The sequence below is a fragment of the Nocardia sp. NPDC003482 genome, from assembly GCF_053588115.1.
Genome location: NZ_JBSFPI010000014.1, coordinates 1 through 112094 on the forward strand (window position 1 = coordinate 1; position 112094 = coordinate 112094).

105 protein-coding genes, 2 pseudogenes and 1 riboswitch (1 of these 108 running past the window's edge) are annotated in these 112094 nt (G+C 69.5%); of the genes and pseudogenes, 60 read left to right on the plus strand and 47 right to left on the minus strand.

The annotated features are described in order from the left end of the window. Window positions 1-72: 72 nt before the first annotated feature. Complete coding sequence (locus ACWDSJ_RS22110) at window positions 73-501, minus strand: cupredoxin domain-containing protein (RefSeq protein ID WP_387362667.1); 429 nt, start codon at window positions 499-501, stop codon at window positions 73-75. A 541-nt stretch (window positions 502-1042) separates the two neighbouring features. On the opposite strand from ACWDSJ_RS22110, the gene ACWDSJ_RS22115 reads away from it, so the two are divergent. Further along, the gene (locus tag ACWDSJ_RS22115) at window positions 1043-2473 is read left to right on the plus strand and encodes an NAD(P)H-hydrate dehydratase (protein WP_450034189.1); all 1431 of its coding nucleotides are present in this window, start codon (window positions 1043-1045) and stop codon (window positions 2471-2473) included. 126 nt (window positions 2474-2599) lie between these two features. On the opposite strand, the pseudogene ACWDSJ_RS22120 reads toward ACWDSJ_RS22115, so the two are convergent. Next, window positions 2600-3416 (minus strand): annotated as a pseudogene (locus ACWDSJ_RS22120) (SDR family oxidoreductase). Window positions 3417-3436: 20 nt separating this feature from the next. Between ACWDSJ_RS22120 and alr the strand changes: the two are divergent. From alr to tsaD, 6 genes are read left to right on the plus strand one after another with little or no spacing between them, the layout of a single operon-like run. Further along, a complete protein-coding gene (gene alr, locus ACWDSJ_RS22125) occupies window positions 3437-4651 on the plus strand; it encodes an alanine racemase (RefSeq protein WP_387362663.1) in 1215 nt (404 codons plus the stop codon). Next, window positions 4648-5745, plus strand: coding sequence for an alpha/beta fold hydrolase (locus tag ACWDSJ_RS22130; protein WP_450033959.1), 1098 nt, complete (start codon window positions 4648-4650; stop codon window positions 5743-5745). The genes alr and ACWDSJ_RS22130 overlap by 4 nt, the downstream gene beginning before the upstream one ends. Further along, on the plus strand, window positions 5738-6184 hold the full coding sequence (tsaE, locus tag ACWDSJ_RS22135; RefSeq protein WP_387362659.1) for a tRNA (adenosine(37)-N6)-threonylcarbamoyltransferase complex ATPase subunit type 1 TsaE: 447 nt from the start codon (window positions 5738-5740) through the stop codon (window positions 6182-6184). Before ACWDSJ_RS22130 ends, tsaE begins: the two co-directional genes overlap by 8 nt. A gap of 51 nt (window positions 6185-6235) precedes the next feature. After that, the gene (tsaB, locus tag ACWDSJ_RS22140; protein WP_450033961.1) at window positions 6236-6898 is read left to right on the plus strand and encodes a tRNA (adenosine(37)-N6)-threonylcarbamoyltransferase complex dimerization subunit type 1 TsaB; all 663 of its coding nucleotides are present in this window, start codon (window positions 6236-6238) and stop codon (window positions 6896-6898) included. Continuing rightward, window positions 6895-7401, plus strand: a complete 507-nt coding sequence (gene rimI / locus ACWDSJ_RS22145; protein ID WP_450033963.1) for a ribosomal protein S18-alanine N-acetyltransferase — start codon at window positions 6895-6897, stop codon at window positions 7399-7401. The genes tsaB and rimI overlap by 4 nt, the downstream gene beginning before the upstream one ends. Continuing rightward, window positions 7398-8432 carry a tRNA (adenosine(37)-N6)-threonylcarbamoyltransferase complex transferase subunit TsaD gene (gene tsaD, locus ACWDSJ_RS22150; protein WP_450033965.1) on the plus strand — a complete coding sequence of 345 codons (1035 nt, stop codon included), beginning with the start codon at window positions 7398-7400 and terminating at the stop codon, window positions 8430-8432. Before rimI ends, tsaD begins: the two co-directional genes overlap by 4 nt. A gap of 78 nt (window positions 8433-8510) precedes the next feature. Here the strand turns inward: tsaD and ACWDSJ_RS22155 are convergent, their stop codons facing one another. Then, window positions 8511-9962, minus strand: a complete 1452-nt coding sequence (locus tag ACWDSJ_RS22155; protein WP_387362651.1) for an Hsp70 family protein — start codon at window positions 9960-9962, stop codon at window positions 8511-8513. A gap of 590 nt (window positions 9963-10552) precedes the next feature. Here ACWDSJ_RS22155 and groES point away from each other — a divergent pair. Beyond that, the gene (gene groES, locus ACWDSJ_RS22160) at window positions 10553-10855 is read left to right on the plus strand and encodes a co-chaperone GroES (protein ID WP_195107235.1); all 303 of its coding nucleotides are present in this window, start codon (window positions 10553-10555) and stop codon (window positions 10853-10855) included. An 84-nt stretch (window positions 10856-10939) separates the two neighbouring features. Next, on the plus strand, window positions 10940-12550 hold the full coding sequence (gene groL / locus ACWDSJ_RS22165) for a chaperonin GroEL (RefSeq protein WP_387362649.1): 1611 nt from the start codon (window positions 10940-10942) through the stop codon (window positions 12548-12550). A gap of 66 nt (window positions 12551-12616) precedes the next feature. Here the strand turns inward: groL and ACWDSJ_RS22170 are convergent, their stop codons facing one another. From ACWDSJ_RS22170 to ACWDSJ_RS22180, 3 genes are all read right to left on the minus strand, one after another. Next, window positions 12617-12916: an RskA family anti-sigma factor gene (locus tag ACWDSJ_RS22170; protein WP_387362647.1), complete on the minus strand. Its 300-nt coding sequence runs from the start codon at window positions 12914-12916 to the stop codon at window positions 12617-12619. 1 nt (window position 12917) lies between these two features. Continuing rightward, window positions 12918-13493 carry a sigma-70 family RNA polymerase sigma factor gene (locus ACWDSJ_RS22175; RefSeq protein WP_387363088.1) on the minus strand — a complete coding sequence of 192 codons (576 nt, stop codon included), beginning with the start codon at window positions 13491-13493 and terminating at the stop codon, window positions 12918-12920. Between the two features lie 353 nt (window positions 13494-13846). Beyond that, the gene (locus tag ACWDSJ_RS22180) at window positions 13847-14140 is read right to left on the minus strand and encodes a WhiB family transcriptional regulator (RefSeq protein ID WP_387362645.1); all 294 of its coding nucleotides are present in this window, start codon (window positions 14138-14140) and stop codon (window positions 13847-13849) included. Window positions 14141-14790: 650 nt separating this feature from the next. On the opposite strand from ACWDSJ_RS22180, the gene ACWDSJ_RS22185 reads away from it, so the two are divergent. The 3 genes from ACWDSJ_RS22185 to ACWDSJ_RS22195 all read left to right on the plus strand — a co-directional run bounded on the left by ACWDSJ_RS22185 (window position 14791) and on the right by ACWDSJ_RS22195 (window position 17507). Then, on the plus strand, window positions 14791-15675 hold the full coding sequence (locus ACWDSJ_RS22185) for a hypothetical protein (RefSeq protein WP_450033968.1): 885 nt from the start codon (window positions 14791-14793) through the stop codon (window positions 15673-15675). Window positions 15676-15796: 121 nt separating this feature from the next. Next, window positions 15797-16375: a sigma-70 family RNA polymerase sigma factor gene (locus ACWDSJ_RS22190; RefSeq protein ID WP_387362641.1), complete on the plus strand. Its 579-nt coding sequence runs from the start codon at window positions 15797-15799 to the stop codon at window positions 16373-16375. Further along, the gene (locus ACWDSJ_RS22195; RefSeq protein ID WP_387362639.1) at window positions 16368-17507 is read left to right on the plus strand and encodes an anti-sigma-D factor RsdA; all 1140 of its coding nucleotides are present in this window, start codon (window positions 16368-16370) and stop codon (window positions 17505-17507) included. Before ACWDSJ_RS22190 ends, ACWDSJ_RS22195 begins: the two co-directional genes overlap by 8 nt. Window positions 17508-17593: 86 nt before the next feature. Here the strand turns inward: ACWDSJ_RS22195 and ACWDSJ_RS22200 are convergent, their stop codons facing one another. Then, window positions 17594-18007, minus strand: coding sequence for a DUF5319 domain-containing protein (locus ACWDSJ_RS22200; RefSeq protein WP_062512720.1), 414 nt, complete (start codon window positions 18005-18007; stop codon window positions 17594-17596). Between the two features lie 254 nt (window positions 18008-18261). Here ACWDSJ_RS22200 and guaB point away from each other — a divergent pair, with 254 nt between their 5' ends. Continuing rightward, window positions 18262-19863: an IMP dehydrogenase gene (gene guaB, locus ACWDSJ_RS22205; protein WP_450033971.1), complete on the plus strand. Its 1602-nt coding sequence runs from the start codon at window positions 18262-18264 to the stop codon at window positions 19861-19863. 112 nt (window positions 19864-19975) lie between these two features. Next, window positions 19976-21124: a GuaB3 family IMP dehydrogenase-related protein gene (locus ACWDSJ_RS22210; RefSeq protein ID WP_450033972.1), complete on the plus strand. Its 1149-nt coding sequence runs from the start codon at window positions 19976-19978 to the stop codon at window positions 21122-21124. 6 nt (window positions 21125-21130) lie between these two features. On the opposite strand, the gene ACWDSJ_RS22215 is transcribed toward ACWDSJ_RS22210, so the two are convergent. Continuing rightward, window positions 21131-21928: an alpha/beta fold hydrolase gene (locus tag ACWDSJ_RS22215; protein WP_387362633.1), complete on the minus strand. Its 798-nt coding sequence runs from the start codon at window positions 21926-21928 to the stop codon at window positions 21131-21133. 211 nt (window positions 21929-22139) lie between these two features. Between ACWDSJ_RS22215 and guaA the strand changes: the two genes are divergently transcribed. After that, complete coding sequence (guaA, locus tag ACWDSJ_RS22220; protein WP_387362631.1) at window positions 22140-23699, plus strand: glutamine-hydrolyzing GMP synthase; 1560 nt, start codon at window positions 22140-22142, stop codon at window positions 23697-23699. Window positions 23700-23844: 145 nt separating this feature from the next. After that, a complete protein-coding gene (locus ACWDSJ_RS22225; protein ID WP_450033975.1) occupies window positions 23845-24279 on the plus strand; it encodes a ribonuclease domain-containing protein in 435 nt (144 codons plus the stop codon). Window positions 24280-24342: 63 nt separating this feature from the next. On the opposite strand, the gene ACWDSJ_RS22230 is transcribed toward ACWDSJ_RS22225, so the two are convergent. From ACWDSJ_RS22230 to ACWDSJ_RS22240, 3 genes are read right to left on the minus strand one after another with little or no spacing between them, the layout of a single operon-like run. After that, window positions 24343-24546: a hypothetical protein gene (locus ACWDSJ_RS22230; protein WP_387362627.1), complete on the minus strand. Its 204-nt coding sequence runs from the start codon at window positions 24544-24546 to the stop codon at window positions 24343-24345. Next, window positions 24539-26206, minus strand: a complete 1668-nt coding sequence (locus tag ACWDSJ_RS22235) for a PspC domain-containing protein (RefSeq protein WP_450033977.1) — start codon at window positions 26204-26206, stop codon at window positions 24539-24541. The genes ACWDSJ_RS22230 and ACWDSJ_RS22235 overlap by 8 nt, the downstream gene beginning before the upstream one ends. A 36-nt stretch (window positions 26207-26242) precedes the next feature. Further along, window positions 26243-26884 carry an MspA family porin gene (locus ACWDSJ_RS22240; protein WP_450033979.1) on the minus strand — a complete coding sequence of 214 codons (642 nt, stop codon included), beginning with the start codon at window positions 26882-26884 and terminating at the stop codon, window positions 26243-26245. Between the two features lie 177 nt (window positions 26885-27061). On the opposite strand from ACWDSJ_RS22240, the gene ACWDSJ_RS22245 reads away from it, so the two are divergent. Both ACWDSJ_RS22245 and ACWDSJ_RS22250 read left to right on the plus strand, forming a co-directional pair. Next, window positions 27062-28318 carry an ATP-binding protein gene (locus ACWDSJ_RS22245; RefSeq protein ID WP_387362622.1) on the plus strand — a complete coding sequence of 419 codons (1257 nt, stop codon included), beginning with the start codon at window positions 27062-27064 and terminating at the stop codon, window positions 28316-28318. A 136-nt stretch (window positions 28319-28454) separates the two neighbouring features. Continuing rightward, a complete protein-coding gene (locus ACWDSJ_RS22250) occupies window positions 28455-29126 on the plus strand; it encodes a response regulator (protein WP_450033980.1) in 672 nt (223 codons plus the stop codon). Between the two features lie 24 nt (window positions 29127-29150). Here ACWDSJ_RS22250 and ACWDSJ_RS22255 read toward each other — a convergent pair whose 3' ends face one another. Further along, window positions 29151-30311 carry a serine/threonine-protein kinase gene (locus tag ACWDSJ_RS22255; RefSeq protein ID WP_387362620.1) on the minus strand — a complete coding sequence of 387 codons (1161 nt, stop codon included), beginning with the start codon at window positions 30309-30311 and terminating at the stop codon, window positions 29151-29153. Window positions 30312-30495: 184 nt separating this feature from the next. On the opposite strand from ACWDSJ_RS22255, the gene ACWDSJ_RS22260 reads away from it, so the two are divergent. Continuing rightward, window positions 30496-31233, plus strand: a complete 738-nt coding sequence (locus ACWDSJ_RS22260; protein ID WP_450033982.1) for a hypothetical protein — start codon at window positions 30496-30498, stop codon at window positions 31231-31233. Between the two features lie 318 nt (window positions 31234-31551). Beyond that, a complete protein-coding gene (locus ACWDSJ_RS22265) occupies window positions 31552-33477 on the plus strand; it encodes a DNA polymerase Y family protein (RefSeq protein ID WP_450033984.1) in 1926 nt (641 codons plus the stop codon). Window positions 33478-33489: 12 nt separating this feature from the next. On the opposite strand, the gene ACWDSJ_RS22270 is transcribed toward ACWDSJ_RS22265, so the two are convergent. Both ACWDSJ_RS22270 and ACWDSJ_RS22275 read right to left on the minus strand, forming a co-directional pair. Next, the gene (locus tag ACWDSJ_RS22270; protein ID WP_387362614.1) at window positions 33490-33858 is read right to left on the minus strand and encodes a VOC family protein; all 369 of its coding nucleotides are present in this window, start codon (window positions 33856-33858) and stop codon (window positions 33490-33492) included. Between the two features lie 30 nt (window positions 33859-33888). Next, complete coding sequence (locus ACWDSJ_RS22275) at window positions 33889-34587, minus strand: class I SAM-dependent DNA methyltransferase (RefSeq protein WP_450033986.1); 699 nt, start codon at window positions 34585-34587, stop codon at window positions 33889-33891. 181 nt (window positions 34588-34768) lie between these two features. Between ACWDSJ_RS22275 and ACWDSJ_RS22280 the strand changes: the two genes are divergently transcribed. After that, a complete protein-coding gene (locus tag ACWDSJ_RS22280; RefSeq protein ID WP_450033987.1) occupies window positions 34769-35536 on the plus strand; it encodes an alpha/beta fold hydrolase in 768 nt (255 codons plus the stop codon). Continuing rightward, entirely contained in the window at window positions 35533-36447 is a 915-nt protein-coding gene (locus tag ACWDSJ_RS22285) for a sucrase ferredoxin (RefSeq protein ID WP_450033989.1), read from the plus strand. Before ACWDSJ_RS22280 ends, ACWDSJ_RS22285 begins: the two co-directional genes overlap by 4 nt. Before the next feature lie 146 nt (window positions 36448-36593). On the opposite strand, the pseudogene ACWDSJ_RS22290 reads toward ACWDSJ_RS22285, so the two are convergent. After that, window positions 36594-37529 (minus strand): annotated as a pseudogene (locus tag ACWDSJ_RS22290) (SDR family NAD(P)-dependent oxidoreductase); the annotation flags it as partial. 202 nt (window positions 37530-37731) lie between these two features. On the opposite strand from ACWDSJ_RS22290, the gene ACWDSJ_RS22295 reads away from it, so the two are divergent. Further along, entirely contained in the window at window positions 37732-41070 is a 3339-nt protein-coding gene (locus tag ACWDSJ_RS22295; RefSeq protein WP_450034190.1) for an error-prone DNA polymerase, read from the plus strand. 6 nt (window positions 41071-41076) lie between these two features. Here the strand turns inward: ACWDSJ_RS22295 and ACWDSJ_RS22300 are convergent, their stop codons facing one another. After that, window positions 41077-42045: a hypothetical protein gene (locus ACWDSJ_RS22300; protein ID WP_450033990.1), complete on the minus strand. Its 969-nt coding sequence runs from the start codon at window positions 42043-42045 to the stop codon at window positions 41077-41079. Between the two features lie 207 nt (window positions 42046-42252). Here ACWDSJ_RS22300 and ACWDSJ_RS22305 point away from each other — a divergent pair, with 207 nt between their 5' ends. From ACWDSJ_RS22305 to ACWDSJ_RS22320, 4 genes are read left to right on the plus strand one after another with little or no spacing between them, the layout of a single operon-like run. After that, window positions 42253-42612 carry a hypothetical protein gene (locus tag ACWDSJ_RS22305; RefSeq protein ID WP_450033992.1) on the plus strand — a complete coding sequence of 120 codons (360 nt, stop codon included), beginning with the start codon at window positions 42253-42255 and terminating at the stop codon, window positions 42610-42612. Further along, window positions 42609-44204 (plus strand): glycoside hydrolase family 19 protein, encoded by a 1596-nt coding sequence (locus tag ACWDSJ_RS22310; RefSeq protein ID WP_450033993.1) that lies wholly within the window; start codon window positions 42609-42611, stop codon window positions 44202-44204. The genes ACWDSJ_RS22305 and ACWDSJ_RS22310 overlap by 4 nt, the downstream gene beginning before the upstream one ends. Further along, window positions 44201-45331 (plus strand): hypothetical protein, encoded by a 1131-nt coding sequence (locus ACWDSJ_RS22315; RefSeq protein WP_450033995.1) that lies wholly within the window; start codon window positions 44201-44203, stop codon window positions 45329-45331. The genes ACWDSJ_RS22310 and ACWDSJ_RS22315 overlap by 4 nt, the downstream gene beginning before the upstream one ends. 37 nt (window positions 45332-45368) lie before the next feature. Further along, window positions 45369-45599 carry a DUF167 domain-containing protein gene (locus ACWDSJ_RS22320; RefSeq protein WP_450033997.1) on the plus strand — a complete coding sequence of 77 codons (231 nt, stop codon included), beginning with the start codon at window positions 45369-45371 and terminating at the stop codon, window positions 45597-45599. Between the two features lie 4 nt (window positions 45600-45603). Here the strand turns inward: ACWDSJ_RS22320 and ACWDSJ_RS22325 are convergent, their stop codons facing one another. Then, window positions 45604-46854, minus strand: a complete 1251-nt coding sequence (locus tag ACWDSJ_RS22325) for a YhgE/Pip domain-containing protein (RefSeq protein WP_450033999.1) — start codon at window positions 46852-46854, stop codon at window positions 45604-45606. A 48-nt stretch (window positions 46855-46902) separates the two neighbouring features. Further along, window positions 46903-47412 (minus strand): tRNA (cytidine(34)-2'-O)-methyltransferase, encoded by a 510-nt coding sequence (locus ACWDSJ_RS22330; protein ID WP_450034001.1) that lies wholly within the window; start codon window positions 47410-47412, stop codon window positions 46903-46905. A gap of 24 nt (window positions 47413-47436) precedes the next feature. On the opposite strand from ACWDSJ_RS22330, the gene ACWDSJ_RS22335 reads away from it, so the two are divergent. Further along, window positions 47437-47757: a DUF3017 domain-containing protein gene (locus tag ACWDSJ_RS22335; RefSeq protein WP_450034002.1), complete on the plus strand. Its 321-nt coding sequence runs from the start codon at window positions 47437-47439 to the stop codon at window positions 47755-47757. A gap of 3 nt (window positions 47758-47760) precedes the next feature. On the opposite strand, the gene metX is transcribed toward ACWDSJ_RS22335, so the two are convergent. Next, window positions 47761-48900: a homoserine O-acetyltransferase MetX gene (gene metX, locus ACWDSJ_RS22340; RefSeq protein WP_387363080.1), complete on the minus strand. Its 1140-nt coding sequence runs from the start codon at window positions 48898-48900 to the stop codon at window positions 47761-47763. A 157-nt stretch (window positions 48901-49057) separates the two neighbouring features. Beyond that, window positions 49058-49168, minus strand: a riboswitch (SAM riboswitch). Window positions 49169-49221: 53 nt separating this feature from the next. After that, window positions 49222-49875 (minus strand): TetR family transcriptional regulator, encoded by a 654-nt coding sequence (locus ACWDSJ_RS22345; protein ID WP_387362588.1) that lies wholly within the window; start codon window positions 49873-49875, stop codon window positions 49222-49224. Window positions 49876-50033: 158 nt separating this feature from the next. Between ACWDSJ_RS22345 and ACWDSJ_RS22350 the strand changes: the two genes are divergently transcribed. The 4 genes from ACWDSJ_RS22350 (at window position 50034) to ACWDSJ_RS22365 (ending at window position 55352) form a co-directional block, all read left to right on the plus strand. Further along, a complete protein-coding gene (locus ACWDSJ_RS22350) occupies window positions 50034-51533 on the plus strand; it encodes an MFS transporter (protein WP_450034004.1) in 1500 nt (499 codons plus the stop codon). Between the two features lie 255 nt (window positions 51534-51788). Next, complete coding sequence (locus ACWDSJ_RS22355; RefSeq protein ID WP_387362584.1) at window positions 51789-53006, plus strand: NADP-dependent isocitrate dehydrogenase; 1218 nt, start codon at window positions 51789-51791, stop codon at window positions 53004-53006. Between the two features lie 433 nt (window positions 53007-53439). Beyond that, the gene (locus ACWDSJ_RS22360) at window positions 53440-54654 is read left to right on the plus strand and encodes an MFS transporter (RefSeq protein ID WP_450034192.1); all 1215 of its coding nucleotides are present in this window, start codon (window positions 53440-53442) and stop codon (window positions 54652-54654) included. 56 nt (window positions 54655-54710) lie between these two features. Then, window positions 54711-55352 carry a TetR/AcrR family transcriptional regulator gene (locus ACWDSJ_RS22365; protein ID WP_450034005.1) on the plus strand — a complete coding sequence of 214 codons (642 nt, stop codon included), beginning with the start codon at window positions 54711-54713 and terminating at the stop codon, window positions 55350-55352. Window positions 55353-55355: 3 nt separating this feature from the next. Here ACWDSJ_RS22365 and ACWDSJ_RS22370 read toward each other — a convergent pair whose 3' ends face one another. Next, window positions 55356-55787: a hypothetical protein gene (locus tag ACWDSJ_RS22370; RefSeq protein ID WP_387362580.1), complete on the minus strand. Its 432-nt coding sequence runs from the start codon at window positions 55785-55787 to the stop codon at window positions 55356-55358. Window positions 55788-56003: 216 nt separating this feature from the next. Here ACWDSJ_RS22370 and ACWDSJ_RS22375 point away from each other — a divergent pair, with 216 nt between their 5' ends. From ACWDSJ_RS22375 to ACWDSJ_RS22395, 5 genes are read left to right on the plus strand one after another with little or no spacing between them, the layout of a single operon-like run. Beyond that, complete coding sequence (locus ACWDSJ_RS22375; RefSeq protein WP_387362578.1) at window positions 56004-57209, plus strand: lipid-transfer protein; 1206 nt, start codon at window positions 56004-56006, stop codon at window positions 57207-57209. Between the two features lie 13 nt (window positions 57210-57222). After that, window positions 57223-57657 (plus strand): type II toxin-antitoxin system Rv0910 family toxin, encoded by a 435-nt coding sequence (locus ACWDSJ_RS22380; RefSeq protein WP_387362576.1) that lies wholly within the window; start codon window positions 57223-57225, stop codon window positions 57655-57657. After that, on the plus strand, window positions 57654-58526 hold the full coding sequence (locus ACWDSJ_RS22385) for a MaoC/PaaZ C-terminal domain-containing protein (protein WP_387362574.1): 873 nt from the start codon (window positions 57654-57656) through the stop codon (window positions 58524-58526). The genes ACWDSJ_RS22380 and ACWDSJ_RS22385 overlap by 4 nt, the downstream gene beginning before the upstream one ends. A gap of 12 nt (window positions 58527-58538) precedes the next feature. Continuing rightward, entirely contained in the window at window positions 58539-59408 is an 870-nt protein-coding gene (locus ACWDSJ_RS22390) for an SDR family oxidoreductase (RefSeq protein ID WP_387362572.1), read from the plus strand. 12 nt (window positions 59409-59420) lie between these two features. Further along, a complete protein-coding gene (locus ACWDSJ_RS22395) occupies window positions 59421-60662 on the plus strand; it encodes an acyl-CoA dehydrogenase family protein (RefSeq protein ID WP_450034009.1) in 1242 nt (413 codons plus the stop codon). Window positions 60663-60784: 122 nt separating this feature from the next. Here ACWDSJ_RS22395 and ACWDSJ_RS22400 read toward each other — a convergent pair whose 3' ends face one another. Continuing rightward, a complete protein-coding gene (locus ACWDSJ_RS22400; protein WP_450034010.1) occupies window positions 60785-61627 on the minus strand; it encodes an alpha/beta fold hydrolase in 843 nt (280 codons plus the stop codon). Window positions 61628-61696: 69 nt separating this feature from the next. On the opposite strand from ACWDSJ_RS22400, the gene ACWDSJ_RS22405 reads away from it, so the two are divergent. Genes ACWDSJ_RS22405 through ACWDSJ_RS22415 form a run of 3 tightly spaced genes read left to right on the plus strand, consistent with a single transcriptional unit; the run spans window position 61697 to window position 63451 of the window. Next, window positions 61697-62485 (plus strand): exodeoxyribonuclease III, encoded by a 789-nt coding sequence (locus tag ACWDSJ_RS22405; protein WP_450034011.1) that lies wholly within the window; start codon window positions 61697-61699, stop codon window positions 62483-62485. Further along, a complete protein-coding gene (locus ACWDSJ_RS22410; RefSeq protein WP_450034013.1) occupies window positions 62482-62946 on the plus strand; it encodes a ribonuclease domain-containing protein in 465 nt (154 codons plus the stop codon). Before ACWDSJ_RS22405 ends, ACWDSJ_RS22410 begins: the two co-directional genes overlap by 4 nt. A 31-nt stretch (window positions 62947-62977) precedes the next feature. Then, window positions 62978-63451 (plus strand): barstar family protein, encoded by a 474-nt coding sequence (locus ACWDSJ_RS22415; protein ID WP_387362563.1) that lies wholly within the window; start codon window positions 62978-62980, stop codon window positions 63449-63451. A 10-nt stretch (window positions 63452-63461) separates the two neighbouring features. Here ACWDSJ_RS22415 and ACWDSJ_RS22420 read toward each other — a convergent pair whose 3' ends face one another. Next, window positions 63462-64094, minus strand: a complete 633-nt coding sequence (locus tag ACWDSJ_RS22420; protein WP_450034015.1) for a TetR/AcrR family transcriptional regulator — start codon at window positions 64092-64094, stop codon at window positions 63462-63464. A 110-nt stretch (window positions 64095-64204) separates the two neighbouring features. Here ACWDSJ_RS22420 and ACWDSJ_RS22425 point away from each other — a divergent pair, with 110 nt between their 5' ends. The 3 genes from ACWDSJ_RS22425 to yhjD all read left to right on the plus strand — a co-directional run bounded on the left by ACWDSJ_RS22425 (window position 64205) and on the right by yhjD (window position 67350). After that, entirely contained in the window at window positions 64205-65128 is a 924-nt protein-coding gene (locus ACWDSJ_RS22425; RefSeq protein ID WP_450034016.1) for an oxygenase MpaB family protein, read from the plus strand. A gap of 23 nt (window positions 65129-65151) precedes the next feature. Then, the gene (trpS, locus tag ACWDSJ_RS22430) at window positions 65152-66177 is read left to right on the plus strand and encodes a tryptophan--tRNA ligase (protein ID WP_450034018.1); all 1026 of its coding nucleotides are present in this window, start codon (window positions 65152-65154) and stop codon (window positions 66175-66177) included. A gap of 129 nt (window positions 66178-66306) precedes the next feature. Continuing rightward, window positions 66307-67350 (plus strand): inner membrane protein YhjD, encoded by a 1044-nt coding sequence (yhjD, locus tag ACWDSJ_RS22435; RefSeq protein ID WP_387362555.1) that lies wholly within the window; start codon window positions 66307-66309, stop codon window positions 67348-67350. On the opposite strand, the gene ACWDSJ_RS22440 is transcribed toward yhjD, so the two are convergent. The 4 genes from ACWDSJ_RS22440 to ACWDSJ_RS22455 are packed head-to-tail and all read right to left on the minus strand — an operon-like array spanning window position 67316 to window position 70431. Continuing rightward, window positions 67316-68032, minus strand: a complete 717-nt coding sequence (locus tag ACWDSJ_RS22440) for an ESX secretion-associated protein EspG (RefSeq protein WP_450034019.1) — start codon at window positions 68030-68032, stop codon at window positions 67316-67318. The genes yhjD and ACWDSJ_RS22440 overlap by 35 nt on opposite strands. After that, window positions 68029-69429: a hypothetical protein gene (locus ACWDSJ_RS22445; RefSeq protein ID WP_450034021.1), complete on the minus strand. Its 1401-nt coding sequence runs from the start codon at window positions 69427-69429 to the stop codon at window positions 68029-68031. The genes ACWDSJ_RS22440 and ACWDSJ_RS22445 overlap by 4 nt, the downstream gene beginning before the upstream one ends. A 3-nt stretch (window positions 69430-69432) precedes the next feature. After that, window positions 69433-70065: a DUF3558 domain-containing protein gene (locus tag ACWDSJ_RS22450; protein WP_450034023.1), complete on the minus strand. Its 633-nt coding sequence runs from the start codon at window positions 70063-70065 to the stop codon at window positions 69433-69435. Beyond that, a complete protein-coding gene (locus tag ACWDSJ_RS22455; RefSeq protein ID WP_450034025.1) occupies window positions 70066-70431 on the minus strand; it encodes a hypothetical protein in 366 nt (121 codons plus the stop codon). A gap of 222 nt (window positions 70432-70653) precedes the next feature. On the opposite strand from ACWDSJ_RS22455, the gene ACWDSJ_RS22460 reads away from it, so the two are divergent. Then, complete coding sequence (locus tag ACWDSJ_RS22460; RefSeq protein ID WP_450034026.1) at window positions 70654-71559, plus strand: helix-turn-helix domain-containing protein; 906 nt, start codon at window positions 70654-70656, stop codon at window positions 71557-71559. Between the two features lie 36 nt (window positions 71560-71595). On the opposite strand, the gene ACWDSJ_RS22465 is transcribed toward ACWDSJ_RS22460, so the two are convergent. Both ACWDSJ_RS22465 and ACWDSJ_RS22470 read right to left on the minus strand, forming a co-directional pair. Next, on the minus strand, window positions 71596-71796 hold the full coding sequence (locus ACWDSJ_RS22465) for a hypothetical protein (RefSeq protein ID WP_387362544.1): 201 nt from the start codon (window positions 71794-71796) through the stop codon (window positions 71596-71598). A 110-nt stretch (window positions 71797-71906) separates the two neighbouring features. Beyond that, window positions 71907-73196 (minus strand): D-alanyl-D-alanine carboxypeptidase family protein, encoded by a 1290-nt coding sequence (locus ACWDSJ_RS22470; protein WP_450034028.1) that lies wholly within the window; start codon window positions 73194-73196, stop codon window positions 71907-71909. Between the two features lie 155 nt (window positions 73197-73351). On the opposite strand from ACWDSJ_RS22470, the gene ACWDSJ_RS22475 reads away from it, so the two are divergent. Further along, window positions 73352-74872 (plus strand): MFS transporter, encoded by a 1521-nt coding sequence (locus ACWDSJ_RS22475; RefSeq protein ID WP_450034030.1) that lies wholly within the window; start codon window positions 73352-73354, stop codon window positions 74870-74872. Next, window positions 74862-75455, plus strand: a complete 594-nt coding sequence (locus ACWDSJ_RS22480; RefSeq protein WP_387362538.1) for an acyl-CoA-like ligand-binding transcription factor — start codon at window positions 74862-74864, stop codon at window positions 75453-75455. The genes ACWDSJ_RS22475 and ACWDSJ_RS22480 overlap by 11 nt, the downstream gene beginning before the upstream one ends. Before the next feature lie 4 nt (window positions 75456-75459). Here the strand turns inward: ACWDSJ_RS22480 and ACWDSJ_RS22485 are convergent, their stop codons facing one another. Continuing rightward, window positions 75460-76338, minus strand: coding sequence for a phenylalanine 4-monooxygenase (locus ACWDSJ_RS22485; protein WP_450034032.1), 879 nt, complete (start codon window positions 76336-76338; stop codon window positions 75460-75462). Between the two features lie 154 nt (window positions 76339-76492). Between ACWDSJ_RS22485 and ACWDSJ_RS22490 the strand changes: the two genes are divergently transcribed. After that, window positions 76493-77260 (plus strand): ATP-binding protein, encoded by a 768-nt coding sequence (locus ACWDSJ_RS22490; protein ID WP_450034034.1) that lies wholly within the window; start codon window positions 76493-76495, stop codon window positions 77258-77260. A 126-nt stretch (window positions 77261-77386) separates the two neighbouring features. Here the strand turns inward: ACWDSJ_RS22490 and ACWDSJ_RS22495 are convergent, their stop codons facing one another. Genes ACWDSJ_RS22495 through sdhC form a run of 4 tightly spaced genes read right to left on the minus strand, consistent with a single transcriptional unit; the run spans window position 77387 to window position 80787 of the window. After that, complete coding sequence (locus ACWDSJ_RS22495) at window positions 77387-78154, minus strand: succinate dehydrogenase iron-sulfur subunit (RefSeq protein ID WP_387362532.1); 768 nt, start codon at window positions 78152-78154, stop codon at window positions 77387-77389. Beyond that, window positions 78154-79920: a succinate dehydrogenase flavoprotein subunit gene (sdhA, locus tag ACWDSJ_RS22500; protein WP_387363074.1), complete on the minus strand. Its 1767-nt coding sequence runs from the start codon at window positions 79918-79920 to the stop codon at window positions 78154-78156. Before sdhA ends, ACWDSJ_RS22495 begins: the two co-directional genes overlap by 1 nt. Window positions 79921-79952: 32 nt before the next feature. Next, window positions 79953-80384 (minus strand): succinate dehydrogenase hydrophobic membrane anchor subunit, encoded by a 432-nt coding sequence (locus ACWDSJ_RS22505; protein ID WP_387362530.1) that lies wholly within the window; start codon window positions 80382-80384, stop codon window positions 79953-79955. A 1-nt stretch (window position 80385) separates the two neighbouring features. Next, entirely contained in the window at window positions 80386-80787 is a 402-nt protein-coding gene (sdhC, locus tag ACWDSJ_RS22510; RefSeq protein WP_387362528.1) for a succinate dehydrogenase, cytochrome b556 subunit, read from the minus strand. 336 nt (window positions 80788-81123) lie between these two features. Between sdhC and ACWDSJ_RS22515 the strand changes: the two genes are divergently transcribed. Next, window positions 81124-81525, plus strand: a complete 402-nt coding sequence (locus ACWDSJ_RS22515) for a cytidine deaminase (RefSeq protein WP_387362526.1) — start codon at window positions 81124-81126, stop codon at window positions 81523-81525. A 139-nt stretch (window positions 81526-81664) separates the two neighbouring features. On the opposite strand, the gene ACWDSJ_RS22520 is transcribed toward ACWDSJ_RS22515, so the two are convergent. Then, complete coding sequence (locus ACWDSJ_RS22520; RefSeq protein ID WP_450034035.1) at window positions 81665-81934, minus strand: hypothetical protein; 270 nt, start codon at window positions 81932-81934, stop codon at window positions 81665-81667. 144 nt (window positions 81935-82078) lie between these two features. On the opposite strand from ACWDSJ_RS22520, the gene ACWDSJ_RS22525 reads away from it, so the two are divergent. Together ACWDSJ_RS22525 and ACWDSJ_RS22530 are read left to right on the plus strand one after the other, a co-directional pair. After that, a complete protein-coding gene (locus ACWDSJ_RS22525; protein WP_450034036.1) occupies window positions 82079-83371 on the plus strand; it encodes a thymidine phosphorylase in 1293 nt (430 codons plus the stop codon). Between the two features lie 109 nt (window positions 83372-83480). After that, the gene (locus ACWDSJ_RS22530) at window positions 83481-84572 is read left to right on the plus strand and encodes an adenosine deaminase (RefSeq protein WP_450034037.1); all 1092 of its coding nucleotides are present in this window, start codon (window positions 83481-83483) and stop codon (window positions 84570-84572) included. Window positions 84573-84591: 19 nt separating this feature from the next. Here the strand turns inward: ACWDSJ_RS22530 and ACWDSJ_RS22535 are convergent, their stop codons facing one another. Genes ACWDSJ_RS22535 through ACWDSJ_RS22555 form a run of 5 tightly spaced genes read right to left on the minus strand, consistent with a single transcriptional unit; the run spans window position 84592 to window position 88026 of the window. Further along, window positions 84592-85839 carry a primosomal protein gene (locus ACWDSJ_RS22535; RefSeq protein ID WP_450034038.1) on the minus strand — a complete coding sequence of 416 codons (1248 nt, stop codon included), beginning with the start codon at window positions 85837-85839 and terminating at the stop codon, window positions 84592-84594. 33 nt (window positions 85840-85872) lie between these two features. Next, window positions 85873-86205 (minus strand): YbaB/EbfC family nucleoid-associated protein, encoded by a 333-nt coding sequence (locus tag ACWDSJ_RS22540; RefSeq protein ID WP_387362517.1) that lies wholly within the window; start codon window positions 86203-86205, stop codon window positions 85873-85875. After that, window positions 86202-86546, minus strand: coding sequence for a hypothetical protein (locus tag ACWDSJ_RS22545; protein ID WP_387362515.1), 345 nt, complete (start codon window positions 86544-86546; stop codon window positions 86202-86204). The genes ACWDSJ_RS22540 and ACWDSJ_RS22545 overlap by 4 nt, the downstream gene beginning before the upstream one ends. Beyond that, entirely contained in the window at window positions 86543-87703 is a 1161-nt protein-coding gene (locus ACWDSJ_RS22550; RefSeq protein WP_450034039.1) for an NlpC/P60 family protein, read from the minus strand. Before ACWDSJ_RS22550 ends, ACWDSJ_RS22545 begins: the two co-directional genes overlap by 4 nt. Continuing rightward, window positions 87700-88026 carry a type VII secretion target gene (locus ACWDSJ_RS22555; RefSeq protein ID WP_450034041.1) on the minus strand — a complete coding sequence of 109 codons (327 nt, stop codon included), beginning with the start codon at window positions 88024-88026 and terminating at the stop codon, window positions 87700-87702. The genes ACWDSJ_RS22550 and ACWDSJ_RS22555 overlap by 4 nt, the downstream gene beginning before the upstream one ends. A 112-nt stretch (window positions 88027-88138) precedes the next feature. Here ACWDSJ_RS22555 and upp point away from each other — a divergent pair, with 112 nt between their 5' ends. Next, entirely contained in the window at window positions 88139-88762 is a 624-nt protein-coding gene (gene upp, locus ACWDSJ_RS22560) for a uracil phosphoribosyltransferase (protein ID WP_387362509.1), read from the plus strand. On the opposite strand, the gene ACWDSJ_RS22565 is transcribed toward upp, so the two are convergent. Continuing rightward, entirely contained in the window at window positions 88759-90318 is a 1560-nt protein-coding gene (locus tag ACWDSJ_RS22565; protein WP_450034043.1) for a phospho-sugar mutase, read from the minus strand. The genes upp and ACWDSJ_RS22565 overlap by 4 nt on opposite strands. Window positions 90319-90328: 10 nt before the next feature. After that, window positions 90329-91108 carry a purine-nucleoside phosphorylase gene (locus ACWDSJ_RS22570; protein WP_450034044.1) on the minus strand — a complete coding sequence of 260 codons (780 nt, stop codon included), beginning with the start codon at window positions 91106-91108 and terminating at the stop codon, window positions 90329-90331. A gap of 64 nt (window positions 91109-91172) precedes the next feature. On the opposite strand from ACWDSJ_RS22570, the gene ACWDSJ_RS22575 reads away from it, so the two are divergent. The 4 genes from ACWDSJ_RS22575 (at window position 91173) to ACWDSJ_RS22590 (ending at window position 95309) form a co-directional block, all read left to right on the plus strand. Beyond that, window positions 91173-92081: a ribonuclease Z gene (locus ACWDSJ_RS22575; protein ID WP_450034046.1), complete on the plus strand. Its 909-nt coding sequence runs from the start codon at window positions 91173-91175 to the stop codon at window positions 92079-92081. A gap of 22 nt (window positions 92082-92103) precedes the next feature. Next, window positions 92104-92805, plus strand: coding sequence for an enoyl-CoA hydratase-related protein (locus ACWDSJ_RS22580; RefSeq protein ID WP_450034048.1), 702 nt, complete (start codon window positions 92104-92106; stop codon window positions 92803-92805). Window positions 92806-92928: 123 nt separating this feature from the next. Further along, complete coding sequence (locus tag ACWDSJ_RS22585; RefSeq protein ID WP_450034194.1) at window positions 92929-94104, plus strand: amidohydrolase; 1176 nt, start codon at window positions 92929-92931, stop codon at window positions 94102-94104. 98 nt (window positions 94105-94202) lie between these two features. Further along, window positions 94203-95309 (plus strand): M20 family metallopeptidase, encoded by a 1107-nt coding sequence (locus ACWDSJ_RS22590; RefSeq protein WP_450034196.1) that lies wholly within the window; start codon window positions 94203-94205, stop codon window positions 95307-95309. A gap of 53 nt (window positions 95310-95362) precedes the next feature. Here the strand turns inward: ACWDSJ_RS22590 and ACWDSJ_RS22595 are convergent, their stop codons facing one another. Next, the gene (locus ACWDSJ_RS22595; protein WP_387362500.1) at window positions 95363-95842 is read right to left on the minus strand and encodes a gamma-glutamylcyclotransferase; all 480 of its coding nucleotides are present in this window, start codon (window positions 95840-95842) and stop codon (window positions 95363-95365) included. Between the two features lie 139 nt (window positions 95843-95981). On the opposite strand from ACWDSJ_RS22595, the gene ACWDSJ_RS22600 reads away from it, so the two are divergent. From ACWDSJ_RS22600 to ACWDSJ_RS22615, 4 genes are all read left to right on the plus strand, one after another. Then, window positions 95982-97412 carry an NAD(P)H-quinone dehydrogenase gene (locus ACWDSJ_RS22600; RefSeq protein WP_387362498.1) on the plus strand — a complete coding sequence of 477 codons (1431 nt, stop codon included), beginning with the start codon at window positions 95982-95984 and terminating at the stop codon, window positions 97410-97412. A gap of 263 nt (window positions 97413-97675) precedes the next feature. Further along, window positions 97676-98863, plus strand: coding sequence for a hypothetical protein (locus tag ACWDSJ_RS22605; RefSeq protein WP_450034051.1), 1188 nt, complete (start codon window positions 97676-97678; stop codon window positions 98861-98863). A 623-nt stretch (window positions 98864-99486) separates the two neighbouring features. Further along, complete coding sequence (locus tag ACWDSJ_RS22610) at window positions 99487-100362, plus strand: hypothetical protein (RefSeq protein ID WP_450034052.1); 876 nt, start codon at window positions 99487-99489, stop codon at window positions 100360-100362. 86 nt (window positions 100363-100448) lie between these two features. Further along, entirely contained in the window at window positions 100449-101639 is a 1191-nt protein-coding gene (locus tag ACWDSJ_RS22615; RefSeq protein WP_450034054.1) for an aminotransferase-like domain-containing protein, read from the plus strand. On the opposite strand, the gene glpK is transcribed toward ACWDSJ_RS22615, so the two are convergent. After that, a complete protein-coding gene (glpK, locus tag ACWDSJ_RS22620; protein ID WP_450034055.1) occupies window positions 101621-103120 on the minus strand; it encodes a glycerol kinase GlpK in 1500 nt (499 codons plus the stop codon). The genes ACWDSJ_RS22615 and glpK overlap by 19 nt on opposite strands. A 408-nt stretch (window positions 103121-103528) precedes the next feature. Here glpK and ACWDSJ_RS22625 point away from each other — a divergent pair, with 408 nt between their 5' ends. Further along, window positions 103529-105286, plus strand: coding sequence for a glycerol-3-phosphate dehydrogenase/oxidase (locus ACWDSJ_RS22625; RefSeq protein ID WP_387362488.1), 1758 nt, complete (start codon window positions 103529-103531; stop codon window positions 105284-105286). A gap of 150 nt (window positions 105287-105436) precedes the next feature. Here ACWDSJ_RS22625 and ACWDSJ_RS22630 read toward each other — a convergent pair whose 3' ends face one another. The 3 genes from ACWDSJ_RS22630 to ACWDSJ_RS22640 form a co-directional block, all read right to left on the minus strand. Further along, window positions 105437-105613: a hypothetical protein gene (locus ACWDSJ_RS22630; RefSeq protein ID WP_450034057.1), complete on the minus strand. Its 177-nt coding sequence runs from the start codon at window positions 105611-105613 to the stop codon at window positions 105437-105439. 780 nt (window positions 105614-106393) lie between these two features. Further along, window positions 106394-107158, minus strand: a complete 765-nt coding sequence (locus ACWDSJ_RS22635) for a DNA-formamidopyrimidine glycosylase family protein (RefSeq protein ID WP_450034058.1) — start codon at window positions 107156-107158, stop codon at window positions 106394-106396. 345 nt (window positions 107159-107503) lie between these two features. Next, a protein-coding gene (locus ACWDSJ_RS22640) for an ATP-dependent helicase (protein ID WP_450034060.1) crosses the window boundary here: on the minus strand, window positions 107504-112094 show its 3' portion. The gene runs 182 nt beyond the window's last position; 4591 of the gene's 4773 nt are visible here — the last part of the coding sequence; its start codon lies off the right edge, out of view; it ends in the stop codon at window positions 107504-107506.

Sequence of the window (112094 nt, forward strand, 5' to 3'; positions counted from 1 at the left end):
CCGGTGCCGTTGCCCCGGCTGCGGATCCATGCAAAGGGTGCGGCTGGGTTGGGGAAACGTTGGGGGCGTGGGTTATTGGACCGTGATCGTGCCGCGCATGTCCGGGTGCAGCGGGCACAGGTAGCGGTAGGTGCCCGGGACGGTGAAGGTGTAGCTCCATTCGCCGTGGCCGGTGATGGGGCTGTTGATGCCCATGGCCGCGTCGCCGATGCCCTGCACCGCGTGCGGGGATTTGTCGGAGAACTTCCAGGTGACGGTGTCGCCGACCTTCGCGGTGAGGGTGGCGGGGGTGAATTTCATGTCGTCGACGGAGACGGTGAGGGTGGTGGGTTTGGCGGGTGCCGCCGGGGCGTCCGAGGCGGTGGTCGTCACGGTGGTCGAGGACACCGGGGCGGAAGTCTTTGTGTCCGAACCACATCCGGCCATCGTCAATACCGCGGCGACCACCCCGAGTCCGATCCCGATGTGCCTGGCTGTTCCGCGGTGAGCGCCGATCGACATGGTGCTCACCCTAGACGGGGGCGAATAAGGGTTGTGGGGTGCGGTCCGGTGTGCTCGGTCGGGTGGGGTGTTCGCGAATGTCGCCCGCGCTCTCCGCCGCTTCGCCGGACGGTGGAGTGAATGGTGGCCCGACGAGCGAACGGTTGGGAGCGCGGCGGGTGTGACGGCGTTCCGATGAGTGAGGGTGGCCGGAGCGGAGGGGTGGTGTCCCCGGCGCCCCGACGAGCGGGCGCGGCCGGAGCGTGGTGGTGGATCGTGCTCCCGTGACGGGACGCGGTCGGAGCAGGGCGGTATCGACGATGTTCCGGATGAGTGCGCGCGGCCGACGGATGGTGGCGTGGTGGTACCACCGACGAGTGGTGCGGCCGGAGCGTGGTGGGCCCGAAAGGATGGATGAGGCCGGGGCCGCAGGCCGCGTGAGCCCGTAGACCGAGCGCGGCGGAAACGTCCTTCGGATGCACACTTCCACAACCGGTTGCGCCAACGGCACAGCGGTAGTCTGCGAGCACGGGCGGTCTCTTCGAGGAGGCGAGTGATGCGGGTGCGGGGTTACTTCACCGCGGATGAGGTACGGGCCGCGGAGGCGGAGCTGTTCGAGCGGGTTCCGGCGGGGATGCCGATGCGGCGGGCGGCGTATGGGCTGGCGGATGTGGTCGCGGGGGAGCTGCGGGAGCGGACCGGGGGAGTGGCGGGGCGGTCGGTGACGCTGCTCGTGGGGTCGGGGGACAACGGTGGGGACGCGTTGTGGGCCGGGTCGATGTTGCGGCGGCGCGGGGTGGCGGTGTCGGCGGTGTTGTTGTCGCCGGAGCGGGCGCATGCCGAGGGGCTCGCGGCATTGCGGCGCGCCGGGGGACGGGTGCGGGATGATCTGGGTGATCCGGATCTGGTCGTCGATGGGATCGTGGGCATCTCGGGTCACGGACCGTTGCGGCCGCGCGCCGCGGAACTCGTTGCGGCGGTTGCGGTTCCGATCGTGTCGGCCGATCTGCCCAGCGGAGTCGATCCCGACACCGGTGCGGTGGACGGGCCCGCCCTGCGCGCCGATGTGACGGTGGCGTTCGGCGCCTACAAGCCCGTGCACGCCCTGGCCGCCCCGTGGTGTGGCCGTATCGAACTCGTACCCATCGGCCTGCGGCTGCCCGAGCCGAACCTCGCCGCCCTCGAACCGTCCGCCGTCGGCGCCCACTGGCCCGTACCCGGCCCGCACGACGACAAGTACAGCCAGGGCGTCACCGGCGTCTGCGCGGGCAGCGCGGCCTACCCCGGCGCGGCGGTCCTGTGCACCGGCGGTGCGGTGGCCGCCACCTCCGGCATGGTTCGTTACGCGGGAACGGGGGCCGGGGACGTGCTCGCACACTTCCCGGAAGTCATTGCCGCGGAGGATGTTTCGAAGACCGGTCGAGTGCAGTCCTGGGTCTTCGGTCCCGGCGCGGGCACCGACGACACGGCCCGCGACCGCCTCTCCGAAATCCTCGCCACCGATCTCCCGGTCGTCGTCGACGCCGACGGCCTGACCCTCCTGGCGGCCGACCCCACCCTGGTCACCAACCGCCCCGCCCCCACGATCCTCACTCCCCACGCGGGCGAATTCGCCCGCCTCACCGGCCAACCCCCGACCCCCGACCGCGTGGCCTCGGTTCGCCACCTCGCCGAAACCTGGCAGGTGACGGTCCTCCTCAAGGGCCGAGCGACCCTCGTCGCCTCCCCCAACGGCCAGGTCCTGGTCAACGAGGCAGGCGGCTCCTGGTCCGCCACCGCGGGCGCGGGCGACATCCTCTCCGGCATGATCGGCGCCCTCCTCGCCGCGGGCCACACCCCTGCGATCGCCGCCGCCTCCGCCGCCCGAGCCCACTCCCTCGCGGCCAACCTCGCCGCCCACGCCCACCCCGGCCCCGGCGCCCCCATCTCCGCCACCCCCCTCCTCCACCACATCCCCCCAGCCATCCAAACCCTGCGAGCCCAAGCCTTCTAAACCCCCACACCCCCAACGCCCACAAACACAGCCGCACCCTTTGTTCCGATCCGCACCCCTTTCAGAGCCCGGAAAGGGGTGCGGATGCGGATAAAGGGTGCGGCTGGGGTGCCGGGCCTGGGGGTGTCAGCCTTGGGCGGCGAGGGAGAGGGACTCCCATTTGCGCCAGGTCTCCAGGCGGGATTCGTAGTCGGCGGTGGCGATCTTCAGGGGGGCCTCGCCGAGGAAGAGGCGGAGGGGAGGTTCGGGGGTGTCGACGATGGTGAGGATGGCTCGGGCCGAGGCGGTGGGGTCGCCGGGGCGGGCGGCGGCGCGGGTGCGGTTGCGGGCCTCGCGGACTTCGGCGTAGGCGGGGTTCTCGGTGCTGTGGCGGGAGCTGGGGCCGGACCAGTCGGGTGCTGAAGCCGCCGGGTTCGATGAGGGTGACGTGGATGCCGAAGGGCGCGACCTCCTGGGCGAGGCTCTGGGAGAAGCCTTCCAGGGCCCACTTCGAGGCGTGGTACGCGCCGAGGTTGGGGAAGGCGCTGATGCCACCGATGCTCGAGACCTGGAGGATGTGGCCGCTGCCCTGGGCGCGCAGGATCGGCAGGGCGGCCTGGGTGACCCACAGCGCGCCGAAGACATTGGTCTCGAACTGGGCGCGGACCTCGTCCTCGGTCAGTTCCTCGATCATGCCGAAATGGCCGTAACCGGCGTTGTTCACGACGACGTCGAGGCGGCCGAAGTGCTCGGCGGCCTGTCGCACCGCCGCGAAGTCGGCGTCGCGGTCGGTGACGTCGAGCCGCAGGGGGAGGAAGGTGTCGGGGTACTTCGCCGCCACGTCCTCGACGGTGCCGAGGTCACGGGCGGTTCCGGCGACGCGATCCCCGCGCTCGAGGGCGGCCAGCGTCCACTCGCGCCCGAATCCGCGCGACACACCGGTGATGAACCAGACCTTGCTCATGTGTCCCTCTTTCCAGTCGGATGAATCTCCACCGGCCACGCTACTCACCTGGAGTGCACTCCAAGCAAGCGGAAGTGGCAGGATCGGTAATCGTGAGTAGCGCCGACCCGCAGGTGGAGACCGTCGTCGACCTGGACGCCATCGCCCACAACGTGCGCGTCCTGCGCGAGCACGCGGGCGACGCCGCGGTCATGGCGGTCGTGAAGGCCGACGGGTACAACCACGGCGCGGTCCCGGTCGCCCGTGCCGCGCTGGCCGCGGGCGCCGCCGAACTCGGCGTCACCAATATCGGCGAGGCCCTGGCGCTGCGGCGCGCGGGCATCACCGCCCCGATCCTGAGCTGGCTCAACACCCGCGACGCCGATTATGCCGCCGCCATCGCCGAGGACATCGAACTCGGCGTCTCCTCCGCGGCCCAACTGCGGGCGATCGAACAGGCCGCGCGAGCTCTCGGCCGCCCGGCCACGGTCTCGCTCAAACTCGACACCGGCATGAACCGCAACGGTGTCTCACCCACCGAATACCCGGTCGTGCTGGAGCTACTGCGAAACCTGGTGTCCGAGCGCGCCGTTCGCTTCCGCGCCATGTTCTCCCATCTGGCCTGCGCCGACGAACCCGGCCACCCGTCGATCGACCTGCAACGCAACCGATTCCTCGACGCCATCGCCACCGCGAAACACCATCGGCTGCAACCCGAACTGGTCCACCTCGCCAATTCCCCCGCCACCCTCACCCGCCCGGACCTCGCCTTCGACATGGTCCGCCCCGGCATCGCCGTCTACGGCCTCTCACCCGTCCCCGCCGTCTCCGACTTCGGCCTGCGCCCGGCCATGACCTTCCGCGCCAGCATCATCCTGGTGAAACAGGTCGCCGCGGGCGAGGGCGTCTCCTACGGCCACCAGTGGATCGCCCCGCGCGACACCACCGTCGCCCTCGTCCCCGCGGGCTACGCCGACGGGGTGCCGCGAAATCTGGGCGGGCGCATGCGGATTCGCATCGGCGAGCACACCTACCCGAGCATCGGCCGGATCTCCATGGACCAGTTCGTCATCGACCTCGGCGACAATCCGGCCGGAGTCCGCCAGGGCGACACCGCGATCCTCTTCGGCCCCGGCGATCCCCACCCCCAGCACTGGGCCGACATCCTCGGCACCATCAACTACGAGGTCGTCTGTTTCCCTCGCGGCCGGGTCGTGCGACGCTATGTGGGAACGCGGCAAGGGGACAGGGGATGAATACGCGACGCTCACGCAGGTTCCGGACCACCATGCGCCGCGGCGGCATCGCGACCGCCGGGGTGCTCGGCGGCCTGGCGGGCGCGCACGCGCTGCGCCGGATGGGTGCGGCCGTGAGCTGGCCCGCCCGCCGCGACGAACTGCGCGACGAGGACTTCGCCCTGCTCGATCGCGACCCGGCGCGTACCGTCACCGCCGACGACGGAGTGACGCTGGCGGTGCGCGAATGCTCCGGCGAAAAGCCCACGGCCACGGTCGTTTTCGTGCACGGATTCTGTAACACCATGGCGGCGTGGCACTTTCAGCGCCGCGATCTGGAACGACTCTGGGGCGGCAAGGTCCGCCTGCTGTTCTTCGACCAGCGCGGCCACGGCCGATCCAGGACGCCGAGCACCGAGAGCTGCACCGTGCCGCAACTGGGCCGCGACCTGGTCGCGGTGATCGAGGAGTGCGCGCCGCGCGGGCCGATCATGCTGGTCGGACATTCCATGGGCGGCATGGCGGTCCTGGCCGCGGCGGCGCAGTTCCCCAAGCTGTTCGCCGACCGGGTGCGCGCGGTGGCGCTGCTGTCGACCGCGGCGGCGGAGGTCAGCTCCGCGGGAGTGGCTCAGCTGCTGCGCAATCCGGCCATCGACGGCTTCCGCGCGGTCACGCTGGCCTCACCCGCGCTGGCGCAGGTGGGGCGGGTCACCGCGCGTGGTCTGATCACGCCGTTCTTGCACGTCAGCTCGTTCCACGGGGAGGTGAGCCCGACGCTGTCCCGGTTCACCACCGCGATGATCGATCAGACGTCGGTGGCGACGATCGTGAAATTCCTGAAAGCCCTGGAGCTGCACGACGAATCGGCCGCGCTGCCCACATTGGCCCCGCTGCCCGCGCTCGTCCTCGGCGGCGTGCACGATCTGGTCATCCCGTTCCGCAACTCGCTCGCCCTGGCCCGGCAATTGCCTGACGCCGATCTGGTCCGGGTCACCGACGCCGCCCACATGGTGCAGCTGCAATATCCGGATCTGGTGAACGCGGCCCTCGACCGGCTGCTGGTCCGCAGCGGCGCTTTGGGGCGACGCGCCCGGCGGAAGGCCGCGCATGGCTGAACAACGGATCCTGCCCACGGTCACCGACACCGAGGAGCTGGGTCGCGAACTCGCCGCGACACTGCGGCCCGGCGATCTGGTCGTGCTCGACGGACCGCTCGGCGCGGGCAAGACCGCCCTGACCCGGGGAATCGCGGCCGGGCTCGGCGTGCAGGGGCGGGTCAGTTCGCCGACGTTCATCATCGCCCGCCAGCACCGGCCGGGTCCGCAGCCGGGTGCGGTCGCGCTGGTGCACGTGGACGCGTACCGGCTCGGCGGGGATCTCGGCGAACTCGACGCGCTCGATCTGGACACCGAACTCGACGACGCGGTCGTGGTCGTGGAATGGGGGCTGGGCGTGGTGGAGCATCTCACCGATCGGCATCTGCTGGTCCGGCTGCGTCGCGAACCCGACTCCGAGGTGCGCACCGCCACCTGGGAATGGCTCGGCCGCGCCTGAGTTCACCGGTTGCCGTCGGTCGGGTGACCAACCGGTATCGTGAAGCCAATCATGCTTGTACTCGCCGTCGACACCGCGACACCCGCCGTTACGGCCGGACTGGTGAATCTGGAGCACGATGCCCTCGAAACCCTCGCCTCCCGGGTTACCGTGGACGCGAAGGCCCACAACGAGGTGCTCACGCCCCAGATCCTCGCCTGTCTGGAGGCGGCCGGGCGGCCGCGGACCGAACTCGACGCCGTCGTCGTCGGCGTCGGCCCGGGTCCGTTCACCGGGTTGCGGGTCGGGATGGCCACCGCCGCCGCGTTCGGTGACGCGCTCGGCCTGCCCGTGCACGGCGTGTGCAGTCTCGACGCCATCGCCGCCGACGCGTGGCGCGAGATCTCCGATGCGGACGCCGAACTGCTGGTCGTCACCGACGCGCGGCGCCGCGAGGTGTACTGGGCCCGCTACCGTCGCGGCGGCCGGATCGAGGGGCCGGATGTGTGCAAACCCAACGAGCTCGATTCCGGCGACGCCACCGTGATCGCCGGATCCGCCTCGCACGTCGACCTTTTCGACCTGCCCGTGCTGCCCGACGAGACCCCGTCCCCGGCGGGACTGGTCGCGTGCGCGGCCTCGGATCTGCTGGCCGGGGTCGCGCCCGAGGCCCTGGCGCCGTTGTATCTGCGCCGCCCCGACGCGGTGGAACGCAGCTATCAGGCGGTGCGATGAGCGAGCGGACCGGGGTGGGCGTGCGTATCGAACCGATGGGCCCGACCGATGTCGAGCGTTGCGTGGAACTCGAGAAACTGCTGTTCCCCGAGGATGATCCGTGGCCCGCGGTGGCCTTCCACTCGGAATTGGCCGCCCCGCACAATCGTTACGTCGTCGCGCGCGACGAATCCGGCCACCTGCTCGGCTACGCCGGGGTCGCGCTGCTGGGCACCGGGGAGCATCCCGAGGCCGAGGTGCACACGATCGGCGTGGATCCGCTGCGGCACCGCGCGGGCGTCGGCACACTGCTGCTGCGCGCCCTGCTGGCCGCGGCCGAGGAACGCGGCGGCCCGGTGTTCCTGGAGGTCCGCACCGACAACGCCGGGGCCATCGCGCTCTACGAGAAGCACGGTTTCCACATCATCGGCCTGCGGAAGAACTACTACCAGCCCAGCGGCGCCGACGCGTTCACCATGCGCCGCCCGGCGCGCACGGGCCAGCACACCGGGGTGTTGTCATGATCGTGCTGGGTATCGAAAGCTCCTGTGACGAAACGGGAGTCGGCATCGTTCGGCATCGTGCCGACGGGACCTGTGAGTTGCTCGCCGACGAGGTCGCCTCGAGTGTGGCCGAGCACGCGCGGTTCGGGGGTGTGGTGCCGGAGATCGCGTCGCGCGCGCATCTCGAGGCGATCGTTCCGGCCATGCGGCGGGCGTTGGCCGCCGCGGGCGTGGCGCGGCCCGACGCGATCGCGGTGACCATCGGGCCCGGGCTGGCCGGGGCGCTGCTGGTCGGGGTCGCGGCCGCGAAAGCCTATGCGGCGGCGTGGGATCTGCCGCTGTACGCGCTGAACCATCTGGGCGGCCACGTCGCCGTCGACACCCTCGAGCACGGTCCGATGCCGCCGTGCGTGGCGCTGCTGGTCTCCGGCGGGCACACGCATCTGTTGCGGGTCACCGATCTCGCCGAGCCCATCGTGGAGTTGGGCAGCACCGTGGACGACGCGGCGGGGGAGGCGTTCGACAAGGTGGCGCGGCTGCTGGGGCTGGGCTTTCCGGGCGGTCCGGCCCTGGATGCCGCCGCGGCGCACGGGGATCCGCGGGCGATCGCGTTCCCGCGCGGTATGACCGGTCCCCGCGACCCGCGCTACGACTTCTCCTTCTCCGGGCTGAAGACCGCGGTGGCACGCTATGTGGAGGGCATTCACAAGGACGGCGGTGAGCTGCCGATCCCGGATATCGCGGCGTCGTTCCAGGAGGCGGTCGCGGATGTGCTCACCATGAAGGCGGTCCGCGCGGCCCGCGACGTCGGCGTGGACACGCTGGTGCTCGGCGGCGGCGCGACGGCGAACTCCCGTATCCGCTCGATGGCCGAACAACGATGCGCGGCGGCCGGTTTGACCCTGCGGGTGCCCAAGCCCCGGCTGTGCACCGACAACGGCGTCATGATCGCGACCCTGGGCGCCCACGTGATAGCGGGCGGCGCCAAGCCCTCCCCGCTGACCGTGGCCACCGACCCGGGGCTGCCGGTGTCGACCAGCCAGATCCGCTGACGGTTCCCGGCAAGGGGACTCGGACCGTGCCTGTCGAGGCGACCGGGACCGACAGGTCGAATCCCTTGACCGTGCCCGTCAGGGTGCCGGGACGACCACTGGTTCGATGGCGGATCCGGGGTGGTACTGCGGAAGGATCTGCGCCCGTTGGGCATTGGGCCGGGGTGTCGGACCGTCCTGGAGGGCGGTGCCGAGCATCGGGCCCAGGAGCCGGGGGAGATCCGGCAGCGGGATCTGCGGGAGATTCGGGTCGGGGCGCAGGGGTGGGGCGATCGTGGTCGGTGGGCGGCCGGTGCCGCCGGGCGTCGTGGCCGGCGTCGTACCGGATTCGGCCGGGCGGCCGCTCGGGCTCGGCGTCGGGCTCGGGCCGGGTGTCGTGGTCGACGTCGGCGCGCTGGAGGTCGGGGACGGCACCGCCGACGGGGTGAGCTGACCGGTGTCGGTGGTACCGGCCGGGGTGACGTCGTGGTTGGCGGCGGGCACCAGTTCCTTGACGCCGTAGCCGACGACCAGGCCCACCACCACGACCGCGCCCGCCAGCGTGCCGACGAGTTTGGTGAAGGTGCCGGTGGACCCCTCGTTGCCCAGCCCGATCGCGGGCAGGGCCGAGGGCTGGGCCGAATCCGCGATCAGCGCAGCGCCTTTCGCGATCACCGCCTCCGGCTCGGACACGCTGTACACGCGCGGCTCCAGCAACTTGTCCAGGCGAGCGACCACGGCCGGGATGTTCGCGCCGCCGCCGATGACCGCGACCGCCTGCGGCTCCTTGGGCGCGCGGGTGAACACCGCCGACGCGAACAGGGCGGCCTCGTGCAGCAGATCGGCGATCAGCTCCTCGAAGTCGGCGCGGGTCAGCTTGAGCGGTTGTCCCGCAACGTGATCGATGGTGACCGCGGGCGCGATGGACAGATGCTCCTTGGCGACGCGGCTGCGGTTGATCAGCGTGTTGCGGTTGGGCCGGGTGCCGCGCCGGGCGAAGTGACAGTCGAGCAGGTGGTGGTAGATCAGCTCGTCGACGGCGTCGCCGCTGATCGCCGGGGTGCGCTCGCAGCGCAGCACGGTGTCGTCGACGAGATCGGCCACGGTGACGCTCATCCCGGACGCGCCGAGGTCGATCACGGCCACCGTGTCGTAGCGGTCGAGCAGGCCGGTGTGCCGCAGATAGGTAAGCGCCGCAGTCGATTCCGGGATCAGCTGCACATCGCGGCGCTGCCTGCCGATGGCCGCGCGGATGGCGACCGCCTGCTCACGGTCGCGGTAGGCCACCGCGATCGCGGCGGGGCCACCGGTCGCGGCATCGGTGCGGGACAACGGAATTCCGCTGTGGGTCGCCACCGGGTACAGGAATTCGCGGGGCATCTGGGTGGTCATCAACTCGATCGACGACACCACGAGCTCACCGAGATCCGAATGCGCCATGTCCGCCGTGACGACTCGATAATCGAAACTCTGGGTGCCATTGGGCGACGTGCCGACCAGGGCCGAGCACACCACCTCGTTCCCGGCGGAGATGCCGAGGGATGTTCGCATGTTCACCTCCCTTCGAGCGGATGGTCACGGTGTCGCCGACCATCCCGAACGGACAGCACGAACCTCCGCGTTGTCGGCGGAAGGCCCGAGCAGCGGATCCGGAGCTCACTAGCGGTCTTGCTCTCGTCTCAGGCATGCGCGAGGGGTGTCGCGCGTGGGGTGAAGCAGTTGTCAAGTGCTCGGCGGGCGGCGTGACGAGGCGCGGGGGCGCGACATCACAGGAGCCGCGTCCATAGTGTCACAATCCGTTATCCGAACGTTACAGTTTTTCGAGATCAATTGCTACGTACCGAAGGCGTGTCGCGTTTGCGCCATTGCCTTTTCGCGCACCCGCGCCGAACTGGTCGGATGCACATCCCGCTACCGTTGAGCGGTCCCCGATCTCCAGCACTACCCGCCCTTGAGCGCTGGCACTCTCCTGTATAGAGTGCTAGGTGGCACTGGTTGTGCTCAGATGCCAGCTTGACTACTGAGCAGGGGTCCCGGCACCCGCGACGACGGGGCTATGCCCAGGGTCAACACCATGACCGAACCGTGAGTCCGGGGAACGGCCCCGGACGACCGAATCCCCTGAAAGTGGAGGGCTCAACGTGGCGAGCGTGAACATCAAGCCGCTCGAGGACAAGATCCTCGTCCAGGCCAACGAGGCCGAGACGACGACCGCCTCCGGCCTGGTCATTCCCGACACGGCGAAGGAGAAGCCCCAGGAGGGCACCGTCATCGCCGTCGGTCCGGGCCGGTGGGACGACGAGGGCGAGAAGCGCATTCCGCTGGATGTGAAGGAAGGCGACACCGTCATCTACAGCAAGTACGGCGGCACCGAGATCAAGTACAACGGCGAGGAGTACCTGATCCTGTCCGCGCGCGACCTGCTGGCCGTCGTCGACAAGTGATCGCGCCGTAACCCGGCCCTGCCCCGGTGTCCCCACGTGGGGCATCGGGGCAGTTCGCGTCAACCCCCACAAAGGAATCCACACATGGCAAAGCAGATCGAGTTCGACGAGAAGGCTCGTCGGGCGATGGAGCGCGGCGTCGACAAGCTCGCCGACGCCGTCAAGGTCACGCTCGGCCCGCGCGGCCGACATGTCGTGCTGGCCAAGGCCTTCGGCGGCCCGACGGTCACCAACGACGGCGTCACCATCGCGCGTGACATCGACCTCGAGGATCCGTTCGAGAACCTGGGCGCGCAGCTGGTCAAGAGCGTCGCCACCAAGACCAACGACGTCGCCGGCGACGGCACCACCACCGCGACCGTGCTGGCGCAGGCGCTGATCAAGGGCGGCCTGAAGAACATCGCCGCGGGCGCCAACCCGATCGCCCTCGGCCAGGGCATGAGCAAGGCCGCCGACGCGGTCTCCCAGGCGCTGCTGGCCGCCGCGAAGCCGGTCTCCGGCGAGCAGGCCATCGCGCAGGTCGCCACGGTCTCCTCGCGCGACCCCGAGATCGGCGAGATGGTCGGCAAGGCGCTGACCGTCGTCGGCAAGGACGGCGTGGTGACGGTGGAGGAATCCTCCACGCTGCACACCGAACTCGCCGTCACCGAGGGCGTGCAGTTCGACAAGGGTTACCTCTCGGCGTATTTCGTCACCGACCCGGACAAGCAGGAGGCCGTCCTCGAGGACACCTACGTCCTGCTGCACCGGGAGAAGATCTCCTCGCTGCCGGACTTCCTGCCGCTGCTGGAGAAGATCGCCGAGTCCGGTAAGCCGGTCCTGATCATCGCCGAGGACATCGAGGGCGAGGCGCTGTCCACGTTGGTGGTCAACGCGATTCGCAAGACCATCAAGGTGATCGCGGTCAAGGCGCCGTTCTTCGGCGACCGCCGCAAGGCGTTCCTGCAGGACCTCGCCGTCGTCACCGGCGGCACGGTGATCGAGCCGGATCTGGGCATCACCCTGCGCGAGGCCACCCTCGACCAGCTGGGCCGGGCCCGGCGCGTGGTGGTCGGCAAGGACGACACCACGATCGTCGAGGGCGCGGGCACCCAGGAGGCCATCGACGCGCGCATCGCCCAGCTGCGGGCCGAGATCGAGGCCACCGACTCCGACTGGGACCGCGAGAAGCTCGAGGAGCGGCTGGCCAAGCTGTCCGGCGGCGTCGCGGTCATCAAGGTCGGCGCGGCCACCGAGACCGCGCTCAAGGAGCGCAAGTACCGCGTCGAGGACGCGGTCAGCGCGGCCAAGGCCGCGGTCGAGGAGGGCATCGTGCCCGGCGGCGGCACCGCGCTCGTGCAGGCGGCGGCCAAGCTGACCGAGCTGGCGCAGTCGCTCAGCGGCGATCAGGCCGTCGGCGTGGACGTGGTGCGGCGGGCCCTGCAGGCGCCGCTGTACTGGATCGCCAGCAACGCCGGCGTCGACGGCGCCGTCGTGGTGAGCAAGGTCGGCGAGGGCAAGGACGGCTTCAACGCCGCCACCCTGACCTACGGCGATCTGATCACCGATGGCGTGGTGGACCCGGTCAAGGTCACCCGGTCGGCGGTCCTCAACGCCGTCTCCGTGGCGCGGATGGTGCTCACCACCGAGAGCGCGGTGGTCGACAAGCCCGCCGAGGAGGACGAGCACGACCACCATCACGGTCACGCGCACTGAGCCGACCACGACGACACGGGCCGTTCGCATCCGGGATGCGAACGGCCCGTGGTGTTCTCGGAGCGTTCAGTGGTTGGTCGCGGAATTCCCGCGGTGATTGGATCCGCACGGGTGCGGCGAGCGGTTGGCGGGCAGGTCTTCGGCAATCGCGGCGAGCAATCGATCACGCAGTGACGCGGGCGGGGCGGTCGCCGCCGCCGAGGCGAATTCGGCGAGCGCGTCCCTGGTCTGCTGCACTTCCTCGGTGAAAGCGGCGCGCAGGGCCGGATCCGAGCTGTCGAGTAGCTCCCGCACCGCGCGCTGGTCCTCGTCGCCGATCGATCCGAGCGCGACCGTGTGCGCGAGATCGATCTGGCTTTCGTTCATCTCACGTCACTCCCAAACTCTTCTTGAGTCGTGTCAATCCGTCGCGAATACGAGACTTGACAGTCGGTAACCCTACGCCCAGATAGGCGGCGACCTCGGCATAGGTGCGTCCGCCGAAATAGGCCAGCGAAATCGCCTCGCGCTGCGTTTCGGTCAGTGTCGCCAGCCCGGCCAGCACCGCCTGCTGTTCGAGCCGTCGCCCCACTTCTTCGGTGACCTCGTCGAATTCGTTACCCAGTCCGGTCGCTCCGTAAGCGATCTCGCGTTGGGCATGGGCCTGCTCCGCGCGCACGCGATCGACCGCCCGCCGGTGGGCGAGCGTCATGAGCCAGGTGACCGCCGAACCCTTCGCCGGGTCGAAATTGGCTGCGGTACGCCAGATCTGGAGGTAGACCTCCTGCGTGGTCTCCTCGGCGTAACCGGGGTCGTGTAGGACGCGAAGGACCAGGCCGAACACCCGAGCACTGGTACGGTCGTACAGCTCGGCGAAGGCGTGCTGGTCGCCTCGTCCGCACCGCGCTAGCAGTTCGGCGAGTTCGATGCTCTCGGCTGCGCGTGCCGTCACCGCGGAGTCCAGGCTCGCCCCGACTTGCTCCTGGAACGAGTCGCCCTCTGCGGCCGGCGGCCGCGTTGTCACAACGCTCCATTCTGTGTCATCGGCCACCAACCTAGCGTGCCGCTATGACCTCCTCTCGGCTGGGGTATCGGCAAACTGCCTGGCGCTCAGACGTTTTCGGACATATCCGAAACGTCCCCTCGGCATTTGTCCAGGACACGCCGAGACACGCGGAAGTCCGAAAACGCGGCGACAGGTGGGCGAGGCCACTGGCCTCGCAACATTGGCCGGGTGTTTGCTAGGCATTCGGCGCGCCCGGGTCCATGGATGGCCCGCGGCGGTGACGAATTTCCGAACGGCGACGATGCCGCGGGTCAGACGGTCATGCGACGGCGGCTGCGCCGGGCGTGCATCTCGCGTTCGGTCTCCGACATTCCGCCCCAGATGCCGTACGGCTCACTGACCTTGAGGGCGTGGCTGCGGCACTGCATGAGCACCGGGCAGGTCCGGCAGATCTCCTTGGCGCGCAACTCGCGCTGGGCGCGGGCCCGGCCGCGCTCGCCGTCGGGATGGAAGAACACCGACGAGTCCACCCCGCGGCAGGAACCGCGCATCTGCCAGTCCCAGACGTCGGCATTCGGACCAGGGAGATGGGTGGGCATGGGCATGAGAACTCCTTGTGGTGCGAGCTCGTCGGCGTTGTCGAGCGATGCTTTGTCAGCAGCGGTCTGTCCGGGCACGGGCGCGGTCGGATGTGGATCCGCCGAGATCGGGCTCGGACCGTTGTCACCGGAGGTCCGGTGATCGCAGTTCGTGGTCGCCCTGATTTCGAGCGGCGCCAACCACGGCGATGACGTACGTTAGGACGCACGACGAAATGGAGTCAATAGTTTCTCCTTCGTCGATCGAAATAGCCGCAGACCCCAGATTTAACCTGCATGCTATTTACTTCCGGACCCCGGCTGGTGATACTGATCTGTTGGCCGGTTTCTCCCCGTCGCGCCCGGGTTCGGTGATCCGTGGGGTAATCCCAGTTCACGACACATTTTTCCAGATAGAAGTGCCAACCGCGCCCCGGGCCGGTGTCGGCGTGGTATGCGTGGGAACGCATCGATGCGGCCAATCGGGGCGAGCCGTAGATGGCCGCGCCGAGGCCTCCAGGTTAATTATCCGAAAAGCATACGAATTCTTAAGCCTCGTGCTGAGTGATAGCCCACGACAGATTTACGTGATGGAAACACCGCCGCGGCTTTCGGGGCGCTGACCGGTTGCCGGATGTTCGTGCCAACCCCGCGGCGGGCTCGCTAGAGTGCGGGCCGTGAACGAGTCGCGGAAAGCGCCGGGCGGGCTGCTGTCCAGAGGAAACACGGTGTTCGCCGACGCGGCGTTCGGGGCCCGGCCGGGTCTCGGTGCTGCCGAGTTGCCGCCGATCGATGACGCCGTCGACGCCTGGCTGTGCGCGGTCGTCCTGGGTGGTCAGGGCCGATACGCCGCCGCCCGCGCCCGGCTGCGCGCGGTCCGGATCGACACCCGCGATCCGGTGCTCGCCTCCCTCGCGACCAGCACCGAGGCGTCGCTGCTGCGCCAAATGGGTTGGCACGCACGGGCTTCCGCACTCGACGGCCGCGCGCTCGCGCTGGCGGTCGGCGGCTCGGCCGGGCTCGGCGACGAGGCCGATCCCGATCGGGCCGAAGCGGTTTGCGACGCGTTGACCGGACTGGCCGCGGACGCGCTCGGCACGGCCCGTCCGGCCCTCGCGAACCGGCTGCTGGAACGTTGCCAGAAAATTCTGAGTGATTCGCCGGACCGCTGGCGTTCGCGGGTGCGCTGGCATTGGGTGGCGGCCGAAACCGCGCTCGCCGCACCCGGACTCGCGCCCGAGCCCGCTCGCGTGCGGGCGGAGCGGGCGGTCGAACTCGCCGACGCCGGGCCCTCGGTCCGGCACCGCGTCAAGTCCCGCCTACTGCTCGCCGCGGCGACCGCGGCCGCGGGGGAACTCGACCGCGCCCGCGCGCTCGCCGCGGACGTGGCCGACCGCACCCGCGAGCACGGGCTGCTCCCGTTGGCATGGGCGTGCGCGATGTTGCGCTCGGGGCTGTCGCCCGACAGTTCGGCCGCGGCGGAATCGGCGCAGCTGGCGGCGGCTCTGGCCCGGTACGGCGGCGTGTTGCGCACGGGGACGGAGGATCTCGCCGAGTTGTGATCGCAGGTGTTGCCGAACTCGAGCATCGAAGCCGCTATTGTTGGACCCGTTCCGCCGGACCGGGCGGAAGCACCGGTCATCACCGACCGTGCCACTTGTAACGCCGGGAATCTCTCTGACGATGACGCACACGGGCGAGGAGTTGGACGCCGCCGTCGCTGACGCAGCGCAAGGCGATCGTTCGGCTTTAGCCCAGGTACTGGAGATCATCCGCCCGCTGGTGGTTCGCTACTGCCGCGCGCGGATCGGTTCCGCGGAGCGTGGGCAGCTCTCCGCGGACGACGTTGCGCAGGAGGTCTGTTTGGCTGTGATGACCGCCCTGCCTCGTTATCAGGACCAGGGGCGGCCGTTCATGGCATTCGTGTACGGGATCGCTTCGCACAAGGTCGCCGACGCTCATCGCAACGCCGCCCGTAACAAGGCGGACGCGATGGCCGAAGTACCAGATGTCATATCCACCGACCAAGGGCCGGAACAGCGCGCTCTCGAATCCGAAACGAGCCGGCAGATGAACTCACTGCTGGCGACACTTCCGGAGAAGCATCGAGAGATCCTGATCCTGCGTTTGGTCATGGGTCTGTCAGCAGAAGAAACAGCACTTGCCGTGGGCAGTACGGCCGGTGCTATACGAGTGGCCCAGCATCGGGCGCTCGCGAAACTCAAGTCACAAGTGGCGAGGGCAGGTGAAATGTATGGCTAGGGATGGCGAGCGCGGTCGGGGCGACTGGAAGGCGCGGCGTGGATCGCAGAACAGCGATCCCTATGCCGAGGCATCCGGTGACACCGGACCGGTCGACATCGCCGCGGTCCGCCGCGACGATGCGCTCATCGACGCCATCGCCGGCGATGGACCCGTGGCGACCGACAGTGCCGAGGAGTTCCAGCTCGCGAGTCTGCTCGCGAACTGGCGGGCCGAGCTCGTCGAGGCCCCGATGCCGGCCGGACCGAGTCTGGACACCATTGTCGCGGCGGTCAATCAGGAGATCGGTGCGCGGCAGGCGAGGGTTAACGGCAATCGCCGCGGACATCTCCGGCTGGTGCGTCCGATCATGGGCGCGGCGGCGGCGCTGGCCCTGATCGTCGGTGGTATGACGGCGTTCTCCTACAACGCGCAGCCGGGTGATCCGCTGTGGCGGGTCAAGGAGGTCGTGTTCAGCGAACAGGCGCAGACCACGATATCGCAGCGGGCCGACGATTCGCTGGGCGAGGCGAAAGCCGCTCTGGCGGCGGGTGATCCGGCCAAGGCCAAGGAGGCCCTGGAGAGCGCCCAGTCGAACGCGACCCAGGTCAGCGATCCGGCACGCAAGTCCCAGCTGGAGAAGCAGCTCGCCGATCTGATCGCGCAGCTGCCGCCGGATCTGCAGAAGGCGATTCCGGTCGTGCCGCGCGGCACGAGCGAGTCGACGGCGCCGAACACGCCGCCGAGCAAGGACCAGACCGTGGGCGGCACGCCCGGACGCACCGTCGATCCGCGCAGCGCGACCGCGCCCGGCGAATCGGGCGGCGGCACCGGCACCGAGCCGAACACCCCTGTGCCCCCGGCGCATTCGCAGCCGCCGACCGTGCCGCCGACGGCGGCCGAACCGCCGCCGACCGGATCGGGCAACGAGCCGCCGCAGACCCAGGAACCCACGGTGCCGACCACCATCGCCAATCCGGGCGGAACCGCCCCCGGCGGGTCGGTGCCGGGGGGCTCCGGGACCGGCGGCGGCACCGGCGCCTCCGGGCCGACCGGTCCGGCGACCCAGCCGAATCAGCCGCCGGTGTATCCGACCGGTTCGGTGCCCACGTTCAGCGTTCCGGGCGGGGTCCTGCCGGGCGGCGTGCGCTAGGGGTAGGCGCTCCGGCCGCGCGGACGGGAGCACGAACTTCACATCAGCAACCGATCGCAGCCAGCGATCGGTTTTTTCGTTGCGCCTCAGGCGTCGAAGCCGTCGAACCCGTCGCCGTGCAGCGCCTCGTTCATCGAGGCGTCGGCGTAGCCGCGGCAGTAGTCCCATGTGACGTACGCTTCGGGCTGCGGATCGTAGGCGGGCTCGTGCGGGCGCACCGTGCCGTCGACCAGCAGTTGAAGCAGGTTGGCGCGCAACATGTCCCAGTCGTGGTAGTGATCCTGCCGGCAGTCCTCGCAGCTGACCACGAGTCCGCGGATGCCGCGGTGCGCCAGCAGCGCCTCGTAGACCGCGAGGTCGGCGAGATCCTCTTCGACCGCTAGCCGCTCGTGAGGATCCAGCGGTTCCCCCGGCTCGATGGCATCGAGCGCGGCCGACGGGTCGGAGGGATCTCCGGCGAACGGATCCGGCGGCAGGCCAGGTGGTAGATGGTCACGCACAATCCCACGGTACGCAGAACCACCCCCTCCGCGCCAGCGCTGTCGGCATTTTGCCGCGCCTGTCGCAGCAATTCGCCCGGGTACCGCCGCACATCGGCCGTTCGGCGTGTCGGCAACACCTGGCAACCGGGTGTGTCGCGGGGCGCGCGGCGGGTTCCGCGGGGCGGAGGCGGCGCGCTCGGAATTATCCGGGGCCGATACCATGTTCACAACAAGGTGCCGGGTAGCTGTCTTCGGCTCCGCCAATCCGTCAGATGTTCGCGATCCGGGTCCGCACCTCGGGTCGTTGCTTTCGAGGTCCAGGAGGGGTCGATCCGATGACTAGTCCCGTGATGGGCGAAGCCGTACGCCCTCTTACGGGTGGTGACGATCCGAACAAGATCGCCATGCTCGGCCTGACGTTCGACGATGTCCTGCTGTTGCCCGCCGCGTCCGATCTCATTCCCAGCACGGTCGACACCTCCAGCCTGCTGACCCGCGAGATCACCCTGCGCACGCCGCTGGTGAGTTCCGCGATGGACACCGTCACCGAGGCGCGGATGGCCATCGCCATGGCCCGCGCGGGCGGCATGGGCGTACTGCATCGCAATCTGTCGGTGGCCGACCAGGCTTCGGCCGTCGAGACCGTGAAGCGGTCCGAGGCGGGCATGGTCACCAACCCGGTGACCTGCCGCCCGTCCGACACCCTCGCCGAGGTCGACGCCATGTGCGCGCGCTACCGCATCTCGGGGTTGCCGGTGGTCGACGAGACGGGCGAGCTGGTCGGCATCATCACCAACCGGGACATGCGCTTCGAGGTGGATCAGAACCGCCGCGTCGCCGACGTCATGACCAAGGCCCCGCTGATCACCGCCCAGGAGGGCGTGACCGCCGAGGCCGCGCTGGGCCTGCTACGCCGCCACAAGGTGGAGAAGCTGCCCATCGTCGACGGCAACGGCCGGCTGCGCGGTCTCATCACCGTCAAGGACTTCGTCAAGACCGATCAGTACCCCAACGCCACCAAGGACCGCGACGGCCGCCTGCTGGTCGGCGCCGCGGTCGGCGTGGGCGAGGACTCCTGGTCGCGCGCGATGTCGCTGCGCGACGCCGGGGTGGACGTGCTGATCGTCGACACCGCGCACGGCCATCAGGTCCAGGTGCTGCAGATGGTCTCCAAGCTCAAGGCCGAGGTGGGCGACACCATCCAGGTCGTCGGCGGCAATGTCGCCACCCGCGCGGGCGCGTCCGCGCTGGTCGACGCGGGTGTCGACGCGGTCAAGGTGGGCGTGGGCCCCGGCTCGATCTGCACCACCCGCGTGGTCGCCGGGGTGGGCGCGCCGCAGATCACCGCGATCCTCGAGGCCGTCGCCGTGTGCAAGCCCGCGGGCATCCCGGTCATCGCCGACGGCGGCGTGCAGTACTCCGGCGACATCGCCAAGGCCATCGCCGCGGGCGCGTCGACCGTGATGCTGGGCTCGCTGCTCGCCGGGACCGCCGAATCCCCGGGCGATCTGATCCTGGTGAACGGCAAGCAGTTCAAGAGCTACCGCGGCATGGGCTCGCTGGGCGCCATGCAGGGTCGCGGGCAGGCCAAGTCCTATTCCAAGGACCGCTACTTCCAGGACGACGTGCTCGCCGAGGACAAGCTCGTGCCCGAGGGCATCGAGGGCCGGGTGCCGTTCCGCGGCCCGGTCAACCAGGTGATCCACCAGCTGGTCGGCGGCCTGCGCGCGGCCATGGGCTACACCGGTTCACAGAACATCCCGCACTTGCAGCAGGCCCAGTTCGTGCAGATCACGGCGGCGGGACTCAAGGAGAGCCACCCGCACGACATCACGATGACCGTCGAGGCGCCGAACTACACTGGCCGCGGCTGAAAAACTTCCGGACGGTTTGTCGGACCGGTCCCACTCGGCGGGGACCGGTCCGTCGCCGTGCCCGCCGCGAGCGGTCGCAAGCGCGACCGACGAGATGTAAGGAGAACAACCAGTGCGCGACATGGTCGAGATCGGCATGGGCCGGACCGCCCGGCGTACCTACGAGCTGGACGACGTCGACATCGTTCCCTCGCGGCGGACCCGCTCGTCCAAGCAGGTCTCGCTGGCCTGGCAGCTGGACGCCTACCGCTTCGACATCCCGCTGGTGACCCATCCGACCGACGCGCTGGTGTCCCCGGAACTGGCCGTGGAACTGGGCCGTCTCGGCGGTCTCGGCGTCATCAACGGTGAGGGCCTGTGGGCCCGGCACGCCGATGTGGCCGCGCGCATCGATCAGCTCGTCGAGGTCGCCGAGAAGGAGGGCACCGAGGCCGCCGTCGCTCTGTTGCAGGAGTTGCACGCCGCGCCCATGCAGCCGGATCTGCTGGCCGCCGCGGTGGCCCAGGTGCGGTCGGCGGGCGTGACGGTGTCGGTGCGCGTCAGCCCGCAGAATGCCCGCACGCTGACCCCCGCGCTGGTGCAGGCCGGTATCGATCTGCTGGTCGTGCACGGCACGATCATCTCCGCCGAGCACGTCAGCGGTGCCGACGAGACCGGTGGCGAGCCGCTGAACCTCAAGACCTTCATCGCCGAACTCGACGTCCCCGTGGTGGCGGGCGGGGTCAGCGATCACCGCACCGCGCTGCACCTGATGCGCACCGGCGCGGCCGGGGTGATCGTCGGCTACGGTTCGACCCCGGGCGCGACCACCACCGGCGAGGTGCTCGGCATCGGCGTGCCGATGGCCACCGCGATCGCCGACGCCGCCGCGGCCCGGCGCGACTATCTCGACGAGACCGGCGGCCGCTACGTGCACGTCATCGCCGACGGCGACATCGTCTCCTCCGGTCAGCTGGCCAAGGCCATCGCCTGCGGCGCGGACGCGGCCATGCTGGGCGTGCCGCTCGCGCTGGCCCAGGAGGCGCCCGGCCGCGGCTGGTACTGGCCGTCGGCGGCCGCGCATCCGTCGGTGCCGCGGGGCGCGCTGCTGAAGTTCGCCGAGCAGGAGGAGCGGCCCAGCCTGCGGCAGTTGCTCTACGGTCCGTCCAACGATCCGTGGGGTTCGATGAATCTCGTTGGCGGCCTGCGTCGTTCGATGGCCAAGGCCGGATACTGCGAACTCAAGGAGTTCCAGCGGGTCGGCCTGAGCGTGCGGGCCTGACCCGAATCACGATGCGCGCGAACCGGCTTCGTCGCGCAGGAAGCCGCGGATGGCGGCGTTGATCCGATCCGGATGGGTCAGGTTCACCGCGTGCCGCGCGCCCTCGATCTCGAGATAGCGCGAATTCGGCAGTGCCCGCGCGGTTTCGCGCGCGTGCCCGCGCGAGACGCCCGCCGCCGTCGGATGAATCACCAAGGTGGGGCAGGTGATCTCGGACAACCGCTCCAGCACCGAATCGCGGGCGAGCAGACAGCCCGCGGCCACCTCGAGGTCGGCCGGATCGCGGGCGAGCCAGCGCTCGGTCCACACCGCGCGAAGTCGCGGATCGTCGCCGATCAGCCAGTGCGCCAGCCGGTCCGCCAGCACCCGGCGGGCGGCGGGCTTGTGCCACAGATCCAGGAAGCGCCGCGAATTCGCGAGTTCGTGACGGCCCGGCGCGTGCGCCTCGGTGGCGATCAGGATCAGCGCCGCGACCCGCTCGGGGGCGAGCAGCGCGGCCCGCAACGCGCTGAATCCGCCCTGGGAGATGCCGCCGAGCACCGCGCGTTCGACGCCGAGCTGATCGAGCACGGTCAACGCGTCGCGGGCCGCGGTCCAATAGGTGAACGGCAAACCCTCGTCGCGGGTGCGGCCGTGCCCGCGGGCGTCCCAGGCGACGACGCGGAACTCCGGCGACAGCGCGGCGGCCTGCGCCGCGAACATCGTTCGGTCCATGAAGAATTCGTGCCCGAACAAGACAACCGGGCCGTTGCCGCCACTGTCCTCGAAATGTATTTCGGCGTCGATCGCACGGGCGAATGGCACGAGCACGAGGATAGCTGGCCCGGCACGGGCGCACGTCCGGTTGCCGGGGGCCTGCAAGATCGTTACCGAGCGGGCGGCTGCCACCGGTTCGCCGCGCAGCGGCATTGCGGCCCACCGGGATTCGCGGTCGGCCACCGCGGCGCCCGCGCGCGCTAACACGCGGGGGCGGAGCGGATCGGCGGCGCTCTGACGTGCTCATTAGACTGACCCGGTGGCAGAAACCCAGCGACCAGTTCTCGTCGTCGACTTCGGGGCGCAGTACGCGCAGTTGATCGCGCGGCGGGTGCGCGAATCCAGCGTGTACTCCGAGGTGGTTCCGCACACCGCGACCGTCGAGGAGATCGCCGAGCGCCAACCGCTCGCGGTGATCCTGTCCGGCGGCCCGGCCAGCGTCTACGCCGACGGCGCGCCGAAACTGGACGCGCGGCTGTTCGATCTGGACGTCCCCGTCTTCGGCATCTGCTACGGCTTCCAGGCGATGGCCCAGGCCCTCGGCGGCACGGTCGCCCACACCGGCACCCGCGAATACGGCCGCACCGAACTCAATATCGACGGCGGCCTGCTGCACGGCGGCCTGCCGACCATCCAGCCGGTGTGGATGAGCCACGGCGACGCGGTCACCGACGCCCCCACCGGTTTCGAGGTCACCGGCACCACGCCCGGCGCGCCGGTCGCGGCCTTCGAGGACCGGGCCCGGCGACTGGCCGGGGTGCAGTACCACCCGGAGGTCCTGCATTCCCCGCACGGCCAGCAGGTGCTGAGCCGGTTCCTGCACGAGATGGCCGGGATCAAGGGCACCTGGACGCCCGCCAATATCGCCGACGCGCTGGTCGAGCAGGTTCGCGAACAGGTCGGCGACGGGCACGCCATCTGCGGTCTGTCCGGCGGGGTGGATTCCGCGGTGGCCGCCGCGCTGGTGCAGCGGGCCATCGGCGACAAGCTGACCTGTGTGTTCGTCGATCACGGCCTGCTGCGCGCGGGCGAGCGCGAGCAGGTGCAGCGCGATTTCGTCGCCGCGACGGGAGCCAAGCTGGTCACCGTGGACGCGGTGGACAAATTCCTCGGCGAGCTGAAGGGCGTCACCGATCCCGAGGAGAAGCGCAAGATCATCGGGCGCGAGTTCATCCGCTCGTTCGAGGACGCGGTCACCGGGATCGTCGGCGATCAGGGGGAGACCTCGGTCGAATATCTGGTGCAGGGCACGCTGTATCCCGATGTGGTCGAGTCCGGCGGCGGTTCGGGCACCGCGAACATCAAGAGCCATCACAATGTCGGCGGCCTGCCCGAGGATCTCGAGTTCGAACTGGTCGAGCCGCTGCGGCTGCTGTTCAAGGACGAGGTCCGCGCGGTCGGCCGGGAGCTGGGCCTGCCCGAGGAGATCGTGGCCCGCCAGCCGTTCCCGGGGCCGGGTCTGGCCATCCGCATCGTCGGCGAGGTCACCCACGACCGGCTCGAGACGCTGCGCCAGGCCGACGCCATCGCCCGCGAGGAACTCACCGCGGCCGGGCTCGACCGGCAGATCTGGCAGTGTCCGGTGGTGTTGCTGGCCGAGGTGCGCAGCGTCGGCGTGCAGGGCGACGGCCGCACCTACGGGCATCCGATCGTGCTGCGCCCGGTCTCCAGCGAGGACGCCATGACCGCGGACTGGACCCGGCTGCCCTACGACGTGCTCGAACGCATCTCGACCCGGATCACCAACGAGGTCGCCGAGATCAATCGCGTGGTGCTGGACGTGACCTCCAAGCCGCCGGGCACCATCGAGTGGGAGTGAGTGCGGCCCAGCAGATTTCACCGGCCCGCCACGGACGCGACGCGTGCCGTGCCGCGCCGATTCAGCTCGGTTCGCGACGGTTGACGATCGAATGCCCGTGGTCACGGCCGGTCCCGCGACCGGCTCCCGTCTGCGAAGGATGCCGATGAAGGTTCTGGAGAGTACGCCGAAGTCGTTGTGGGCCAGGTCTTTCGCGGCCGTGGTGCTGGCCGCGTTCGCGGCGCTGGCATTGCTGGTCGCCCCGTCCGCCGGGCCGGGCGCGGTCGCCTCGAGCGTCGCCGAGGTGCGCCTGGTCGCCGACGCCGTCCCCGCGCGCGCCTGGGACACGCTGCGCCTGATCGATGCGGGCCAGTGGCCGCCGTCGGACGCCCCCGGCACGCACGGCGGGGAGACCTGGAAGAACCGCGAGGGCCGCCTGCCCGCCACGGACTCCGGCGGCGCGGCGATCCGCTATCAGGAATGGGACGTCAACCGGAAACAGCCGGGCCACAACCGCGATGCGGAACGCATCATCACCGGGAGCGACGGTTCGGCCTGGTACACCGGCGACCACTACGAAACCTTCACGCGCATGCGGTGATTCCTCGATACGCGAAAAGGGCTCGGATCTCATCGGATCCGAGCCCTTTCGCCTTGTTCCGGCCTACCCCTTCTTCCGCGGCGAGATCACCAGGATCACGCCCACCAGAATCGCCACCCCCACCACGATCCAGCCGATGGGCACCGCGCTGTTCGCGGGCCAGGCCGACGGGCCGATGAAGGCCCACACGCTCACCAGGAGCGCCAGCACCCCGGCCAACAGCAGCGAAATCGACGGCCCCCGACGGGTTTCGGACTTGTCACTCATGAATCACCTCCGCGGATCCGGCGTGGACGACGACATTGAGGGTCAGGGTGGGTCCGGTCTGCGGCCCGGTGTAGGCCGGGGGACATTGGACGTCACCCATCTTGGCGACGCAGATCGTGTGCAGCCGCATATTCGACGGCACCAGCACCCGCGCGTCGCCCATCTGCACCGGCACGTTCACCGTCCGGTCCTCGGTCAGATTCAGCGAGCGCAGATCCAGCGTTCCCGAACCCAGCTTCACGCTGTAGGCGGGCAGCAGCTGATCCATTGCGGCGGGCCGCCATTCGTGATCGCCCATGGCGCCCCGATCGAATTCGACGGGCCCCACCATCGAGGCCAGGATCACGAATCCGGCCAGCGGCGCCAGCACCACCATCAGCCCCCACCCCCGCCGCAGGAACGCCCCGAGCAGCAGGCCCAGCCCGACCACCGCGAGCGCCACCGCCCCGATCCGCGCGGGCGTCATCCACTCCACCCCCGACGCGGCCACCGCACCCGCCGCCGCGGCGGCCAGAATGGCCAGCCCGATCACCAGGGGCGTGAGCCGCGAGCGGGGACGGCGCGGCGTCGGCGGCGCGACGACCGGACGGTCGGGACCGGGCTCGGGCAACTCCCACGCCAACGGCGCGACACCGAGCGGATCCCAGCCGGGCGGGGTGGGACCGAAGCGGGTCGGATCCACCGTCCGCGCGTGTGGCGTCCCGGACGAAACCCGATGCGCCGCTTGGGATTCGTCAGTGGGCGCTTTTCCCGGCATCACCATCGTCTCGGCGTCGTGGCGCAGCTTCGCGGTATCGGTGTCGTCGCCGCCGTCGCGCGGGATCACCGTGGTGGGGGTATCGGCCTCGTCGCGCGGGATCGCCGTCGTCGAGCCGTCGGCCGTGTCGCCCGGCACCGCGTCGGTCGGGTGGTCGACCCCGTCGCGCGGGATCGCGGTCGTCGGCGTACTCGACCCGTGGGTCTCGTCCCGTGGGATCACCTCGGTCGGGGCGGTACGCGAAACCGGTTGTGCCGCAGCGCTTCCGGAGGGATCGGGTTCATAGTGGTCGGGCAGCCGGGTGTAGGGCCCGTACTGGCTCGCCGACCACGGCGACCCACCCGGGAAGGCCGTCCCCGGATACCCCGTGGCGGCGATATCGCCCTCGGGCACCCCGGTGTAGCCGATCGGCGGTTCCGGCTGCCGCAGAAACAGCAGCCACCACCCGGCCAGCATGAGCGCCAGGCTGATCAGCCCCGACCCGCCCAGGCCGAGCCCGACCGGTCCCATGGTGCTGACCGCGATCGCCAGCGCCACGATCAAGACGATCGTCTTGGTCGGCGACTGCGCGCTGTACCCCTTGTTGAGCAGCCCCTCCGCGGGGGAGACCTGGTCCTCGGCCGCGGGCAGCAGCAGCCACGCCACCAGGTACAGCACGATGCCCGCCCCGCCGAACAGCGTCGACACCACGAACGCCACCCGGATGAGCACGGGATCCACGCCGTAGCGCTGACCGAACCCGGCCGCGACGCCCGCGATCGGGCCCTGCCGCGGGCGCCGGACGGGCCGCGTGCGCCACAGCTGGTGCAGCTGATCGTTGAATCCGGTTCGGCCGGGGCCCCCGGCCCACCCGCTCGCTCTCGTCATGTTCTCCATGGTGGCCGTGACCAGGCCCGACCGCATCGGGGTTCACCCTGAATGGATTCCTGAATCCGGCCCTCAGCCGATCTGGATCGAATCGCCGAGGATCATTCCGGTGCCGCTGGTCTCGGGCGTGTCCGCGGTGATGCTGGTGTAGGGCCGCAGGGTGAGCGGGCCGACGCAGTTGTCCACCTCGATGCGGAAGTCGCGGCTGTAGAGGGTGCCGGTGGTGTCGTCGCGCAGATCCTTGTCGGCGACCTTGACGTCGGTGATCTTGCCCGGCTTCAGCGAGGCGTCGATCTCCGCCGAGCCGGAGAGGGTGCCGTCGACGACGTCCCAGTAGAGGCCCGGGGAGACCGAACTCGGCGAGACGTACAGATTCCCCGACAGCTCCGAATAGCCCGACAGCCCGACCTTCAACGCCAGCGTGGCGTCCACCTCCGCGGCACAGGCCACGAAGTATCCGGCGTGCAGCTTGCCGGTCGCGGGCGCCGACGCGCGGCCGTAGAAAGTGCCGTCCACCAACACCTCTCGATTGGTCGGCATCCCGTTCACCGCGGGAATGGCGTGCGCGGTCTGATCGGCGTTGCCGACGGTGTAGTCCAGTCCGGGGACCGAATACGTCTTCTCCGCGGCGGCGGCCGGTGCCGCCGCGACGCCGATCGTCAGCGCCGCGATCATCGCGCTCTTGCCGTACATCTCGCTCCTGATATCCCGCATCGTGCGCACCCTGCGGTGCGGGGACCACCCTCGAACGCGGTCCCGCAAGATCGTTACCGAGGAAGCTGGCGGATTCCTGTGAGTGAGCCGGGAGTGCCCTGCCAGCCCACCCCGAGCCGGGAGATCGGGGTGTTTCCGGATGGTCGGCGCCCGGCGGGCCGTGCCAGTATCGGAGGCATGTACCCGTCCATGCCCGCGTTCGACGCGCGCGGAATCACCGCCCCCGCGCCGACGGTCCCGCGGTTGCTGCGCCGGTCCGGCGGCCGGGTCGTCGGGGGCGTCGCGGGCGGGATCGCCGATCATCTCGGCGTCGACGTGTTCAAGGTGCGGATGGGCTTCGTGCTGCTGTCCGCGCTCATGGGCGCCGGGATCGTCGCCTACGGCATGTTGTGGATCTTCACCCCCGCCGGTGGCGACGCGCCGCCGCCGTCCGCCTCCGAGCGGCGGCAGGCGGTCGGCATGGTGCTGCTCGGGCTGGCGTTGTCGGTGTCGCTGACCTGGCTGTTCAGCGGGACCGCCGCGCGGGTGCTCGGCCCGATCATCGTGGTCGCGATCGGTGCGGCCCTGGTGTGGCGCGAATTCGACGACGAGGGACCACGTTCCATCATCGGGCTGCCGGTGCGGCCGACCGTGCTCACCTGGACGCGCATCCTGGGCGGGGTGACGCTGATCGTGGTCGGGCTCGGCGTGGTCGTGCTCGCCCGGATCAATCTGAGTTCGCTGGGTTCGGCGCTGATCGCGGTGGCGGTCACGCTGATCGGCGTCGGCCTGCTGACCGTGCCGCTCTGGCTGCGCATGATGCGCGCGTTGAATTCCGAACGCGCCGCCCGCATCCGCAACGAGGAACGCGAGGAGATCGCCTCGCACCTGCACGATTCGGTGCTGCAGACGCTCGCCCTCATCCAACGGCAGGCCGACGACGCGCAGGAGGTCACCCGCCTGGCCCGCAGCCAGGAACGCGAATTGCGCAAATGGCTGTTCGAGGACACCGTCCCCGCCCAGTCCAGCCTGGCCGCCGCCCTGCGCACGATCGCCGGCGAGGTCGAGGACCAGCACGGCGTCCAGGTCACCCCCGTCACGGTCGGCGACGTCTCGATGGACCCCGCCGACACCGGCATCGGCCTCCCCAAGGAACACTTCACCGCCCTCCTCGGCGCCACCCGCGAGGCCCTGGTCAACGCCGCCAAACACGCCGGCGTCCCCACCATCGACCTGTTCGCCGAGGTCGAACCCCACCAGGTCAGCATCTTCGTCCGCGACCGCGGCAAGGGCTTCGACCCCACCCGCATCCCCCCCGACCGCCGCGGCCTGGCCAAATCCATCCGCACCCGCATAGAACGCCGAGGCGGCACCACCGAAATCCACTCCACCCCCGGCCGAGGCACCGAAGTCCGAATCACCCTCCCCCGCAAAGACTCCGACCCCCCCACCTGACCCCAGGTACACCAGTACAGCCGCACCCTTTATTCGAATCCGCACCCGTTGTATGGCCATGCAGGGGGTGCGGATTCGAATAAGGGGTGCGGCTGGGGTGGGGGAAGCTGTGGGGGCGTGCCTCGGTGTGGTAACGATGTCGGTGGTCCAGGTGAGGAGTGCGGTGAGTATTCGGGTTTTTCTGGTCGATGATCATGCGGTTTTCCGGTCGGGGGTGCGGGCCGAGTTGAGCCGGGAGGCCGATATGGAGGTCGTGGGGGAGGCGGGGGGTGTGGCGGAGGCCGTGGCCGGGATCAAGGCGACGCGGCCGGATGTGGTGTTGCTCGATGTGCACATGCCCGACGGGGGCGGGGTGGCCGTGTTGCAGGGGATCGAGAGTCCGGGGCCGGTGTGCTTGGCGCTCAGCGTGTCCGACGCGGCCGAGGATGTGATCGCGGTGATCCGGGCGGGCGCGCGGGGTTATGTCACCAAGACCATCTCGGGACCCGAACTGGCCGAGGGCATTCGGCGCGTCGCGGGCGGGGACGCGGTGTTCAGCCCCCGGCTGGCGGGTTTCGTGCTCGACTCGTTCACCGGCCGCTCACCCGCGCCGGAGCCGCCGCTGGACCCCGAACTGGACTCGCTCACCCCGCGCGAACTCGAGGTGCTGCGCCTGCTCGCCCGCGGCTACACCTACCGCGAGATCGCCGAAACCCTGTTCATCTCGGTCAAAACCGTGGAGACCCACGCGTCCAACGTGTTGCGCAAGACCCAGCAGTCCAATCGCAACGCCCTCACCCGCTGGGCCCATCGCCGCCGGATCGACTGAGGGCCGGTGTTGCGGCACAACGGATTACATCGCCGCGACGAGAATCACGATCAGAATCAGCAACCCGATCAACAACCCCACCGCGATGGCCAGCGGCGCGGCATTGGGTCCGAGACCGCCCAGTTTGGGCGCACCGCTCGATTGCCGTTGCGGCGCGGGCGCACTCGGGGACATCGCGCGCGGCGGCCGCGGCAGCGGTGAGGAGTGCGGGCTGCGGAGGCCGCTGGCGGAGTTGCGCGCCGCCCAGGCCGGGATCGTGCCGTCCTCGGTGCGCACCGGAGCGTTGAGGATGTAGGGCCCGGTGCCGGGACCGAAGACGGCGGTGAGGATCTCGTCGCGCGCCTGGGCCATGCTCGGACGCCGCTGCGGGGCGGGCTCCATCATGTGCAGCAGCACCTCGGTGAGCGGTCCGCTGCGGCTGGGCGGGATGATCTGCGCCATCGCGGCCCGCTCGACGGTCACATTGTTGTCCTCGTGGAAACCGTACGGCGGCTGCCCCTCGACCGCGGTGTAAAGCGTTGCGCCGAGCGAGAATACGTCGCTCGCCGCGGTCGGCCGCATCCCGCGCGCCACCTCCGGCGGCAGATACGCGGGCGTACCGGTGATGACGTCCTCCGGTTCGTCGCCGGTGTCCCCGGCCCCGCTCGAGATGCCGAAGTCGCTCAGCTTCACCTTGCCCACCTCGGCGCCGCGATCGGCGACCAGGATGTTGCCCGGCTTGATGTCGCGATGCACGATCCCCGCGGCGTGCGCGGCCGCGAGCGCGTCGGCGACCTGCGCGCCGATCTGGGCGACCTCGATCGGCGGCAGTGCCTCGACCAGCGCCATCGCCTTGGCGACGCTGCGCGAGGGCAGATACTCCATCACCAGCCACGGCTCGCCCGCCTCGAGCACCACGTCGTAGACCGCGATGGCGTGCTCGTGCGACAGCTTCGCCGCGACCCGGCCCTCGTGGATGATCCGGTTGCGGACCTCGGTGGCCTCCTGCTCGGTGAGTCCGGCCGTGGTCAACACCTGCTTGATGGCGACGTCCCGGTTGAGCAGCCGATCGTGGGCGAGCCACACCGCGCCCATGCCGCCTCCGCCGAGCTTCGACTGCAGGCGGTAGCGGCCGGCGACCAGATATTCGGGGCCGACGATGGGACGGGAGCGTTCGGTCACGGCGCGAGGATAGCCGAAAACCATCCTGACTGGCCTGCTTCGGAACTCGAGCGCGACGGGCGCGGTCCTTGACGGGATCGGGGGGTGGGGTTCTACTGAGAGCAAGTCGAACGTATATTCGAGTCACATCGATAGCTGGATCTGTGCTGAACGGGCTTCGGATCCGGCGTCGATGGGAGTCCATCGGCAGAGGATTGGGTGGTCGAAGATGGGTTCGTCCGAGGCGGTGACCGCGGAGCGGCTGGCCGAGCTGCGCCGGCGCATGGCCGCGATCCCGGCCCGCGGTGCGGTGACGGCCGGGCGGGTACCGGCTGCCGACGAGTTGCGCAGGGAGCCGTTGCCCGTCCCGTCCGCGCTGCTCGAGCTGCTGCCCGAGGGCGGCCTGGCCAGGGGATCGGTGGTGTCGTACTCGGGGGCGACGTCCCTGCTGGCCGGTCTGCTCGCCGCGGTCACCGCCGCCGGGGGGCATGCCGCGGCCGTCGGCCTGCCCCGCCTGGGTCTGCTCGCCGTGGCCGAGATGGGCGCGCAGCTGGGCAGACTGGCCCTGATCCCCGACCCCGGCGCCGACCCGGTCGAGATCGCCGCGGTGTTGCTGGATGGCCTCGACCTGGTGGTACTCGGCCTGAACGGAATCTCGGTGCCGCCCAGCCGCACTCGCGTCCTGGCCGCCCGCGCCCGCAGCAAGGGCGCCACCCTCGTCGTCACCGGCGGCGCCTGGACGGGCGCGACCCTACGCATGCACAGCAAGCTCGCCGGATACGAGGGCCTGGGCCGCGGCCGAGGCTGCCTCCGCACCATCCACCTCGACGTCTCCGTCCACACCCGCTCCACCTCCCCCCGCACCGGCCGCCTCACCCTCCACCCCCGCGAGGATCGCGTGGAATGGATTGCACCCCAACAGGTTACGGCCCCACCACTGGAAGTGGTCGGCGATGTCGCATCATGATCCCCTCGCGGACGGCGTGTACGAGGGAATTCGGCCACCATCCGAGCCCTCTCGCGAGAGCGCGGATAGTCGTCTACCGCCCGAATCCTCTCGCGGGGTGCATATGAGAGGTCGGTTGCCGCTCGAGTCCTCCGACGGTGGTGCTCACGAGAGACCGCTTACTGCCCAAGCCCTCTCGCGAGAGGGATTCCGGCTGTCGCTCGAGCCTTATCGCGGGGTGCGTACGAGAGAGTTCGGCCGCCCATCCCTCCAGGGCGCGCATGAAGAGGCTCGGTTGCCTATTGCCCCAGCACTCCAGCGGATTTCGATGAGGTGAGCATGCCGACGCGGAAGCGGTCGGGGGCGCGGGTGTTGGCGGTGTGGTGTCCGGATTGGCCTGCCGTCGCGGCCGCCGCGGTGGCCGATGTGCCGCCCACTCGGCCGGTGGTGGTGTTGCACGCCAATCGGGTGGTGGCGTGTTCGGCGGTGGCGCGTGGGGCGGGGGTGCGGCGAGGGCTCAAGCGCCGGGAGGCGCAGGCGCGTTGCCCGGATATGCATGTGGCGCAGTCGGATCCGGATCGGGACGCGCGGCTGTTCGAACCGGTGGTGGCGGCCGTGGACGCGACCGTGCCCGGCGTGGAGGTGCTGCGGCCGGGGCTGTTGGTGCTGTCCGCGCGCGGCGCGGCGCGGTTCTTCGGCTCCGAGGAGGCGGCGGCCGAGCGGCTGGTCGACGCCGTCGCGGCGACGGGAGTGGAATGTCAGATCGGCATCGCCGACGAGTTGTCCACCGCAGTGATCGCCGCCCGTCGCGCCACCCTCGTCGCACCCGGCGCGGGGGCGCGGTTCCTCGCGCCGCTGCCGGTCGCCGAACTCGCCCTCGAACCGAGCCTGGCCGCCCCGGAACGCGAGGAACTGGTGGACCTGTTGCACCGCTTGGGTTTGCGCCGCATCGGCGACTTCGCCGCGCTCACCCCGGTCGAGGTCGCCTCCCGCTTCGGCGCCGACGCCATCCGCGCGCACCGCTGCGCCCGCGCCGAATCCGAACGCCCGCCCTCGGCCCGCCCGCCCGAACCGGACCTGATCGTCGAATATCCCTGCGATCCGCCGATCGAACGCGTCGACGCCGCCGCCTTCGCGGGCCGCCTGCTGGCCACCCGCCTGCACGACCGCCTGTCCGCCGCGGGCGTGGCCTGCACCCGCCTGTCGGTGGTCGCGGAAACGGCCGCGGGCGAACGTCTTTCCCGCATCTGGCGCTGTGCCGAACCGCTCACCCCGGAGGGCACCGCCGACCGCATCCGCTGGCAACTCGACGGCTGGCTCACCCAGCGCGCGCTGTCGGGACGGCACCCGGATCCCGGAGCCGATTTCGGCCGCGTCCACGGCCGGGCCGACCCCGAATCGGAACACCAGCGCCGCGACCCGTACCGGGTCGGTGCGCCCGAGACGACGCCGCGCGACGAACCTCGGCGCGGCGACCTGGATCGGCAAACCGACTCGACCACAATGGATTTCGAATCCGATACGGCGGGGGAAGGAAACGGATCCTCCCGCCGCCCCGGAAGATTGCGTCCCGAGCGCCCGCGCCGACCGTCTGCGGAACCCGCCCCCGACGATCGACGCCCCGGATCGGGCCGAGGAGCGCAGGCCGACGGACATCGTCGCCGCTCGACCCCGGCCGCCGCGATCCCGAGCGCCCCCATCGTCCTGCTGCGCCTGGAACCGGTGGAGGTGGTCGCCTCCGGCGCACTGCAACTCGGCCTGTGGGGCGGCGTCGGGGAGGACGACGAGCGGGCCCGGCGCGCACTGGTCCGCGTCCAAGGACTGCTGGGCGGCGAGGCCGTACGGATCGGGGTGCTGAGCGGCGGCCGCGGCCCCACCGAACGGGTGACCTCGGTGCCGCTCGGCGACGAACTCGTGCCCGCGGCCGACCCGGGACCGCCCTGGCCGGGCCGACTGCCTCAACCCTCGCCGACCGTGGTGCTGCGCAATCATCCGGAGGTCACCCTGGAGGCCGACGACGGCACGCCCGTCTGGATCACCGAGCGCGGGCTGTTCACCGCCGAACCGGCCGTCCTGCGCTGGGGCGACAAGCAGTGGCCGGTGTCCGGCTGGGGCGGACCCTGGCTGCTGGACGAGCGCTGGTGGTCCGGCGACCGCGCGGGCGACTGCGCCGTCCGGGCCCAGGTCATGCTCGACGGCCAGTTCCGCGTCCTGCTGCTGCTCGGCTACGCCGACACCTGGCATGTCGAGGGCCTCTACGAATGACATCCGCGCCCGTCAGGACCTCTTCGGCAGTTCCTGCACGGCCCACTTGTTGCCGTCGGGATCGGCGAAGTAGGTGAACAGTCCCCAGCCCTCGTCCTTGACCGGCGTGGCCTCGACGCCCGCGGCGACCAGGTCCCGGTACGCCTGCTCGGCGCTGGCGACCACCACCTGCATGCCCTCGACGCTGCCCGGCGCGGCCTGCGTGATACCCCTGCCGATGCAGATCGAACAGCCCGAGCCCGGCGGGGTCAGCTGCACGAAACGGATGTCGGGCGTGGGACTTTCGTCGTAGTCGGCATTGAAACCGATCTTGGTGTAGAAGTCCTTGGCGCGGTCGACATCGGTGACCGGGATGGCGACGAGCTCGATTTTCCAATCCATGCCGCGAAGCATCCCACTGGGCACCGACAACTACGGTCGAGTCCAGGTCAGGGCCATCGTGAAGGGGTGTCCGCGCAGTCGCGCCCACCGGGGTTTGGCCGCCAGCCACGCGTCGTCCACCACCGCCTCGGCCGCCTCGACCAGCCGCCAGCCCGCCGCGACACCGGCGTTGACCCGATCGCTGAACAGGTGCAGATGGGTACTGATCGCCAGCGACTCCCCGGTCGCGTCGGTGTAGTGCGTCGGCATGCCCGTCACCATGATGAACTGCGGGTGATAGCTGACCGCCACGAACGTCGCCGCGGGCGCGGCCAGCCGTCGCGCCTCCTCGAACAGCGGACCGAGTTCGGGCAGATGCTCGTCGATGAGCGAACAGATCACCAGATCGTAAGCGCCGCTGGGCAATCCGGTGTCGCGCACATCGGCCAGGGTGAGCGAGTCGTGCGCGCCGCGCTCGCGGGCCCGGGCCAGCATGCCCGCGCTCAGATCCACGCCGTCGATCCGCTCGACGCCCTTGCCGCGCAGCCACGCGCCGGTCCGCCCGGTGCCGCAGCCGAGGTCCACGGCCCGGCGCAGCCGTCCCCATTCGGGTCGGCGCAACCGGTCCAGCAGGGCCAGATCCATCTCGTCCATGACGGTCTGCTCGTAGGTCGGCGCCCAGCCGTCGTATCCGGTGGCGACGTCGACGGTGCGATAGTTCCGGCTGTCGAAATCGGCGAAGGTCGGCATGTCGGCAGTATGCGTGCCGAAGCCGCGACGGCCCAGCCATTTTCGCGCGGGCCGCTGCGTTCGCGTCCGATCGCCCGATGAGAGAGGTATGCGAACTGCGACGGCCGTGGGCGACGCCCGGACTATGGCGGAGGGCACAACCCACGGCGGTGCCGACACGCGATCCGTATCGTGGGAACTCGTGGAATCGACAGTTACCCGGGTGCCGCTGGACGGCGTGCTGATCGCCTATCGCGATTCCGGCCCGTCGCCGGTCGAGCATCCGCTCTCCGACGTGCCGGTGCTGTTGGTGCACGGCATGGGCGGCGACGGTCACACCTGGGACCGCTTCGCGCGGCGCCTGTTCGGGCTGGGCCGCCGGGTGATCGTCCCCGATCTGCGCGGCCACGGCCGCAGCGCCCACACCGAGTCCTACCGCTTCGACGAGTTCGGGGCCGACGTGCTGCGGCTGTGCGAGCGGCTCGGGTTGACCGAGGTCGATCTGGTCGGGCATTCGCTGGGCGGGTACGCGGTCTCGTGTGTGGCGATCGAGCGGCCCGACCTGGTCCGCCGCCTGGTGATCGAGGAACAGCCGCTGCCGCTGCGTTCCGGCGACGAGCAGCTCGCCCTGACCCGGCGCATGCCCACGGTCGCGGAACTGTGGCACGCCAGCAGCAGCCTGCTGCGGCATCCGCGCGCGGTGCTGGCCTTCGACCGTTCGATGACCCGGACCGCGCTGGAACAGTTCCGCAAACCCAATCCGGAGTGGTGGGAAGCGTTGCGCGGCATCACGGCCCCGACGCTCATGCTGTGCGGGGGCCCGGGCGGCATGGTCGATCCGGACAAGCTCGAGATCGTGCGCACCAGCATCGCCGACTGCGCGGTCGAGTCGTTCGCGTGCGGGCACAGCATCCATCGCGACCGCTACGGCGAATTCGCCACCGCGGTCCTGCCGTTCCTGGGCCATTGACCGATTTCGAGGGCATGCTCTGTTCGGCGGCGGCGGCGGATCTTCCCCTGCCCGGCACCGCGACCCGGGTTTCGGGCTGGTTGTGCGTCGAACAGCCGGGAGCCTGGGGCCGGGATGTGATCGGCGACGAGGTCCTCGGTCCCGAGATCACCGCGGAACTCGCGCCCCGGCTGAAGGCCGCGCGGGTGCGCCCGACCCTGATCCGCCGCCCCGGTCGCAACGAATTCACCGGTGACCGAACGGTTTTCCTCGTCGCCTCCGGCCCCCGCGACTCGTGGTGCGAACGCCTCGAGATCACCGATCTGAAACAACTGCTCGACCTGGATCTGAGCCTGCTCGACGGCCCCGCTCCGAAAATCGGTGCGCCGGTGACCGATCCGCTGGTCCTGGTCTGCGCCCACGGCAAACGCGACCAGTGCTGCGCCCTGCTCGGCCGCCCCATCGCCGCCCGCCTGTCCGCCGAGTACCCGGACCTGGTCTGGGAGTGCTCCCACACCGGCGGCCACCGCTTCGCCCCCGCCCTGGTGCTGCTCCCCTCCGGCCTCACCTACGGCCGCGTCGACCCCGAGGCCGCGCTCGCCGCCGTGGCCGCCGCCCACCGAAACGACCTCGCGCTCGAGGGTTTTCGCGGCCGCAGCTGCTACACCCCGGTCGAACAGGCTGCCGAAATCGCCGTCCGCCACCGCATTTCCGCCCCCGCCGACGCCCTCACGGTCACCACCACCCCCGACGCCACCCCCACCGGCGACCCTTCGACCTTCGCGGGCGCGGCCACCGTCACCCACCGCGACGGCCGCCGCTGGCGCATCACGGTCCACACCGTCGCCTACCCGCCCCGCCCGGCCAGCTGCGGCGCCAAACCGAAACCGGCCACCGGGCTCGTCGTCGACGACATCCGCGAGTTATCTTGAGCCGCAACATGTTACTTGCTCTCAGCTGGGGCTCTGCCGCTCCGGCGCACGTGCGGCCGCCCCTACCAAAGGAGCCGCGAGATCCTTTGGGCCACAAGAGTTCGCGCTCATCGCTGTGGCTCTGCTCGTCTTGTGGTGCTCGTCTGTCACCAATGGGTGCCGGGCACCAGGCGGGCCGCGCGTTGCAGGGCCGTGCGGGTCACGCGGGCGGGGGTGGACACCGGGCGGCGGGGCTTCTCCTGGGGCTCGGGGGCGGGCGATTCCGTGGGGGTTTCGGAGGTGGGCTCGCCCTTGGCGGCGGGGGAGTCGGGGAGCGCGCGGTAGTAGCGGTGCAGGATGGCGTCCTTGAGGCGCGGGGTGAGCAGGCTGCCGTATTCGGCCAGGGTGCCGACGGGGACGTCGATGCGCTTGGGGCGCTCGGTCAGGGCGCGAACGATGGTGGCGGCCGCCCACTCCGGTGATTCCGAGGGACCCTGGCGGCCGCTCGGCGCGATCATCGGCGTGCGCACCAAGGGCATGTGGATGGTGGTGAAGGTGACGTTGTCGGCGAGCATCTCGGCCGCGGTGACCTCCGCGAACTTGTCCAGCGCGGCCTTGCTGGCGAGGTAGGCGGCGAAGCGCGGCGTCGCGACCTGCACCCCGGCGCTGGAGATGTTGACGATGTGGCCGAACTTGCGTTCGCGCATCTGCGGCAGCAGTGCCAGCGTCATCCGCACGGCCCCAAAGTAGTTGACCGCCATGGTCCGTTCGAAGTCGTGCAGCCGGTCGGTGGATCGGTGCACGGCCCGGCGGATCGATCGCCCGGCATTGTTGACCAGCATGTCCACATGGCCGTGCTCGTCGAGAACGGTCGTGACCGTCCGCTCGACCGAATCGGAATCGGTGACATCGCACTGGTATCCGTAGGCCCGGCCGCCGGCGGCCCGGATCTCCTCGACGACGGAGGCCAACTCCTCGCCCCGCCGCGCGAGCAGGAAGACCACCGCGCCCTTTTCGGCGACCGCGATCGCCGCGGCCCGGCCGATCCCGGAGGAGGCTCCCGTGATGAGCACGTGTCTGCCGGTCAGATCCCGGCGGGCGCGCCGACGGGATCGATAACCGCCGGATTCGAGGGTCTCGGACATCACGCTCTCCCTTGATGCGATCGATGTGCCCTGAACTTACTCCAAAGTAAGTTCGCTCGCCAATGTGGCTGATCACAGTCCGGATACCGAACTTCCCCAGTTCGATTCTCGAATGTATGTTCGAGACAAATAGGAACCGATCGGTATGCCGGAGGTGTGCATGGGCTGGAGCGACGGCCCGCCGACCTGGGCGGAGATGGAACGGGTGCTGTCCGGGAGACCGGGCCGTCCCGCCGATCCGCCCGGCGACGGCGGCGACAGCCCGGCCTGGTCGCGCAAGCGCGGGACCTACCGAGCGGGATCGCGTCCGCCCACCGAACCCACGGTGCCCTACGCCGAACTGCACACCCACTCCGCCTACAGCTTCCTCGACGGCGCCTGCCAGCCGGAGGATCTGGTCGAGGAGGCCGTGCGGCTGGGCCTCGAGGCGCTCGCGCTCACCGATCACGACGGGTTCTACGGGGTGGTGCGCTTCGCCGAGGCGGCGGCCGAATGGGGTCTGCCCACGGTCTTCGGCGCGGAACTGTCGCTGGGCAGCGCGGCGCGGGCGAGCGCGCACCTCGAACCTCGCGGCCGTGCCCGTCGACCGGCGCCCGCCGATTCCGAGCCGCGCACCGGCGTTCCCGATCCCGCGGGCCCGCATCTGTTGGTGCTGGCGCGCGGGCAGGAGGGTTATCGCCGATTGTCGCGCGAGATCTCGGCCGCGCACATGGTCGCGGGGGAGAAGGGCATCCTGCGCTACGACCTGGACCGGCTCACCGAGGCGGCCGGGGGGCACTGGCAGATCCTCACCGGTTGCCGCAAAGGCCCGGTGCGCCAGGCACTTCAGCGCGGTGACGCCGCGGCCGAGGCGGCGTTGCGCGAGCTGACCGATCGGTTCGGCGCCGACCGCGTGACCGTGGAGCTCACCCACCACGGCATCCCGACCGACGACGAACGCAATGCCCGGCTGCTCGCCCTTGCCGATCGGGTGGGCCTGCCCGTGATCGCCACGACCGCAGCGCATTTCGCCGCGCCCCGGCACCGCCGCCGGGCCATGGCCCTGGCCGCGATCCGGGCCCGGCAGAGCCTGGACGAGATGGACGGCTGGCTGGCCCCCGCGGGCGGGGCGCATCTGCGGTCGGGGGCGGAGATGGCCCGGCTGTTCGAGACCTGTCCGCAGGCGGTGGCCAATGCCGTGACGCTCGCCCGGGAATGCGCCTTCGACCTGAAACTCATCGCGCCGGAACTGCCGCCGTTCGAGCTCCCCGACGACCACGACGAGGATTCCTGGCTGCGCAAGCTCGCCTACGAGGGCGCGGCCCGCCGCTACGGCCCGCCGGAGCGAAACCCCAAGGCGTACCGGCAGATCGATCACGAGCTGCGGATCATCGCCGATCTCGGCTTCCCCGGTTATTTCCTGGTGGTACACGACATCGTCGCGTTCTGCCGGGCCAACGACATCCTGTGCCAGGGTCGCGGTTCGGCCGCCAATTCCGCGGTCTGCTACGCCATCGGCATCACCAATGTCGATCCGGTCAGCAATGATCTGCTGTTCGAACGGTTCCTGGCGCCCGAACGCGACGGGCCGCCCGATATCGATATCGACATCGAATCCGATCGGCGCGAGGAGGCGATCCAGCACGTCTACGCCAAATACGGCCGCGAATACGCCGCCCAGGTGGCCAATGTGATCACCTATCGGGGGAAGTCCGCGGTGCGCGATGCCGCACGGGCCCTGGGGTTTTCGCCCGGTCAGCAGGACGCGTGGAGCAAACAGGTGAGCCGGTGGACCGGGGTGGCGGGCGAGCGGCACACCGACATCCCGGACCGGGTGCTGGAACTGGCCGGGGAGATCGAGGGACTGCCGAGGCATCTGGGCATTCACTCCGGCGGCATGGTGATCTGCGATCGGCCCATCGCCGACGTCTGCCCGGTCGAGTGGGCCCGCATGCCCGGGCGCAGCGTCCTGCAGTGGGACAAGGACGATTGCGCCGCGGCGGGTCTGGTGAAATTCGACATGCTCGGCCTGGGCATGCTCTCGGCGCTGCACTACATGATCGATCTGGTGCGCGAGCACACCGGACAGGTAGTCGAGCTGTTCGAGCTGGATCTGCGGGAGACGGCCGTCTACGAGATGCTGTCGCGGGCGGATTCGGTGGGGGTGTTCCAGGTGGAGTCGCGCGCGCAGATGGCCACCCTGCCCCGGCTGCGGCCGCGTGCCTTCTACGACCTGGTCGTGGAGGTGGCGCTGATCCGGCCCGGACCGATTCAGGGCGGTTCGGTGCATCCCTATATCCGCCGCCGCAACGGCGCGGAGGAGGTCACCTACGAGCATGAGGCGCTGCGCAATTCGCTCGAGCGCACGCTGGGTGTGCCGCTGTTCCAGGAGCAGTTGATGCAGATGGCCGTCGATGTCGCCGGTTTCAGCGCGGCCGAGGCGGACCAATTGCGCCGGGCGATGGGTTCCAAACGTTCCACCGAGAAGATGGAACGGCTGCGGGAGCGGTTCTATCGGGGTATGCGCGAATTGCACGGCATCACCGGCGATCTGGCGGACCGGATCTACGAGAAGGTGTACGCGTTCGCGAATTTCGGCTTCCCGGAAAGCCATTCGCAGAGTTTCGCCGCGCTGGTGTTCTATTCGGCGTGGTTCAAGCTGCATCATCCGGCGGCGTTCTGCGCGGGGCTGCTCAACGCCCAGCCGATGGGGTTCTATTCGCCGCAGTCGCTGGTGGCCGACGCGCGCAGGCACGGGGTGGTCGTCCACGGTCCGGACGTCAACCACAGCCTCGCCGACGCCACCCTGGAACAGCGCGGCACCCAGGTGCGGCTCGGGTTGGCCGCGATCCGGCACATCGGCGACGAACTGGCCGAGAAGATCGTCGCCGCACGGGAATCCGGGCATTTCACCTCCTTCTTGGATCTGACCGGTCGGGTGGAGCTGACGGTGCCGCAGGCCGAGGCGCTGGCCACCGCGGGTGCGCTCGCCAGCCTGGGCCTGACCCGCCGCCAGGCGCTGTGGGGCGCCGGGGCGGCGGCGGGGGAGCGGGCCGACCGCCTGCCGGGCACCGGCGCCGCCACCACCGCCCCCGCCCTGCCCGGCATGGGTGAGCTGGAGCTGGCGGCGGCCGACGTCTGGGCGACGGGGGTGTCGCCGGGCAGCTACCCCACCGAATTCCTACGCCCGCAACTGAATTCGCTCGGTGTGGTGCCCGTGAACCGCCTCGGTGCGGTGGCGGACGGGACCAAGGTGCTGGTGGGCGGCGCGGTCACCCATCGGCAGCGGCCCGCCACCGCGGCCGGGGTCACCTTCATCAATCTGGAGGACGAGACCGGCATGGTGAACGTCGTCTGTTCGGTGGGGCTGTGGCACCGCTATCGCCGGGTCGCTCAGAGCGCACCGGCTCTGCTGATCCGCGGGCGTATCCAGAACGTCGAAGGGGTGGTCAGCGTGGTCGCCGAACATCTTCAGCGCATGGATCTGCGGATGGGGTCGAAGTCGCGCGACTTCCGGTGAGCGCGTTCAGAAGTCGCCGCTACCACCCCCGCTGTCTCCACCGCCGCCGTCGAATCCGCCGCTGTCGCCGCCACCGAAATCGGCGTCGCCGCCCCCGCCGCCCCACTCCTGGGGCGACTGGTCGTAGCCGGAATCCGGTGGCGGCTGGTCGTAGTCGTGCGCGCGTTCCTCGTCGCGACCTTCCATCCGGCCCAGCTCGTAGCCGAGCAGACCGCCGCCGACCGCGCCCGCCGCCGCGCCGAGACCGCCCGCCATCCCCGGGCTCATCCCGCGGCGGCCGTACCCGGGCCCGTAGCCCTGGTCGTAGCCGGGGCCATAGCCTTGGTCGTAGCCGCCGGGGCCGTAACCTCCCGGCCCGTAGCCGCCGGGCGGGTTCCCCCGGGTGAAGGGACCGCCGCCACCCCGGCCGCGGCGCCGGAACAGCGCCACCACCGCGGCGACGACCAGCGCGATGACCACCAGCGGGCACAGCACGCTCCACAGGCTGAAGCCGGTGTTGTGGCGACTGTGCTGAGCCTGCGGGGCGGGCGTGGCGCGGTTGCTCCGGGTGGGTGCGGGCTGATTCGCCGTCTGCGCAAGCGAATTCAGCGCGCCGACCGTCGCGGCGGTGTAGTCGTTGCCGCCGAAGTCGTTCTGGAACGCCTTGATCGCCGGGGACGTGTCGCGGATGTGCGAGTTGGATCCCGTGCGGATGGCCAGATGTCTGGACTTGGTGTTGATGGCGATCACCACGTCGTTGGGCGCGGTGACATGCGATTGCGCCTTCTGATCGAAGCCCGCGCTGTTGTCGGCGAGCTCCTCGGTGGTGAAGACCTGGACCGGATCCGGCACGGCATTGCCCGCGTCGGTGACTCTCGCGTCGTCGAGGACGTTCGAGTCGTCGTGGATGGTGACCGGCCCGGCAGCCGCCGGACCTGCGAATATCAGCAGCAGCGCCGCCAACATTCCGAGCAGTAACGCACCGTGCTTTGCCATAGCGCACTCTCCGCTCGTGCGAGGCTCCTGCCTCCCCGCTCCCATTCGCGAGGGTACCGCCCCGGCGCGACAGACCGGAAGGTCCATTGCAATCCGCTGCAATCCGCACCCTTTATTCGAATCCGCACCCCTTGCAAGCCATGTAAAGGGTGCGGATTCGAATAAAGGGTGCGGCTGCATATTCGTTCGTGACAGGTGTCGGCGGGCGTGGTTACCGTGGTCGAGTCGCTCGGGAACGAACGGTTAGGGGGATTCATGCGGAACAGATGTATTCTCGACGCCGAGGCCGTCATCCGCTTCGGATGCGTTGCGCGGCAAGCGTTTCAGGATTTGGACGGTGCCGCGGAAAGGACGGTGGAAAGTCTCGCTCGGGTCGCGGAATCGATTCCGTGCAGCGCGATGATTCCGGCCTGGTGTGAAACGGCCTGTACGCTCGCCAATTTGGTGCAGCACAGCGCCGATCATTTCGGCCGGGTGGCCGAGCACACGGACCGAACCGCCGACGCCGTGACCCAATTCGATCGCGCGGTGGCCGCGGAACTCGACGAAACGGCGGTGCGGACATGACGCCGCCCCGTTCCGTGCTCAGCACGTGGCGCGCCTCGGCGGCGGCCGAACGCCTGCGTGCCGAATTCGACCGGCACATCAACGATCTGGAGTCGCTGTCCACCATCGTCCTCGCCGAATGCCGCCGCCTCGAGGACGGCGGCTGGCAAGGTGCGGCCTTCGACGCGGTCCTCACCCACGTCGAGACCACACACCGGCACAACCGCCTGCTCTGCGAGCGCGCCGCGGTCCTCCGCGACGCGGGCGTGCGAGCGCTGTCGGACCTGCACCACACGGCCCTGGTCCTGCTGGACTACGTCGCCGACGCGGAGGACGCCGGATGCGTGGTCGACGAGAACTGGCGCGTGAGCGCGGAAACCGTTCACCTCACCAGCGAATGGGGTGAGGTGATCGCCGAGGCCGCCGCGGCCGTGGCCCGCGCCGACGAACGCGGCCGCGCCACCATCCGAGCCGCCCTCGACGAATTGAACCAGCTCGCAGTGCTTTTCGCCTTTCCCGCATTGCCGGAGAGGGCGAATGGCGACGATCCCCGCAAGAGCGGGAACGGGCCTTCGCCGTCGGCAAGCGAGCAGACGGGAACGACGTCCGAGAGTGTCCCGGATACGGGCGAGGGTGAGACCGCTCCCTGGCCAGCGGCTGGGGAGCAGGCGGGTACGCCCTCCTTGAATGGCGCGGGCACGGAGGCTGCGGGCGAGGGTGAGAACCCTCCTTTGCCGTCGGCTGTGGACGAGGCGGGTACGCCGTCCTCGAATGGCGCGGGCACGGAGGCTGCGGGCGAGGCGGGTACGCCGTCCCCAAATGGCGCGGATACGGAAGTCGCGGGCGAGGGGGAGAACGCTCCCTTGCCGTCGCCCGGGGAGCAGGCGAAAACGACGTCGCTCGACGCTCCGGATGGGGAAGGTGCGGACGGAGAGGCCGAAACACGTTGTGCCGGTGCCACTGCGGATGGAGAGGAGAGCGAGCAGGCCGCTACACAACCGACCGAGGACGGGGCGGGTGAGGGCGAACCGACTGTGCCGGACCTGCCGGTGCTCGAACCGCCGCCTCTCGACGGGATCAGTGTCGAACAATTGACGGCCATCATGCCCGGTCTGCCAACAGATCTGGCCGAGCGGTATCTGCCCGCGCTCAATGCGGCCCTGTGGGAGGGCGAGATCACCACGCGGTTGCGTCGGGCGGCGTTCCTCGCCCAGCTCGCCCACGAGAGTGGGCAGCTGCGATATTTCGAGGAGCTGGGCGATGACGAATACTTCCGGCAGTACGACCCGGATGGGGCCAATCCGGCGGCGGGCAATACCGAGCCCGGCGACGGGCCGCGGTATCACGGGCGTGGACCCATCCAGTTGACCGGGCGGGCCAACTATCGCGAGGCGGGCGCGGCGCTCGGGCTGGACCTCGAGGGAGACCCCGAGCTGGCCGCTCGGCCCGATATCGGGTTTCGAATAGCCCAGTGGTACTGGAGTTCCCGCGACCTCAACCATCTCGCTGACGCGGCCGTTTTCGTGGCGATCACTCGGGCGATCAACGGCGGTTATCACGGCCTCGCCGACCGCGAGGCGTACTACTACCGAGCATTGGAGGTGCTGCGATGAGCCGAAACTCCGGTCCTCGCCGGTGCGCGGTGGCGGTGGTGTTGTTCGGGGTGGCCTTCTCGGCCGGATGTGCCGGTGGGCAAACTCGCACCACCGCAACGCAATCCGTCGCCTCGGTGCGTGACGATACGATGGCGCAGGCCAGGGGACACCCGTTCGTCTACTACGTCCGCGGCGGCGAGCTCGTGCTGGCCACCCCGGAACGGACCATCGCCCGACATCGGGGCACGTACACCGAATTCGGCTTCACGCAGGACAATTCGCGAATCTATGCGCTCGACGGCGCGGGCGGACTGACGTCCTTCGACATGGCCGCCGGAGCGGAGTCCCACCGTATCGACTGCCACTGCACCAAGGTCTTCCCCTTGGCGGGCGCCTCGGTCGGCTGGTGGCAGCCCGACGGATTCGCCGAATCCGACCTCTCGTCGCCGAAACCGATTGTCTCGAAGGAGGTTCGGATGCCACCGCCCCGAGATCCCCTCACCCCGGGCAACGTCTTGTCCGGTCCGCAGCTGCTGGCCGCGCACGCGAACGGGTTGATCCTCGATCTGACCGAAGCGCCGCCGGGCGTGACCTGGGCCGTCAACCACCTGTTCCAGGTCGACACCGCCACCGGCGCCGCGCGCGAGCTGGGCCGCGTCGAGGGCGTGAATATGCCGCTAGTCGCCGGCGCGTTCCGGTCCGACGGCCGCGAGGCAGCATTCATCGGACACGCTCGCGACGGAAATACCTGCGGCAGAGCGCATCTGGTCTCGGTTCAGTTGCCCGAGGGCCGGATCGACACGCAACGTCTCCCCGTCGAGTCCACCTGTTCGGCGATCACCGATCTGCGCTGGGCCGGTGCCACGGCGATCGCGACCGGATTGACGTGGGAACCGACGGCCCCAGAACGACTGACGGGAACGGAAGTGTGGACCCGCACCGGCGGCCAGTGGGACCGTCGTGGCGACACCGCCACCCTCCGCTACGGATCGCTCACACCGCAGGCCACCCTGCGCGTCAAGCACACCGGAACCGAGGGCGTGCACGCGGTTCAGTCCGGTGACCTGGTGCTGTCGAGCGCCACCGAGACGCGGGTGCTGGCTCACGATGTCATCGACGTCCGGCTGCCGTGGGTACTGCCGTGAACGCTACGGTGTCGGAAACCGAGGACAGGAGCCGCGCGTGCCGACCGTGGTCCGGGCGACCATCAAACCCAACAGCGGGAAGGGCCCGCTCGTCGAGACGCTCGACGACGGAACCCTGCTGCTGTACGTCCGGGCGCCCGCCGCGGAGGGGAAGGCCAACAGAGCGGCGATCGAACTGCTGGCCGAACACTTCGGCGTGGCCAAGAGCCGGGTGCGGCTCACCGCCGGGGCGACCTCGCGGTACAAACGCTTCGAGATCGGCGACTGAGCGGTCACTCCTCGGCGGTCGACGAGCGGGCTTGCAGCCGTTCGTATCCCAGCGTCGCCAACATCCCGACCACGACCGCGAAGCAGACGCCCACCGAGCACATCACCAGCGCCCGGGTGAGTCCGGCCGCCGCGCGGGCGTCGAAGTACAGGATCGAGCGCACCCCGAGGAACACCTGATGCATGGGCTCGAATTCGGCCAGCGCCCCGTACAACCGGGGCGTCGCCTGCACCGGCATGATGCCGCCGGAGGACGGCAGGCCGAGCGCGATGAACACGAGCATGTTGATCGGCATGCCCAGGTTGTTCAGCACCGGCAGCCGCAGCGCGGAGGCCACCGCCGAGACCACCGCCAGATTGGCCAGCGCCGTCATCCCCACCGCGAGCGAGGCGAACATGCTGAAACCGAACAGGGTCAGCCGATGATCGACGGGCATACCGAGCCAATAGGCGATCAGCTCGTAGCAGCCCGCCATCACCAGGGCCACGACCGCGATCAACGCCCACTTGAAAAGCAGTGCGCGCCAACGGTTCACCTTGGGGTCGTCCCGGGTGACGGTGTCGACGCCGATATTGATCAGCATGCTGCTGGTGAAGCCCGCGAACACCACCAGCAGCGTGTAGTAGAAGGCGGAGATGCCGTTGGCCGTGCCCTCGGGCAACGGCGCGAACTGGGTGGTGGTGACCTGGGCGGGCGACGAGAGCGTCACCAGCGCCGCGTCCGACATGACCACCCCGTTCGCTCGCGCTTGTTCGGTGGTCGTCCCGCCCAGGCGCTTGTCGACCTCGGTGAGTACGGGCGTGAGCAGCTGGGTGGTGAGCGCGATCGCGGTCGTCCCCGCGCGCGGATTGGTCCGCAGTTCGATCCCGGGCGCGGTGCCCGTGCCCGCCGCGGGCCGGGTGAGCGCGGACAACCGGTCGCTGAAGTCCTCGGGAATCACGATGGCGCCGTAGATGTTTCCCACCGACATCAGCCGATCGGACTCCGCGGCGTCGACCACGTGCCACTGGATCCGACCCGCCGGGAACGCCGCGCGCACCTGCTCGGCCACCCGCGCGCCCTCCGGCCCCCGATCGGTGTTCACCAACGCCAGCGGAAAGTCGTGCAGATTCCGTTGTGGATGCAGCACACTGCCCAGGTACGACAGCGCGAGCAGGGTCAGCAACCCCATCGCGATGACGAGCGGGACCGCCCACGTCTTGTGCTCCCAGCGGGAACCGTCGTCCGTGTCGTTCTCGTCGGTCGTCGACGTCACAGCGCGACGCTAACAGCACATCCGTGGCAATTCGCCGCCGACATGCGGTCACACCGCGCCCGGGAACCCCAACTGCCGCCACGCCTCGTACACCGCCACTGCCGCCGCGTTGGACAGATTCATCGACCGCCGTCCGGGCAACATGGGGATCCGCACCTGATCGGTCACGCGCGGATCGGCGAGCACCTCCTCGGGCAGCCCGGTCGGCTCCGGCCCGAACAACAGCACATCGCCCTTGCGGAACGCGACATCGGTGTTCCACGTCGTCGCCTTGGCCGTGAACGCGTACACCCGCTCCGGCCGAATGAATTCATAAGCCGCGGAAAGGTTTTCATGCACGGTCACCGAGGCCAGGTCATGGTAGTCCAACCCCGCCCGCCGCAACTTCGGCTCCGACAGATCGAACCCCAACGGCTCCACCAGGTGCAGCTCACACCCCGTCCCGGCCGCCAGCCGAATGGCATTGCCGGTATTGGGCGGAATACGAGGCTCGAAGAACACCACATGCAGCACGTGCCTCAGTATCTCGAGCCGTCCCGTGCGGTTCGCCGCGGGCATGACCCCTGATGCCAGAATGGCAGCGTGACCGATGCGCTCGAACACTCGCACCCTCATCAGCACGGGCCGGTGGGGCGGTTTCTCCGGACGAATCTGCCGATTCTGCTGGTGGTGGCCGTGCTGGTGGTGGCCGTGGTGTTCGTGGCGCAGGATCGGTGGCGGCGCGGGGCGTTCTTCATCGGCGGGGCGACGTTGCTCGCGGCCGCGTTGCGGTTGTGCCTGCCGACCGTGCGGGTCGGGTTGTTGGCGGTGCGCAGCAGGCCGTTCGATGTGGGGGCCTACACCTTGCTGGGCGGCAGCATCGTCGCGCTCGCGGCGACGATCAGCAGCCTCGGGGTGGCCTGAGCGTCAATCGCGGGCGGCGCGAGCGAGTTCCATCGTCTCGGCCAGCAGCTTGCCGACGGCCTCGGTCTCGGTGAGGAAGCCGTCGTGGCCGTCGCGGGAACGGACCACCTCGAGTTCCTTGCAGCCGGGGAGCAGATCGGCGAGCTCCTGCTGGGTGCGCAGCGGGTAGAGGCGATCGGAGTCGACGCCGCCGACGATGCACGGGACGGGGGTGGCGGCCAGCGCGGCCTCGATCCCACCGCGGCCGCGGCCGACGTCGTGCCGGTTCATCGCCTCGGTGAGCAGGACGTAGGTGGCGGGGTCGAACCGCTGTACGAGCTTCTCCGCCTGGTACTCCAGGTAGCTCTGCACCGCGTAGCGGCCGCCGTGCCACGGGTCCTCGTCGGCCTGACCGTGATTCTCGAAGCGGTGGTCGAGTTCGAACTCGGTGCGGTAGGTCAGGTGCGCGATGCGGCGGGCGATGCCCATGCCGGTGGTCGGGCGACGGCCGGTGCCGTGGTAGTCGCCGCCCTGCCAATCGGGGTCGGCCTTGATGGCGGCGATCTGCGTGGTCTGGGTGCCGATCTGATCGGCGGTGGCGCGCGGCCCGACGGCCAGCACCAGCGCGGCGCCGACGCGGTTGGGATGGCCGATCATCCACTCCAGTACCCGCATACCGCCCATCGAGCCGCCGACCACGGCGGCCAGCCGCGACACGCCCAGCAGATCGAACAGCGCCACCTCGGCGGTCACCTGATCGCGAATGGAGATCTCGGGAAACCGTGAGCCCCAAGGCTTTCCGTCGGGGGCGAGGGACGCGGGCCCGGTGCTGCCCTTGCAGCCGCCGAGCACATTGGTGGCGATGACACACCACTCGTCGGTGTCCAGCGGCAGACCCGGGCCGACGACGCCGTCCCACCAGCCGGGCAGCGGATGCAGTGCGTCGGGCGCGCCGACCACGTGCGAATCACCGGTCAGGGCGTGCTCGACCAGCACGATGTTGTCCAGGTCGGGCGAGAGCTCGCCCCAGCGCTGCACCGCCAGCTCGACGTCGGGGATCGTCGCGCCGCTCTCCAGGCGCACGTCCCCGATGGCGATCGTCTCCAGACGACCGTCGGCCGGGGGAAGCAGCGCGGCCGCCGAGGTGCTCGATTCGATACTCACGGTCACCGGGCCGCCGCCGTCCGAAGGGCACACACGATGTCGATGGTAACGGTCGGGTTACTCATAGCCTGCTCCTATGGGTCGCCGGACTGGGCTTGCTGGTGTTATCGGACGAGAGCCGACAACAGCAACAGCGCATTCGCGGGGACCTCCTCGATCGTCGCGCTTGCTCCCGACCCTCGGGAGCCCGGTCATCACCCGGAGCACCCCACCGCAACTGGAGGGTTGCCGGCCAGCGAGCCGGGGCTTGGCGCTGGCGCTCATGACCTTTCGAAAATGGTAGCGGATCGGCCGAACCGGACGCGAGACGGTCTCGGCGGCCTAGCCGCGCGCCTGCGCCATCGGTACCGCGCAATGCTGGATGAACTCGGCATAGGCCGCCTTGACGGCGCGAATGTTGGCCTCCGCGGACACGTTCGGGGCGCAGTCCATCGACGGCGTCTCGCATTCCATTCCGGCCCGCATGATCGCGTTCCACGTGCCCGCGATGACGCGCACGGTCAGCGAATCGGGGTCCGCGCCGATGCGCTCTGCGATAGCGGAATGGATCTCGATGGTCTTGGTGTCGGCGATGTCCATACTGCGGGCGCGCACGGTGGCGCTGCTGCGGGTGATCCGCTGCATCTGCTGGAACCACTCGAACGGCGGTTCCGCGCCCGCGAGGCTGTTGGTGACCACGGTCAGGAAGGTGTCGTGCAGGGCGACGAGCTCGTTGCCCGTGACGGGCTGCTTGCGCAGCTCGGCCCCGAGGACCCTGCCCATCTCCTCGATGGGCGCGAGGACGATGTCCTCCTTCAGCTCGAAGTACCGGTTGACCGTGCGCGGCGAGACGTCGGCGGCATCGGCGATCTGCTCGACGGTGGTCGCGTCGAACCCCTGGGCATCGCACAGGCGCAGCGCCACCTCGATGATCCGCCGCCGGGTCTGCTGCTTCTTGCGCTCCCGGAGGCCGAGCTGGGTAGGTGACTCGAGCATGACCCCATCCTATCGCCAACGGCTCTTATTGTGACGAGATACGTCAAATGTCGCACTACGACATTTTTCTCTTGACGCCACTTGGCGGACGGTGACAGGATTGCTGTCACGTTCCAACGACGCGACGGAACTGCTTCTTCCACTCAGGAGTCCCCCTCATGACAGAAACCGGGACCGCAGAACTCGCTCCCACTCAGACCTCGACCGGGTCCAAGAGCCCGACCCGGTGGTGGGCCCTCGGCGTGCTCGCCTTGGCCCAGCTCATGGTGGTTCTCGACGCCACCATCGTCACGATCTCGCTGCCGTTCGCCCAGCGCGATCTGAACATCAGCGACGGCGACAAGCAGTGGATGCTCACCGCCTACACGCTGATCTTCGGCGGCCTGTTGCTGCTCGGTGGCCGCCTCGCGGACTACCTGGGTCGCCGCCGGATGTTCCTGGTGGGCCTGGTCGGCTTCGCCGGCGCCTCCGCGCTGGCGGGCCTCGCCCAGAACGCCGCCGAACTGTTCGCCGGGCGCGCGTTGCAGGGCGCGTTCGCGGCCGTGCTGGCGCCCGCGGCGCTGTCACTGGTGTCGGTCACCTTCACCGAGGCGCGCGAAAGGGCAAGGGCCTTCGGCGCTTTCGCGGGTGTGTCCGCGGGCGGAGCGGCGATCGGCCTGATCGCGGGCGGCGCGCTCACCGAGTACGCCGACTGGCGCTGGTGCCTGCTGGTGAACACCCCGGTCGCGCTGCTGGCCGTGGTCGGCGCGCTGGCCTTCGTGATCAAGGATGTGCCCGCCCCGCGCACCGGCGGCTACGACGTGCCCGGCGCGGTGACCGTCACCCTCGGTCTGATCTCGGTGGTCTACGGCTTCAGCCGCGCGGCCGAGGACGGCTGGCTGGCCTCGACCACCCTCGCCCTGCTGATCGCGGGTGTCGCGCTGCTCGCGGTGTTCGTCGCGATCGAGCGGCGCACGTCGAATCCGCTTCTGCCGCTGCATATTCCGGGCGAGATCAACCGGGGTGGCTCGTATCTGGTGGCGCTGCTGGTGCCGATCGCGATGTTCGCGATGTTCATCAACCTGAGCTACTACCTGCAGATCACCCTGGGCTACAGCTCGCTGAAGGCGGGCGTGGCGTTCCTGCCCTTCCCGATCGGCATCGTGATCTCGGCGGGTGTGGCGAGCGCGCTGCTGCCCCGCATCGGTCCGCGGCCGCTCATGATCGCCGGCTCGGTGCTCGGCATCGCCGGACTGCTCTACCTGGCCCAGCTGAGCTACGGCGACAGCTTCGCCAGCAGCGTGCTGCCCGCCATCGCGCTGATCGCCCTGGGCATGGGCGCGACGTTCGTGTCCATGCAGACCACCGCGCTGCATCAGGTCGAGGCCGAGGATTCGGGCGTGGCCAGCGCGCTGCTCAATGCCGCGCAACAGGTCGGCGGCGCGATCGGCACGGCCCTGCTGACCAGCATCTCGGTGCAGGTCGCCCAGCGGTACGCCGAGAACCACCCGACCATCGACAATGTCGTCGCCCGGGCCGCGATCCACAGCTACAACGTGGCCTTCTACATCGGCGCGGGCTTCTTCGCGGCCGCGATCGTGATCGTCGCGCTGATGATCCGCGACAAGCCGGAGAACCTGCTCGAGGGGGACGAACACGCCGTGGCCGTGGCCGTCTGACGAGGTTCCGATTCGCGCGCTGCCCTGCCTTCCCGCACGGAAGGCGGGGCAGCGCTCGTTTTCGGGTCGAGCTCACCGGCGGGCATCCCCTGGAAGTGAGCCCACGGCTACCAGTACGCTTGTCTTGTTAAGCACCAGGAGTCCCGTGGACAACGCGGGGCGTATACGTTGTCTGTTGAACAGCTGGGGTCCGCTCACAAGCGTGTTCACCTGGCCGTGCAATGGGAGCACCTTCCTAGGAGGACACGAAGATCCATGTCCAAGATCAAGGTTGAAGGGACCGTCGTCGAACTCGACGGTGACGAGATGACCCGGATCATCTGGCAGTTCATCAAGGACAAGCTGATCCACCCGTACCTCGATGTGAACCTCGAGTACTACGACCTGGGCATCGAATATCGGGACAAGACCGACGACCAGGTGACCGTCGACGCGGCCAACGCCATCAAGAAGCACGGCGTGGGCGTCAAATGCGCCACGATCACCCCCGACGAGGCCCGCGTCAAGGAATTCGGTCTCAAGAAGATGTGGCGCTCGCCGAACGGCACGATCCGCAACATCCTCGGCGGCACCATCTTCCGCGCGCCGATCATCATCTCCAACGTTCCGCGCCTGGTGCCGGGCTGGACCAAGCCGATCATCATCGGCCGTCACGCCTTCGGCGACCAGTACCGGGCCACGGACTTCAAGGTGCATCAGGCGGGCACCGTCACCCTCACCTTCACCCCCGAGGACGGCAGTGAGCCGATCGTCCACGAGGTCGTGAAGATCCCCGAGGACGGCGGCGTGGTGATGGGCATGTACAACTTCAAGAAGTCCATCGAGGATTTCGCGCGCGCGTCGCTGAACTACGGCCTGCAGCAGAACTACCCGGTCTACATGTCCACCAAGAACACGATCCTGAAGGCCTACGACGGCATGTTCAAGGACACGTTCCAGGAGATCTACGAGACCGAGTTCAAGAACGAGTTCGACGCGGCCGGGCTCACCTACGAGCACCGGCTCATCGACGACATGGTCGCCTCCGCGCTCAAGTGGGAGGGCGGCTACGTCTGGGCGTGCAAGAACTACGACGGCGACGTGCAGTCCGACACCGTGGCACAGGGCTTCGGCTCGCTGGGCCTGATGACCTCGGTGCTGCTCACCCCGGACGGCCGGACCTGCGAGGCCGAGGCCGCGCACGGCACGGTGACCCGGCACTTCCGCCAGCACCAGCAGGGCAAGCCCACCTCCACCAACCCGATCGCCTCGATCTTCGCGTGGACGCGTGGCCTGGCCCATCGCGGCAAGCTGGACAACACCCCCGAGGTCATCGGCTTCGCGCAGACCCTCGAGGACGTGGTCATCAAGACCGTCGAGGACGGCCAGATGACCAAGGATCTGGCGCTGCTGGTCGGCGGCGATCAGGGCTATCTGACCACCGAGGAGTTCCTCGGTGTGCTCGACGCCAACCTGGCGCGCGAACAGCGCTGAGTCGGTGATCCGGCCTCGCGCCTGGGCTGTGGCGCGAGGTAGGGCGAACATCCGGGCACCCGCCCCCGCCGATCGGTCGGTGGCCGCGGGTGCCCGTATCGTGTCGCGGGCCGTCCGGTTGCCGAGGTCTGCCGGTTGCGTCCGGATTGCCCTCGGCGTGATCTCCGTGACAGCTCGCGGCTTTCGGACCCGGGCACGGCGACTTCCTTCCGGTCGAAAACAGTTGTCCGCCAAGGGTGTTGATCATGACCGCCGGGAACCGGGCGCGACCACCGGAGGCCGGTGAGTGGAATCACGGTAGATCCGGCTTTAAAGCCCGGGAAGCGCTGTGTTGACCTGGGGCGTGACCTCATCGACCCGATCAGCCTCCGCGGCCGTCCACCAGCACGGCCCCTCCGGCACGCCCGGGCGCGGCACCTGGCACATCCCCGCCATGCTCGCGTTGGCGCTCGGTGGTTTCGGTATCGGCACCACCGAATTCGTCACCATGGGTTTGCTGCCCGATATCGCGCACGCCGTGCACGTGTCCGAGCCGAGTGCCGGACACGCCGTCTCGGCCTACGCCCTCGGGGTGGTGGTCGGCGCCCCGGTCATCGCGGCGCTGTGCGCCCGGGTGCCGCGCAAGCGCCTGTTGATCGCGTTGATGGCCGCCTTCGCGCTCGGCAACGCCGCCTCGGTCGTCGCGCCGACGTTCGACGCGCTGCTGGTCGCGCGCTTCGTCTCCGGCCTGCCGCACGGCGCCTACTTCGGCGTCGCCTCGCTAGCCGCCGCGACCCTGGCCCCGGTCGGTCAGCGCGCGAAAGCCGTTGCGGCCGTGATGCTCGGCCTCAGCGCCGCCAATGTGGTGGGCGTGCCCGCCGCCACCTGGCTGGGCCAGCACCTGGGCTGGCGCGACGCCTACGTGGTGGTCGCGCTGATCGGGGTGGCCACGGTGCTCGCCATCGCGCGGTACGTGCCGGAGTTGACCGGCGTGCGGGTCACCGATCCGCGCACCGAACTCGGCGCGCTGCGCCGCCCGCAGGTGGTGCTGACGTTGCTGGTCGGCGCGATCGGCTTCGGCGGCATGTTCGCGGTCTACACCTACATCACCACCACGCTCACCGATGTGGCGCACCTGCCGCTGGGATTCGTGCCGCTGGTGCTGGCGCTGTTCGGTCTCGGCATGGTCGCGGGCAATATCGTCGGCGGCGTGCTGGCCGACCGCGGCGTGGACCTCGCGATCTACGCCGCCATGATCTCCATGGTGGTCGTGCTCGCGGGTTTCGTTGCCGCGGCGCACAATCCGTACACCGCGGCGATCGGGGCCTTCCTGGTCGGCGCGACCGGAGCCGCCTTGGCCCCCGGTCTGCAGACCCGGTTGATGGACGTGGCCCACGACGCGCAGACCCTCGCCGCCGCGCTGAACCACGCCGCCCTCAATATGGCCAACGCGGCGGGCGCGTGGCTGGGCGGAGTCGTCATCGCGGCCGGATTCGGTTACACCGCACCGGCTCTCGTGGGCGCGGGCCTGGGCATCGCGGGCGTGCTGCTGTTCACCGTCACCGTGTCGCTGGCCCGTCGGCGGCACCCCTATCCGGAACTGGATCAGGAGGCCGAACGCCTGATGGTCGAGGCCGCCGAGGCGGTCGTGGTGCCACGACGGCGGTGACCGGTGCGGCCGCCGGAGTTCCGTTCAGATCTGAACGTAAGCGTACAATCCCGGAAATGACCAGGTCCGCCTCCCGGCCCCAGCGCCGCACGCAGGAGCAGCGCAGCAGTGAGATGCGGGTGCGGCTGCTGGACGCCACCATCGACTGTCTCGTCGAATACGGTTACGCCGGAACGACAACGCCGCGGGTGGCCGAGCGGGCCGGGGTGACGCGCGGGGCGCAGGTGCACCACTTCGGCTCGAAGAACGATCTCGTCGTCGCGGCCATCAGTCATCTCGCGCAGCGGCGGACCGAGGCGGCCATCCAGGAACTCGGCCGGGTCAACGCGGGTGACGATCCGCTCGGCGCCGCACTGGATTTCCTGTGGGAGTTGCATCAGGGGCCGCTGTTCATCGCCGCCATGGAACTGTGGGTGGCCGGTCGCGCGGATCCGGTGCTGGCCGCCGCGCTGGAGAAGGTCGAACCGTTCGTCAACAACGCCGTGCTGATGGCGGTCTCCCAATTGGTCCCGGATGACGTGCGGCGCAAGGAGGTTCGCGACTTCGCCTACACGGCCATGGACACGCTGCGCGGAATCCTGGTGTCCAACTTCGTGTCTCCCGATCCCGAACGGGCGCTGCGCCGCTGGCACCGCGCCTCGGCGCACCTCCGTCGCGCCGCGGCCGCGGCCCTGCCGGGACTCGGCGGCTCGCGTTAGGACCTACAGTCCGTGCGCCTCGGCCACCTGATCGAGGAACGTCCACAGGTCTGCCAACTGATAACTGTCCGGCGCCTCGTTCCCGCCCTGGAACGGGTACGGCTTGGCCGCGTACACCTGCCCGGCGGCCAAGGGGCCCAGCCGATCACAGATCTCCGAGACGTGATCGGGGCGTAGCACGAAGTCGGCGAAGCGCGGTTCGGTGAGCACCTGATCCGCGAACTCCCACACGCTGACGAACGGTCCGTAGCCCGTCGCCCCCGCCCGATACGGGTACAGGATGGCGTAATCGCCGGTGTCGAGGTTCGCCAGGAAGGCATGACCCAGGCTGGAATAGCCGACGACGGAGTCGAAATGGGCGAAGTGGCGAGCCCAGCTGGGGATGGCCTCGGCGGTCGGAACGGGCTCTATCAGCCGGAAGCAATCGGAGGTCACCGCCCCATCCAACCAGCCCCTCGCGGGGGTAATCCAATACACCGTACAACGCTGGATGTATGTGCGGGACCAGCTAATTGACGGCGATTCTGTCAGTGGGCCTGGATCGACTCTTGCAGTGTTACATACAGCTCTGTATGTTTGTTTCCGTCCGGTCCGCAGCGGACCGTCCGCGCCGTCGCCGTCATCCGGCCGCGGCCCGAGGTGAGGAGTTCGATGGCGAACAAGGTCTACGTCGTCGGCGTCGGCATGACGAAGTTCGAGAAGCCGGGGCGGCGCAAGAACGAGAACGGCAGCGACTGGGACTACCCGGACATGGCCCGCGAGTCCGGCACGAAAGCCCTTGCGGACGCGGGCATTTCGTACGATCGGGTGCAGCAGGCCTACGTCGGCTACGTCTACGGCGAGTCCACCTCCGGTCAGCGCGCGGTCTACGAGCTGGGCATGACCGGCATCCCGGTGGTCAACGTCAACAACAACTGTTCCACCGGTTCGACCGCGCTCTACCTTGCGGCGCAGGCGATTCGGGGCGGCCTGGCCGACTGCACGCTCGCCCTGGGCTTCGAGAAGATGCAGCCGGGCTCGCTGGGCGCGACCTACGACGATCGCGAGCAGCCCATGGCCAAGCACATGATGGCCCTGGCCGAGATCTCCGAGGTGCTCTTCCCGCCCGCGCCCTGGATGTTCGGCGCGGCCGGGCGCGAGCACATGAAGACCTACGGCACCACCGCCGAACACTTCGCCAAGATCGGCCTGAAGAACCACCGGCATTCCGTGCACAACCCGTACGCGCAGTTCCAGGACGAGTACACCCTCGCCGAGATCCTGGACTCCCGGATGATCTACGACCCGCTCACCAAGCTGCAATGCTCGCCGACCTCCGACGGATCCGGCGCGGTGATCCTGGCCTCGGAGTCCTTCGTCGACGAGCACGATCTGGCCGGGCAGGCGGTGGAGATCGTCGGGCAGGCCATGACCACCGACTACGCCTCCACCTTCGACGGGACCGCCAAGAATCTCGTCGGCTACGACATGAATGTGCAAGCGGCGCGGCGGGTTTACGAGCAGTCGGGCCTGGGCGCGGAGGACTTCCAGGTGATCGAGCTGCACGACTGCTTCTCCGCCAACGAACTGCTGCTCTACGAGGCGCTGGGCCTGTGCGCCGAGGGCGAGGCGGGCAAGCTCGTCGACGACGGGGCGACCACCTACGGCGGCCGGTGGGTGGTGAACCCGTCCGGCGGGCTCATCTCCAAGGGTCACCCGCTGGGCGCGACCGGTCTGGCGCAGTGCTCGGAGCTGACCTGGCAGCTGCGCGGACAGGCCGACAAGCGTCAGGTCGAGAACGTGACCGCGGCGTTGCAGCACAACATCGGACTGGGCGGCGCGGCGATCGTCACGGCGTACCAGCGCGCGGACCGCTGAGAGAGGAAATCGCATGGGCCACATCGAGTACACCAAGAAGATGTCCGCCGACCCGCAGGCGCTGTGGGCGGTCGTGGGCAACCCGAACACCTGGGGCGACTGGTTCTCCATCCACGAGCGCTGGATGGAGGAGCCGCCCGCCACCCTGGCCCCGGGCACCAAGCTGATCGCCAAGGTCGTCATGCTGGGCATGGCCAACAAGTTCGAATGGAACGTCGCGGCGGTGCAGGCGCCGACCACGCTCACCCTCACCGCCGCCGGAATGGCCGGAGTGAAGGTCGAATTCACCTTCGACATCAGCCCCGCGGGCGAGGGCAGCGAACTGTCCATCCGCGGCGATTTCGAGGGCGCGCTGATCAAGGGCGCGCTGGGCAAGGCGGTGGAGAAGGACGGGCTCAAGCAACTGGAGAAGTCGCTGGACGCCCTCGACGCGCTGGCCACGGCATGAGCGGAACCGCCACGCGCGCGGTCGATTTCGACGATTCCGGACTGGGCAACTGGAGCGACGAGGAGACCTTCGAGGTCACCGCGGAGCGCATCGCCGACTACGCCGCCGCCACCAACGATCCGATCGAGGCGCACCGGAGCGGGACGATCGCCTCGCCCGTGTTCGCGATCGTGCCGGTGTTCGACGCCATGATGGTGCCCGTCATCGACGTCGCGCCGATGGACATCTTCGGCCGGGTTCTGCACGGGGAGCAGGACTTCCACTTCCACCGTCCGATCCGGCCCGGCGATGTGCTCACCGCGCGCGCCCGGGCGATCGGTTTCACCGGCCGGGAGAACGGCAGCTCGATCACCATCCACGTCGAAACCCGCGATCAGGCCGGGGAATTGGTCAACGAGCAGTTCCTGACCGCGTTCTTCCGCAATATCGACGCGGGACGGACCGTGGGCGAGGCCGCGCCGGAACACAAGTTCCCGGACGCCCTGCGCGGTACCGATCCGGCGGCCGTGGTGCCCGCGCACATCGACGACGATCAGACCTACCGCTACTCCCCGGCCGCCGGGGATCCGGTCCCGCTGCATCTGGACGAGCAGGTCGCCCGCGACGCCGGACTGCCCGGCATCATCGCGCACGGGCTGTGCACCATGGCGTTCGCGTCGTGGGCGGTGCTGACCGCGGTCGGCGGCTCGGACACCCGTCGGCTGCGGCGCTTCGCGGTGCGCTTCGCCAAGATGGTCTTCCCCGGCGACGACCTGGAGACCCGCATCTGGCCGGTGCGCGCCGAAAACGGCGTCACCACATACGCATTCGAGACCGTGCGGGGTGCGGACGTCGTGCTGACCGACGGCCTCGCCGAACTCGCGGACTGACAGGAGACGAACATGGGCGCACTGGACGGCAAGGTCGCCGTCATCACCGGCGCGGGCCGCGGGATCGGGCGCGAGCACGCGCTGCTGTTCGCGCGGGAGGGCGCGGCGGTCGTGGTCAACGATCTGGGCGGCGACAACACCGGCGCGGGACACGACACCGGCCCGGCGCAGCAGGTGGTGGAGGAGATCGTCGCCGCGGGCGGGCGCGCGGTCGCCAACACCGCCAGCGTGGCGCAGTGGGACGGCGCGAAAAGCCTGGTGGACCAGGCGATCTCGGAATTCGGCCGACTCGATGTGGTGATCAACAACGCGGGCATCCTGCGCGACGGCTTCATCGCCGGGCTCGAGGAAGCGCAGTGGGACGCGGTCATCGCGGTGCATCTGAAGGGGCACTTCAATGTGCTGCGGCACGCGGCGGCGTACTGGAAGGCCGAGGCCAAATCCGGCAACCGGCCCAACGCGGCCGTGGTGAACACGGCCTCGGCCTCGGGCACCACGGTGCCCAACGCGGGACAGGCGAACTACGGCGCGGCCAAGGCGGCCATCGCGGCGCTGACGCTGGTGGCCGCCGACGAATTGGAACGCTACGGTGTGCGGGTCAACGCCATCGCCCCGATTGCCCGCACCCGGCTCACGCTGGCCACGCCCGGCATGGGCGCCATCTTCGCGGCCGAGATCCCCGAGGGCGAGTTCGATCCGTTCAGCCCGGCCAACATCTCACCGCTGGTGGCGTATCTGGCCTCCGACAAATGCCCGCTGACCGGCAAGGTGTTCGCGGTGCAGGGCGGCGCGATCTCCGAGCTGGGCGGCTGGCACGACGTGAAGACGATCGAGACCGAGGGGCCCTGGGCGATCGAGGACATCGCGGCTCGGCTGCCGTAGAAGGAGAACACCATGTTCGAGTGGTCCGAGACCGACGAGATGATCCGCACCGCGGTGCGCGCGTTCATCGACAAGGAGGTGCGGCCGAATCTCGACGCGCTGGAGAGCGGCGAGATGCTGCCGTATCCGGTGATCCGGAAGCTGTTCGCGCAGTTCGGGATCGACGCGATGGCCGCCGAGGCCGTGGGGAAGATGCTGGCGAAGCAGCGGGCGCGGGAGGCGGGGGAGGACGCGGCCGAGCGGACGGAGTCGGCCGGATCCCCGTTCAGCGGCCAGGATTCGATGATGGCCGTGCTGATCGGCGAATTGTCCGGCGTCTGTTTGGGTTTGGTGTCGGCCATGGGGGTCAGCATCGGTCTCGGGGCCACCACGATCATGGCGCGGGGGACGCTCGCGCAGAAGGAGCGCTGGCTCGCCGATCTGGTGACGATGAGGAAGGTCGCGTCGTGGGCGATCACCGAACCCGATTCCGGCAGTGACGCGTTCGGCGGGATGAAGACCTACGTCAAGCGGGACGGGGAGGATTACATCCTCAACGGGCAGAAGACGTTCATCACCAACGGCCCCTACGCCGACACCGTCATCGTGTACGCGAAACTCGACGAGGGGGAGGGCGACAAGCGCAACCGCAAGGTGCTGACCTTCGTGCTCGACAAGGGCATGGAGGGTTTCACCCAGGGCAGGCCGTTCCGGAAGATGGGTCTGCACGCCTCGCCGACCGGTGAGCTGTTCTTCGACAACGTCCGCCTCGGCCGCGACCGCCTGCTCGGCGAGACCGAGGAGCACAAGGGCGGCGACGGCCGCGACAGCGCCCGCTCCAGCTTCACCGCCGAACGGCTCGGCGTCGCGTTCATGGCCCTGGGCATCATCAACGAATGTCACCGGCTCTGTGTCGATTACGCGCGCAACCGCACCCTGTGGGGCCAGGAGATCGGCCGCTTCCAGCTGATCCAGCTCAAGCTCGCCAAGATGGAAGTCGCCCGGATCAACGTCCAGAACATGGTCTTCAACGCCATCGAACGCTCCCGCGCGGGCAAGCCCCCCACCCTCGCCGAAGCCTCCGCCATGAAGCTCTACTGCTCCGAGGCCGCCACCGACGTGGCCATGGAGGCCATCCAACTCTTCGGCGGCAACGGCTACATGACCGAATACCGAGTCGAACAACTCGCCCGAGACGCCAAGTCCCTCATGATCTACGCGGGTAGCAACGAGATCCAGGTGACCCACGTGGCCAAGGGACTGCTGGGCCTCTGAACCTCCCCCGGCACGCTTCACCCTTGTTCCCCCGGCGCTTCCACCCTTGTTCCCCCGGCACGTTTTTCGCCGGGGGACCGGCGGATCGGCTGCCGAGGGGGGTCTTCCGATCCGCCGGTCATTCATACCGCTCGCAGGTGCGTGCGGCTGGCATAGACGTGTTCGGCGATGAGGGTGGCGATGCGGTCGGGGGCCTCGAGCATGGGGACGTGGCCGACGCCGTGGATCAGGATGCGGTCCGCGGATTCGGGGAGGTCGCGCAGGAAGCGTTCGGCGAAGGGACGATTGGGGATGACCCGGTCGTATTCGCACATGAGCAGCCGCACCGGCGTGCTCAACGTGGGCAGGTATTCCAGGGCCTCCGAGCGCAGGCCGCTGAGCAGTACCGGCAGCATGGCCCGGCAGTTGATCGCGGACAGGATGGTGGCCTCGAGGGCGCGCCGCGGGACCGCGCTCGCGCTCTTGGTCAGCAGCAGCGACGCGAAGCGGCGCGCGGGCGCGCTGACCCGCAGGGCCGGGCTCATCCGCTTGCCGATCTCCACCACCGGCACCAGGCTCAGGAACTTCAGCCCGACCCGGATCTGCAACAGCGACGGGCTGTTCCAACCACCCGCGGGCGCGATGGCCGTGAGCGTGCGCGCCCGGCCCCGGCGCGCCAGCTCGAACCCCACCCACGCGCCCAGTGAATTGCCCGCGATATGGGAAGTGCGCCAACCCATTTCGTCGAGTTGATCCTCGATCTGATCGGCGAGGGCGTTGATGTCGAGGTACCAGCCGTTCAACTCCGGCCCGCCCCAGTGCCCCCGGAAGGCCGGAGCGAACACCTCGCAAGTCCCGGACAATCGGAACGCGACCTGTTCCCAGCAGTGCGGCGACAACATGAAGCCGTGCAACAGGAGTAGCGGATCGCCGGAGCCCGTGTGCAGGGCTTTCGTCGGCATGGGCGGGGCGGTGCGGGACGTCATCGTCCTCACCCCTTCCTGGACCTCGATGTCCACCGGGAGTGTGTCTGAGCAGCATTGTACGGTCGTGGCGTGTCCAAAATCATCAGTACGATCAACGTGAACGGGATTCGTGCCGCGACGGGCAAGACGGGTAGGGGGATGCTCGAGTGGCTCGCCACCACCGAGGCGGACATCATCTGCCTGCAGGAGACCAGAGCAACCGACGAGCAGACGCGCGCCGCGCTGGCGACCGCGCTGCGCGACGGCTGGTATCTGGCGCACGCCGAACCGGGCTCGAAAGGCCGCGCGGGCGTGGGCATCCTGTCGCGCCGCGAACCACGTTCCGTGCGTATCGGTTTCGGTAGCCCCGAGTTCGACGCCGCGGCCCGTTATATCGAGGCCGAATTCGACGACGTCACCGTCGCCAGCGTCTACGTCCACACCGGCGAGGCGGATACGCCGATGCAGGACGAGAAGTACCGCTTCCTCGGCGAGCTCGGCGCGCACCTGCGGTCCCGCACCGGCGATTTCGTCATCTGCGGCGACTGGAACGTCGCCCACACCGAACTCGACATCAAGAACTGGAAGGGCAACCTGAAGAACTCGGGTTTCCTGCCGGGCGAGCGCGCCTGGCTCGACGAGCTGTTCGCCGCCGGCTACGTCGACGTCGTGCGCACCCTGCACCCGGGCGTACCCGGCCCGTACAGCTGGTGGTCCTACCGCGGCCGCGCCTACGACAACGACGCGGGCTGGCGCATCGACTACCACCTGGCGCGCGGTGAGATCGCGGGCCGCGCCAAGCAGGCCGTGGTGGAGCGGGCCGCCGAGTACGCGTTGCGCTGGTCGGATCACGCGCCCGTGACGGTGCAGTACCGATGAACCTGTCCGGCAAGCGTTTCCGAAGTCTGCTCGCGCTGGGCGGGGTGGTGGTCGTGGTGCTGCTCGGGCTGTTGACCGCGCACGAGACCACGACGCATTCCACCTCGTCGCCCTCCACGAGCGCCAAGGCCGTGGCGACGCCGGGTAAGGCGGCCGCCGCCCCGACGAGCCGGGCGCCGGGCGTCCCCGATCGCGCGTACCAAACCCTGGTCGAGATCGACGCGGGCCGTTGGCCGGATTCGGCCGACGCGCCCGGGACCAAGGGCGGGGATCAGTGGCTCAATCGCGATGGGACGCTGCCGAAGTCGGATGCGGCGGGCAAGTCGATCGGCTATCGCGAATGGGACGTCAATCCCAAGGCCCGCGGCCAGACCCGCGACGCCGAGCGCATCGTGACCGGCAGCGACGGTTCGGCGTATTACACCGGTGATCATTACCGGACGTTCACCAGAATGCGCTGAGCTGTCGGAACCCATGCGAACAGGAGGCCAGATGAGTTCCCCGATGACGCTGACGCAGTTCCTCACCGGCGCGGCGACCGAATCCGCCACGCCCGCACCGGTTCTCGGGGCGGTTCCCGCCGCCGACCGGGACTTCAGCGGCGTGCGGTACCAGGCGCCGGACGGTTACGTGGTCCGGGAGCTGCGCGGCCAGAAGATGGGCAGCCTCGCCGAGCTCTACGACGAGTTCGCCGCCGCCTTCCAATTCCCCTACTACTTCGGCCAGAACAAGGACGCGTTCGACGAATGCCTGCGCGACCTCGACGACTTCGTCGGTCGCGCAACGGGTTACGTCGTGGTGGTCCGCAACGCCGCCCAACTCCTCGTGCACGAACCCGCCCAGCGGGATTGGTTCACCGAGGCCATGCGCGACGCCGCCGCCTATTGGTCCGCTCGCGACACCCTCTATCGCGTGGTGCTCCAAGCCGAGCCGGGCACCTTGGGTGCGGCCGCGCTCACCTTGTGAGGCACGCCGGCTAACTCGATCGGCGGGCCAGATCCTCGCCGAGCAGGACGAACACGTCGGTGGTGTGGGCGATGAGTTCGTCGCGGGTGAGGGGGAGATCGCCGTGCAGCCAGCCCGCGAGGACCTGGACGAGACCGCCGACGAGGTAGGTGGCGCGGAAGGCGATCGCCGGGTCGGGGCGGTCCGACCCGATGGCGAGGAAGTCCACGCCCTGGGCCGCAACAAGATTCGCGAAGGCTCGGATGGTCGCCAGGGTGCGCGAGCGCAGTTCGGGGGTGGCGGCGCTGAGGATGAGGGCGACGCGGGCCTTGCGCGGGTCGTCGGTGAGAACCTCGATGCCCGCGCGGACCGCGGCCCCGGACATGCCCCGGGTGTCGGTGGGCGCGGTGCGCAGGGCGTCGACAATGGCCGCGGCCAGTTCCTCGGCCATGCCGTCGAGCAGGGCGATCAGCACGGCGTCGCGGCTGTCGAACTGCTCGTAGTAGTACCGCTCGTTCAGTCCGGCCCGCGCGCACAGCCCGGCGACCGTCAGCTTGTCCAGGCCCTGGCCGCCGATGATCTCCAGCGCGGCCTCGAGCAGCGCGGCCCGGCGCTGGGCACGGCGCTCCTCGGCCGAGACACCACCGTAGGTTCGCGCGGTCATCCGTCCGATTGTATGGGCCGGGCACGACGTCCTCTCAATCTGGTGGAAGCTCTTGCCAGATTGGTGAATCTGGTAGACGCTATTGCCAGATGTTCGGCACAGGAGGCGACATGTCCGGTTACTTCTCCGACGACTCGATGATCCGGCGGGTCATGCGCAAGCGGGCGGTCGGCCTCACCTACGGCCAACGCGCGCTGGTGATCGGGGCCGTGCATCCGCTGCTCTACGTGGGCACGGCCGAGCACACCGAACACCGCACCACCCCCTACACCCGGCTCGCGCTGACCGGTCGCCTGTTCGAGGCGGTGTCGCTGGGCAGCACGGAGGAGGCCGACCGGGCGCTGGCCTTCACCGACAAGAAGCACGCGCGGGTGCGGGGCGGCCTGCCCGAGGACGCGGGGCCGTATCCGGCGGGTACGCGCTATTCCGCACACGACCCGCACCTGATGTTTTTGACCATGGCGTTCACCTTCGACTCGGCGGAGGTCATGCACGACGTGCTGGTCCGCAGGCTCACCGCCGCCGAGCGCGAGGGCCTCTACCAGGACTACGTCTGCTGGGGTGAGCTGTTCGGCATGCCGCGCGACGCGGCCCCCGGCAGCTACCCGGAGTTCCGGCGCTTCTTCGACGACTACCTGGCCTCCGATCAGCCGTATCTCACCGACGAGGCCCGGCTGGTCGGCTCCTACCTGGCCGGGAAGCGCGTCGCGTATCCGCTGCCGGTGCCGCTGAATCGGGTGGTGACCGGCGTGCATCTGCTCGTCCAGGGCAGTCTGCCGCCCCGGATCCGGGAGCTGTACGGGATTCGCTGGGGTGCGCGCGAACAGCTGTCCTACCGTTCGCTGGCCCAGGCCGTGCGGACCGCGCATCTCGCCCCGCCGCTGGCTCCCCGCGCACTGCGCGACACGCTCTACGGGCCCAGCGCGCCCCTGTACCGGCTGCTCGGCGATCGGGAGAAGCGCCTGGTCGCGTCGGGTCGGCCGAGTATGCCGGGGGTCGATCCACGCAACCACGCCCAGCGCCATGCCGGGTGAGGCGGACATGCGAAGATCGGAGCATGTCGAGTCCTGCTACATCCGGTGAGCGCAAGCAGCGGGTCCTGTCCGGGATCCAGCCGACGAGTGATTCCTTCCACCTCGGCAATTACCTTGGCGCGCTGCAATATTGGGTGAAGTTGCAGGACGACTACGACGCCCTCTACTTCATTCCGGACATGCACGCCATCACGGTGCCGCAGGACCCCAAGCAGTTGCGTCGCCGCACCGAGCGGGCCGCCGCGCAGCTGCTGGCGCTCGGCATCGACCCCAAGCGCTCGACGCTGTTCGTGCAGAGCCAGGTGCCCGAGCACGCCGAGCTGACCTGGGTGCTCCAGTGCATCACCGGCTTCGGCGAGGCCAGCCGGATGACGCAGTTCAAGGACAAGTCGGCCAAACAGGGTTCGGACAACGCGACCGTCGGCCTGTTCACCTATCCGGTGCTGATGGCCGCCGACATCCTGCTCTACCGCCCGCAGCTGGTGCCGGTGGGCGAGGATCAGCGCCAACATCTCGAGCTGACCCGAAATCTGGCGCAGCGCTTCAACACTCGGTTCAAGAAGACCTTCGTGGTCCCCGAGGCGCACATCGTCTCCGGCACCGCCAAGATCTACGACCTGCAGGATCCGACCTCGAAGATGAGCAAGTCGGCCGCCACCGACGCGGGCCTGCTGAATCTGCTCGACGATCCGAAGGTCTCGGCGAAGAAGATCCGGTCCGCGGTCACCGACACCGAACGCGAGATCCGCTACGACCCGGAGACCAAGCCCGGGGTGAGCAATCTGCTGGTGATCCTGTCCGCGCTCACCGACACCCCGATCGTCACCCTGGAAAACGATTACGCCGGAAAGGGATACGGCGACCTGAAGAACGACGTCGCCGACGCCCTCGTCGATTTCGTCACACCCTTGCAGGCGAAGGTTCAGCAATACCTCGACGACCAGGGCGAACTCGATCGCATTCTGGCCGACGGCGCCGACCGCGCCCGCGAAATCGCCGGTAGGACCCTCGCGCAGGTGTACGACCGCGTCGGTTTCCTCACCCGCTGAGCGTTTTCCGGCCCGCCCGCCCGGGTATCGGGAAGGTGACCGACGCGCTGGGCAAATCTGTCGCTGTCGGCCGCGCAAAGGTGCGACAGTACATGCACGATCGCTGCCGAGTGGGTTCCGGGAGGACGGGTGTTCGACAAAGTCAGGGGGCGGATCGAACGCGAGGTGCAAGCGCGCCCGTGGTTGGACCATCTGGTCCGCGCGGGCGGCCGGTATCAGCGGCAGCGCGGCGACTACTACGCGGCGGGCGTCACGTATTTCACTGTGCTGTCACTGTTTCCGCTGCTCATGGTGGGTTTCGCGGTGGCCGGGTTCGTGTTGTCGCACGATCCGGATCTGTTGCACGAGGTGCAGGACAAGATCGTTCAGAACATTCCTGGCTCGCTCGGCGGGCAGCTGAACGATCTGATCGATCAGGCCATCGACTCCCGCACCAGCGTCGGGGTGATCGGTCTGGTCGGCGCTTTCTACGGCGGGTTGGGCTGGATGGCCAATCTCCGCGCCGCGCTCACCGAACAGTGGGAACAGCAAGCGCAGGACGGCAATTGGGCCACCTCGAAGCTCTCCGATCTGCTCGCACTGGTCGGGCTCGGGTTGGCGATGGTGGTGTCGCTGGGTCTGTCCGCCCTCGCCGGTAGCGATCTGGGGCGAAGTCTCCTGAAGGCGATCCACCTGGACCACGCGCCGGGGGTCGGGGTGCTGCTGCGCGTCGTCTCGCTGCTGTTGGCGGTGTGCGCGTCGTGGGCGGTGTTCGTGTGGGTGATCGCCCGGCTGCCGCGACAGCCGGTCACCATCGTGAGCGCGATCAAGGCCGCGCTGATCGCCGCCATCGCCTTCGAGATCTGGAAGCAGATCGCGAGCTTCTATCTGCACAAGGTGCTCTCGAGCCCGGCGGGGGTGGCGTTCGGTCCGATCATCGGCCTGATGGTGTTCGCCTACATCACCGCGCGGATCATCCTGTTCGCCACGGCGTGGGCGGCGACCGCGCGGGAGAACGAGGCGGAGTTGGATGTCGCCCCGCCTCCGCCCGCGGTGATCGAGCCGCGCATGAACGCCGGATGGTCGGCCGGGGTGGGGGCGGTGTTGTTCGGGGCCGGGGCGGTCGCGGCCGGGGTGGTCGCCGGGGTGTGGGGTGTGCTCAGTCGGCGTGGACGGGTTGGGTCAGGCGGATGAGTTCCCGCTGGAGTCGTTCCGCGGACCAGGGTTCGACGTGCAGGTCGTTGTGCTGCTGGTAGTAGACGTAGCGTCCGTCGCCCTCGACGTCGAACCAGCTGAGGTACTGCGGGGGATGGGGTCGCGCGGTGTGCAGGCCCTGCTGGATCTCGAGGTGGCCCGATCCGGTGCGGGGGGCGGTCAGCAGTCTGCGCATCCGGCTGGTCACGGTTTCCCTTGTGCCCGTCCATGATTCGAGATCGGTGCGGATGCGATCCAGGCTCTCCACGAGCGCCGTCTGCCGCCCCGCCTCGACCTTTCCCAGGACCGCGACGAACACCTTCGGCACGATGGCCGGGGAGCCGACCTCGACGACGATATTGCCGCCGACTTCCGTTGTGGGACCCGGTCTTTGGACGAGCGTCACGCCCACGGTGGTATCGATCGCCCCGAACGCGCGCACGGGTCGCTTCCGGGTGCCCGTAACGGTCAGCGTGACAGCGGGATTCGCCGCCACCCGCAGCACCGCCGACAGATCGGCGTCACCCCCGAGCGGCAACCGCTCCCGCAACTCCCGCGCGAGCCGCTCGGCCTCGCTCTGCCATGCCGTCGACGAGTACAGACTCAACGGGAACGGATACCGATCCTTCCCCGTCTCCTGCCACAGATGCATGAACTCATCGGGAGTGAACTCCCACCTCACCGCCCCGAACCCTCACCCTCGTCCGGTCTGGTCTGCGCGGCGGGGATATCCGCTCCGATGGCTTGGGGAACCGTTCGCTGCCTGGGCCCGAACAGTTCCTCCTCGCGATCCCTGATCAGGTAGTCGGGGGTCTTGTGCTCGGCCTCGTCCTCATCCTTACGGCCGTGCGCGCCAGGCATACCCATGCCCGGCATACCGGATGTGCCCGCGGTGCCCGCTCGTCCGGCGGCCGCTGCGGCCGGGTTTCCGGCACCGGGCATCCCCGGCACGCTCCTGCCGGGGGCGTTGGCGGTGCTTCCGCCACCCGTTCCGCCTCGACCGCCGCCGGATGTCCCCGGGCGCAGGCCGGAACCGCCGCCTCCTCGACCACTCACGCTCGAGCCGGGGGAGTCGACTCCGGCGGGTCGGGTATCGGCTCCCGGCGAGGTGCCGCCCGCGTTGCCCGAAGTTCCTTGCGTCCCAGTCGAATTCGATCCATCGGTCGAAGCTGGCGAGACGCTGGCCGGATCGGTGCGCTGACCGCCGTCGGTGGAGTTGGGATCCTGTGCGCCGTTTCCGGACTGCTCACCGGTGCCGCCGCCGGTTTCGCCGGGGCCGCCGCTGGTTCCCCCTGTCCCGCCGTTCGTCCCGCCGGTGCCGCCACCGGTACCGGGCCAGGAGTTACCGCCACCGGTTCCGGGGTTGACCTCGCCGGGGGAGTCGACGGGGACGAAGGTGGGGACGTTCCGCCCAGCAGGGCCGTATGTCGGTTCGTAGTTTCGCTGCATGGCCGCGATGGCCGCCCAGCGCGAACTATCGTCGTCGCGAACAGAGCCGACTGCATGCTGTGGGTCCTCGGCGCCGAGTGAAGGCCACACGGAATCAACCTTTTTCGCTACGCCTGTTTGGAAGCCGCCGGGCGGCGGCACGCTGTTCTTCACCGCCTCCGCGCCGTAGGCGGCGGCCTCTATCCGATGGCCGACTGTTTGAATTACTTCCTGTACGTCTGTGCCCTGCTTGATGAACTTGCGAGCGGCTTCGCTTGCCGCCACTGAGAATTCGCCCTGAAAACCTTCCGGCAGAGCCTTCTGTATCGAGATGTTCAAACCGAACAATGCTCCGCTGACCGCTGCGGATATGTCGAGCCAAGTCTTTGCACGGGCATGCATAACACCCGGCTTCATAGTTTCCTGGACGGTTCTGTAGAGTTCCTCGTGCGACATGCTCTTCCAGTCTTCGAAGCCCTGAATGTATGCCGGATCGGTACCCGAGTTGGTGAGTCTGCTCTGCAAAGCCTCTGCACCATGCTGGCTTTGAGTCGCGCGGTCGTGATTTTGGATCGCCTCTACGCTCTGCCCTGTGAGTGCGCGAGCTATCGCTTCCGGCGTGTTCGCGGACGGGCTATCTTCGTTGGCCATGCCTTAGTTGTCCTTCCCGATCGAAGGCTCGAGGGCCTTGGCGATATCGAGGACGCCGTCACAGGGTTTCACTCCAGCCGCTTGCGCTGTAGGTTTCGTGTCGACGGCGACGGCGGCGAAGCCCGAACGTGTCTGCAGATGAATCTGGCAACGTCCTACCTCGATCGGATCACGCACCCAGATGGCCTGTCGACCGTTGACGGAAACCGGCTCGCTGATGGCCCGATTTTTCGCGAGATCCTCTTGCCACGACACGTTGCCCGAAATCACCGACAGGCTACGGTCTTTCGAGGTGAATACGCACTCCAGAAACGTCTCTTCTGCGACCTGGTCGTCGCCGCGCTTACGGCTCGAGGGATCGAAGCCCGTCGAGAGGATCGCGTCGTCCGGAATCCAAGTACACGGGTCGAAGGTGACATCGGGTCGCCCGTTGTTGGTGTATTGATTGTGAAGCGGCGGGGGCTGAATGCCCGCTTGGGTCAGTGTTGTACGAGGAGCGTGAGTCGCTTGCGAATTGGACTCGGACGCCGAAGATCCTGTCTCACCCGCCGAGTCGTGTGAGGAACAAGCGGGAAGCGCGAGAACGGCAGTCACTGCGGTAACGGCGAAGAGAGCGCGCATCAATCCCCTGGTCATCTACGCGGACCCTACCTGAGAGGCAACGATTGCTCGCCTGTTGATATCGTCAGCGGCCTCGACCATGCCACCTGCCCGCAGATACGCTGCCGCCATCCGCAAGGCGGCCTCCTGTAAGCCTTGCAGTGCCAGGACCATCTCGGCGCCTTTCTTGTCGAACCCTGCTTCGAGCTGCTTGGCTGATGTGAAGTCACCGAATCCGCCTGTCAGGCGGAGATTGCGGTGCCGGGTGATCTGCGCGTCCAGCGAATCTGCGAACCGTAGGAAGATATTCGCGCAATTCTGTGCCGCGTCCTGCTTCATGGCGAACGATCCACTGACTGCCTGCTGATACAGCGCGTTCGCGGTCGACTGCCCTACATCCACCGACGTCCCTCCCTTCCAGCGGCCCAGGATCCACCTACCTTACTGGACGCACCATGGAAGCGAGTGGTTCCCCTCGGCAAGGATTCACCCTCCAAGATGGAAGTCTTGCTGGGGTTATGCGGTATTCGTATGTGTCCGGCGTGAATCGCCGACCCTGCTCCGTTCGGGCTACTAGCATGGCGCTGGATGGCAGGCGTATCACCAACGAGCGCAGGGGCATTCATGACCGAAGGCAATTCCACGTTGGCGCGGCGGCGGTTGGGGCGGAAGTTGCGGGGTGGGCGGTTGGGGGCGGGGTTGACGTTGCAGCAGTCGGGTGGGGTGATTCGGGTGGGGGCCAGTTCGGTGCATCGGCTGGAGCGGGGGTTGGTTTCGGGGGTGGATGACGGGCAGGTGGCCGCGCTGTGTCGGATCTACGAGTTCGACGCGGAGCAGACGCGGGATGTGCTGGCGTTGGTCGAGGAGGGGGAGGGGGTCGAATGGTGGGGGGAGTACGAGGATGTGATGTCCGCGGAGTTCCGGACCTATGTGGGGCTGGAGGGGGCGGCTCGCGAGATCCGTTCGTACGAGGCCGATTTGATGCCGGGGCTGTTGCATACGCCGGCGTACGCGCGGGTGTTGTTGGAGACGCTCTACCCGGACGAGGACGCGGCGACCATCGATCGGCGGGTGCGGCTTCGGATGCGGCGGCAGGAACTGCTGGAGATTCCGGACGGGCCGGGTTTCCAAGCGGTCGTGCGGGAGTCGGCGATCCGGATGACCGTGGGCGGGCCGGAGGTGATGGCCGAACAGTGTGAACGGTTGGTGGAGGCCAGTTTTCGGCCCAATATCGATATTCGGGTGCTGCCGTTCAGTCGGGGACTCCCGATGCGGGAGGGCGGCGGCCCGTTCGTGCTGCTCGACTTCGGATCCGACGGATCGGGCGAACTGGTCGAGACCCCGTTGGTCTACATCGAATCGTTCCGCGGCGAACAGTATCTGACCGAACCCGACGTCGTCCGCAAGCATCGCGACGTGTACCACTCCCTGCTGCGCAATACGCTGGGACCGGAGTCGAGCCGGGAGATGCTGCGCCGGGCGGGCGCGGAATTCGAGTCCCGAATGGACGAAAGCCCCCGGGAAGCTTGAACTTTCGCTTCCCTGGGGGCTTTCCGTCCGAAACGGTCAGCGGTTGGCGTGGCTGTGCTGCCCGCCCTTGACCTTGGCGTCCGTCGGCTGGGCGGCGGCGCCCTTCTTACCGGCGGCCGAGGGGTCGGCGCTGTTCTTGTCACCGAAGCTACCGGTGCTGGCCTGGCCGCCCTTGCGGGCCTGCTCCGCCGTGTCCGAGCGGTTGCCGAACTGGCCGGGATTGTTCTGGTCCGCCATGGTTAGCTCCCTTCTTCGGTTACTCGAGTGAAAGCCGTACGATCGGCTCGTTCAGCGGGTGCCCGAGCAACCCGGAGTCAAACAACGCGATTCGCGAAAAGTGGCGGCGATTACGATCGCGTCCGACCCCGGAGCGACCACGCGGCGATCCCCAGCCCGATGACCAGCACCAAGCCCGCGATGATCGCGATCGTGCCCCAACTGCCGTGCCGTTCCGCGGGCGTGGCGGTGGTGTCCGAATTCGGGCGCGGCGGCGGGGACGCAAGTGTCACACCGGGATTCGCCGTCGTGCCGGTGTCGCCCGGCAGCGTGCCGACGCTCGCGTCGCGCGGCAGCGCGAAGCCGTAGTCGAGCAGCCGGGCCGCCTGTTCGGGCGGCCGGATCGGCAGCACGTCGGCCTTCAGCAACGTCACGACCAACCGGTGTCCGCCGCGCGCGGCGGCGGTCACGAAGGTTTGCCGGGCGTCGTCCGTGTAGCCGGTCTTGCCGCCCAGATCGCCGTCGTAGTCGAACAGCAGCCGGTTGTCGTTGGCGATCGGAAAACCCGGATGGTCCTTGTCGTCCGGGATCTTCGGGTCGGCGGGGTAGCCCGGGAAGTCGACCTGCTCGGTGTGCACGATCTCGGCGAACGCCGGAATCGTCATGGCCTCGCGGAACAGCAGCGCCAAATCGTATGCGGACGTGCTCATTCCGGGCCCGTCCAGACCCGACGGTGTGGCGGCGCGAGTGTCCAAGGCGCGCAGGCGTTTCGCCAGCTCGTTCATCTTGGCCACCGTGGCCCGGTCCCCGCCGAGCTGCGCGGCGACGGCGTGCGCGGCGTCGTTGCCCGAGCACATGAGCAGCGCCTGCATCAACTGCTTGTTGGTGTAGCGGCCGCCGGGGCCGATGCCCACCCGGGTGCCGTCGGCGTTCGCGTCCTCCTGCGTGCCGACCACCACCTTGTTCAGGTCGAGGGCGCGCAGCGCGACGGTGGCCAGCAGCACCTTGATGGTCGAGGCGGGCCGGTAGCGCCCGTGCGGATCCTTGGCGGCCAGCACCCGGCCGGTGTCCAGATCCGCGATCGTCCACGCGGTCGCGGAGATCTCGGCGGGGACCGGCGGCGCCTTGTCCGGCAGGACCAGGCCGCAGCCGCCGAGCCGGTCGCCGCCCACGGGCGACGCGGGCACCGGCAACGGATCGGGGCCGGTCTCGCCGGGTTCGGGGACCTCCGAGGCGTCGATCGCCGGGGGCGGAGCCGTCTTGTTCGGGCAGGAGTCGGTGTTCGGGGTGGTGAACGGCGTCGTCGTACCGGTCGGCTGGGCGTCGGCGAGCGTCGGGGACAGCGTCAGCGCCGCGGCACCGAGGAGTCCGGCCACCAGCGTGGCCGCCAACGATCTCGAGCGGCGAGCGCGCCGGGTCATGCGGGTCCTCATCACTGTCGAGCTTAGGGCAATCGCGGGGTTTGCCGAGTTCAGGGCGGTGAGATGAGCTGGTATTGACATCTACTACAAAATGAGAGCTACTATCAAAATAAAGAAGCTTTCGAAATATTACTTTCGGCCCAGGAGGGAACGGCATGACCGGGAACGAGGCGAGCCGGGCTCGCTGGCTGGCGCTGGGCGCGCTGGCCTTGGCGATGCTCACGATCGGCCTGGACACCACCGTGCTGGTCGTGGCGCTGCCCACGATGGCGGTGGATCTGCACGCGAATACCGCTGCGCTGCAATGGTTCACGACCGCGTACACGCTGGCGCTCGCGGGCTTCATGCTGCCTGCGGGGGCGCTGGGAGACCGCTACGGGCGCAAGAGGTTCCTGCTGGGAGCGCTGGCCCTGTTCGGCATCGCGTCGCTGTGGTGCGCGTTCGCGTCGTCGTCGGGGGAACTGATCGCCGCGCGGGCGGTGCTCGGGATCGCGGCGGCGACCATGATGCCGCTGTCGATGTCGGTGCTGCCGGGACTGTTCCCGGATCGGGCGGAACGGCAACGGGCGCTGACGATCTGGGTGACCTCGACGGCCCTCGGGCTGCCGCTGGGGCCGATCGTGGGCGGCTGGCTGTTGCAGCACTTCTGGTGGGGTTCGGTGTTCCTGATCAACGTGCCGTTGGTGGTGGTGGGACTGCTCGCGGTGGCCGGGCTGGTGCCGGAGTCGCGCAGCGGCAACGTCTTTCGGATCGATCTGGCCGGGGTCGTGCTCTCGGCGGGCGGGATGCTGGGCTTCACCTACGGTTTCATCCGGCTGGGCGAGCGGGACTGGGGTGATGTGATCGCGTGGTCCGCCGTGGCGGCGGGTGTGGCGCTGTTGGCGGCGTTCGTCGCGTGGCAGCGGCGCGTCGCGCATCCGCTGATCGACCTCGGGTTGTTCACCGCGGCCGGATTCCGGTGGGGCACCGCGTATTCCGTGGTCGTGAACTTCGCCATGTTCGGCCTGTTCTTCACCGTGCCGCAGTACTTCCAGGCCGTGCTCGGCGTCGATTCGCTGGGCAGCGGGCTGCGGTTGCTGCCGCTGATCGCGGGTCTGGTGCTCGGCACCCGGCTGGTGGACAGGCTGTCGCCGAAACTGGGTCTGCGAGTCGTGCTGACCACCGGATTCCTCGTTCTCGCGGGCAGTTTGGTGATGGGTGCGCTCACAAAGGTGGACAGCGGCTACGGCTACACCGCGATCTGGACCACCTTGCTCGGCGTGGGCATGGGCTTCGTCATGCCCTCCGCGATGGGTATGGCCATGGGCGAGCTGAGCGCCGAGCGGTCGGGATCGGGTTCGGCCCTGATCCAGGCGCTGCGGCAGGCGGGCGGCACCATCGGGGTCGCGATCCTGGGCACGGTGCTGGCCGTGCGATACCGCGCCGAACTGGGCGCGGACAATCGGGAACCGGTCTCCGACGGCGTGAATTCCGGTGTGGCCGTGGCCCATCGGATGGGTGATCCGGACCTGCTGGCCCACGTGCAGTCCGCCTTCGTCGCCGGAATGGGCGCGATGCTCTGGGTGTGCGCGGCCATCTGCGCGGTGGCCGCCGTCCTGGCGGCCCTGGTGACCCGCCGCTCCGGACCGGGAGCTCCGGTGGGCGCCGATGCGGGACAATCGGTGCATGTCGGCTGAGACGAAGGCGCCCGCGGGGTTACGCGAGCGGAAGAAGGAGCGCACCCGCCGCACCATTCGGACCGAGGCGATGCGGTTGTTCAAGAAGCAGGGGTACGGGGAGACCACCATCGAGCAGATCGCCGAGGCGGCCGACATCTCCCCGAGCACCTTCTTCCGCTACTTCCCGTCCAAGGAGCAGGTCGTGCTCGCCGACGATCTGGACCCGATCATGATCCGCGCGGTCGAGGAACAGCCCGCGGAGCTGTCCGCGCTGACCGCGGTCCGCAACGCCATCCGCGAGACGTTCGCGAGCATGGACGACGAGCAGCGCGCCTTCGAACAGGAACGGATGCTGCTGGTCTGGAACGAGCCCGAACTGCGCGGGGTGATCGCCCAGGAGACCGAACGCAATGTCGACCTGATGACCGAACTCATCGCCCGGCGCACCGGCCGCGCGCCCGACGACTGGCAGGCGCGCGCCTTCGCCGGGGCGCTCATCGGCGCGACCATGACCGCGTTCGGTCCGGGCGGGCTGGATATGGACCGGATCGAGCTGATCGGCGAGTTCCTCGCCGCGGGCATGCCCGGATTCGCCGAATAGCGCCTCAGGCGGTATGCCCGGCGACGACGTCGTCGGTCATCGTCGCGAAGAAGCCGCCGACCACGTCCTCGATCTCGCCGATCGACCGCGCGCAGTACAACACCGGCTGGTAGTGGGTGATGTCGTAGGCGGCCGTGCCCATCTCGTGAATGTCCAACGGCCGCAATGTCGCCGAGCGGAACTCCTCGATCTCGCCGAACGAGGACAGCAGTCCCGCGCCGTAACAGCGCACCTCACCGTGTTCGCGGACCACGCCGAACTCCATCGAGAACCAGAACACATCGGCCAGGAACTTCAGCGCCGCAACGGTTTCCAGCCGGGTCGCCGCCGCGCCCACCTCGGCGTAGATCGCCGCGAACCGCGGGCTCGCCAGCTGGTTGGCGTGGCCGATGACCTCGTGGATGGCGTCCGGCTCCGGGGTGTAGAGCGGCGCGGAGTGGTGGCGGATGTACTGGGTGGCGTGGAAGGTCCGCTCGGCGAACGCGCCGAAGAACTCCCGCAGCGGGACCAGCCCCGCGGCCGGAACATAGCGAAAACCGCTGAGCGGCACCAGTTTCGCGGTCACCTCGTGCAGTTGCGGAATGTGGTCGCCCGGGAGCGCCAGCCGCTCCTCGCCCGCCAGGATCTCCGCCGCGGCGTAGCGGCGGTGCTTGCGGGCCAGCTCGGCCGAGACGATCCGCCAGACCTCCTGTTCCTCGTCGGTGTAGTCGATCGTCGGTAGCGGCTCACCGGGCCGGTACGACAGCGCCAGGGCGGCGATCGCATTGCGGCGGGCCCGATACTCCGGATCGTGCCCGCCGGGGTGGTCGTCGCTCAGGTGCACGGTCACGTCGCCGTCGGTGCTCGCGGTCACCGGCGAGTACAGCTGAGCCTCGTTGAACATGTCTCGATGCAAGCACCGGCAGGCAGATCCGACAACAAACCCCGGATTTGCTGGTCGAATTGCCTAGCTGCGTTCGAACCGTGAGGTTCCGGGTAAGGCCAGGGATGACGGAGGTGCGGTGCCCGACCGACGACGGTGGTGATGAAGCGACGTGATGGTAGAGCACGAGATCAGATGGGCCGCGCACCAGCTCGACGGGTGTGCGGTGGTGCGCCCGGAGGGCGAACTCGATCCGATCACCTATCGCGGCTTCGGTGAGGATCTGGCCGAGTTCGCCATGCGGCTGCCGCGGGCGGTGATCGTCGCGGTCGACGATCTGCGGGTGTGGGCCGAGCCGTTGCTGACCATCTTCGCCAATGTCTGGATGCGGGTGGGCGAGCGGCCCGGGGTGCCGATCCTGCTGGTCGCCGAGGATCCCGAGGTGCGCGGGTTGTACGAGCGCAGCGCCGTGCGCCGGTTCGTGCCGGTGCACGATTCGGTGACCGCGGCGGTGGCGGCGGCGGATCGGCCCGCGTCGCACCGGCACGACACCCTGACCCTGGCCCGCACCGACGACTGTGCCCGGCGCGCACGGCGATTCGTCGACGAGGCGTGCCGGAACTGGCAGGTCATGGAGGTCTTCGCCGACGCCGAACTGGTCGTGACCGAACTGGTGGAGAACGCCCTCGCGCACAGCCGCGCGGGCACCGAGATCAGCGTGCGGGTGGAGCTGCGGCAGGATCTGCTGACCGTCGCCGTCCGCGACGACGATCCGCGCGAGGCGGTGCTGCACGAACCGCTGCCGGGGGAGACGCATCTGTACGGCCTGCATGTCGTGGCCCGGCTCGCGCACGCCTGGGGCTGCGCGCCGCGCGTGCCGACCGGCAAGGTGGTGTGGGCCGCGCTGCCGACCGGAACCGAGGCCGGGCGGCAGTTCGGCTGAGCCCGGAGGGATCGAAGGCCGCCCCCTCGAATGAGGTTGGCGGCCTTCGGTTCTCGGCGATCGAATCCGGTCGGCGGATCAGCGACCGCTCCTGCGTGCCGCGGACGAAGCCGAGGGCGACGGTGGTCAGCGGGCGAACAGCAGCGCGCGCTTGACCTCCTGGATGGCCTTGGTGACCTCGATGCCGCGCGGGCAGGCGTCGGTGCAGTTGAAGGTGGTGCGGCAGCGCCACACGCCCTCGACGTCGTTGAGGATGTCCAGGCGTTCGCGGGCGCCCTCGTCGCGGCTGTCGAAGATGAACCGGTGCGCGTTGACGATGGCGGCCGGGCCGAAGTAGCTGCCGTCGCTCCAGTACACCGGGCACGAGGTGGTGCAGCACGCGCACAGGATGCACTTGGTGGTGTCGTCGAAGCGCGCGCGGTCGGCCTGGGACTGGATGCGCTCGCGGGTGGGCTCGTTGCCGTGCGTGATGAGGTACGGCTTGACGGCCTTGAACGCGTCGAAGAACGGATCCATGTCCACCACGAGATCCTTCTCCACGGGCAGGCCGCGGATCGGCTCGACGGTGACGGTCAGCGACTTGCCGCTCTTGGGCAGCATGTCGCGCATCAGCACCTTGCACGCCAGCCGGTTCACGCCGTTGATGCGCATGGCGTCGGAACCGCACACGCCGTGGGCGCAGGAGCGGCGGAAGGTGAGCGTGCCGTCCAGGTAGGACTTGATGTAGATGAGCACGTTCAGGAACCGGTCGGTGGGCAGCACCGGCACCTGGAACGAATCCCAGTGCGCCCCTTGGCCGTCCTCGGGGTTGAACCGGGCCACCTTGACGGTGATCATGGTCGAACCCTCGGGCACCGGAGCGGCCTTCTGCGGGGCCTCTGCTACAGCGGTCATCAGTACTTACGCTCCATCGGCTCGTAACGGGTCTGCACCACCGGCTTGAAGTCGAGCCGGATGTCGGCGATCAGTTCGGCGTGCGCGCCGGGCTCGACGTCCTTGTACGCCATGGTGTGACGCATGAAGTTGACGTCGTCGCGGTCCGGGTAGTCCTCGCGGGCGTGGCCGCCGCGCGACTCCTTGCGGTTGAGCGCGCCGACCACGGTCACCTCGGCCAGCTCGAGCAGGAAGCCCAGCTCGACGGCCTCGAGCAGATCGCTGTTGTAGCGGCGGCCCTTGTCCTGCACGGTGATGTGCGCGTAGCGCTCCTTGAGCGCGTGGATGTCGGTGAGCGCCGTCTTGAGGGTCTCCTCGGTGCGGAACACCGCGGCATTGGCGTCCATGGTGTTCTGCAACTCGGTGCGGATGTCGGCGACGCGCTCGTTGCCGTGATCCGACAGCAGGCTCGACAGCCAGCCCTGCACGTATTCGGCCGGGGCGTCGGGCATTTCGACGAACTCGCTGCGCTGGGCGTACTCCGCGGCGGCGATGCCCGCGCGGCGGCCGAACACATTGATGTCCAGCAGCGAGTTGGTGCCCAGGCGGTTCGCGCCGTGCACCGATACGCACGCGCACTCACCGGCGGCGTAGAGGCCGGGCACCACATCGGTGTTGTTGCGCAGCACCTCGCCGCGGATGCGGGTCGGGATGCCGCCCATGACGTAGTGGCAGGTCGGCATGACCGGCACCGGCTCCTTCACCGGGTCCACGCCCAGGTAGGTGCGCGAGAACTCGGTGATGTCGGGCAGCTTCTCCTCGAGCACGTCCTCGCCGAGGTGGGTGACGTCGATGTAGACGTAGTCCTTGTTCGGCCCGGCGCCGCGGCCCTCGAGGACCTCCTTGACCATCGAGCGGGCGACGATGTCGCGCGGCGCGAGGTCCTTGATGGTCGGGGCGTAGCGCTCCATGAACCGCTCGCCGGACGCGTTGCGCAGGATGCCGCCCTCGCCGCGCACGGCCTCGGAGATGAGGATGCCCAGGCCCGCCAGGCCCGTCGGATGGAACTGGTGGAATTCCATGTCCTCCAACGGAAGTCCCTTGCGGAACACGATCGCCATGCCGTCACCGGTGAGGGTGTGGGCGTTGGAGGTCGTCTTGTACATGCGGCCCGAGCCGCCGGTGGCGAACACGATCGCCTTGGCGTGGAAGACGTGCAGCTCGCCGGTGGCCAGCTCGTAGGCGACCACACCGGTGGCCACCGGGCCGCGGTCGGTGTTGGTCAGCACCAGGTCCAGCACGTAGAACTCGTTGAAGAACTCGACGTCGTGCTTGACGCAGTTCTGGTAGAGCGTCTGCAGGATCATGTGGCCCGTGCGGTCGGCGGCGTAGCACGCGCGGCGCACCGGGGCCTTGCCGTGGTCCCGGGTGTGCCCGCCGAAGCGGCGCTGGTCGATCTTGCCCTCGGGGGTGCGGTTGAACGGCAGGCCCATCTTCTCCAGATCGAGCACGGCGTCGATGGCCTCCTTGGCCATGATCTCCGCGGCGTCCTGGTCGACGATGTAGTCGCCACCCTTGACGGTGTCGAAGGTGTGCCACTCCCAGTTGTCCTCTTCGACATTGGCCAGCGCGGCGCACATGCCGCCCTGGGCCGCGCCGGTGTGGGAGCGGGTCGGGTACAGCTTGGTCAGCACCGCGGTGCGGGCCCGGGGACCGGCCTCGATCGCCGCGCGCATCCCCGCGCCACCCGCGCCGACGATCACGACGTCGTAGCGGTGCTCCTGGATGGGACGAGTCTCACTCATCGGAGGTGGCGTTCCTAACTGATGTTGGGGTCGAAGGTGAAGATGACGTAGGTGCCCACGCCCATGATCAGGATCATGGAGATCGCCAGCAGCGTCTTCAGCCAGAAGCGGGTCGAGTCCTTGCGCGAGTAGTCGTCGATGACCGTGCGCAGGCCGTTGCCGCCGTGCAGCTGGGCGAGCCACAGCATGGCCAGATCCCACAGCTGCCAGAACGGGCTGGCCCAGCGGCCCGCGACGAAGCCGAAGTTCAGCCGCTTCACGCCGCCGTCGAGCATGAGCATGATCGTCATGTGGCCGATGACCAGCACGACCAGCAGCAGGCCGGAGAAGCGCATGAACAGCCAGGCGTACTTCTCGAAGTTGTTGCCCCGGGTACGCCGGGGGGCGCGGGGAGCGTCGAGGCTGGCCGGGCGGTCGTAGGACTTGCCGAGGACGGGTGCAGACATATCAGTGCTCCGTGAACAGGTAGAAGAACTGGCGTCCGACCCCGGCGCCCGCGACGACGACCCAGATCGCGAGCACGATCCACAGCATCAGTCGCTGGTAGCGCGGGCCCTGGGACCAGAAGTCGACGAGGATGACCCGGATGCCGTTGAGGGCGTGGAACAGCACGCACACCACGAGGGCCATCTCCATCAGGGCGACGACCGGGTTCTTGTACGTCTCGATGGCCCGGTCGTAGGTGTCCGGGCTGACGCGCACCAGAGCGGTGTCGAGGACGTGGACGAACAGGAAGAAGAAGATCGTGACACCGGTGATCCGGTGCAGGGCCCAGGACCACATGCCCGGGTCGCCGCGGTACAGGGTCTTCCGCTTCGGCTGAGCCGGAGCTTCGAGCGTGGTCGTCATAGAGTGCGGTGCCTCCAACGTCGTTGATGGACACGCCGGGCGCACCCGGCTAGTCGGACCCGGTCGCGGTTTCGGCGCGGGACTGGAGAGCCGTTGGATCTGGAAAACACCAGCTCGTGCCCGGAGCCAACACCCCGGAGGCTGTGGTCGACCCGCCGCCGGGAACCTGAACCGATCTGTCTGGAACTCTAATCCCCGGCGAATGGCGGAACTAATTCGGCGTGCTGAGCGTTGGAGCACAATTCGGCATAGTTAGGTTTGCCTTGCCTATTCGATTGACGTGGTCGTTCGCCCTTCTCTACCGTCGTTTCCGAGTCGTCCGAGCGGAGGTCCGGTATGCCCGAAATAGATTGGGATGCCTTGCGTCACAAGGCAATTGAAGTCATGCGCAACGCGTATGCGCCGTACTCGCGGTTTCCGGTCGGGGCGGCCGGGCTCGGTGCCGACGGGCGAATCGTCCTCGGATGCAATGTGGAAAATGTCTCATACGGTTTGGGCCTCTGCGCCGAATGCGTACTCGTCGGTAACCTCGCCGCAACCGGTGGCGGGCGATTGCTGGCGGTTTCCGTGTGCGACTCGCGCGGGGCGATCCTGATGCCGTGCGGGCGGTGTCGGCAGGTGCTCTATGAGCACGGAGGTGCGGAGATGTTGGTCGACCACGCCGAGGGGCCGAAGCCGTTGGGGCGTTTGCTACCCGATGCCTTCGGGCCGGAGGATTTGGCGGCCGGGCGGGAATGATGTGAAATATCGCACCTCCGCTCGATCGCTGCCCCTTCCCGCGGCCGCCGCGCGCTCGGGGCCACTGCGCGAAGTTTCGTCATTCGGCACGAAATGCGCAGTGCCCCAAGCATTCACGGATGGATGAAGGCGTCCGCTCTCAGGTCTGATCCTCCAGCACCGCGTCGATCTCATCCTCGGTCGGCATGGCGATGGGCGAGAACGGGATCGGCGGTAGTCCGAAATGCTGAAGGATGCGGGCCATGCCCGCTTGCAGATAGTTGACCCCGTCCACCAATTGGGACTCGATCAATTCACTTCGGATCGAACGCCGCTCGAGCCGGTAGATCGACGCTCCATGGCTCTCCTCGATATCGGTTACCCGGCCTTCGAGCTTGGTTACTCGGCGGCCGAGTTCGATGTACGACATACCTTCCCCCTTCGTCGATTCCGTATGGCGGCGAGGCTACCCCAGGGCAACAGGGCTTTCCGCGTGTCGCCGAGGCGTTCGGACAGTCGCACCCCGCGTTTGGAATCCGCACCCTTTCCAGGCCCTTCTGAGAGGGTGGGACATATGGTGAGTGCGCAGTCGGCGGTGTCGGTGATCGCGGCCAAACGGGACGGGGACGAACTCAGCGACGAGCAGATCGCCTGGGTCGTGGACGCTTTCACGCGGGGGGAGGTGGCCGACTACCAGATGGCCGCGCTGGCCATGGCGATCGTGTGGCGCGGGATGACGCGCCGCGAGATCGCCACCTGGACCCGGGCCATGATCGAATCCGGGCGGCGGATGGACTTCACCGACCTGCCGCGCCCGACCGTGGACAAGCATTCGACGGGCGGGGTCGGCGACAAGATCACCCTGCCGCTGGCCCCCTTGGTCGCCGCCTGCGGGGCGGCCGTGCCGCAGCTGTCGGGTCGCGGCCTGGGCCACACCGGCGGCACGCTCGACAAGCTGGAGTCGATCCCGGGGTGGCGGGCCGACGTCCCGGTCGAACGGATGCGCGCGATGCTGACCGATCCGAACGTCGGCGCGGTGGTGTGCGCGGCCGGAGCCGATCTCGCCCCCGCCGACAAGCGGCTCTACGCCCTGCGCGATGTGACCGGAACCGTCGAATCCATTCCGCTGATCGCGAGTTCGATCATGAGCAAGAAGATCGCCGAGGGCACCGCGGCACTGGTCCTCGATGTGAAGGTCGGCGGCGGCGCCTTCATGAAGGACGCGGACTCGGCCCGCGAATTGGCCCGCACCATGGTCGAATTGGGCACCGACGCGGGCGTGCGCACGGTCGCGCTCCTCACCGATATGGACACCCCGCTCGGCCGCACCGCGGGCAACGCGCTCGAGGTCGCCGAATCGGTCGAGGTGCTCGCGGGCGGCGGACCCGCCGACGTCGTGGAACTCACCCTGACCCTGGCCCGGGAGATGGTGGCGCGGGCCGGAATTCACGATGTCGACCCCGCCGACGCGCTCGCCGACGGCCGGGCCATGGACCGCTGGCGAGCCATGATCGCGGCCCAGGGCGGTGACCCGGACGCACCGCTGCCGCGCGCCCGCCACACCGAGGTGGTCACCGCCGACCAGAGCGGCACGCTCACCCGGCTGGACGCCATGGGCGTCGGCCTCGCGGCCTGGCGGCTCGGGGCGGGGCGGGCGCGTCAGGGCGATCCGGTGCAATTCGGCGCGGGCGTCGAAATGCACGCCAAGCCGGGCGAATCGGTGACGGCCGGGCAACCGCTGCTGACCTTGCACACCGACACGCCCGAGGCGATTCCGGCCGCCCGCGACGCACTGCGCGGGGCCTACGTCATCGGGGCCGAGCCGGGTCCGGACACCCCGCTCGTGCTGGACCGCATCGCCCCCTGACCGCCGCTCGGCGACACGCGGGCGACATCGGGGCGTCGATTTGCCCGCGCCGGGGTGCACACCGGGGAAGTCCGCTGCGGAACGCGTCCGATGCGGATAGCGTCGGTACATGACTGGACCGATGCCTTTGACACTCGCCTCGATCCGCCGAGCCCCGAAGGCCGTACTGCACGACCATCTCGACGGCGGTCTGCGGCCCGCGACCGTCCTCGAGCTGGCCGCCGAGTGCGGCTACGACGCGCTACCGGCGACGGACGCCGAATCGCTGGCGACCTGGTTCCGCGACGCCGCCGACAGCGGTTCGCTCGAGCGCTATCTGGAAACCTTCGATCACACCGTCGCCGTGATGCAGACCCCGGAGGGGCTGCGGCGGGTGGCCCGCGAATGCGCCGAGGATCTGGCCGCCGACGGCGTGGTGTACGCCGAGGTGCGCTTCGCCCCCGAACAGCATCTGGAACGCGGCCTGACCCTCGACGAGGTCGTCGAACACACCCTCGCCGGATTCCGCGAGGGCGAGGAACTGGCCGCGGCCGCCGGGACGCCGATCCGGATGGTCTGTCTGCTCACGGCCATGCGGCACGCCGCCCGCTCACTCGAAATCGCCGAACTGACAGTGCGTTTCCGCGATCGCGGCGTGGGCGGCTTCGATATCGCCGGGGCGGAGGCCGGGTACCCGCCCACCCGGCACCTGGACGCCTTCGAGTACATGCGCGCCAACCACGGCTCGTTCACCATCCACGCCGGGGAGGCGTTCGGGCTGCCGTCCATTCACGAGGCGCTGGCGTTCTGCGGCTGCGATCGGCTCGGGCACGGGGTGCGGATCACCGACGACATCTTCGACTCCGACTCCGAGCCGACCCTCGGTCTGGTCGCGAATCATGTGCGGGACAAGCGAATTCCGCTGGAGCTGTGCCCGTCGTCGAACGTGCAGACCGGCGCGGTGCCCTCGCTGGAGAAGCATCCGTTCGACCTGCTGGCCCGGCTCCGCTTCCGCGTCACTGTCAACACCGACAACCGGCTCATGAGCGACACCACCATGAGCCGCGAGATGCTCAAACTGGTCGAGACCTTCGGCTACGGCTGGAGCGATCTGGAGCGGTTCACCATCAACGCGATGAAATCCGCGTTCATCCCGTTCCCGGACCGGCTCCGGCTCATCGACGAGGTGATCAAGCCGGGGTACGCCGTCCTGATCGGTTGAGCCCCAGTCCTTCTCGGGCTCAGCCCTTCTCGAGCCGGGCCTCGAACGCGTGCTCCAGGGCCCGCCAGCTCTCCGCCTCGGCGGTGAACGGCGGGCTCGGGGCCAGTCGGCTCGGATCCGGCTCGAGCAGGTAGGAGACGTACCAGCCCAGCGGGGTCGACTTGGCGAGTGCTTGCTCGACCGCGTCGTCGCCCGCGTAATCGGCCGCGTCGCTGAACAATTCGACCGCCAGATCGAGCTGTTCGATGTCGACGGCCTCCGGGCCCGCGGCCAGATCGTCGGCCAGGCCGGGCAGGACGTAGACGTTGTCGTCCTCGACCTCGATCTCCAGCGAGCCGTCCACCGCCGCGGTCTGCACCTCGCCGTAGGTGCTCACCCGGGACAGGTCGTGCTCGTGGTCGTCGGCGAGGTAGCGGGCCAGCGCGCGCTCGGAGGTGAACACCGTGATGGTGCCCTCGGTGCCCAGGAAGACCGGCTCGTCGTCGAGGTAACAGCGCAGCGTGAAGTACGTGTCCGCGGCGGTGACGATCTTGACCGGGTCGATGCCGACCTCGTGCCAGAACGTCTCCTCCTCGGCCTCCTCGTCGTCCGCGTCGAGGTCGACCTGTTCGATCTCGTCGTCGTCATCGGTGTCGCCGACATCCTCCGCGTCGACGATGTTCTCCTCGGCCGCAAGCAGTTCCGCCTCCGCGACGGCCACCGCCTCGGCGTCGACCTCGGGGGTCTTGACGACCGAGTCGATGGCGTCGACGACGCGGTCCCAGTCCTTGGCGATGGCGGTGCCGATCTGGTCCCACAGCTCCTCGCCCTCGCGCCCGTAGAAGGCGCTCACCCCGGCGGGCAGCGCGCCCAGCACCGGATGCGAGCCGAAGAACTTCGTCACCACGTCGAGTTCGCAGACCTCGCCGATGGTGCGGACCATGTCGAGGGTCTCCTCGAGTTCGGCCACGGTCTCCGGATCCGGATCACCGGCCGCGAGCTCCGGCACGCCGACCAGATCGAAGACGTACTGCTCCTCCGGCTCCAGCTCGGGCGCGCCCAGTCCGACCACGACCTTCCAGGCCGGATGATCGACCAGATCGTTGTCGTCGTCGGTGCGGATGAACGCCGCCAGATCCGCGACCGACTCGAATCCGTACAGCGCGTCCTCGTGCCCGAGGAATGCCTCCCACTCGTCGTCACCGTCCCGCCAGCGCGGTGCCCACAGTGTGACGAGGTCGCCGTCGGTCAGGCCGAGCTCGATCGGGACGATGTCTCCAGAAGCCATGACCGGAAGCCTATCGAGCCTCGCCGTTCGGCACTATTCGGCCCGCCCCCCAACGTTTCCCGGCGGCGGGGTCACGAAGGTGGAGTTGAGCTCGCCGACCACCTTCGACCGTTGCTCACCGGCGTCCTGGGCGGCCTGCTGGCACGCCCAGATGATGGCCTGCCCGATCTCGGCAGGGGGTCTGGACGTCACCGTCTCCGCCAGGGACAGTGCGACCAGCGCGCCGTTGCTGTCGACCTCCACGCTCACCGAACCGTCGTCGGTGGTGTAGCGGCCGCGCACGTTCTTCAGACCGTAGAGCGCCGCCTCGAGCGCCTCCAGCTTCTGCGTCGCCGCCGCGACCAGGGCGTCCATCTCCGCGCTCATACCGGCCTCATCCAGCTCGTGGGTCCCGTGTCCTCGTCGTCCATGCGATCCAGTTCGTCCACCGCGGCCTGCCGGGTGGGCAGGTCCAGCTTGTCGAGGATCTCGGCGGGCATCCCGGATTCGGCCAGCTGTTCGCGGCGGCGCGCCTTGGCCACGATGGTCGAGCGTTTGGTCAGGCGCAGGATCTCCGCGGCCAGAGCGCTTGCGCCGTAACGGTATTCGCTGCGCTCGAATTTGATCTCCACCGGCATGCCCTGATCGGTGGCGCGGACGGTGATGGTGCCCGCGCGGTTGGTGCTGGCGGCGACCGTGACGTTCGGAATCTGCGGTGGCTTGCTCATGACGTGGGCCTGTAGAAGCCGTGGAACGCCATACCCATGTTCTCCGTTCGAATCGGATCGATCTGTACCGGATCACCGGCCTCGACCATCTGTCCGTTACCGATCACCATGGCGACGTGACCGTCCCAGACGGCCAGATCGCCGGGCATGAGATCACCGGGGCTGACCGGGGTCGCGCCCGCGGACTGGTCGGCGGCCAGCCGGGGCAGGTCGACCCCGGCCTCGCCGTAGGCCCATTTCGTGAGGCCGCTGCAATCCAGGCCCGCGCCGGGGGTGTTGCCGCCCCACACATAGGGGGTGCCGACCGCGCTGATCGCGGATTTGACCGCGGTGGCGGCCTTTTCGTTGGGGGCCTCGACCTGACTGCCGTCGGGCAGCGTGATCATGACCCCGCCGTGCCGCCCGGGCCGGTCGCCCTCGGTCGCCGTGCCCGGGGTCGGCGTGGTCGTGCCCGAACCGCCGGAACTCGATCGCGACGGCATGGCCATGGAGGCCGTATGGATCAGGGGTGCGGCCATCGAGCCGCCGGTGGAGGCGAGGCCGCTGAGCGCCGAACCGGCCTGCTGCACCCCGCTGAGCACGGGCGCGGCCATCGAGGCGGGAGCGGTCGCGGCGGCCGCGGCGTCGGCGGGCGGGGGAGTGGGCGGTGGCGGGGTCAGTTCCGTCATGGCCGCGGTGTGGGTGTCGAGTTCGGAGCGGACCCGGCCGACCACGGTCAGCGCCTGCCCGAAATGGTCGATGGCCGAGCTCACCACGGCCGCCAGACCGGGCGGGGTGGTGACCGCCGGGCCGAGCGCGGTCACCGAGTCCACGAACGACTGCAGGATCGCGTCGAGTTCCTTCTGCCCGGTCTGCACGGTGGCCGCGGCCTGGCTGACCACGTCGGCGATGCTGTAGCCGCGATCGGAGATGGCCGCGGCGGAGGTCTGCACCTTCATCGCCTTGTCCATGGCCGCGTCGCCGCCCTGGCCGTTCCACACGCTGGTCAGTTGATTGATACTCGACGCGCCCGCCTGATGAATCCCGTCAAGGCTGGTCGACGCGTTGCGCAGCGCGTCGGCCGGGCCGCCGCCGGGCAGCACACCGTTGCCGAAACTCGCCAGCAGATCGAGCAGCGGCTGCGCGAGCGCGGTGAGGTCGACGACGGGCGCGGTCACGCCAGCCCTCCCTCGGTGGCGCGCAGACCCGCGGCGCCCGCGGCGTCGGTTCCGGCGTAGGCGCCCGCGGCCCCGGTGGCCGCGGCGCCGACAGTGCCCAGCACCGCGGACAATTCGCCGATCGAGGCGACGTGACCGGCGTGCGCGGCGGCGTAGGCGGCCACGAAATCACCGCCGATCAGACCGAAGATCGGGCCCAGCAGAACCGGATTCGCGCCCGCGGCCCCGGCCGCCGCGGCGGCCATCTCACCGGCGAGTCCATCGGCTGTCGCACCGTAGGCGGCGACGCCCTCGGTGTCGACCGAGATCTTGTGCATCAACATCCCCCATCGTGCTGGTCTCGTGGGCAGATTACGTCATCCGAGTACTTCGACGCAGGCGCCGCGGGGCCGGTTCCCGTTCCCCGGCACGAAATCGGGCCGATATCGTTCCCTCATGCGCACCCACCTCGTGGATCATCCGCTGGCCGCCACCTTGCTGACCACTATGCGGGACGCGGGCACATCCAACGCGGCTTTTCGTGCGGCACTGCGGGATCTGACCGGCATCCTCATCTACGAGGCGCTGCGCGAGGCCGAGGTGACGACCTTCGACCTCAGCACGCCCGTGGCCGCCACGCGCGGGGTGCGACTGGCCCGGCCGCCGCTGCTGGTTCCGGTGCTGCGCGCCGGGCTGGGCATGGTGGACGCGGCGAGCGCGCTCATCCCCGAATCGCGGGTGGGGTTCGTCGGCATCGCCCGCGACGAGAGTTCGCACCGGCCGGTGCCGTACATGGAGTCGCTGCCCGAGGACCTGTCCGGGCAGCCGGTCTTCGTGCTCGATCCGATGCTGGCCACGGGCGGGTCCATGCGGCACACCCTGGAACTGCTGGCCGCGCGCGCCGCCACCGACATCACCGCCGTCTGCGTCGTCGCCGCGCCGGAAGGCATTGCGGCGCTGACGGATTCGGGCCTGCCGGTGCGGCTGGTCACGGCCGCGGTGGACGAGCGGCTCAATGCCGACGCCTACATCGTGCCCGGTCTCGGGGACGCGGGCGATCGGCAGTTCGGGCCGCGCTAGAGCTTCTCGCAGAACGCGCGCAGTTCCATCAACCGCCGGGCGGCGGCCAGCCGCGCCTCCGGCAGCTCGTCGCGCGACGACACCGGCTCGACCACCTCGAGGTAGCACTTGAGTTTCGGCTCGGTGCCCGACGGACGGATCACCAGCCGCTGGCCCGCGCCCTCGAAAATCAGTGCGTCCGTACGCATCCGGCCCCGGGCCTGCGCCAGATCCGTGCAGCGCACCGGTTCCCCGCCGAGGGTCGCGGGCGGGGCCGCGCGCAGCCGGGTGAGCACCTCGGCGGCCGCGGCCGGATCGGCCATCCGCACCGAGATCTGATCGCCCACGTGCGCCCCGAATTCCAGGGCGTAGTCGTCGAGCGCCTCGTGCACGCTGCGGCCCGCCGCGCGCAGCCGCGCCACCAGATCGGCCGCGGCCACCGCCGCGGAGATGCCGTCCTTGTCGCGCACGGAGTCCGGGTCGACGCAGTGTCCGATCGCCTCCTCGTAGGCGTAGACCAGACCCTCGCCCGCGCGCGCCAGCCATTTGAAGCCGGTGAGGGTCTCGGCGTAGCGGGCCCCGCGCGCGGGCGCGAGCTCGCTCAACAATCGCGAGGACACGATCGTCGTGGCCACCAGCGCGTCCGGCGGGGCGGCGCGCAGCACGTAATCGGCCAGCAGGACACCGGTTTCGTCGCCGCGCAGCATCCGCCAGCCCTCGGGTCCGGGCACGCCGACGGCGCAGCGGTCGGCGTCGGGGTCCAGCGCGATGGCCACATCGGCGTGCACCCGCTGGGCCAGCGCGAGCAGTTTGTCCGACGCGCCGGGCTCCTCCGGATTCGGGAAGGCGACGGTCGGGAAGTCCGGATCGGGGGCGAACTGGTCGACCACGACGTGCACGTCGAGGAAGCCCGCCGCGTGCAGCGCGGTCACGACCGCCTGACCGCCGACGCCGTGCAAGGGGGTCAGCGCGATGCGTAAGGTCTTGCGCGACACGGCTTCCGAGTCCGGGCCGCCGAGCACGCCGGGCAGTTCGGCCACCCGCGCGAGGTAGCGCCGCACGATCTCCTCGGTCATGGCCGTCGTCGTGGCGCCCGCGGGCAGGCCGAGGATCGCGGGGGCCGGTGCCGTGGACTCGGGATCGGCGCGCGGAATCGGTTCGGCCGCGGCCTCGATGAGCCGTTCGATCTCGCCGTCGGCGGGCGGGATCAGCTGCGAACCGCCGTCGAGATAGACCTTGTAGCCGTTGTCGCCGGGCGGATTGTGCGAGGCGGTGATCTGCACCCCGGCCACCGCGCCGAGTTCGCGCACCGCGAAGGCGAGGATCGGGGTGGGCAGCGGCTTGGTCAGCGGGAGCACCGAGAAGCCCCCGGCGGCAAGGACTTTCGCGGTGGTGGCGGCGAATTCGGCCGAGCCGTGCCGGGCGTCGCGGCCGACGATCACCAGTCCGCCGCCCAGGCAGCGCCCGCGCAGCCATTCGGCGAGTCCGGCCGTGGCGCGGGTGACCGTGGTGACGTTTATGCCGTCGGGGCCGTCGCGGAGCGGGCCGCGCAGACCCGCGGTTCCGAAGCGCAGCATCGTCTCTGCCCTACAGCCGTTCCAGCACGCCGCGCAGCAGCTTGCCCAATCGCGGTGCGGCGGCGTGCCCCTCGGCGAGGACCTCCGCGTGCGAGAGATGTTCGCCCGTCACGCCCGCGGCGAGGTTGGTCACCAGCGAGATGCCCAGCACCCGCGCCCCGGCGGCGCGGCAGGCGATCGCCTCCAGCACGGTCGACATGCCGACCAGATCGGCGCCGACGGTGGCGAGCATGCGGATCTCGGCGGGCGTCTCGTACTGCGGGCCGGTCAGGCCCGCGTACACGCCCTCGGTCAGGCTGGGATCGACTTCCCTTGCCAGCGTGCGCAATCCGGGGTCCCAGGCGTCGACCAGATCGACGAAGGTGGCCCCGGTCAGCGGGGTGCGGCCGGTGAGATTGAGGTGATCGGCTATCAGCACCGGCTCACCGACCCGCAGCCCGGGGCGGATACCGCCCGCGGCATTGGTCAGCAGCACGGTGCGCGCGCCCGCCGCGATCGCCGCCCGCACGCCGTGCACGACCTGCGCGGGCTCGTGGCCCTCGTAGAGATGCTGGCGGCCCATCAGCAGCAGCACGTCGGCGTCGTTCACGCGCACCGAATGCACGGTGCCCTGATGGCCCTGCGCGGTCGGGGTGTCGAAGCCGGGCAGTTCGGCCATGGGCACCGAGGCGGTGGGGCTGCCGATCTCGGCGGCGGCGTCCTGCCAGCCCGAGCCGAGCACCACCGCGATCCGGTGGTCCGATACTCCCGTTCGTTCGGCGATCGCCTCGGCGGCCTGTGCGGCAAGCATGGGCTCACGATAGTCCGGCGCGAAGGTCCGCGCGCCCGGGGGACGGGCGGGGCAGGATGGGGGCGTGCGTGAACTCGTCGTGCTGGGGACGGCCAGCCAGGTACCGACTCGGCAGCGGAATCACAACGGCTATCTGCTGCGCTGGGACAGCGAGGGGCTGCTGTTCGATCCCGGCGAGGGCACCCAGCGGCAGATGCAGTTCGCGGGCGTGTCGGCCACCGGGATCACGCGGATCTGCCTGACGCATTTCCACGGCGACCACTGCCTCGGACTGCCCGGCGTGCTGGCCCGGCTCAATCTGGATCAGGTGCCGCATCCGGTGGACGTCTGCTATCCGGGTTCGGGCCAGGAGTTCTTCGAGCGGCTGCGCGACGTCGTGCCGTGGTTTCCGGGGCTGCGGGAGCGACCGGTCACCGCGCCGGGTCCGATCCCGTTGCCGGACGCGCCCTTTCGCGCGGAGGCCGTGCGGCTCTCGCATCGGATCGACACCTTCGGGTATCGGCTCGTCGAACCCGACGGCCGCCGCATGTTGCCGGAACGCCTACGCGCGCTGGGAATTTCGGGTCCGGATGTGGGGCGGTTGCAGCGCGAGGGCACGCTGCGGCTGCCGACCGGGCGGGTGGTCGAGCTCGCGGAGGTCTCGACGGTCCGGCGCGGGCAGCGCTTCGCGTTCGTGATGGACACCCGAATGTGTTCGGGCGTCGAGGAATTGGCGCACGAGGCCGATATGCTCGTCATCGAGGCGACCTTCCTCGACGCCGACGCGGCCCTGGCCCGCGAGTACGGCCACCTCACCGCCGCCGAGGCCGCGCGGGCGGCCGCCGCGGCCGGGGTGCGCACGCTGGTGCTCACGCATTTCTCACAGCGCTACGGCGACCTCGACGGCCATCGCATCGAGGCGAGCAAGTACTTCGACGGCGAGCTGGTGGTGGCCGAGGACCTGCAACGCGTACCGGTCCCGACTCGCCGGTAACTTCGAGGGATATTCTCGGCGCATGCCGTACTTGGAACGTGACGGGGACGTCTTCGTGCTCTCCCTGGGCAGCGAGGGTCAGACCGACAACGAGAACCGCTTCCACCCCGAGTGGATCGACGCCCTGCACGGGCTGTTGGACAAGGTCGAGGCGTCGTCGGGACCGGCGGCGCTGGTCACCGTCGCGACCGGCAAGTTCTACAGCAACGGTCTCGACACCGACTGGCTTTTCGCCAACCTCGACCGCAAGAACTGGTACCTGGACCGGGTGCATTCGCTCTACACCCGATTGCTGGCCTTCCCGCTGCCGACCGTGGCCGCGCTCAACGGGCACGCCTTCGGCGCGGGCGCGATGCTGGCCCTCGCGCACGACTTCCGCGTGATGCGGTCCGATCGCGGCTTCTGGTGCCTGCCCGAGGTGCATCTGGGCATGCCGTTCACCGTCGCGATGAACGCCCTGGTGACCGGGCGGCTGGCCAATCAGGTCGCGGTCGAGGCGATGACCACCGGCCGCCGCTACGGCGCCGACGCGGCCATCGCGGCCGGGATCGTGGACGATCAGGCCGCGGCCGATCAGGTGCTGCCGACCGCGGTCGCGCGGGCCACCGCGCTCGCGCCCAACCGCAAACCCAATCTGCCGGTCATCAAGCGGGCCCTGCACGCGCGCACCCTCGAGGGTCTGACCGTCCCCACGACCGACGAGAACCTCGCGTTCGCGCCGTGATAACCCGATAGGCGCGGTGGCGGCCACAGTGCAACACTGTGTGCCATGCCACGCAGCCGCGAGGACCGGACGGCCGAAACGCGGGACGCGGGGGCGGATGTCGTCGCGCCCGCGGATCCCGCGGTGACCGCTGCCGCCGACGCCGCGATCGGCGCGGCGGCCGCCGAACTCGTCGCGCTCGCGCACGACATCCACGCCGAACCGGAACTGGCCTTCCACGAAACCCGCAGTGTCGCAAAGACTCTGGCGCCGCTGCGGGAGCGGGGCTTCGAGATCGCCGCGCCGGTCGCGGATCTGGACACCGCCTTCGTCGCCAGCTACGGCAGCGGCGACCTCGTGGTGGGCATCTGCGCCGAGTACGACGCGCTGCCCGAGATCGGCCACGCCTGCGGGCACAACATCATCGCCGCGTCCGCCGTCGGCGCCGCCCTCGGGCTGGCCGCGGTGGCCGATGTGTGCGGAATCACGGTGCGGGTTCTGGGCACCCCGGCCGAGGAGAGCGGCGGCGGCAAGGTCCTCATGCTCGAACGCGGCGTGTTCGACGACATCGCGATGGCCCTCATGGTCCACCCCGGCCCGGCCGATATCGTCGCTGCGCGCTCGCTGGCGCTGGCCGATCTGTCGATCGTGTACCACGGCCGCGAGGCCCATGCGAGCGCCGCGCCCGACCAGGGCCGCAACGCCGGCGACGCGGTGACCGTCGCGCAGGTTGCTCTGGGCTTGCTGCGGCAGCATCTCGGGCCCGGACAGCAACTTCACGGTATAGTCGGATCGGGTGGTGTTGCCCCCAATATCGTGCCCGGACAGGCGGAACTGCTGTATTACCTACGGGCGGTCGATTCCGCGTCCCTCGCCGAGTTGATGCGACGGGCATCGGCGTGTTTCGAGGCGGGCGCGCTGGCGACCGGATGTACCCACGAAATCCGGACGCTCGCGCCCACGTATACCGAGCTCACGCCCGATCCGGGACTACTGTGGGCATACCGCGAGCAGATCGTCGGGATGGGACGCGTACCGCTCGCGCCGGAGCTGGAGGCGGCTCGGCCGCTGGGCAGCACCGATATGGGCAACGTCACCAACGTGATTCCCGGCATCCATCCGGTCATCGGGCTCGATGCCGGAGGCGCGGTCACGCATCAGCCCGAGTTCGCGGCGGCGTGCGTGACACCGTCCGCGGATCTCGCGGTGATCGACGGGGCTACGGCCCTGGCGCGTACCGCGATACAGATAGCGAACGATCAATTTCACAGGGCCAGGTTGTTGGAGCGCAGCGTTCAGCGACAGGAGGAGATTCGGTGAGCACGAGCGGGGGTTGCGCCGCGGATGTGGCGGACCCGGAAGAGGCGTCGTCGGGGCGGAAGGCCGTCGACGCGTGGTTACGCGAGCACTCGGAGGACCTGATCGGGTTCCGGCGGCACATCCACGCCAACCCCGAACTGTCCCGGACCGAGTTCGCGACGACCGAGTTCATCGAGAGCTGGCTGGTGAAGGCCGGACTCGAACCGCGCAAGCTGCCCACCGGCACCGGCCTCATCTGTGACATCGGTCCCGACGGCCCGCGCGTCGGACTGCGCGCCGATATGGACGCGCTGCCGTTGCAGGAGTACACGGGCCTGCCCTTCGCCTCGTCCGTGCCGGGCGTGTCGCACGCCTGCGGCCACGACGCGCACACCGCCATCCTGCTGGGCACGGCCCTCGCGCTGGCCGAGGTGCCGCGGCTGCCCGTGGGCGTGCGGCTGGTGTTCCAGCACGCCGAGGAGGTCATGCCCGGCGGGGCCATCGATATGGTCGCCAGCGGCGCGATGGAGGGCGTGTCGCGCATGTTCGCGCTGCACTGCGATCCCCGCCTCGAGGTCGGGCGCGTCGGGGTCCGGGTCGGGGCCATCACCTCGGCCGCCGACACGGTCGAGCTGGTGCTCGACTCGCCGGGCGGGCACACCTCGCGGCCGCATCTGACCAGCGATCTGGTCTACGCGATCGGCACGGTCATCACGGGTCTGCCCGGAATGCTCAGCCGCCGCATCGATCCGCGCACGAGCACGGTCATGGTGTGGGGCGCGGTCTCGGCGGGCAAGGCCCCCAACGCGATTCCGCAGACCGGCATGCTCACCGGCACCGTCCGCACCGGCGACCACGCCACCTGGTCCCTGCTCGAGCCCCTGGTCCGCGAGATCGTCGACGGCCTGCTCGCCCCCACCGGCGTCCGCTACCAACTGAACTACAAGCGCGGCGTCCCCCCGGTGGTCAACGAGGAACAGTCCACCCGCATCCTGGAGAACGCCATCCGCACCCTCGGCCCCGGCTCCCTCTCCGACACCCCCCAATCCGGCGGCGGCGAGGACTTCTCCTGGTACCTCGAGGAGGTCCCCGGCGCCATGGCCCGCCTCGGCGTCTGGTCCGGCACCGGCCCCCAATTGGATTTGCACCAGCCCACTTTCGACATCGACGAGCGGGCCCTGGCGGTCGGCGTGCGGGTCCTCACGAACGTGGCGTTGCAGGGCTGAGGGTCCCCACCCCCTGTTCCTCGAGGTCGGCCCCCCAGGGCCGACCTCGAGGACTACATCCCGAACGTCCCAGGCCCCACGTTCCTGCTGTTGCGCGTCCGCAACGCATGCGTGTAATCGCTTGGCGCCCCGGCCTTTTCGGCCGCATCCGCGATCACCCCGAGATACCGGGCCGACGGCAGCCCGCCCTCGTAGGCGTCCAGCACATACAGCCAAGCCAGTACCGAATCCCCGCCCGTGCCCGGGTTGGGCGTGACGCGGAGGCGGATCTTCTTGTGGATGCCGAAGTCCGAGCCCTCCCAGCGGTCCAGGCTCATCTCGTCCTCGGGGGAGACGTCGTACAGCACGACGAACACTCGCGAGCCGGGCTCCTCGACCACCGTTGCCAGCGGGCCCTCCCAGCCGATGTCGTCCCCGGCGAAGGTCAGGCGCCAACCCTCCAGCCAGCCGGTTCCGTACACGGGCGAGTGCGGACAGCGCTTGAGCATCTGCTCGGGATCCATATTGGATCCGTAGGCGGCGTATATCGGCACCCAGCAAGGGTATCGAACAGTCGCGGCCGCTGCGCCCGATGGCCTCGCTTCGGCCCTCGATTTGCCGACCGTGACCGGCGGTGCGACCGAACCTGCCCGGAGCAGGACCGATAAGTTGAACCCAGACCGGAGATCCCGGTTGCACAGCTCGACAGCGGAGGTACACATGACCCGCATCGCGATCATCGGAGGCGGCCCGGCAGGTTACGAAGCGGCCCTGGTCGCGGCTCAGCACGGCGCGACGGTCACCGTAATCGACCGCGACGGCATCGGTGGCGCCTGCGTGCTCTGGGACTGTGTGCCGTCCAAGACCTTCATCGCCTCGACCGGCGTGCGCACCGATCTGCGCCGCGCCCGCGACCTCGGCATCACCCTGCACCCCGCGCAGGCGAAGGTGCGCCTGGGCGAGGTCAATTCCCGCGTGAAGATGCTCGCGCAGGCGCAGTCCTCCGACATCCGTTCCAAGCTCCAGGCCGCGGGCGTCTCCGTCCTCAACGGCCACGGCGAACTGATCGATCAGATCGCGGGTCTGGCCACCCATCTGGTCCGGGCCACGCTGGCCGACGGCACCGAGCGCGTGCTCGAGGCCGACGTGGTGCTGATTTCCACCGGCGCGAACCCGCGCGTGTTGCCCGGCGCGGAACCCGACGGCGAACGCATCCTGAACTGGCGTCAGCTCTACGACCTCAAGGAGCTGCCGAGCACCCTGGTGGTCGTCGGTTCCGGCGTCACCGGCGCCGAATTCGTCTCCGCCTACACCGAGATGGGCGTGAAGGTGAAGGTCGTGTCGAGCCGCGACCGCATCATGCCCGGCGAGGACGCCGACGCCGCCCTGGTGCTCGAGGACGCCCTCACCGAACGCGGCGTGGAACTGGTCAAACAGGCCCGCGCCGACGCCGTCGAGCGCACCGCCGACGGCATCGTGGTCAAACTCTCCGACGGTCGCGCGGTGACCGGTTCGCACGTGCTGATGACCGTCGGGTCCACCCCCAACACCCAGAACCTCGGCCTCGAGCGCATCGGCATCCAGCTCGACAAGGGCGGCTACCTGCGGGTGGACCGAGTCTCGCGGACCTCGGTGCCCGGCATCTACGCCGCGGGCGACTGCACCGGCCTGCTGCCGCTGGCCTCGGTGGCCGCCATGCAGGGCCGGATCGCGATGTATCACGCGCTCGGCGAGGGCGTGCAGCCGATCCGGCTCAAGACGGTCGCGTCGGCGGTGTTCACCCGACCCGAGATCGCCACGGTCGGCGTGAGCCAGAACGCCATCGACAACGGCGAGGTGCCCGCCCGCACGGTCATGCTGCCGCTGAACACCAATCCGCGGGCCAAGATGTCGGGTTTGCGCCGCGGCTTCGTGAAGATCTTCTGCCGGCCCGCCACCGGAGTGGTGATCGGCGGCGTGGTCGTCGCGCCCATCGCCTCGGAGTTGATCCTGCCGATCGCCATCGCGGTGCAGAACAACCTGACCGTCAACGATCTGGCGCAGACGTTCTCGGTGTACCCGTCGCTGTCCGGGTCGATCACCGAGGCCGCGCGGCAGCTCATGCGGCACGACGACCTGGGCTGATTCGCCCGGAGGTTACTGTCGCCGTGGCCTTTACATCCGTGTTGCCTGAATGTTGTTCGTATGGTTCACTTCCGGCAGAGATGTGCACGGGGGATGCGTCTTTCCCGACGGAGTCCGCGGATGACCCACGGGGTCGCGGCAGGGCGCGGTCCGGCCATCCGATGAGGGACAACAGGAGAGCGGCCGGTCTCGGGTGACGGCGAGCTCGGGAAAGGTATGGACGAGCAGTGAAGCATCGTAAGCCGAGTCGGGTGCAGCGAGCGATGGCCACGACGTCGTTGCCTCTGGCGACCGCGGCCGCAGTCGCGACCATCCTGTCCGCACCGGCCAATGCGGCGCCCGCGGATCAGGCGCCGGTTCCCACCGAGGGTGCCCAGCAGGACCAGAACGTCCAGCAGGGCAATACCCAACAGGGCAACGTCCAGCAGGGCAATGTCCAGCAGCAGGCCCCGCAGCAGGGCGATTGCGCTCCGGGACAAGGCAATCCGTGCACCCCGCCGCAGCCGGGCACGAATCCTCAGCAGAATCAGCCGGGTGCGAACCCCCAGCAGAACCAGCCCGGCACCACGCCGCAGCAGCCCGGCACGGGCCCGAGCCAGCCGGGCACCACGCCCCAGCAGCCGGGCACCGGCCCGAGCCAGCCGGGCACCACCACCCCGCAGCAGCCGGGCACGACCACGCCGCAGCAGCCGGGCACCACCAACCCCAACGGCCCCGACATGGCCGGACCGCAGCAGCCGGGCGTCACCAACCCGCGCGTCGCGCCGCTGCCGGTGCCGGGGCAGAACAACCCCAACAACAACCCCCCGCAGACGGCCCCGGAACCCAACGCGCCCAACGGATCTCAGGACCTGAAGCCGGGTCAGCAGCCGCAGGGCCCGACCACTCCGAGCCGTCCGCAGCAGCAACAGCCGCAGCAGCAGGGCGGCGGCAACAGCGACAACCTGACCGGCGGCCAGGGCGATCAGCAGCAGCGCTGGAACTCCCCGAGCCTGCAACAGGCCCCCGCCGCGCCGGTCGTCACCATGACCGGTCCGCACACCGAGGTCGGCGCCAACGTCGACGGCGGCGCGCTGCTGCCCGGGTTCGTGGCCAACACCCACCACTTCTCCAACCTCGACGGCTACGTCGGCACCATCGGCTACAGCACGCCGACCGGTTCCGGTGACGCGGGCGCCTCGGTGGAGTTCGTGGAGCCCAACAAGATCAAGCTCACCTACTACACCCACGCCACCGACCGCGAGGACGCGAAGGCGGAGACCTACATCGACACCACCCAGGCCAACGCGGCCAAGGCGGCGGTCGAGGGCTGGATCCGCCAGCAGCCGTTCGGTTCCGAGGCGCTCGACGCCGCGGGCCGAGTTGGTAGGCTGCCGGAGGGCGAGATCGCTCCGGCAACGGTGAACGTCGGGGGCCTCACCACCCAGTGGGGCGGCGACGTTCAGTACTGACACACAGACTGGGTAACAACGCGTGGGGCGGTCGGTGACCGCCCCACGCGTGTGTCATGGGGAAGGGACGGGTGATGGGTTCCGCAGACGACGCGAACCGTCGTGATTCCGAGCGGCCGGATCCGGAGGAACAGGATTCGGCGTTCGGGCCACCGGTCTCCGAATTCGGGCCTCCCCTCAAGGATTTCACGCCCCCCGCCCCGGCCCCACCCGTCGGCTGGTCGCCCGCCGACCAACCGGACCGTCCGACACTGGGCTGGCAACCCGCCGACGCCACCCCCGCCCGCCCACTGCCCCCGCAGTACCGCGCCCCGGATTCGAGTGCACCGAATCAGCCGATTCCGCCAGCGCGCCCGGTACCCCCGCTCGGTTCGGCTCCGGGGGAACAGCCTGCGCGCCCGGTGTCGCCGCTCAGTTCGGCTCCGGGGGGACAGCCCACGCGCCCGGTGTCCTCGCCCGGTTCGACTCCGGGAGAACAATCTGCGCGCCCGGTGCCGCCCAATTCGCCTCTGGGAGAACAGCCCCCGCGCCCGGTGCCGCCGCAATATCGTGCGCCGGGCTCGGCTGCGGGGGACCAGCCCGCGGGCCCGGTACCGTCGCCACATCGCGCCCCGGATTCCACGGTGTCCCCACCGCCCGTCGCTCCCGCGCGGCCGGTGCCCCCGTCGGATTCCAAGGCGGCCGAGCAGTCCGCCGTTCCGGAGCGGCCGCCGGTCGCGCCCGCTCGCCCGCCGTACCGCGCGCCCGACTCGGGCACATCCGAGCAGTCGGCCGTGGCGGGCGAACCGGCCTCCGGCTCGCAGGCGTGGTGGAAGTCCGCGCCCGAGGGGTATCCGCCCACACCGCCGAAGGTGGCGCCCGCCGCGCCGCGCGGATCGAGCAAATCCCTGTGGGACGACGACGATTTGGCGAAGAAGCTCATCGCCTCCCGTCCCACCCCGGCCGCCGAGCCGGAGGCCCTGGAGGACGAGCCCGAACGCCGGTGGGGCGTGTGGATCGGCGGCGCGGCCGCAGCGCTCGTGGTCATCGTCGTCGTGGTGCTGGTGATCGTGTTCGCGAGCCGGGGCAGCGACACCGACGCCCCCGTCGCCGGGCCGCCGCCCTCGACCAATCCGACGACCTCGGCCATGAACTGCCCGGCCAGCACCACCGGCGGTGTGATCATCGGCAACGGCGCGGGCGACACCGACAGCGGGGCGGGGGCGATCATGGGCTTCCAGCACGCCTTCTTCGTCGACCGCAGCGGCGCGAAGGTGCGCTCGTTCGTCGCGCCCGATTCGGACCGGGTCCCCCCGGCCGAGAGCATCCAGCAGGCGATCGACACCGACATCCCGCAGGGCACCCGATTCTGCCTGCGGATCGAGCAACTGGCCCCCGACCGCTTCACCACCGAGCTGACCTCCTTCCGCCCCGACGGCGGTACCACGCTGTACCGCCAGCTGGTGACCACGGTCAATCAGGGCGGCAAGAACCTGGTCTGGGGCATCGTAGCCATCTGATAAATCTCAGATAATGGGATAACAATTTCAGATCTTGGGTCGAATATGAAACATTGAATGATCGCCCGATGTCCCGGAGGTACCCCATGTCGACGCTCACGCCACCGTTGTCCCAGCGCCTGGACGGTCTGCGGAGCTCGGCGATCCGGGATCTGCTGAAGCTGACCGCCCGCCCCGACATCATCGGCCTGGCCGGCGGCCTGCCCGACGAGGAACTCATGCCGCGCGACCGCATCGCGCTGGCCGCGGAGTCCGCGCTGGCCGATCGGTCCCGCCTGCAATACACCGAATCGGCGGGCTGGGGTCCGCTGCGCGAGGTCCTCGCCGCCCGCGAGTCCGCGCGGCTGGGGCGGACCGTGCCGCTCGCCGAGGTGTTCGTCACCCACGGCTCGCAGCAGGCGCTGTCGCTGCTGGCCGAGGTGCTGCTCGATCCCGGCGCGCTGGTGATCGTGGAGGATCCGGCGTATGTCGGTGCGCTGCAAGTGTTCCGGGCCGCGGGCGCGCGCATCGTCGCGGTGCCGCTGGACGCCGACGGCATGCGCGTGGACGCGCTCGCCGACCTGCTCGCGGCAGGGGAGCGGCCCGCCGTCGTGCACACCGTGAGCAACTTCCACAATCCGCGCGGCGTCACCCTGAGCGCCGCGCGCCGCCGCGAACTCGCGAATCTGGCCGAGCGCCACGGCTTCTGGGTGATCGAGGACGATCCGTACGGCGAACTGTGGTTCGACCGGCCCGCGCCCGAGCCCGTGGCGACCTACTCGCCCAACGTGATTCGGCTCTCCAGCGCCTCCAAGATCCTCGCCCCGAGCCTGCGCGCGGGCTGGATGGTGGCTCCCGACGCGGTCTGCCGCGGCGTCGAACTGCTGAAACAGGGTGCGGACCTGTGCGGTTCGGCGCTGACCCAGCAGATCACCGCCGACCTGCTGGCCGACGAGTCGTGGCTGAGCGGGCATGTGGACAAGGTGCGGGGCATGTACGGGGAACGCGCGCAGGCCCTGGTCGGCGCGCTGCGCGAACGGTTCGGCGATCGGGTGGTGAGCACCGACGCCGCGGGCGGGATGTTCGTGTGGGTCGATTTCACCGACGGCACCGACACCGCCGCCCTGCTGCCGCGCGCGGTCGACCACGGCGTCGCCTTCGTCCCGGGTGCGGCGTTCGCCGTGTCCGACGGGTACCGCGGCTCGATGCGCCTGTGTTTCACCACGTCCGAGGCGGCGACGCTGCGAGAGGCGGTCGAGCGGCTCGCCCGGGCCGCGGCTCAGTCCACCCAGTCGTAGGTGCGTTCGACGGCCTTGTTCCAGTCGGCGTAGAGCTGTTCGCGCTCGTCGGCGGACATGGTCGGCTCCCAGGTCTTGTCCTCGGCCCAGTTGGCGCGGATCTCGTCGGTGCCCGACCAGAAGTCCACCGCCAGGCCCGCCGCGTAGGCCGCGCCGAGGGCGGTGGTCTCGGTGACGACCGGACGGACCACGGGCACGTCGAGGATATCGGACTGGAACTGCATGAGCAGCTCGTTGCGGACCATGCCGCCGTCGACCTTCAGTGTGGTGAGCTCGAGCCCGAGGTTCGCCGCGTCCGCGTCGGCGCGCATGGCGTCGGCGACCTCGCGGGTCTGAAAAGCCGTGGCCTCCAGGCCCGCTCGCGCGAGGTGCCCCTTGTTCACGAAGCGGGTCAGGCCCGCGATCACCCCGCGCGCGTCGGGCCGCCAGCGCGGGGCGAACAGGCCGGAGAACGCCGGGACGAAGTACGCGCCGCCGTTGTCGTCGACCGAGCGGGCCAGCTCCTCGATCTCGTCGGCGGAGGAGATGATGCCGAGGTTGTCGCGCAGCCACTGCACCAGCGAGCCGGTCACCGCGATCGAACCCTCCAACGCGTACACCGCGTCCTGCTCGCCGAGGCGATAGCACACGGTCGTCAACAGGCCGTGTTTACTCTTGATCGGGGTGGTTCCGGTGTTGAGCAACATGAAATTGCCGGTGCCGTAGGTGTTCTTGGCCTCGCCCGGTTCCAGGCACGCCTGCCCGAAGGTGGCGGCCTGCTGATCGCCGAGGATGCCCGCGACCGGCACCCCCGCCAGCGGCCCCGCGCCGATCTCGGCGTAGACCTCCGCCGAACTACGGATCTCGGGCAATATGGCCGCGGGAACACCGAATTCGTCGCAGATGCTCGAATCCCATTGCAGCGTGCGCAGATCCATGAGCATGGTGCGCGAGGCGTTGGTGACGTCGGTGACGTGCTCGCCGGTGAGCTGCCACAGGATCCAGCTGTCGACGGTGCCGAAGCACAGCTCACCGGCCTCGGCGCGGCGGCGGGCGCCGTCGACATGATCGAGGATCCAGCGCAGCTTCGGCCCGGCGAAGTACGTGCTCAGCGGCAGTCCGGTACGGTCCGCGTACCGATCGGGCCCCACCTCCCCGCCCAGTTCCCGGCACAGCTCCGCGGTCCGGGTGTCCTGCCACACGATCGCGTTGTGGATCGGTTCGCCGGTCTCGCGATCCCACACCACGGTCGTCTCGCGCTGATTGGTGACCCCCACCGCCGCAATGTCCGCCGCGCTCAACCCATTGTCGTCGAGCACCTCCCCGAGCACGGATTCCGTATTGCGCCACAGGGTTTCGGGATCGTGCTCGACCCACCCCCGCCGCGGGAACAACTGCTCGTGCTCCCGCTGGGCGACGCCGACGACGCTGCCGGAGTGGTCGAAGACGATGCATCGGCTCGAGGTCGTGCCCTGATCGATGGCGGCCACATAGCGTCGCATTCACGCAGGCTACTAAACGGTCGCGGCGGTGTGCATCACATTGTGAGGGGCGTGGGGTGGTTCGCCGCCGCTGCCCCTGCCTCGCATTGTGGGGTGGTGGGTGGTCCGTCGCGGGGCACTGCACGTCATGGCGTGTGGGTGGTGGCTGACCCGTTCCCGGGGCACCGCATGTCGCGTCGCGAGGGTGGTGGGTGATCCGTTCCCAAGGCACCGCAGATCATGTCGCGAGGGTGGGTGATCCGTTCCCGAGGCACCGCACGTCACATCGCGAGGGTGGGCGGGGTCGACTAGTGTCGATCTCGGGTGCCGTGCCGCGTTTCGCCTAGCCTGTACCCGAACAGCCAAGGACCGGAGCTTGCACCGACGAGGCGGCCCGTCGCGGGCGAGGGGTCGCGGAGGAGTGGGGCGATGACGACGAACAAAGCGGAACCACGCGGGCAGTCCTGCGGCGCGTTGGGCCCCGAGCAGCGGGCGGCGGCCTGGGAGCGGCTGGGCAAGGACCACTTCGACGTGATCGTGATCGGCGGCGGCGTGGTCGGTGCGGGCATCGCGCTCGACGCGGCCACCCGCGGCCTCGAGGTCGCCCTGGTGGAGGCGCGCGATCTGGCCTCGGGCACGTCGAGCCGATCGTCGAAGATGTTCCACGGCGGGCTGCGCTATCTCGAACAGCTGGAGTTCGGGCTGGTGCGCGAGGCGCTGCGCGAACGCGAGCTGAGCCTGACGTCGCTGGCCCCACATCTGGTGCAGCCGTTGCGCTTTCTGTACCCGCTGACCCACCGCGCATGGGAAAGGCCCTATGTCGCAGCGGGTTTGACGTTGTACGACACCATGGGTGGCAAGAAATCCGTTCCGGGACAACATCATCTGACGCGCTCGGGCGCGCTGCGACTGTTCCCCGGGCTGCGGCGCGACGCGCTGATCGGCGGCCTCACCTACTACGACACGGTCGTCGACGACGCCCGGCACACCATGACCGTCGCGCGGACCGCGGCCCACTACGGCGCGGTCGTGCGGACGTCGACGCAGGTGGTCGGGTTCCTGCGCGAGGCGGACCGGGTCGTCGGGGTGAAGGTGCGCGACAGCGAGGACGGGCGCACGACCGAGGTGCGCGGGCATGTGGTCATCAATTCGACCGGGGTGTGGACCGATGAGATCCAGGCGCTGTCGCAGTTGCGCGGGCGGTTCCACGTGCGGGCGTCCAAGGGCGTGCACATCGTGGTGCCGCGGGATCGGATCGCCAGCGATACCGGCCTGATCCTGCGCACGGCGACCTCGGTGCTGTTCGTCATCCCGTGGAAGTCCAACAACCACTGGATCATCGGGACCACCGACACCGATTGGAATCTGGATCTGGCCCATCCGGCCGCGACCAAAGCCGATATCGACTACCTGCTCGAACAGATCAATCGCGTGTTGGTCACGCCTCTGACCCACGACGACATCCAGGGCGTCTACGCGGGCCTGCGCCCCCTGCTCGCGGGGGAGAGCGACGAGACCTCGAAGCTGTCGCGCGAGCACGCGGTCGCCCGCCTGGCCCCCGGTCTGGTCGCCATCGCGGGTGGCAAGTACACGACGTATCGGGTCATGGCCTACGACGCGGTCGACGCTGCGGCACAAGACATTCCGCAACGCGTCTCCCCTTCGATCACCGAGAAGGTCCCCCTGCTCGGCGCGGACGGCTACTTCGCCCTCCTCAACCAGACCCCCCACCTCGCGGAAACCTACGGCGTCCACCCCTACCGCATCGAACACCTGCTCAATCGCTACGGTTCGATGCTCACCGACGTCCTCGACCTCGCCGCGGGCGACCCCACCCTGCTCCAGCCCATCACCGAGGCCCCCAGCTACCTCAAGGTCGAGGCCCTCTACGCCGCCACCGCCGAAGGCGCCCTCCACCTCGACGACATCCTCGCCCGCCGCACCCGGATCTCCATCGAGTACTCCCACCGCGGCACCGCCTGCGCCGAGGAGGTGGCCCACCTGATAGCCCCCGTCCTCGGCTGGACCGAAGCTGAGACCACCCGCGAAATAGCCACCTACACAGCCCGAGTGGAGGCCGAGATCCACTCCCAAACCCAACCCGACGACATCTCCGCCGACGCCCTCCGAGCCGCCGCCCCCGAACCCCGCCCCGAAATCCTCGAACCGGTCCCCGTCGAAAGCTGACCCACCCCAGCCGCACCCTTTGTTCGAATCCGCACCCTTTGTATGGCCTTGGAAGGGGTGCGGATTCGAATAAGGGGTGCGGCTGGGTTGCCGTGCTTGGGGTTGGGTTGCCTCTGGAATGAGTTTCGGGATCGAGGTTTTCGCGGTCGGTCAGTGCGCGACGATGGCCGGAGCGGAGGGCTGCGGGGTGGGATGGTCGTGCGCGGCGGAACGCTGGTGCAGCAGGAGAACACTGAAGACGACCGTCGCGGCGAGACAAACCACCGCGATGAGCACCTGCACGGCAATATCGAACGTGCGGCGCCGAACATTCGTCACCGTCGTCATCTGCCTGCTCCTCGGTTGCGCGGCGGGATCTTCCACGGATGTGTCGGAGCCCGGATGCTGAGCGTTAGCAATTGAATGGCAAATTACACGGGGGAATCTTCGAGGTGGGGTTGGCGCGCCGGGTTCTGTGGGCGCGGAGTGTTCGGCCAGGGGTGCTAGGCCGTGGTCGGTGGGCGCAAGGTTCTTTGGCCGGGGGCGGGTCGTGGTCGGTGAGCGCGAGAGGCTTCGCCCGCGTGTCGAGTCGCGGTGGGTGAGCGCCGGGGTGTTTCGCCGGGGCCGGTCGTGCTGGGTGAGCGCGAGGTGCTTCCCCTCGGCCGCCGGATCATGGTGGGCGGGCGCGGGGTTGTTTCGTCGGGTGCCGGGTCGCGGTCGGTGGGCGCGAGGGGCTTCGCCGGGGCGTTGGGTCGTGGTGGGTGAGCGGGAGGTGCTTCGCCTGGGCCGCCGGATCATGGTGGGCGGGCGCGGGGTTGTTTCGTCGGGCGCCGGGCCGTGGTCGGTGGGCGCGAGGGGCTTCGCCGGGGCGTTGGGTCGTGGTGGGTGAGCGGGAGGTGCTTCGCCTGGGCCGCCGGACCGTGGTGGGTCGGGCGCGGGGTTGTTTCGCCGGGCACCGGGTCGTGGTCGGTGGGCGCGCGGTGCTATGCCGGGGTGCTGGTCGTCGGTAAGCGGCGGGGTGTTTTGCCGGGGGTGTCACCGTGGTGGGTGCGGGTGTTCGGGCGGGGGGTGCCGGGGCGTGGTCGGTGAGCGCGGATCGTCATGAGGCATCGCGTTTTCGGCGTGCGCTCAGTCGGGCGCGGGTTGACAATGGGGGCAGAAGTACACGCTGCGCTCGGAACGTTCGGCGACCTCGTCCGCGAGCATTCGGACCACCATGCCGTTGCCGCAGCGGCGGCAGGGTTGATTGGCGCGGCCGTAGGCGAGGGGGCGGCGGGGTGGGTGGCGGACGGCCTCGGTGAGGATGCGGTGTGCCTCCTCGACCAGCGCGATGGGATCGGGTACCGCGGCTACGGGGGTGGACGGATGGACGCGGTGTAGGAAGCAGACTTCGCTGCGGTAGATGTTGCCGATTCCGGCCAGATTCCGTTGATCGAGTAGCGCGAGTCCGATCGGTCGTTCGGGTTGCTCGAGCAGGCGGCGGACGGCCTCCTCGGGATTCCAGTTCGGCCCTAATAGATCCGGGCCGAGGTGATCGATCGCGGTGTGCTCGTCAGCGCGTCGTAGCACCTCGACCAGGCCCAGCGAAAAACCCACGGCCTCGGCGTCTTCGGTGCTCAGGACGAGTCGCGCGGTGAAGCCGGGTTTGGTCCATCGCTCGCCGGGGCGGTAGACCCGCCAGACGCCCTCCATCTTGAGATGGGTGTGGATGCTGACCCGCGGGGTCCGGACGAACAGATGCTTGCCGTAGCTCCCGACGCTCTCCACGGGCTCGCCTCGCAGATCGAGAGTCGCGTAGCGGGGCACGCGAAAGTCGCTGCGCGTCAAGGTCTTTCCGTCGAGCGCTCGCCGCAGCCGAGCGGCGGCGAGGAAGACGGTGTCACCCTCGGGCATGCGGCATCCCGATGTGCTCCGCGGCCTGGGGCGTACCCGTTCCCGCCGCCACGATTGTCGTCGCCGGGTCGCCCCACGCCACAATGCCCAGGCGTATTCGACACCATCCGAATGCATTCCGATCACGAGCATCGCCGAGCGCGCCCTCGGGCCAGCGGCCCATGGTTTGCCCCGCAGCCGGATTGCCCGCGGAGTCGCGGCGAACCCCGCCTCCGTGGCCGAACGCGAACGCGCTGCCTCCGCCTAAGCCTTGGGTCACGGTTTGCCCCGCAGCCGGAATCCCTGCGGAGTCGCGGCGGACCCCGCCTCCCTGACCGAACGCGCTGCCCCCGTCGGAACCTTGAATCATGGTTTGCCCCGCAGCCGGAACCCGCGCGGGGTCGCGGCGAACCCCGCCTCGGTGAGGAAGGTGGCGAAGGTGTTGCCGTGGACCGATTCCCCGTCGACGCGATCGATGACCAGCGAATCGACCCGCCGCGTCGTGACCAGTGCCGCGAGCGCGGCGGCGGCCTCGGTGCGGGCCTGGGGGTCCTCGGTGAAGGTGAGCAGGGTCTTGCCGCCGCGTTCGAGGTAGAGGGCCAGTTCGCCGTTCACCAGGACGACCAGGGCGCCCGCCTTGCGGCCGGGTCGGTGTCCCGCGCCCTCGGCGGCGGACTTGGGCCAGGGCAGCGCGGCGCCGTAGGGGTTCGCGGGATCGCAGGACGCCAGGGCGAGAGCGCCCTGCTGGGCGCGGTCGGAGTCGTAGGAGCGCAGGCGGTCCACGACGTCGGTGGTGGAGAACTGGGCGCCGCCGAGGGAGTCGACGAAGTATCCGCGGCGGCAGCGACCGCGGTCCTCGAATTCGGTCAGGACGCGGTACATGAGCGCGAAGCCGCCCGAGACGCCCTCGCTCTGCACGGGGCCGCGGGTCAGGACGCCGTAACGTTCCAGGAGGACGTCGGCGGTGGCGTGCGCGCGAATCGTGTTGTCCGCCTCGCGTTCCGGCAGCAGCGACCACCGTCCGGCGACCGTCGGCGGGCCGGTGCGGGTGGGCATGTTCGCCCGGGGCAGGTACATCCGGCCGCGCGGGGTCCGGCGGGGGGTGCGGTGGGCGGTGGTGCTGCGCGTGGTGCCGGACAACAGGGCTCGCACCGGCGCGAAGGTGTCCCCGGCGACGTACCCCGCCCACACCAGGTCCCAGAGCGCGGACGCCACGGCGTTGTCGTCGAGCAGACCGGTCGCGTCCGACAGCTGCCGGAAGAAGTACGCGCCGCCCGTGGACGGCACCACTTGCATCCGTCCGCCCGCTTCGGGCTCGGCGGTGACCGACGAATCCATCACCTCCGCAGCGGGTCTCTCGGGCTCGATCGAAATCTCCCCTCCCGCAGCATGTTTCGACGTGTCGCCGGGAAGGGAGCGACCTTGCGCGTCGACGGGTATGAGCGTCGCCCCCAACGACAACAACAGCTGAACGTGCGTCATACCGAAGTCGATCTCGTCCGGCGGCGGCAGGGTGAGCGGGAGCTGATCGGCGGGATGCAACGCGACCCAGCCGTCCTTGGCGGTGATCGACCCGTGACCCGACCAGACCACCTCGCCGGTGGCCATCAGCTCGTCGAGCATGGCGGGGGAGTAGTCGCGCACCCGCGACGGCAGGACCAGCGACTCCCACGCCGAGGCCGGAATGGGAACGCCCGCAAGCTGTTCCACCACCGCAGCCACGCCGTCCACACCCCGCAACTCTCCCGTCCCGACGTGCTGCCAGGCGGGCAGGAACCGGGCGAACGCGGCGGTCGACACCGGCTCGACCTCCTTGCGCGCGGCGGCCAGGGAGCGGCGGCGCAGGCGGCGCAGAACTTGGGCGTCGCACCATTCCGCGCCCGCCGCGCCCGGCGTGAATTCGCCCTCGACCACCCGTTTCTCGGCCGCGAGTCGATGCAACGCCGTCGCGGCGACCGCCGTGCCGATGCCGAACCGGCGCGCCACCGCGTCGAGAGTGAACGGCGCGTGGGTGCGGGCGTAGCGGCCGACGAGATCGCCGAGCGGATCGGGTACGGGTTCGATGAAGGCCGTGGGCGTGCCGATCGGCAACGGCACCCCGAGGGCGTCCCGTAGCCGCGCGGCGTCCTCCACGGCCACCCACCACCGCTGCCCGGCGAACGAAACCTCCAGTGCGCGACGGGTTTTCGACAACTCCTCGAACCACGGCGCCGGATCGTCGGCGCAACGCCGCGCGGCCTCGTCGGGGGTGAGCGGGCCGAGCAGGCGCAACAGGTCGGCGAGACCCTCGAGATCGTGGGCGTGACGTTCGGGCGTGAGCCGCTGCAACTCTCGTTCGGTCAGCGCGATGACGTCGGCGTCCAGCAGTTCCCGCAGCTCCACCCGTCCGAGCAGTTCCGCGAGCAGACTCGAATCCAGCGACAGGGCGGCAGCGCGGCGCTCGGCGAGCGGGCTGTCGCCCTCGTACATGAACTGCCCGATGTAGTCGAACAGCATCGAATTGGCGAACGGCGAGGGCGCGGCCGTCTCCACCGCCACCAGACGCAGTTTGCGCCGCGCCACCTCACCGAGCAGCCGACGCAGCGCGGGCAGGTCGTAGACGTCCTGGAGACATTCGCGCACGGTCTCGAGCAGAATCGGGAAGTCCGGGAATTTCCTTGCCACATCGAGCAATTGGGCGGCCCGCTGCCGCTGCTGCCACAGCGGCGCCCGCCGCCCGGGATCGCGCCGCGGCAGCAGCAGGGCGCGCGCCGCGCACTCCCGGAAACGGGAGGCGAACAGCGCCGACGCGCCCACCTGCTCGGTGACGATGTCGTCGATCTCGTCGGATTCGAAGACGAACAGCTCCGCGCCCGGCGGATCGTCGGTGGTGTCGGGCAGCCGGACCACGATGCCGTCGTCGGAAGCGGTCGGCGCGGCGTCCACCCCGAATCGTTCGCGCAATCGCGACCCCACCGCGAGCGCCCACGGTGCGTGCACCGGCAACCCATACGGCGAGTGCAGAACCAGCCGCCAGTCCCCGAGCTCGTCGCGGAACCGCTCAACCACCAGCGTCCGATCGGTGGGCAGCTGCCCCGTCGCCTGCTGCTGATCCCGCAGCAGCGCAACGAGATTGGCCGTCGCGAACGCGTCCAACCCGGCGGCGCGCGAGATCCGCTCGAGTTCGTCCAATTCCGCCCCGGCCCTGCGCTGCCCGCGCTTGGACGAGTCTGACGATGCCCCAGTTCCGCGCTTCGTCACCTCCGGGTCGGAGGTAGCCCCGACCAGCGTGTCCACCCGGGCGGCGGGTGCGCGCTCGATGGCCTGACCGGCGGTGCGGACGAATTCGCCCAGGGCGGCGCCCAATTCGGCCGGGCGGCCCAGGGAGTCGCCGTGCCAGAACGGTAAGCGGCCGGGCAGGCCGAACGCGGGGGAGACCAGGACGCGGTCGTGGGTGATCTCCTCGATGCGCCAGCTGGTCGCGCCGAGGGCGAAGACGTCGCCGATGCGGGATTCGTAGACCATCTCCTCGTCGAGTTCGCCTACGCGCGAGGCCTTTTCGCCGACCATGAAGACCGGGAACAGGCCGCGGTCGGGGATGGCGCCGCCGGAGGTGACGGCGAGGCGTTGCGCGCCGGGGCGTCCGGTCAGCGTGCCCGCGTCGCGGTCCCAGACCACCCGCGGGCGCAGCTCGGCGAATTCGTCGGAGGGGTAGCGGCCCGCCAGCAGATCGAGGACGGACTCGTAGGCCGAGCGCGGCAGGGTGGCGTAACTGCCGGTGCCGCGGACGGTTTCGAACCAGGTGTCCACATCGATCGGCTCCAGCGCGCAGGCGGCGACCGTCTGCTGGGCGAGGATGTCCAGCGGATGCGCCGGAATCGACAGCTCCTCGATCTGGCCGGCGGTCATCCGCATCGAGGCGACCGCGCAGTGCACGACGTCGGTGCGGTGCTTGGGGAAGATCACCCCGCGCGAGATCTCGCCCACCTGATGGCCCGCCCGCCCGACCCGTTGCAGGCCGCTGGCCACCGACGGCGGCGCCTCCACCTGGACCACCAGATCGACCGCGCCCATATCGATGCCCAGTTCGAGGCTGCTCGTCGCGACCACGCAGCGCAGTCGCCCGCTCTTGAGATCGTCCTCGATGAGCGCGCGCTGCTCCTTGCTCACCGACCCGTGATGGGCGCGCGCGAGCAACTGCTCGGCACCGTGGGTGACCTCGGTGGACGGGCCGAGCTGGGCGGGCGGGGCGTGCTCGGTGGCCACCGGATCGCCGAGCCGCGCGGTGTACGCCTCGTTCAGCCGCGCGGTCAGGCGTTCGGCGAGGCGACGCGAATTCGCGAACACGATCGAGGAGCGGTGTGCGAGCACCAGATCGACGATGGCGGAGTCGACGTGCGGCCAGATCGAGCCGGGCTGATCGTCCGAATCGCCCGGTTCGGTCATATCGGCGACGGGAACGCGGACCGACAGGTCGAAGGTCTTGGGCGCGGGCGGCGCGACGATGGTGATCGGGGCCGGACCCACCAGGAACCGGCCGACCTCCTCGGGCGGGCGGACCGTCGCCGACAGCCCGATGCGCTGGGCGGGACGCTCGGTCAGAAGATCCAGTCGGGCCAGCGAAAGCGCCAGGTGCGCACCGCGTTTGGAGCCCGCGATGGCGTGCACCTCGTCGACGATGACCGTGCGGACCTCGCTCAGCGTCTCGCGCGCGGCCGAGGTCAGCATGAGGAACAGCGATTCGGGGGTGGTGATGAGGATGTCGGGCGGGGTGCGCTGCATGGTCCGGCGCGCGGCGGCGGTGGTGTCGCCGGAGCGCACGCCGACGGTGATCTCGGGGGCGGGCAGACCCAGCCGCTTGGCGGTCTGGGTGACCCCGACGAGCGGCGCGCGCAGATTCCGTTCGACGTCGACGGCCAGCGCCTTCAACGGCGAGATGTAGAGCACACTGGTGCGCGCCGGACCGTCGGCGGGGGGT

Coding starts and splice junctions, on each gene's coding strand:
- ACWDSJ_RS22110 (WP_387362667.1), bottom strand. CDS start 501: ATGTCGATCGGCGCTCACCGCGGAACAGCCAGGCACATCGGGATCGGA.
- alr (WP_387362663.1), top strand. CDS start 3,437: ATGAATCTCCACCGGCCACGCTACTCACCTGGAGTGCACTCCAAGCAA.
- ACWDSJ_RS22130 (WP_450033959.1), top strand. CDS start 4,648: ATGAATACGCGACGCTCACGCAGGTTCCGGACCACCATGCGCCGCGGC.
- tsaE (WP_387362659.1), top strand. CDS start 5,738: ATGGCTGAACAACGGATCCTGCCCACGGTCACCGACACCGAGGAGCTG.
- tsaB (WP_450033961.1), top strand. CDS start 6,236: ATGCTTGTACTCGCCGTCGACACCGCGACACCCGCCGTTACGGCCGGA.
- rimI (WP_450033963.1), top strand. CDS start 6,895: ATGAGCGAGCGGACCGGGGTGGGCGTGCGTATCGAACCGATGGGCCCG.
- tsaD (WP_450033965.1), top strand. CDS start 7,398: ATGATCGTGCTGGGTATCGAAAGCTCCTGTGACGAAACGGGAGTCGGC.
- ACWDSJ_RS22155 (WP_387362651.1), bottom strand. CDS start 9,962: ATGCGAACATCCCTCGGCATCTCCGCCGGGAACGAGGTGGTGTGCTCG.
- groL (WP_387362649.1), top strand. CDS start 10,940: ATGGCAAAGCAGATCGAGTTCGACGAGAAGGCTCGTCGGGCGATGGAG.
- ACWDSJ_RS22170 (WP_387362647.1), bottom strand. CDS start 12,916: ATGAACGAAAGCCAGATCGATCTCGCGCACACGGTCGCGCTCGGATCG.
- ACWDSJ_RS22180 (WP_387362645.1), bottom strand. CDS start 14,140: ATGCCCATGCCCACCCATCTCCCTGGTCCGAATGCCGACGTCTGGGAC.
- ACWDSJ_RS22190 (WP_387362641.1), top strand. CDS start 15,797: ATGACGCACACGGGCGAGGAGTTGGACGCCGCCGTCGCTGACGCAGCG.
- ACWDSJ_RS22195 (WP_387362639.1), top strand. CDS start 16,368: ATGGCTAGGGATGGCGAGCGCGGTCGGGGCGACTGGAAGGCGCGGCGT.
- guaB (WP_450033971.1), top strand. CDS start 18,262: ATGTTCGCGATCCGGGTCCGCACCTCGGGTCGTTGCTTTCGAGGTCCA.
- ACWDSJ_RS22225 (WP_450033975.1), top strand. CDS start 23,845: ATGAAGGTTCTGGAGAGTACGCCGAAGTCGTTGTGGGCCAGGTCTTTC.
- ACWDSJ_RS22230 (WP_387362627.1), bottom strand. CDS start 24,546: ATGAGTGACAAGTCCGAAACCCGTCGGGGGCCGTCGATTTCGCTGCTG.
- ACWDSJ_RS22235 (WP_450033977.1), bottom strand. CDS start 26,206: ATGCGGTCGGGCCTGGTCACGGCCACCATGGAGAACATGACGAGAGCG.
- ACWDSJ_RS22240 (WP_450033979.1), bottom strand. CDS start 26,884: ATGCGGGATATCAGGAGCGAGATGTACGGCAAGAGCGCGATGATCGCG.
- ACWDSJ_RS22245 (WP_387362622.1), top strand. CDS start 27,062: ATGTACCCGTCCATGCCCGCGTTCGACGCGCGCGGAATCACCGCCCCC.
- ACWDSJ_RS22250 (WP_450033980.1), top strand. CDS start 28,455: ATGTCGGTGGTCCAGGTGAGGAGTGCGGTGAGTATTCGGGTTTTTCTG.
- ACWDSJ_RS22255 (WP_387362620.1), bottom strand. CDS start 30,311: ATGGTTTTCGGCTATCCTCGCGCCGTGACCGAACGCTCCCGTCCCATC.
- ACWDSJ_RS22260 (WP_450033982.1), top strand. CDS start 30,496: ATGGGTTCGTCCGAGGCGGTGACCGCGGAGCGGCTGGCCGAGCTGCGC.
- ACWDSJ_RS22265 (WP_450033984.1), top strand. CDS start 31,552: ATGCCGACGCGGAAGCGGTCGGGGGCGCGGGTGTTGGCGGTGTGGTGT.
- ACWDSJ_RS22270 (WP_387362614.1), bottom strand. CDS start 33,858: ATGGATTGGAAAATCGAGCTCGTCGCCATCCCGGTCACCGATGTCGAC.
- ACWDSJ_RS22275 (WP_450033986.1), bottom strand. CDS start 34,587: ATGCCGACCTTCGCCGATTTCGACAGCCGGAACTATCGCACCGTCGAC.
- ACWDSJ_RS22295 (WP_450034190.1), top strand. CDS start 37,732: ATGGGCTGGAGCGACGGCCCGCCGACCTGGGCGGAGATGGAACGGGTG.
- ACWDSJ_RS22300 (WP_450033990.1), bottom strand. CDS start 42,045: ATGGCAAAGCACGGTGCGTTACTGCTCGGAATGTTGGCGGCGCTGCTG.
- ACWDSJ_RS22310 (WP_450033993.1), top strand. CDS start 42,609: ATGACGCCGCCCCGTTCCGTGCTCAGCACGTGGCGCGCCTCGGCGGCG.
- ACWDSJ_RS22315 (WP_450033995.1), top strand. CDS start 44,201: ATGAGCCGAAACTCCGGTCCTCGCCGGTGCGCGGTGGCGGTGGTGTTG.
- ACWDSJ_RS22330 (WP_450034001.1), bottom strand. CDS start 47,412: ATGCCCGCGGCGAACCGCACGGGACGGCTCGAGATACTGAGGCACGTG.
- ACWDSJ_RS22345 (WP_387362588.1), bottom strand. CDS start 49,875: ATGCTCGAGTCACCTACCCAGCTCGGCCTCCGGGAGCGCAAGAAGCAG.
- ACWDSJ_RS22350 (WP_450034004.1), top strand. CDS start 50,034: ATGACAGAAACCGGGACCGCAGAACTCGCTCCCACTCAGACCTCGACC.
- ACWDSJ_RS22355 (WP_387362584.1), top strand. CDS start 51,789: ATGTCCAAGATCAAGGTTGAAGGGACCGTCGTCGAACTCGACGGTGAC.
- ACWDSJ_RS22360 (WP_450034192.1), top strand. CDS start 53,440: ATGCTCGCGTTGGCGCTCGGTGGTTTCGGTATCGGCACCACCGAATTC.
- ACWDSJ_RS22365 (WP_450034005.1), top strand. CDS start 54,711: ATGACCAGGTCCGCCTCCCGGCCCCAGCGCCGCACGCAGGAGCAGCGC.
- ACWDSJ_RS22375 (WP_387362578.1), top strand. CDS start 56,004: ATGGCGAACAAGGTCTACGTCGTCGGCGTCGGCATGACGAAGTTCGAG.
- ACWDSJ_RS22380 (WP_387362576.1), top strand. CDS start 57,223: ATGGGCCACATCGAGTACACCAAGAAGATGTCCGCCGACCCGCAGGCG.
- ACWDSJ_RS22385 (WP_387362574.1), top strand. CDS start 57,654: ATGAGCGGAACCGCCACGCGCGCGGTCGATTTCGACGATTCCGGACTG.
- ACWDSJ_RS22390 (WP_387362572.1), top strand. CDS start 58,539: ATGGGCGCACTGGACGGCAAGGTCGCCGTCATCACCGGCGCGGGCCGC.
- ACWDSJ_RS22395 (WP_450034009.1), top strand. CDS start 59,421: ATGTTCGAGTGGTCCGAGACCGACGAGATGATCCGCACCGCGGTGCGC.
- ACWDSJ_RS22400 (WP_450034010.1), bottom strand. CDS start 61,627: ATGACGTCCCGCACCGCCCCGCCCATGCCGACGAAAGCCCTGCACACG.
- ACWDSJ_RS22410 (WP_450034013.1), top strand. CDS start 62,482: ATGAACCTGTCCGGCAAGCGTTTCCGAAGTCTGCTCGCGCTGGGCGGG.
- ACWDSJ_RS22415 (WP_387362563.1), top strand. CDS start 62,978: ATGAGTTCCCCGATGACGCTGACGCAGTTCCTCACCGGCGCGGCGACC.
- ACWDSJ_RS22420 (WP_450034015.1), bottom strand. CDS start 64,094: ATGACCGCGCGAACCTACGGTGGTGTCTCGGCCGAGGAGCGCCGTGCC.
- ACWDSJ_RS22425 (WP_450034016.1), top strand. CDS start 64,205: ATGTCCGGTTACTTCTCCGACGACTCGATGATCCGGCGGGTCATGCGC.
- trpS (WP_450034018.1), top strand. CDS start 65,152: ATGTCGAGTCCTGCTACATCCGGTGAGCGCAAGCAGCGGGTCCTGTCC.
- ACWDSJ_RS22445 (WP_450034021.1), bottom strand. CDS start 69,429: ATGGCCAACGAAGATAGCCCGTCCGCGAACACGCCGGAAGCGATAGCT.
- ACWDSJ_RS22450 (WP_450034023.1), bottom strand. CDS start 70,065: ATGACCAGGGGATTGATGCGCGCTCTCTTCGCCGTTACCGCAGTGACT.
- ACWDSJ_RS22460 (WP_450034026.1), top strand. CDS start 70,654: ATGACCGAAGGCAATTCCACGTTGGCGCGGCGGCGGTTGGGGCGGAAG.
- ACWDSJ_RS22465 (WP_387362544.1), bottom strand. CDS start 71,796: ATGGCGGACCAGAACAATCCCGGCCAGTTCGGCAACCGCTCGGACACG.
- ACWDSJ_RS22470 (WP_450034028.1), bottom strand. CDS start 73,196: ATGACCCGGCGCGCTCGCCGCTCGAGATCGTTGGCGGCCACGCTGGTG.
- ACWDSJ_RS22475 (WP_450034030.1), top strand. CDS start 73,352: ATGACCGGGAACGAGGCGAGCCGGGCTCGCTGGCTGGCGCTGGGCGCG.
- ACWDSJ_RS22480 (WP_387362538.1), top strand. CDS start 74,862: ATGTCGGCTGAGACGAAGGCGCCCGCGGGGTTACGCGAGCGGAAGAAG.
- ACWDSJ_RS22485 (WP_450034032.1), bottom strand. CDS start 76,338: ATGTTCAACGAGGCTCAGCTGTACTCGCCGGTGACCGCGAGCACCGAC.
- ACWDSJ_RS22490 (WP_450034034.1), top strand. CDS start 76,493: ATGGTAGAGCACGAGATCAGATGGGCCGCGCACCAGCTCGACGGGTGT.
- ACWDSJ_RS22495 (WP_387362532.1), bottom strand. CDS start 78,154: ATGACCGCTGTAGCAGAGGCCCCGCAGAAGGCCGCTCCGGTGCCCGAG.
- ACWDSJ_RS22505 (WP_387362530.1), bottom strand. CDS start 80,384: ATGTCTGCACCCGTCCTCGGCAAGTCCTACGACCGCCCGGCCAGCCTC.
- sdhC (WP_387362528.1), bottom strand. CDS start 80,787: ATGACGACCACGCTCGAAGCTCCGGCTCAGCCGAAGCGGAAGACCCTG.
- ACWDSJ_RS22515 (WP_387362526.1), top strand. CDS start 81,124: ATGCCCGAAATAGATTGGGATGCCTTGCGTCACAAGGCAATTGAAGTC.
- ACWDSJ_RS22520 (WP_450034035.1), bottom strand. CDS start 81,934: ATGTCGTACATCGAACTCGGCCGCCGAGTAACCAAGCTCGAAGGCCGG.
- ACWDSJ_RS22525 (WP_450034036.1), top strand. CDS start 82,079: ATGGTGAGTGCGCAGTCGGCGGTGTCGGTGATCGCGGCCAAACGGGAC.
- ACWDSJ_RS22530 (WP_450034037.1), top strand. CDS start 83,481: ATGACTGGACCGATGCCTTTGACACTCGCCTCGATCCGCCGAGCCCCG.
- ACWDSJ_RS22535 (WP_450034038.1), bottom strand. CDS start 85,839: ATGGCTTCTGGAGACATCGTCCCGATCGAGCTCGGCCTGACCGACGGC.
- ACWDSJ_RS22540 (WP_387362517.1), bottom strand. CDS start 86,205: ATGAGCGCGGAGATGGACGCCCTGGTCGCGGCGGCGACGCAGAAGCTG.
- ACWDSJ_RS22545 (WP_387362515.1), bottom strand. CDS start 86,546: ATGAGCAAGCCACCGCAGATTCCGAACGTCACGGTCGCCGCCAGCACC.
- ACWDSJ_RS22555 (WP_450034041.1), bottom strand. CDS start 88,026: ATGTTGATGCACAAGATCTCGGTCGACACCGAGGGCGTCGCCGCCTAC.
- upp (WP_387362509.1), top strand. CDS start 88,139: ATGCGCACCCACCTCGTGGATCATCCGCTGGCCGCCACCTTGCTGACC.
- ACWDSJ_RS22565 (WP_450034043.1), bottom strand. CDS start 90,318: ATGCTGCGCTTCGGAACCGCGGGTCTGCGCGGCCCGCTCCGCGACGGC.
- ACWDSJ_RS22570 (WP_450034044.1), bottom strand. CDS start 91,108: ATGCTTGCCGCACAGGCCGCCGAGGCGATCGCCGAACGAACGGGAGTA.
- ACWDSJ_RS22580 (WP_450034048.1), top strand. CDS start 92,104: ATGCCGTACTTGGAACGTGACGGGGACGTCTTCGTGCTCTCCCTGGGC.
- ACWDSJ_RS22605 (WP_450034051.1), top strand. CDS start 97,676: ATGGCCACGACGTCGTTGCCTCTGGCGACCGCGGCCGCAGTCGCGACC.
- ACWDSJ_RS22615 (WP_450034054.1), top strand. CDS start 100,449: ATGTCGACGCTCACGCCACCGTTGTCCCAGCGCCTGGACGGTCTGCGG.
- glpK (WP_450034055.1), bottom strand. CDS start 103,120: ATGCGACGCTATGTGGCCGCCATCGATCAGGGCACGACCTCGAGCCGA.
- ACWDSJ_RS22625 (WP_387362488.1), top strand. CDS start 103,529: ATGACGACGAACAAAGCGGAACCACGCGGGCAGTCCTGCGGCGCGTTG.
- ACWDSJ_RS22630 (WP_450034057.1), bottom strand. CDS start 105,613: ATGACGACGGTGACGAATGTTCGGCGCCGCACGTTCGATATTGCCGTG.
- ACWDSJ_RS22635 (WP_450034058.1), bottom strand. CDS start 107,158: ATGCCCGAGGGTGACACCGTCTTCCTCGCCGCCGCTCGGCTGCGGCGA.